Annotated in this window: 102 protein-coding genes, 1 tRNA gene and 12 pseudogenes (1 of these 115 only partly in view); 52 read left to right on the top strand and 63 right to left on the bottom strand. The window is 47.4% G+C overall.

What is annotated here, in order from left to right:
• Positions 1-25 precede the first annotated feature (25 nt).
• From OK023_RS07975 to OK023_RS07940, 8 genes and pseudogenes are all read right to left on the bottom strand, one after another.
• Positions 26-316, bottom strand: a pseudogene (locus OK023_RS07975) (hypothetical protein); the annotation flags it as partial.
• Positions 317-360: 44 nt separating this feature from the next.
• On the bottom strand, positions 361-969 hold the full coding sequence (locus OK023_RS07970) for a YmfQ family protein (protein WP_317696687.1): 609 nt from the start codon (positions 967-969) through the stop codon (positions 361-363).
• A 61-nt stretch (positions 970-1,030) separates the two neighbouring features.
• Positions 1,031-1,492 (bottom strand): annotated as a pseudogene (locus OK023_RS07965) (major capsid protein); the annotation flags it as partial.
• Positions 1,485-2,387, bottom strand: a complete 903-nt coding sequence (locus tag OK023_RS07960; RefSeq protein WP_317696685.1) for a phage terminase large subunit family protein — start codon at positions 2,385-2,387, stop codon at positions 1,485-1,487. The pseudogene OK023_RS07965 and the gene OK023_RS07960, both read right to left, overlap by 8 nt.
• Complete coding sequence (locus tag OK023_RS07955; protein ID WP_317696683.1) at positions 2,359-2,958, bottom strand: RNA polymerase subunit sigma-70; 600 nt, start codon at positions 2,956-2,958, stop codon at positions 2,359-2,361. The genes OK023_RS07960 and OK023_RS07955 overlap by 29 nt, the downstream gene beginning before the upstream one ends.
• Positions 2,959-3,068: 110 nt before the next feature.
• Positions 3,069-3,332 (bottom strand): hypothetical protein, encoded by a 264-nt coding sequence (locus OK023_RS07950; RefSeq protein WP_317696681.1) that lies wholly within the window; start codon positions 3,330-3,332, stop codon positions 3,069-3,071.
• Positions 3,333-3,359: 27 nt separating this feature from the next.
• A pseudogene (locus OK023_RS07945) lies at positions 3,360-4,006 on the bottom strand (hypothetical protein).
• 35 nt (positions 4,007-4,041) lie between these two features.
• Positions 4,042-5,031 carry an acyltransferase family protein gene (locus OK023_RS07940; protein WP_317696679.1) on the bottom strand — a complete coding sequence of 330 codons (990 nt, stop codon included), beginning with the start codon at positions 5,029-5,031 and terminating at the stop codon, positions 4,042-4,044.
• 298 nt (positions 5,032-5,329) lie between these two features.
• Here OK023_RS07940 and OK023_RS07935 point away from each other — a divergent pair.
• The 3 genes from OK023_RS07935 to OK023_RS07925 all read left to right on the top strand — a co-directional run bounded on the left by OK023_RS07935 (position 5,330) and on the right by OK023_RS07925 (position 8,566).
• Positions 5,330-6,693 (top strand): IS3 family transposase gene (locus OK023_RS07935; RefSeq protein ID WP_317696677.1). Its coding sequence is split into 2 segments (ribosomal slippage): positions 5,330-5,807 and positions 5,807-6,693, totalling 1,365 coding nucleotides; the frame shifts between segments, so codons are not numbered across the junction.
• Positions 6,694-7,188: 495 nt separating this feature from the next.
• Positions 7,189-7,437 (top strand): excisionase, encoded by a 249-nt coding sequence (locus OK023_RS07930; protein WP_317696675.1) that lies wholly within the window; start codon positions 7,189-7,191, stop codon positions 7,435-7,437.
• Between the two features lie 43 nt (positions 7,438-7,480).
• Positions 7,481-8,566: a tyrosine-type recombinase/integrase gene (locus tag OK023_RS07925; RefSeq protein ID WP_317697563.1), complete on the top strand. Its 1,086-nt coding sequence runs from the start codon at positions 7,481-7,483 to the stop codon at positions 8,564-8,566.
• Positions 8,567-9,186: 620 nt separating this feature from the next.
• Here OK023_RS07925 and cspA read toward each other — a convergent pair.
• The 8 genes from cspA to OK023_RS07885 form a co-directional block, all read right to left on the bottom strand.
• Positions 9,187-9,399, bottom strand: coding sequence for an RNA chaperone/antiterminator CspA (cspA, locus tag OK023_RS07920; RefSeq protein WP_317696673.1), 213 nt, complete (start codon positions 9,397-9,399; stop codon positions 9,187-9,189).
• Between the two features lie 852 nt (positions 9,400-10,251).
• Positions 10,252-11,514, bottom strand: coding sequence for a D-amino acid dehydrogenase (locus OK023_RS07915; RefSeq protein ID WP_317696670.1), 1,263 nt, complete (start codon positions 11,512-11,514; stop codon positions 10,252-10,254).
• Positions 11,515-11,592: 78 nt separating this feature from the next.
• Complete coding sequence (astE, locus tag OK023_RS07910; protein WP_317696668.1) at positions 11,593-12,585, bottom strand: succinylglutamate desuccinylase; 993 nt, start codon at positions 12,583-12,585, stop codon at positions 11,593-11,595.
• Positions 12,586-12,596: 11 nt separating this feature from the next.
• On the bottom strand, positions 12,597-13,937 hold the full coding sequence (astB, locus tag OK023_RS07905; protein WP_317696666.1) for an N-succinylarginine dihydrolase: 1,341 nt from the start codon (positions 13,935-13,937) through the stop codon (positions 12,597-12,599).
• A gap of 39 nt (positions 13,938-13,976) precedes the next feature.
• Complete coding sequence (astD, locus tag OK023_RS07900; protein WP_317696664.1) at positions 13,977-15,452, bottom strand: succinylglutamate-semialdehyde dehydrogenase; 1,476 nt, start codon at positions 15,450-15,452, stop codon at positions 13,977-13,979.
• A complete protein-coding gene (gene astA, locus OK023_RS07895) occupies positions 15,452-16,486 on the bottom strand; it encodes an arginine N-succinyltransferase (RefSeq protein ID WP_317696663.1) in 1,035 nt (344 codons plus the stop codon). Before astA ends, astD begins: the two co-directional genes overlap by 1 nt.
• Positions 16,487-16,524: 38 nt before the next feature.
• Positions 16,525-17,739, bottom strand: coding sequence for an aspartate aminotransferase family protein (locus OK023_RS07890; RefSeq protein WP_317696661.1), 1,215 nt, complete (start codon positions 17,737-17,739; stop codon positions 16,525-16,527).
• Between the two features lie 592 nt (positions 17,740-18,331).
• Complete coding sequence (locus OK023_RS07885; RefSeq protein WP_317696659.1) at positions 18,332-19,741, bottom strand: PLP-dependent aminotransferase family protein; 1,410 nt, start codon at positions 19,739-19,741, stop codon at positions 18,332-18,334.
• 146 nt (positions 19,742-19,887) lie between these two features.
• On the opposite strand from OK023_RS07885, the gene OK023_RS07880 reads away from it, so the two are divergent.
• Genes OK023_RS07880 through OK023_RS07870 form a run of 3 tightly spaced genes read left to right on the top strand, consistent with a single transcriptional unit; the run spans position 19,888 to position 22,455 of the window.
• Positions 19,888-21,288, top strand: coding sequence for a cytochrome ubiquinol oxidase subunit I (locus OK023_RS07880; protein ID WP_317696658.1), 1,401 nt, complete (start codon positions 19,888-19,890; stop codon positions 21,286-21,288).
• Between the two features lie 2 nt (positions 21,289-21,290).
• A complete protein-coding gene (gene cydB / locus OK023_RS07875; RefSeq protein WP_317696655.1) occupies positions 21,291-22,298 on the top strand; it encodes a cytochrome d ubiquinol oxidase subunit II in 1,008 nt (335 codons plus the stop codon).
• Between the two features lie 13 nt (positions 22,299-22,311).
• Positions 22,312-22,455: a DUF2474 domain-containing protein gene (locus tag OK023_RS07870; RefSeq protein WP_317696653.1), complete on the top strand. Its 144-nt coding sequence runs from the start codon at positions 22,312-22,314 to the stop codon at positions 22,453-22,455.
• Positions 22,456-22,585: 130 nt separating this feature from the next.
• On the opposite strand, the gene cbl is transcribed toward OK023_RS07870, so the two are convergent.
• The gene (cbl, locus tag OK023_RS07865; protein ID WP_317696650.1) at positions 22,586-23,539 is read right to left on the bottom strand and encodes an HTH-type transcriptional regulator Cbl; all 954 of its coding nucleotides are present in this window, start codon (positions 23,537-23,539) and stop codon (positions 22,586-22,588) included.
• A gap of 309 nt (positions 23,540-23,848) precedes the next feature.
• Positions 23,849-24,544, bottom strand: coding sequence for a gamma-glutamylcyclotransferase (locus OK023_RS07860; protein ID WP_317696648.1), 696 nt, complete (start codon positions 24,542-24,544; stop codon positions 23,849-23,851).
• A 432-nt stretch (positions 24,545-24,976) separates the two neighbouring features.
• Between OK023_RS07860 and OK023_RS07855 the strand changes: the two genes are divergently transcribed.
• Together OK023_RS07855 and chaA are read left to right on the top strand one after the other, a co-directional pair.
• A complete protein-coding gene (locus OK023_RS07855; protein ID WP_317697561.1) occupies positions 24,977-25,792 on the top strand; it encodes a siderophore-interacting protein in 816 nt (271 codons plus the stop codon).
• A 305-nt stretch (positions 25,793-26,097) separates the two neighbouring features.
• Positions 26,098-27,198, top strand: coding sequence for a sodium-potassium/proton antiporter ChaA (gene chaA, locus OK023_RS07850; protein ID WP_317696646.1), 1,101 nt, complete (start codon positions 26,098-26,100; stop codon positions 27,196-27,198).
• Between the two features lie 153 nt (positions 27,199-27,351).
• On the opposite strand, the gene lpxO is transcribed toward chaA, so the two are convergent.
• Positions 27,352-28,254, bottom strand: coding sequence for a lipid A hydroxylase LpxO (gene lpxO / locus OK023_RS07845; protein WP_317696644.1), 903 nt, complete (start codon positions 28,252-28,254; stop codon positions 27,352-27,354).
• A 402-nt stretch (positions 28,255-28,656) separates the two neighbouring features.
• Between lpxO and OK023_RS07840 the strand changes: the two genes are divergently transcribed.
• Entirely contained in the window at positions 28,657-29,772 is a 1,116-nt protein-coding gene (locus OK023_RS07840; RefSeq protein ID WP_317696642.1) for an acyltransferase, read from the top strand.
• Positions 29,773-29,800: 28 nt separating this feature from the next.
• Here OK023_RS07840 and OK023_RS19190 read toward each other — a convergent pair whose 3' ends face one another.
• The 3 genes from OK023_RS19190 to putP all read right to left on the bottom strand — a co-directional run bounded on the left by OK023_RS19190 (position 29,801) and on the right by putP (position 33,207).
• On the bottom strand, positions 29,801-30,010 hold the full coding sequence (locus tag OK023_RS19190; RefSeq protein ID WP_411569395.1) for an IS3 family transposase: 210 nt from the start codon (positions 30,008-30,010) through the stop codon (positions 29,801-29,803).
• Between the two features lie 154 nt (positions 30,011-30,164).
• Entirely contained in the window at positions 30,165-30,953 is a 789-nt protein-coding gene (gene phoH / locus OK023_RS07835; protein ID WP_317696639.1) for a phosphate starvation-inducible protein PhoH, read from the bottom strand.
• A gap of 769 nt (positions 30,954-31,722) precedes the next feature.
• Positions 31,723-33,207 (bottom strand): sodium/proline symporter PutP, encoded by a 1,485-nt coding sequence (gene putP, locus OK023_RS07830; protein ID WP_317696636.1) that lies wholly within the window; start codon positions 33,205-33,207, stop codon positions 31,723-31,725.
• Positions 33,208-33,784: 577 nt separating this feature from the next.
• Here putP and putA point away from each other — a divergent pair.
• Entirely contained in the window at positions 33,785-37,756 is a 3,972-nt protein-coding gene (putA, locus tag OK023_RS07825; RefSeq protein ID WP_317696634.1) for a trifunctional transcriptional regulator/proline dehydrogenase/L-glutamate gamma-semialdehyde dehydrogenase, read from the top strand.
• Positions 37,757-37,878: 122 nt separating this feature from the next.
• Here putA and OK023_RS07820 read toward each other — a convergent pair whose 3' ends face one another.
• The 7 genes from OK023_RS07820 to OK023_RS07790 form a co-directional block, all read right to left on the bottom strand.
• Complete coding sequence (locus tag OK023_RS07820) at positions 37,879-38,007, bottom strand: hypothetical protein (RefSeq protein WP_317696631.1); 129 nt, start codon at positions 38,005-38,007, stop codon at positions 37,879-37,881.
• A 151-nt stretch (positions 38,008-38,158) separates the two neighbouring features.
• A complete protein-coding gene (tcyN, locus tag OK023_RS07815) occupies positions 38,159-38,911 on the bottom strand; it encodes an L-cystine ABC transporter ATP-binding protein TcyN (protein WP_317696629.1) in 753 nt (250 codons plus the stop codon).
• Between the two features lie 3 nt (positions 38,912-38,914).
• A complete protein-coding gene (tcyL, locus tag OK023_RS07810; protein WP_317696627.1) occupies positions 38,915-39,577 on the bottom strand; it encodes a cystine ABC transporter permease in 663 nt (220 codons plus the stop codon).
• Entirely contained in the window at positions 39,577-40,377 is an 801-nt protein-coding gene (gene tcyJ, locus OK023_RS07805; protein WP_317696625.1) for a cystine ABC transporter substrate-binding protein, read from the bottom strand. Before tcyJ ends, tcyL begins: the two co-directional genes overlap by 1 nt.
• A gap of 144 nt (positions 40,378-40,521) precedes the next feature.
• Entirely contained in the window at positions 40,522-41,508 is a 987-nt protein-coding gene (locus OK023_RS07800) for a D-cysteine desulfhydrase (RefSeq protein ID WP_317696623.1), read from the bottom strand.
• A gap of 200 nt (positions 41,509-41,708) precedes the next feature.
• On the bottom strand, positions 41,709-42,404 hold the full coding sequence (locus tag OK023_RS07795) for a ParB-like protein (RefSeq protein WP_317696620.1): 696 nt from the start codon (positions 42,402-42,404) through the stop codon (positions 41,709-41,711).
• A gap of 168 nt (positions 42,405-42,572) precedes the next feature.
• Positions 42,573-42,707, bottom strand: a complete 135-nt coding sequence (locus OK023_RS07790) for a hypothetical protein (RefSeq protein ID WP_317696618.1) — start codon at positions 42,705-42,707, stop codon at positions 42,573-42,575.
• 849 nt (positions 42,708-43,556) lie between these two features.
• On the opposite strand from OK023_RS07790, the gene ydgT reads away from it, so the two are divergent.
• The 3 genes from ydgT (at position 43,557) to OK023_RS07775 (ending at position 45,889) form a co-directional block, all read left to right on the top strand.
• The gene (gene ydgT / locus OK023_RS07785; protein WP_317696615.1) at positions 43,557-43,772 is read left to right on the top strand and encodes a transcription modulator YdgT; all 216 of its coding nucleotides are present in this window, start codon (positions 43,557-43,559) and stop codon (positions 43,770-43,772) included.
• Positions 43,773-44,043: 271 nt separating this feature from the next.
• The gene (gene uspC, locus OK023_RS07780) at positions 44,044-44,463 is read left to right on the top strand and encodes a universal stress protein UspC (RefSeq protein WP_317696613.1); all 420 of its coding nucleotides are present in this window, start codon (positions 44,044-44,046) and stop codon (positions 44,461-44,463) included.
• 394 nt (positions 44,464-44,857) lie between these two features.
• Positions 44,858-45,889: an NADP-dependent oxidoreductase gene (locus OK023_RS07775; protein ID WP_317696611.1), complete on the top strand. Its 1,032-nt coding sequence runs from the start codon at positions 44,858-44,860 to the stop codon at positions 45,887-45,889.
• A 166-nt stretch (positions 45,890-46,055) separates the two neighbouring features.
• Here the strand turns inward: OK023_RS07775 and OK023_RS07770 are convergent, their stop codons facing one another.
• The 4 genes from OK023_RS07770 to cspE form a co-directional block, all read right to left on the bottom strand.
• Complete coding sequence (locus OK023_RS07770; protein ID WP_317696608.1) at positions 46,056-46,268, bottom strand: hypothetical protein; 213 nt, start codon at positions 46,266-46,268, stop codon at positions 46,056-46,058.
• Positions 46,269-46,557: 289 nt separating this feature from the next.
• Complete coding sequence (gene kynA / locus OK023_RS07765; RefSeq protein WP_317696605.1) at positions 46,558-47,400, bottom strand: tryptophan 2,3-dioxygenase; 843 nt, start codon at positions 47,398-47,400, stop codon at positions 46,558-46,560.
• A gap of 249 nt (positions 47,401-47,649) precedes the next feature.
• Positions 47,650-47,841 (bottom strand): protein DsrB, encoded by a 192-nt coding sequence (dsrB, locus tag OK023_RS07760; RefSeq protein ID WP_317696602.1) that lies wholly within the window; start codon positions 47,839-47,841, stop codon positions 47,650-47,652.
• A gap of 495 nt (positions 47,842-48,336) precedes the next feature.
• A complete protein-coding gene (gene cspE, locus OK023_RS07755) occupies positions 48,337-48,549 on the bottom strand; it encodes a transcription antiterminator/RNA stability regulator CspE (protein WP_004946278.1) in 213 nt (70 codons plus the stop codon).
• Positions 48,550-49,186: 637 nt separating this feature from the next.
• Here cspE and OK023_RS07750 point away from each other — a divergent pair.
• Entirely contained in the window at positions 49,187-50,194 is a 1,008-nt protein-coding gene (locus OK023_RS07750) for an NAD(P)H-quinone oxidoreductase (protein ID WP_317696585.1), read from the top strand.
• Positions 50,195-51,031: 837 nt separating this feature from the next.
• Here OK023_RS07750 and OK023_RS07745 read toward each other — a convergent pair.
• From OK023_RS07745 to OK023_RS07725, 5 genes and pseudogenes are all read right to left on the bottom strand, one after another.
• Positions 51,032-52,435, bottom strand: a complete 1,404-nt coding sequence (locus OK023_RS07745; protein ID WP_317696583.1) for an amino acid permease — start codon at positions 52,433-52,435, stop codon at positions 51,032-51,034.
• 15 nt (positions 52,436-52,450) lie between these two features.
• Positions 52,451-53,635, bottom strand: a complete 1,185-nt coding sequence (locus OK023_RS07740; RefSeq protein ID WP_317696580.1) for an amino acid aminotransferase — start codon at positions 53,633-53,635, stop codon at positions 52,451-52,453.
• 164 nt (positions 53,636-53,799) lie between these two features.
• Positions 53,800-54,171 carry a RidA family protein gene (locus OK023_RS07735; protein ID WP_317696578.1) on the bottom strand — a complete coding sequence of 124 codons (372 nt, stop codon included), beginning with the start codon at positions 54,169-54,171 and terminating at the stop codon, positions 53,800-53,802.
• Entirely contained in the window at positions 54,155-54,973 is an 819-nt protein-coding gene (locus OK023_RS07730) for an alpha/beta hydrolase (protein ID WP_317696576.1), read from the bottom strand. The genes OK023_RS07735 and OK023_RS07730 overlap by 17 nt, the downstream gene beginning before the upstream one ends.
• Positions 54,974-55,313: 340 nt before the next feature.
• Positions 55,314-55,466: pseudogene (locus OK023_RS07725) on the bottom strand (IS5/IS1182 family transposase); the annotation flags it as partial.
• A gap of 54 nt (positions 55,467-55,520) precedes the next feature.
• On the opposite strand from OK023_RS07725, the pseudogene OK023_RS07720 reads away from it, so the two are divergent.
• From OK023_RS07720 to OK023_RS07700, 5 genes and pseudogenes are all read left to right on the top strand, one after another.
• A pseudogene (locus OK023_RS07720) lies at positions 55,521-55,871 on the top strand (transposase); the annotation flags it as partial.
• 213 nt (positions 55,872-56,084) lie between these two features.
• Positions 56,085-56,160, top strand: a tRNA-Asn gene (locus OK023_RS07715).
• 255 nt (positions 56,161-56,415) lie between these two features.
• Positions 56,416-56,646 (top strand): transposase, encoded by a 231-nt coding sequence (locus tag OK023_RS07710; protein WP_317696574.1) that lies wholly within the window; start codon positions 56,416-56,418, stop codon positions 56,644-56,646.
• 49 nt (positions 56,647-56,695) lie between these two features.
• Positions 56,696-56,797: pseudogene (locus OK023_RS07705) on the top strand (IS6 family transposase); the annotation flags it as partial.
• 214 nt (positions 56,798-57,011) lie between these two features.
• Positions 57,012-57,326 (top strand): hypothetical protein, encoded by a 315-nt coding sequence (locus OK023_RS07700; protein WP_317696572.1) that lies wholly within the window; start codon positions 57,012-57,014, stop codon positions 57,324-57,326.
• A gap of 2 nt (positions 57,327-57,328) precedes the next feature.
• Here OK023_RS07700 and OK023_RS07695 read toward each other — a convergent pair whose 3' ends face one another.
• Complete coding sequence (locus OK023_RS07695) at positions 57,329-58,141, bottom strand: DUF4225 domain-containing protein (RefSeq protein ID WP_317696570.1); 813 nt, start codon at positions 58,139-58,141, stop codon at positions 57,329-57,331.
• 112 nt (positions 58,142-58,253) lie between these two features.
• Between OK023_RS07695 and OK023_RS19185 the strand changes: the two are divergent.
• The 5 genes and pseudogenes from OK023_RS19185 to OK023_RS07675 all read left to right on the top strand — a co-directional run.
• Positions 58,254-58,349, top strand: a pseudogene (locus tag OK023_RS19185) (IS6 family transposase); the annotation flags it as partial.
• A 63-nt stretch (positions 58,350-58,412) separates the two neighbouring features.
• Entirely contained in the window at positions 58,413-58,751 is a 339-nt protein-coding gene (locus tag OK023_RS07690) for a DUF1493 family protein (RefSeq protein WP_317696568.1), read from the top strand.
• A 270-nt stretch (positions 58,752-59,021) separates the two neighbouring features.
• Positions 59,022-59,462, top strand: a complete 441-nt coding sequence (locus OK023_RS07685; RefSeq protein ID WP_317696566.1) for an STM2901 family protein — start codon at positions 59,022-59,024, stop codon at positions 59,460-59,462.
• Positions 59,459-59,782, top strand: coding sequence for a DUF1493 family protein (locus tag OK023_RS07680; protein ID WP_317696564.1), 324 nt, complete (start codon positions 59,459-59,461; stop codon positions 59,780-59,782). Before OK023_RS07685 ends, OK023_RS07680 begins: the two co-directional genes overlap by 4 nt.
• A gap of 143 nt (positions 59,783-59,925) precedes the next feature.
• Positions 59,926-60,045 (top strand): annotated as a pseudogene (locus tag OK023_RS07675) (IS630 family transposase); the annotation flags it as partial.
• Here OK023_RS07675 and OK023_RS19180 read toward each other — a convergent pair.
• Positions 60,003-60,254 carry a replication protein P gene (locus tag OK023_RS19180; protein WP_411569413.1) on the bottom strand — a complete coding sequence of 84 codons (252 nt, stop codon included), beginning with the start codon at positions 60,252-60,254 and terminating at the stop codon, positions 60,003-60,005. The pseudogene OK023_RS07675 and the gene OK023_RS19180 overlap by 43 nt on opposite strands.
• 29 nt (positions 60,255-60,283) lie before the next feature.
• Here OK023_RS19180 and OK023_RS07670 point away from each other — a divergent pair, with 29 nt between their 5' ends.
• From OK023_RS07670 to OK023_RS07655, 4 genes and pseudogenes are all read left to right on the top strand, one after another.
• Positions 60,284-60,763: a hypothetical protein gene (locus OK023_RS07670; RefSeq protein ID WP_317696560.1), complete on the top strand. Its 480-nt coding sequence runs from the start codon at positions 60,284-60,286 to the stop codon at positions 60,761-60,763.
• A gap of 2 nt (positions 60,764-60,765) precedes the next feature.
• A complete protein-coding gene (locus tag OK023_RS07665; protein ID WP_317696558.1) occupies positions 60,766-60,945 on the top strand; it encodes a hypothetical protein in 180 nt (59 codons plus the stop codon).
• 70 nt (positions 60,946-61,015) lie between these two features.
• Positions 61,016-61,258 (top strand): excisionase, encoded by a 243-nt coding sequence (locus OK023_RS07660; RefSeq protein ID WP_317696554.1) that lies wholly within the window; start codon positions 61,016-61,018, stop codon positions 61,256-61,258.
• Positions 61,239-62,377 (top strand): annotated as a pseudogene (locus OK023_RS07655) (phage integrase Arm DNA-binding domain-containing protein). The gene OK023_RS07660 and the pseudogene OK023_RS07655 overlap by 20 nt, the downstream one beginning before the upstream one ends.
• Before the next feature lie 107 nt (positions 62,378-62,484).
• On the opposite strand, the gene icd reads toward OK023_RS07655, so the two are convergent.
• The gene (gene icd, locus OK023_RS07650) at positions 62,485-63,738 is read right to left on the bottom strand and encodes an NADP-dependent isocitrate dehydrogenase (RefSeq protein ID WP_317696551.1); all 1,254 of its coding nucleotides are present in this window, start codon (positions 63,736-63,738) and stop codon (positions 62,485-62,487) included.
• A 137-nt stretch (positions 63,739-63,875) separates the two neighbouring features.
• On the opposite strand from icd, the gene rluE reads away from it, so the two are divergent.
• The 7 genes and pseudogenes from rluE to OK023_RS07615 all read left to right on the top strand — a co-directional run bounded on the left by rluE (position 63,876) and on the right by OK023_RS07615 (position 70,262).
• Entirely contained in the window at positions 63,876-64,502 is a 627-nt protein-coding gene (gene rluE, locus OK023_RS07645; protein ID WP_317697559.1) for a 23S rRNA pseudouridine(2457) synthase RluE, read from the top strand.
• A gap of 16 nt (positions 64,503-64,518) precedes the next feature.
• Entirely contained in the window at positions 64,519-64,965 is a 447-nt protein-coding gene (locus OK023_RS07640; RefSeq protein WP_317696549.1) for an NUDIX hydrolase, read from the top strand.
• Between the two features lie 95 nt (positions 64,966-65,060).
• Entirely contained in the window at positions 65,061-66,164 is a 1,104-nt protein-coding gene (mnmA, locus tag OK023_RS07635; protein WP_317696547.1) for a tRNA 2-thiouridine(34) synthase MnmA, read from the top strand.
• Positions 66,165-66,166: 2 nt separating this feature from the next.
• Positions 66,167-66,793 (top strand): high frequency lysogenization protein HflD, encoded by a 627-nt coding sequence (gene hflD / locus OK023_RS07630; protein ID WP_317696543.1) that lies wholly within the window; start codon positions 66,167-66,169, stop codon positions 66,791-66,793.
• 21 nt (positions 66,794-66,814) lie between these two features.
• Positions 66,815-68,185: an adenylosuccinate lyase gene (purB, locus tag OK023_RS07625; RefSeq protein ID WP_317696541.1), complete on the top strand. Its 1,371-nt coding sequence runs from the start codon at positions 66,815-66,817 to the stop codon at positions 68,183-68,185.
• A gap of 166 nt (positions 68,186-68,351) precedes the next feature.
• Positions 68,352-68,662 (top strand): annotated as a pseudogene (locus OK023_RS07620) (IS1 family transposase); the annotation flags it as partial.
• Between the two features lie 130 nt (positions 68,663-68,792).
• Positions 68,793-70,262: a metal-dependent hydrolase family protein gene (locus tag OK023_RS07615; protein ID WP_317696538.1), complete on the top strand. Its 1,470-nt coding sequence runs from the start codon at positions 68,793-68,795 to the stop codon at positions 70,260-70,262.
• 216 nt (positions 70,263-70,478) lie between these two features.
• On the opposite strand, the gene OK023_RS07610 is transcribed toward OK023_RS07615, so the two are convergent.
• Both OK023_RS07610 and OK023_RS19175 read right to left on the bottom strand, forming a co-directional pair.
• Positions 70,479-73,292 (bottom strand): autotransporter outer membrane beta-barrel domain-containing protein, encoded by a 2,814-nt coding sequence (locus OK023_RS07610; protein ID WP_317696536.1) that lies wholly within the window; start codon positions 73,290-73,292, stop codon positions 70,479-70,481.
• 46 nt (positions 73,293-73,338) lie between these two features.
• The gene (locus OK023_RS19175; protein ID WP_411569412.1) at positions 73,339-73,437 is read right to left on the bottom strand and encodes an IS1 family transposase; all 99 of its coding nucleotides are present in this window, start codon (positions 73,435-73,437) and stop codon (positions 73,339-73,341) included.
• A 217-nt stretch (positions 73,438-73,654) separates the two neighbouring features.
• On the opposite strand from OK023_RS19175, the gene tnpA reads away from it, so the two are divergent.
• The 8 genes and pseudogenes from tnpA (at position 73,655) to OK023_RS07575 (ending at position 82,140) form a co-directional block, all read left to right on the top strand.
• Positions 73,655-73,753 (top strand): IS66 family insertion sequence element accessory protein TnpA, encoded by a 99-nt coding sequence (tnpA, locus tag OK023_RS19170; protein ID WP_411569411.1) that lies wholly within the window; start codon positions 73,655-73,657, stop codon positions 73,751-73,753.
• Between the two features lie 67 nt (positions 73,754-73,820).
• Positions 73,821-74,177 (top strand): annotated as a pseudogene (locus OK023_RS07605) (transposase); the annotation flags it as partial.
• 401 nt (positions 74,178-74,578) lie between these two features.
• The gene (locus OK023_RS07600; protein ID WP_317696534.1) at positions 74,579-75,298 is read left to right on the top strand and encodes a gluconate 2-dehydrogenase subunit 3 family protein; all 720 of its coding nucleotides are present in this window, start codon (positions 74,579-74,581) and stop codon (positions 75,296-75,298) included.
• Entirely contained in the window at positions 75,299-77,077 is a 1,779-nt protein-coding gene (locus OK023_RS07595) for a GMC family oxidoreductase (protein WP_317696531.1), read from the top strand.
• Positions 77,078-77,095: 18 nt separating this feature from the next.
• Positions 77,096-78,379, top strand: coding sequence for a cytochrome c (locus OK023_RS07590; protein ID WP_317696529.1), 1,284 nt, complete (start codon positions 77,096-77,098; stop codon positions 78,377-78,379).
• Between the two features lie 424 nt (positions 78,380-78,803).
• The gene (phoP, locus tag OK023_RS07585) at positions 78,804-79,475 is read left to right on the top strand and encodes a two-component system response regulator PhoP (protein WP_317696527.1); all 672 of its coding nucleotides are present in this window, start codon (positions 78,804-78,806) and stop codon (positions 79,473-79,475) included.
• A gap of 5 nt (positions 79,476-79,480) precedes the next feature.
• Entirely contained in the window at positions 79,481-80,938 is a 1,458-nt protein-coding gene (phoQ, locus tag OK023_RS07580) for a two-component system sensor histidine kinase PhoQ (protein WP_317696522.1), read from the top strand.
• Positions 80,939-81,018: 80 nt separating this feature from the next.
• Positions 81,019-82,140, top strand: a complete 1,122-nt coding sequence (locus OK023_RS07575) for a cupin domain-containing protein (protein WP_317696520.1) — start codon at positions 81,019-81,021, stop codon at positions 82,138-82,140.
• Between the two features lie 108 nt (positions 82,141-82,248).
• Here OK023_RS07575 and pepT read toward each other — a convergent pair whose 3' ends face one another.
• Positions 82,249-83,481 carry a peptidase T gene (gene pepT / locus OK023_RS07570; protein WP_317696517.1) on the bottom strand — a complete coding sequence of 411 codons (1,233 nt, stop codon included), beginning with the start codon at positions 83,479-83,481 and terminating at the stop codon, positions 82,249-82,251.
• Between the two features lie 326 nt (positions 83,482-83,807).
• Between pepT and potA the strand changes: the two genes are divergently transcribed.
• The 4 genes from potA to potD all read left to right on the top strand — a co-directional run bounded on the left by potA (position 83,808) and on the right by potD (position 87,706).
• Positions 83,808-84,914: a spermidine/putrescine ABC transporter ATP-binding protein PotA gene (gene potA / locus OK023_RS07565; protein ID WP_317696515.1), complete on the top strand. Its 1,107-nt coding sequence runs from the start codon at positions 83,808-83,810 to the stop codon at positions 84,912-84,914.
• The gene (gene potB, locus OK023_RS07560; RefSeq protein ID WP_317696511.1) at positions 84,898-85,758 is read left to right on the top strand and encodes a spermidine/putrescine ABC transporter permease PotB; all 861 of its coding nucleotides are present in this window, start codon (positions 84,898-84,900) and stop codon (positions 85,756-85,758) included. Before potA ends, potB begins: the two co-directional genes overlap by 17 nt.
• A complete protein-coding gene (gene potC, locus OK023_RS07555) occupies positions 85,755-86,531 on the top strand; it encodes a spermidine/putrescine ABC transporter permease PotC (protein WP_317696508.1) in 777 nt (258 codons plus the stop codon). The genes potB and potC overlap by 4 nt, the downstream gene beginning before the upstream one ends.
• A 128-nt stretch (positions 86,532-86,659) precedes the next feature.
• Positions 86,660-87,706, top strand: a complete 1,047-nt coding sequence (gene potD, locus OK023_RS07550; RefSeq protein ID WP_317696506.1) for a spermidine/putrescine ABC transporter substrate-binding protein PotD — start codon at positions 86,660-86,662, stop codon at positions 87,704-87,706.
• Positions 87,707-87,783: 77 nt separating this feature from the next.
• On the opposite strand, the gene cobB is transcribed toward potD, so the two are convergent.
• The 5 genes from cobB to lolC are packed head-to-tail and all read right to left on the bottom strand — an operon-like array spanning position 87,784 to position 92,731.
• On the bottom strand, positions 87,784-88,614 hold the full coding sequence (cobB, locus tag OK023_RS07545; protein WP_317696502.1) for a Sir2 family NAD+-dependent deacetylase: 831 nt from the start codon (positions 88,612-88,614) through the stop codon (positions 87,784-87,786).
• Positions 88,615-88,627: 13 nt separating this feature from the next.
• On the bottom strand, positions 88,628-89,542 hold the full coding sequence (nagK, locus tag OK023_RS07540; RefSeq protein WP_317696500.1) for an N-acetylglucosamine kinase: 915 nt from the start codon (positions 89,540-89,542) through the stop codon (positions 88,628-88,630).
• A gap of 42 nt (positions 89,543-89,584) precedes the next feature.
• Positions 89,585-90,832 (bottom strand): lipoprotein-releasing ABC transporter permease subunit LolE, encoded by a 1,248-nt coding sequence (gene lolE, locus OK023_RS07535; protein WP_317696498.1) that lies wholly within the window; start codon positions 90,830-90,832, stop codon positions 89,585-89,587.
• Positions 90,832-91,536 (bottom strand): lipoprotein-releasing ABC transporter ATP-binding protein LolD, encoded by a 705-nt coding sequence (gene lolD / locus OK023_RS07530; RefSeq protein WP_317696496.1) that lies wholly within the window; start codon positions 91,534-91,536, stop codon positions 90,832-90,834. Before lolD ends, lolE begins: the two co-directional genes overlap by 1 nt.
• The gene (lolC, locus tag OK023_RS07525; RefSeq protein ID WP_317696493.1) at positions 91,529-92,731 is read right to left on the bottom strand and encodes a lipoprotein-releasing ABC transporter permease subunit LolC; all 1,203 of its coding nucleotides are present in this window, start codon (positions 92,729-92,731) and stop codon (positions 91,529-91,531) included. The genes lolD and lolC overlap by 8 nt, the downstream gene beginning before the upstream one ends.
• A gap of 255 nt (positions 92,732-92,986) precedes the next feature.
• Between lolC and OK023_RS07520 the strand changes: the two genes are divergently transcribed.
• Together OK023_RS07520 and mfd are read left to right on the top strand one after the other, a co-directional pair.
• Positions 92,987-93,967, top strand: a complete 981-nt coding sequence (locus tag OK023_RS07520) for a threo-3-hydroxy-L-aspartate ammonia-lyase (protein ID WP_317696491.1) — start codon at positions 92,987-92,989, stop codon at positions 93,965-93,967.
• A 455-nt stretch (positions 93,968-94,422) separates the two neighbouring features.
• Positions 94,423-97,902: a transcription-repair coupling factor gene (mfd, locus tag OK023_RS07515; protein WP_317696489.1), complete on the top strand. Its 3,480-nt coding sequence runs from the start codon at positions 94,423-94,425 to the stop codon at positions 97,900-97,902.
• A gap of 193 nt (positions 97,903-98,095) precedes the next feature.
• Here the strand turns inward: mfd and betT are convergent, their stop codons facing one another.
• From betT to cutC, 9 genes are all read right to left on the bottom strand, one after another.
• A complete protein-coding gene (betT, locus tag OK023_RS07510) occupies positions 98,096-100,093 on the bottom strand; it encodes a choline BCCT transporter BetT (RefSeq protein ID WP_317696487.1) in 1,998 nt (665 codons plus the stop codon).
• 255 nt (positions 100,094-100,348) lie between these two features.
• Positions 100,349-101,653, bottom strand: a complete 1,305-nt coding sequence (locus OK023_RS07505; protein ID WP_317696485.1) for an NAD(P)/FAD-dependent oxidoreductase — start codon at positions 101,651-101,653, stop codon at positions 100,349-100,351.
• A 306-nt stretch (positions 101,654-101,959) separates the two neighbouring features.
• A complete protein-coding gene (ycfP, locus tag OK023_RS07500) occupies positions 101,960-102,502 on the bottom strand; it encodes an alpha/beta hydrolase YcfP (RefSeq protein WP_317696483.1) in 543 nt (180 codons plus the stop codon).
• Positions 102,503-102,578: 76 nt separating this feature from the next.
• A complete protein-coding gene (nagZ, locus tag OK023_RS07495; protein ID WP_317696481.1) occupies positions 102,579-103,598 on the bottom strand; it encodes a beta-N-acetylhexosaminidase in 1,020 nt (339 codons plus the stop codon).
• A 19-nt stretch (positions 103,599-103,617) separates the two neighbouring features.
• Positions 103,618-104,508 carry a phosphotransferase gene (locus OK023_RS07490; RefSeq protein ID WP_317696479.1) on the bottom strand — a complete coding sequence of 297 codons (891 nt, stop codon included), beginning with the start codon at positions 104,506-104,508 and terminating at the stop codon, positions 103,618-103,620.
• Positions 104,489-105,073, bottom strand: a complete 585-nt coding sequence (gene lpoB / locus OK023_RS07485; RefSeq protein ID WP_317696477.1) for a penicillin-binding protein activator LpoB — start codon at positions 105,071-105,073, stop codon at positions 104,489-104,491. The genes OK023_RS07490 and lpoB overlap by 20 nt, the downstream gene beginning before the upstream one ends.
• Positions 105,074-105,254: 181 nt before the next feature.
• Positions 105,255-105,644, bottom strand: coding sequence for a YcfL family protein (locus tag OK023_RS07480; RefSeq protein ID WP_317696475.1), 390 nt, complete (start codon positions 105,642-105,644; stop codon positions 105,255-105,257).
• 13 nt (positions 105,645-105,657) lie between these two features.
• Positions 105,658-106,008: a purine nucleoside phosphoramidase gene (gene hinT, locus OK023_RS07475; RefSeq protein WP_317696472.1), complete on the bottom strand. Its 351-nt coding sequence runs from the start codon at positions 106,006-106,008 to the stop codon at positions 105,658-105,660.
• Between the two features lie 226 nt (positions 106,009-106,234).
• A complete protein-coding gene (gene cutC, locus OK023_RS07470) occupies positions 106,235-106,993 on the bottom strand; it encodes a copper homeostasis protein CutC (protein WP_317696470.1) in 759 nt (252 codons plus the stop codon).
• Positions 106,994-107,576: 583 nt separating this feature from the next.
• On the opposite strand from cutC, the pseudogene OK023_RS07465 reads away from it, so the two are divergent.
• A pseudogene (locus tag OK023_RS07465) lies at positions 107,577-107,855 on the top strand (aspartate aminotransferase); the annotation flags it as partial.
• A 29-nt stretch (positions 107,856-107,884) separates the two neighbouring features.
• Here OK023_RS07465 and OK023_RS07460 read toward each other — a convergent pair.
• Positions 107,885-108,448, bottom strand: coding sequence for a VOC family protein (locus tag OK023_RS07460; protein ID WP_317696468.1), 564 nt, complete (start codon positions 108,446-108,448; stop codon positions 107,885-107,887).
• Between the two features lie 561 nt (positions 108,449-109,009).
• On the opposite strand from OK023_RS07460, the gene argS reads away from it, so the two are divergent.
• Positions 109,010-110,740: an arginine--tRNA ligase gene (argS, locus tag OK023_RS07455; protein ID WP_317696465.1), complete on the top strand. Its 1,731-nt coding sequence runs from the start codon at positions 109,010-109,012 to the stop codon at positions 110,738-110,740.
• 234 nt (positions 110,741-110,974) lie between these two features.
• On the opposite strand, the gene murJ is transcribed toward argS, so the two are convergent.
• The 4 genes from murJ to rimJ form a co-directional block, all read right to left on the bottom strand.
• The gene (gene murJ / locus OK023_RS07450) at positions 110,975-112,510 is read right to left on the bottom strand and encodes a murein biosynthesis integral membrane protein MurJ (RefSeq protein ID WP_317696460.1); all 1,536 of its coding nucleotides are present in this window, start codon (positions 112,508-112,510) and stop codon (positions 110,975-110,977) included.
• Positions 112,511-112,629: 119 nt separating this feature from the next.
• Complete coding sequence (locus OK023_RS07445) at positions 112,630-113,547, bottom strand: Gfo/Idh/MocA family oxidoreductase (RefSeq protein WP_317696458.1); 918 nt, start codon at positions 113,545-113,547, stop codon at positions 112,630-112,632.
• Between the two features lie 7 nt (positions 113,548-113,554).
• A complete protein-coding gene (locus tag OK023_RS07440) occupies positions 113,555-114,184 on the bottom strand; it encodes a YceH family protein (protein ID WP_317696456.1) in 630 nt (209 codons plus the stop codon).
• Positions 114,185-114,192: 8 nt separating this feature from the next.
• Positions 114,193-114,777, bottom strand: a complete 585-nt coding sequence (gene rimJ, locus OK023_RS07435) for a ribosomal protein S5-alanine N-acetyltransferase (protein WP_317696453.1) — start codon at positions 114,775-114,777, stop codon at positions 114,193-114,195.
• A 347-nt stretch (positions 114,778-115,124) separates the two neighbouring features.
• Here rimJ and mdtH point away from each other — a divergent pair, with 347 nt between their 5' ends.
• On the top strand, positions 115,125-115,343 hold the beginning of the coding sequence (gene mdtH, locus OK023_RS07430) for a multidrug efflux MFS transporter MdtH (protein WP_317696448.1). 987 nt of this gene lie beyond the right edge of the window; the window shows 219 of its 1,206 coding nt (coding positions 1-219); it begins with the start codon at positions 115,125-115,127; the stop codon falls past the right edge of the window.

Below are 115,343 nucleotides of genomic sequence, written 5' to 3'. Positions count from 1 at the left end.
CGAGAGGGCCAACAAGCACGTTAGTTAGCCCCAAGTTTTCCTTTGCCTCCGCAACAGCATCAGGGCCAGCTGCTTTTATTTCCGACAGATTGTTAGCAGCGTTCAAAAAGAGTTTCTGCAAACATGACAGTAACTGGGTATCATCCCTTGGATCTAAAGAGTTACCAGAGCCAGTAACGATATTCACAAGCTCTCTTTGCCATGTATTAAAAATCTCGGCCAGCAAAATAGTGGGCTGAACGCCCTGGGCTACATTGCCGTTTGTGAACTCACCGTTACTGTCAGCAGTATTTGTTACATCCCCGATTTTTTGCATAGTTAATCCTCACTCACTGAGCGATATAAAAATTTTGAATAGAATTATTCGAGTGGTTCTGTGCTGGTATAACCGAACTTAACGATTGTGTGAGATGGTGCCAATTTGGTTAGCGAGCATTCAAGTTGTCTGTTTCCCCAAGAGCGCAAGGGATCGCTGCAGTAACTTCGGCCTGCAACAGCATTAGCGATCGTCGTATCGTTTGCTCCAACCAACCAGACAAACGGCCACTCTTCGCCATTAAGGGGATCACCACATACGGACATCCCGGCGCGAGCTTGGCGAAACTCTTCAATCGTGATGTTGTATCCGAGCGAGCTGGCAATGCTGATGAAATACGATTTTGACTGACCGCCAGTACTGATTAATTTTGACACCACCGCAGCCTGCTGCTTAACGATCGTATCAACCTCACCGATTGAACAATCATCAGGTAACCCCAGTGAGCTTTCCCACTCAGGCAACATAATTGTAGCTGTGCCAGGGAACCCGCCGCGGAGAAGTGATAATGCATCGCTATCGCTCCGCTGGTAGCTATTCGCCAGTGCCCGGATAACTGCTGATTGAACAGAATTCGGGTTGCGTGACCACGCGAGTCCAACCGGCATTAATGCCTGCAGTGCTTGGGTGTAACTCTCTATCAGGTTGCACATCGGCCACCGCAAACAGTGTATTAACAGTTACACCACCAACAACACCGATGAAGACGCGATCATCAACCTGATTGCCGAATGGGCTCAATGCAGGAAACGTGATTGCGTTGTCTTTAATGGACGTATCCAGGCGGAATGCAGTCCATGAACTGTTAGTAAATACCAAATTGGTTACAACGGAACCGGACTCTTTCAGCACCTGCGTTTGCCATTTTTCAATAGCCTGCGATGGCACGTTGTTGGTTGTGTTAGGAGCTACGGACAGTGGCCACTTATCAGCACCGCTCAACGTAATAGTCAGGCTGCTAGAACGCCCAAAGTCAATGACGGTAGTTGGGAAGCCATCACCGATGACGGTAATTTTTCCAGATACCAGAGCGTTTGCAGCCATCCATTCCAGACGGCGGTTTATCATGTCGATCTGATCGGCCATTTCAAACATGAGGTTCAACTGTTCACGTTCTGCCGGTGTCATCTCACCGCCGATTCGCTCACCAATTTGACGTCGGATAGGCTTACGCAGGTGACGCTTTTTCGTTATGGTGAATAACACAACCATTGTGGCGACAGACATAATAGGCTGAATCAGGAACACCCTCTCCATGCTCATCTTTATCCCATTTTATGCCATAGGGAGTATCGGGCCCTCCCCACTCCAACACCTGGTATTCACCACAATGCGGGCATAGAACGTAATAACGGCGCTGATCACTTTCTTCATACGCCTTCCCTATCCTGCTTGTTCCCTTCACAGTTGGAGTTGAACCCAGCGCAATCTTGCGATTCCAGAATGTTTCCGAGCGCTTGATACCTAGTGCAATCTGATCTCCCTCAACACCAGCACCGCCAGACGGATAACCATCTACCTCATCAAAAAGGATTACGCGGCAGGTAATACGGCGGAAACCACCGGGGCTATTAGCACCCACCAGCGTTAAGTTGGCTCCATTTACAAACGTTTTTTTGAGGATGGTCTGATTACTGTCTTTCGCTTTTGGCGCACCACAAATATCAGCCAATACCGGCGTATCGCGCAGCATTGGTGCTATTTCTGTTTTACTGTAATCCTCGGCATCTTCTACGCGAGGCTGAACAATCAGGATCGGTGACGGATCGTGAGACAGGTAATAACCCACAACGTGATCGAGAATTTTGGTATATCCAACACGGGCAGATTTCATCACCGAGACCTGAGTAACAGAGGGGGCTGTGATGGCGTCCATAATGCCGTCTTGGTAAGCAAATGACCGGAATCGGCCAGTCTGGGCGCTGGTTTCTTTTGATAGAACAGCGTATTTATTGGCCCATTCGCTCAGTGAAAGCGGCTCAGGAGGGCTGATATCGGAGCGGCGCTGGCGCAGCTCTTGCGTAAAGTTCTGCCAGGCAGCGCTAGTTCTCTCCTCGGTTGTTATCTGCATCAAGGCTTAATTCCTCCATCGCCTCGTAAACCACCTCTTGCAGTGCCTGTACAAACTCAGCATCGTTGGTGGTTGACGCCAGCACCCGAAGTCGGGGACCATGTTCAGGAGCAATCGCAATCAAACGGGTGCGCATGCGGGAATACTCTTTGCCAACAGCTTCGATCATGTCTTTGTAGGGGAGAACCTGCCCTGATTTAATGTCGTATTCGAGTTGAGTAAGCAGAGCAAGAAAGTTTTCTTTCATCGTCAATGCTTCATCACGCGTCATCGTTACACCGTTTTCAGCAATCAGACGCTCAATAACTTTTGTGGCAGGCTCAGGTGAATCTTTATCTTTTTTGTTACCCGATTTGTTACCTGCCGATCTGTTACCCGTTTTGTTACCCTGCTTGTTACCTGTCGCTTTTTTTTCTATTTGGGTAACAGTTTTTCGGTAGCGCTCAAGATTGGCATTTGATGCATCCACATCGATATCATCACCATCCAACATCAGCCAGCCACGGGCTTTCCACATCGTTACAGTCTTTCGACTAACCCCATGGAGTTTTGCAAAATCTGACTGGTTCATGTGTTACCTCAAGTGTTACCTGTTACCCAAATTTCAAAAGTTCATAGCTAGACGAAGAACGCGGCGCGCAATGCCCGTGAGATAAAAAAGTGCTAGGAAGGACCCATTTTTTATTGGGGAGCTAGCTCTAGGCTGAGTTCCATTTTTTTAGCCAGTCGCCGCCCTACCTCTCTGACCACCAACGCGCTTAACTCAGGGCTGAGTGGAAACTTTTTAACTTCTGATAAAACTTCAAAAAACACTGCCTCTGCATCATCAGATGAAGGCAATTTAGCCGTGAGAATAAAGCCATTTGCTCGCATGACATGCTTTGATTTAACGTGTTTAATTTCCGCATCTGGGTATAGCGCAGGCTCGTTAAACATTTCTTTCAAGTGCTCATTTGATGGATTCCTAAATCATTATTTTGCTGTTCGCAATGCCTCAGCCATTGCCCGACTCATCTCAGTTGGCATAAGCGCAGTCGCCATTGCCTGAGCTCGCTCCATGTATCCCAGCGTGGGCTTAACCGGCAGCGCATCGCCAAATTGAATTAGCAGCTTTGGCGCTGGCATCTTCAGCCTATCCTGGCGAGTCCCGTTAGCTGAGCGTTTACGCCGTTTTTTACCTTTCTTGCCTTTCTTCGCCTTTACACGCTGCCATACGCCGTTAGTCTCACCAACATCACCGATGAAAACATCCGGCTTGGCTTTAGAAGTTGCGACATCTTGTTACGGCTTAGGTTGCCATACTTATTCAACTTAATGTTTTTGGGGTTGAGTAGCGCCTGGCTATTCAGCTTATGTTGTCCACCAAACTCAAACGGTTCGAGGTAGCTTGCTGCTTTATCCATTACAAATACTTTGGCAACCAGGTTGCTCTTACGAGCCCCAAAAGACTTAACAGAGTTAACTGTAAAAGGTGTTGGGTTCTCAAGGTGCCGCTGGAATGCTGTTTTCTGCGCGTCGGCTACGTTCCTAGCAACACTTGTTAGCGTCTGAGCGGTGGCAAAGGACACTTGCTTTTTTATCTGCTGAAGTTGAGCTGACAGCTCTTTCAATCCAGTCATGCTTACCTCAAATAGAGAACCCAGACTATATTTGGCTATTGTTTAAATTTTAAATGATTATATATTTTTAATAATGTAAAGTAAGAAATAAAAAAACAAATACATGTAAACAACACTGCATCCATAGGGTCCTTTATGGAGTAGGTAAACCCAAAAATAGACATTACAGACAGTATTGAAAGCTTTAACACCTGCTCTGTGCCACACAAAAGAATTGAATTTCTGCCCAATAAAATTAAGGAGCTAAAGTTAATTTTTTTTGCAAAAGCAATGCTTGGCACGAACATTACTATTGTGAGAAGAAAATAAAACGCATGCAAAAACTGTGTATGTTTTATATTACCAAATGGATTTGGCATGCCGTAAAAATAAACGTAAGCCGTTGCAAACAGTGAAGCTATAAGCACTATAAAATTTATTAACTTAACCTTGATGTCTTTTGATAATATCCATGAGTTTACTTTCTCAAGGGAGAGCATTGCGCCAAACGAATAATATGGCAAGTAATATAACGCGCTATCAATGTTAAAGAACAAAGATGGGGTGTAGTCCCACCAGAGGGCTGCATTAACATAAACCAGAAAAGTGATTGCAAAAATCACAACTCTATTTTTCACAAAAAGATCAATAATTGAGTGATATAGAGTTACTATAAATAAGCAAGGCAAAAACCATAGGGTTCCAAGAGGAATCTGATTACGAATCCCTAAGGTCATCTGCCATAAGTCACTCTTTAACTGTAATGTGGTGTAGTTATATTTAATACAAATAAATGCAATACCAATAAGTGAAAAAACAAAATAAGGGATTATTATTGTTTTAAATCGCCTATATGAATTTAAAAAGAAATCGCCAATCGTTTTTACCCTACCGCATGACAACCCAGAAATAAAGAAAAATAGAGGAACGTGAAAAGCGAACACAAATAAGTATAGCTTCCCTGCCGCTGGGCCAAGGTGTCCGATATATATATAGAACATCCCTAAAAACTTTAATGCATCAACCCAATTAATTCTTTCCTTCATGTATGTCACCGCATTACACTAAAAAATCAACATATTATATAAAAAAATCGTGAAAACAAGAGTTATCTATATAAAACTAATGATAACCACCAGTTACAGTGAACATGTTTTTAGTTTGATTTTCATTAAATATCCTAATCACGCACAGAGGGTTAAGCCGCAAGAACTCCAAGCGTGCAGCCTGCCATTTGCTGCCATAAGGCTTTGGATTACTCATGGCTACCTCAAAATAGAAAAGCCCCGCATATGAACTGCACCCCAAAAGTTGGACACTCAACTGAGTAAGGTGCAGTTTTTTATGGCAAGACCAAAATATTCCCTTGAAACTAGGCTGGCTGTTGTTCAGCACTATCTATCAGGAAGTCGAGGACTTGAGTACACCGCTGAGTTCTTTAGCATTGAAAAAACCTCGGTTCGTCGCTGGGTCAGAGCCTACCAGCTCCATGGTATTGATGGGATAACTTGGAAAAATGATTCTCATACACCAGAGCTCCGATTGGCTGTTGTAGAGGCCGTTCTAAGCGAAAAAATGTCAATGCGCGAAGGTGCTGCCCGGTTTAATATCTCAAATGAATCGGTTGTCCGACGGTGGGTTGATGTTTACAAAGATGCCGGGCTGGAAGGACTCCAGAATCTTAAACCCGGACGATCCAGGCAAATGAAAAAGAAAAATAGCGCCCCACCTTCTACTGAACAGGATCTGGAAAAACTCTCTCCTGAAGAACTTCGTGCAGAGCTCCGTTATCTTCGTGCAGAGAATGCCTATCTAAAAAAGCTGAAGGCCTTAGTTCAACAAAAGGAAAACGAGAAAAATCAATATTAATCAGCGAACTAAGGCAAGAATATAGTCTCAATGATCTTCTACGGGCGGCAAAAATATCCCGTAGTACATGGTATTACAACGTAAATGCTCTCCGGCAGTCGGATAAGTACACGGCCCTGAAAAGTAAAATCAGGGAAATATACCATCACCATAAAGGTCGTTATGGATACCGCAGGATAACTTTTTCATTGAGAAGGCTGGGGATGATAGTCAATCATAAAACCGTACAGCGACTTATGGGAGAGTTGTCGCTTAGCTCATTGATAAGAGTGAAAAAATATCGCTCATGGAAAGGTGCTATCGGTAATGCAGCACCAAACCTGCTAAAGCGCGATTTTACAGCCCAGAAAATGAATGAAAAGTGGGTAACTGATGTCACAGAGTTCTCGCTAAAGGGGGAGAAGTTATATCTGTCACCCGTAGTTGATCTCTTTAACGGTGAAGTTATCTCATACAGCATGTCAAAAAGGCCGGTAATGGAGTTGATAAACACCATGCTGGAAAAAGCGTGTCAGAGACTGGAGCCAGGCGATACCCCTGTCCTGCACTCGGATCAGGGTTGGCAATACCGTATGGCGAACTATCAGTCCCGGCTGGAAACACAGGGCATCAGACAAAGCATGTCCCGTAAGGGAAACTGTCTGGATAATGCGGTAGCTGAAAGCTTCTTCGGCACGCTAAAATCCGAATGTTTTTACTTGGATGAGTTCAATAGCGTTGCTGATTTAAGAAAGGCAGTAGACGAATATATCCATTACTACAACCATGAGCGGATTAGCCTAAGACTGAAAGGTCTGAGTCCGGTAGAATACCGAACCCAGGCCCAGAATGCCGCATGATACCAACCGTTCAACTTTATGGGGTCAGTTCACTATGCCGAGGCTCTTTGTTGTTGGTTAACTCCACCGAAAAGGCTGAACCTGTAAGCCACGGTTACATGTTGCCAGACGAAATGACCGGAGGCATCGCCAGAGATTAAACCCAGCAACTATAACCAGTGGACTAAGGGTTGGAACGCCTGCCGTGCTGCAATATTAGCAGGCAGTTCCGAGCGACGTATCGGCATGGTGCCAGAAAAGCAAACTGACGAATTAGTCATGTGGGTTAAGCGATTAGCCCACTCCTTAAAAAATGCAAGGCCTGAGAGCAAATTACATGGTGATGCAATGGGCTATTTAAGCCGCAATGGATTGATTGGCACTATGGACTGCCTGAGGGCGGCAGCGCCAGATGAGATCGACCGGTTTGTAGACCAAGTATGCGGTGATAAGCCATCAGGCCACCAGCAATGATCAACAGCCCGTTGCAGCGGGCCTACTTTGTGTGGAGAAGTTATGAGCCAGTTAATTCCAATTATTGAATGGGCCTCCGGGCCTAATGGATTCAAGTATCCCCCTAAAGCGGCCACGCTATATAAATATGCCGCTACGGGACAAATTTATCCAATACCCAAGAAGCAAGGTAAAAAATGGGTCGTTGATGCAGATGCTAAATTCGTTGGGATCATAGCCTCTGCGCCATCACTCGATAGATTATCAAAGCCCATGGGTGATTTAGTTAAGAAGGCGCTAACCGGTGGCTAGACCAAGAAAATACAATGTCGATACTCCAAACCTTTACTGCAAAATGGATAAGAGAACCAAGAAGGTGTATTGGCAATATCGCCACCCTTTAACAGGTAATTTTATTGGTTTTGGATTGGTTGAGGAACATGCTGTTGCCGCTGCGGTGGAACTTAATCGCCTTCTCAGTGAGCAGCAATCCCGCCAGGCTTCAATGCTTGTTGACATTGCTATTTCTTCGGTAAAAAAAGAGAAACCCTCTACGACAGTTTTCCAATTTGTAGAACGGTATCTGGCTATTCAGAAAGAACGATTAGCTGACGGTACACTTAAGCCATCGACTCTTAAAAGCAGGAAGTCATGCGCAAGTATTTTGGTCAGGAAGCTGCCAAATATCAGATTGAAAAATGTTGATACCAAGTCGATTGCGATGATCCTTGATGAATACAAAAACGAGGGAAAACCTCGGATGGCCCAACTGCTTCGAGGTGTCTGGATCGATATATTCAAAGAGGCTCAGCACAGCGGCGAGGTTCCCCCAGGTTACAACCCGGCGCTGGCCACACGTAAACCACACGCAAAGGTTACCCGCGTGCGGCTGAGCCTGGAGGACTGGCAGGCCATCTTTGCCGCCGCTGGCAATATGCAACCCTTTGTGCAGAACTCCATGCTCCTGGCGCTGGTGACTGCACAGCGGCGCGAGGATCTTGTGAATCTTAAGTTTTCAGATGTATGGGATGGCCATCTGCACATAGAGCAAAGCAAAGGGGGATCTAAGGTTGCTATCCCCCTATCCCTTCGCTGCCAGGCTATCAACATGTCGCTCGGTGAAGTTATTTCCCGCTGCAGGGATCGCGTTGTCAGCCCCTACCTTCTTCACCATGCGCGGCTGCATGCGAAAGTTAAACCAGGTGACATGGTCGATGCTAACGCACTGAGCCGTGTATTTCTGGAGGACAGGATAGCAGCCGGCGTAATGCCGCCGAAGGATGGAACGGCCCCAAGCTTCCATGAACAGCGCTCACTTGCTGAGAGACTTTACAGGCAACAAGGCATCGATACACAGACACTACTAGGCCACAAAACCCAGGCTATGACGGATCGGTACCACGACGACCGCGGCGCAGGGTGGAAAGCCCTTGTGGTGTAGCTGCTTAAAATCTGTGGGCAATGCCCCCTGCCGGAGCTGCAATTTTTAAAATACGTATTGGGGAATAGTTTTGGAGAGGTTTTGGAGAGGAAATAATTTTACTTGTGATCAGTGAGTTACGGTTTCGTGGTTTTCTCCACAAGCAGACGGCATAAAAGGCAGATTTTACAAACAAAAACAGCCAGCTAAATATTATTTTCTGGCTGTTTTTATATTAATGAGAAGGTATTGTAAAACATCATAGATCAGTGAGTTGCAATGAGGTTTTTAGACGCTAAGCTTTTAACATGCAGACGATTTCATCAAACTTGGCACAGTACAGGCTTTATAGAAATTGCCGGTCACTTTCCCGGCCGTCATGGTGTGGCGTAAGCGTCCATCCAACACTCCAACCTTACACAGTCTAAGCACGACTTTTTCACAACAGGAAAAGCCACTTTTGAAAATAGGTTTTTCTGTTGTTCAAATACTTAATAATTTAAAATTTAATTAGCAAGAAAAAGAAAAACTTAATCCCGGAACCAGCCGGGATTAAGCATGTGGATTATTACTTGTCTGCTCCGGTCTATACCATCATCGCTACTGCAAGGTCTAACCACATGGCCTGCAACTAATAAATATTATATTGCAATAACGTTAGCTGCTGATGGGCCTTTTGCACCATTTTCAATGGTGAACTCAACTTTTTGGCCTTCATCAAGAGTTTTATAATCATTACCTTGGATAGCAGAGAAATGTACAAACACATCTTTACTACCATCAGCAGGGGAAATAAAACCAAAACCTTTACCAGCGTCAAACCATTTTACTAAACCAGTCATTTTATTAGACATAGATACTTCCTTCATTAATTTTTGGCCGCCACAATGGCGAAAGAGGTCTGCTTTCAGTGAAAACTTATGTGGCGCTAAAGAAAAAGATTCGCGGAAGAAGGGGTATCTAGATGATATCACTAATACTTAGAACAACTTTACTAAAACTGCTTTCATAAGGTTTGGCTACAAACCGATGATGCTATTTACTCATATTCGTCATTTATAAGCAAGAACTATTTATAATTAATTTTAATAAGTGCGTGATTTTCACTTCTTTATTTTATCTGTGTAAAATCAACGCAGCCTCCTAACTGCCTAGGAATTAGTCCGTTGTATAGGGAAAAAACAGATTTCATTGCTTAGATAAAAAACCGTTTCAGGAAGAAAGTTTGCTTAATCATTTATGGTGAGACAGGTAGACTCGATACAGCCGAAATAGCAATAAGATTATTCCCCACATGGCAATATTTAGAATAATCCACATAGATAACAGATAAAGAAACGTCTGATAGAAGGGTATTCCACGATCAGCAGAGAATGGATTAAAATGCCATCCTTTAACAATGTTAAAGGGATTCAGATTAAGCCATTCAAAAATATAGGTCGCCAATGTTGGAGGCAACAGAAGATAAGTCAATAATGTGCATGTAAGCAGTAGATTAGTTATTCCACTATAGTTTTTCATATCAATAAGTTACCACCATGCACATTGACTCTTTATATGGGTACAGAACGGACTCAATGACTACAGACTGGCATTCGGGGGATAAGTTCCCTAATGGTTTTTCCTCGCCTTAAAACGGGGTAGATGTCCGGTACGACATCTGTTAATGCTCTTAATATTCGTCGTTAAGGAAAATGTTCTGACTCTTAGTTGAAGTTCGCACCATAACGCGCCACAGCCAGATCGTCAGAAGGGATAGCTGGCCTAATTCCTGAAATTAAATCTGCGAGTAATTGGCCAGAACCACAAGCCATTGTCCAACCTAACGTACCATGTCCAGTATTCAAATAGAGATTCTTAACCTGCGTAGGGCCAACGATCGGCGTACCATCAGGCGTCATCGGACGAAGCCCAGTCCAGAATGTTCCTTCCGCTATCCGGCCAGCGTTTGGATAAAGGTCATGTACCACCATTTCCAGTGTCTTACGGCGCTTCTGCTCCAGCTGAGTATTGAAACCAACGATTTCAGCCATACCACCAACACGAATTCGTTGTTCGAAACGAGTAATAGCGATTTTAAAAGTTTCGTCCAATACGGTTGAAAATGGTGCGGCAGCTTCATCAACGATTGGGATAGTTAGTGAATAGCCCTTAAGTGGATACACCGGTATAGAGACTAAACCGCGCAGCAATGCGGTAGAATAGGAGCCTAATGTGACGACATAGCTGTCGCCCCTGATCACTTCCCCGCTACATTGTACACCGGTAATCTTTTCGCCATCTACCTGCAGGCAATCAACTTTACGATCAAACAGGAAATTGACCCCAGCCTGCTGTGCCAACTTAGCCAACTGCTGAGTGAACAACTGACAATCCCCTGTTTCATCGTTCGGTAACTGCAGTCCACCAGTCAATTTGTGCGCAACTTGCGCAAGTGCTGGCTCAACAGTTGCCAATTGGCTGGACTCCAACAGCTTGTAAGGTACCCCTGCATCCTGCAACACGGCGATATCCTTTGAGGCACTTTCAAACTGCTGGCGGGTTCGGAATAATTGTAACGTCCCCCCTTGACGACCTTCATACTGAATGCCGGTTTCCTCACGTAAAGCCTTTAAACAATCGCGGCTGTATTCGGCCAAACGTACCATACGGCCTTTATTGACCATATAATGGGCAATGTCACAGTTTTTTAGCATTTGCCACATCCAACGTAACTGGAAGCAGCTGCCATCGGGGCGGATCGCTAACGGCGCATGTTGTTGAAACATCCATTTAATGGCTTTTAATGGTACACCTGGCGCCGCCCAAGGTGCCGCATAACCTGGTGAAATCTGGCCAGCATTAGCGGCACTGGTTTCAAGCGCAGGCCCTGGTTGACGATCAATAACCGTCACTTCATGGCCCGCTTTCGCCAAATACCAAGCGCTCGCCACGCCGACCACACCACTCCCTAAAATGACCACATGCATTACTAACTCCTGGCAAAGCTTTAAGAAAGTCTCATCCGCTGGCTAAAGGGAACTAATCCAGCAGAAAACCATAGAACATTATTCGAACAAAGTGCTACGCGGTACCTCTGTCAACATCATGCCAGCCCGTAGTCCAAGAGCAACATTAGGATTGGGAAACAGCACCCACTCTTCTTCATGCTGTACACGGTAAGTTTCACCCGGTTGTTCACACAATAAAGTCCCTTGCGGCAAAACAGTGAAATTCGCAGTATCGCCGCTCAGATAGAGTTTGAATGCTTCGCTACGCTTGATTAATGATTGTTCCACGCGGAACACGCGTATCGGTTGCTGTTCCTGCTCGCGTTCCGGCAAAGGCTGTGCACTGACCAATGCTTGCAACGCGCGATAAATACTTGCAAATTGCTGTAAATCATTTTGACCAAACGGGCGCGCTTTACCCAGCTCAAGAGTACAACTTGCCGCTTTCACTTGTTCGCTGGAAAAATGGCTGAACGTTCCGCCAGGTGCACGGTGTATCACGATAGCATCCAACTCTGCGGCATCTAACAGTACTAACATATCATTACTGTATGGCTGCTGCTGGTAGGGTAATAGAGCAAAGCGTGGCAAACGTGATTCGCGGATCGCCGTATGTAGATCAAAATGAAAACGTGCCGCACATTCCCCGTCAAAGAAATTGCGAATAACCTGTTCCAACAGTTGGACGCGTACCGTTTCCCCGCTAGGAGAGAACTGACTATAGCGCCCGCCAAACATTCGGTTCATATCGCTTGCCAGATAGCGTTTATCTGCACGCATCGCGGTCGGATTGCCTAACACGACCAGCAAACGTACCGCCAATGGTCTCACACCATCAAGTACTTCAGTGACCAGTTGGTTAAGCAGCTCAATAGGCGCGGTTTCATTACCATGGATACCGGCAGACAGTACTACCGCTTGCCGATAACCAGAGTGCGGATTGAGTTCCAACACCCCTTCCTCTAGCCACTGCCAGCCAAGAATCGCGTTTTCTCCGCGAGTATTTACAGGCATCCTCCCTGCCAGCGTCAGCGCCAATAGATCCCTCATGCTTCCCCCAGCTACTGTTGGAAAGGGTAAATATTACCTAACCCAAGAATTGATGTCAGTGCATCCAATGCTTCCCGGCCTTCACGTAGCAACTGCGGATCGGCGAGATCGTTCTGCGTCAGGCGGTCCCGGTAATAACGATCAACCCAGTCATTCAGGGTAGTGAACAATGTATCATTCATCATTACCCGTGGATTCACTGCTCTTAATTCATTCTCATTCATCGCAACACGTAAACGCAGGCAAGCCGGGCCACCGCCATTGCGCATACTTTCCCGCAAATCGAATACCTTAATTTCATCAATCGGGCCTGGGTTTTCGACCATTTCAGAAAGATAGTGCCAAACGCTTTGATGTTGAAGAGATTCATCTGGAACGACAATCATCATTTTGCCATTCGGTTTGGTCAGGATCTGGCTGTTGAAAAGATAGGTTGCAACTGCATCAGCTACGCTGACGCGAGAAGTTGGTACTTCGATTGTTACCAGTTCCGTCTCCAATGATGCCATCTTGCGGCGGAGTTGCTCCAGTCCATTCTGTTGATGCAAAAACGCCTGCTGATGGTGGAATAGTACCTGCTGATTACTGACGGCTATCACATCATTATGAAAGACACCTTGATCAATCACCGCAGGATTTTGTTGCAGAAACACTGTCTGGTGCTCACTTAATTGATGCAAACGCGCGACAGCCTCACTCGCCTCGCGGGTCTGGCGAGCTGGGTAGCGTGTAGGTTCAGTGTCACCACCAAACACCTGCCTGCCATAGACAAAAACCTGCACGCCTCGTTTAGCATAATCCCCCCCCAAGCGATTGTGATTAGCGGCGCCCTCATCACCAAACAGTGCAACCTGCGGCAAAGCTGCGTGATGAGTGAAATGCTGTTCATCAGCAAAAATTGCACGCAATATTGCAGAGGTCGTTTCTGCTTCTATCGCTCGGTGAAATTTGTTATTCAGATTCGCAGCGGTGAAATGCACTTTACCATCGGCGCTGTCTGCCGAGGGTGAGACCGTTGCCGCATTGGCAGTCCACATTGATGAAGCGGAACCAAGGGCTGAAAGCAGGTGGGGAGAAGTTTGTAGCGCTTGCGCCAGTATCTGCTCATCTGTACCACTAAAACCCAACCTACGCAGCATGGGAACATGAGGGCGCTCTTGCGGCGGTAATACTCCTTGCTGAAACCCCATATCTGCTAGCACTTTCATCTTAAGCAAACCTTGTTTGGCCGCCAATTTAGGGTTCGATACGCAATTACGATGTTGTGTTGATGCCTCATTACCAAACGATAGTCCTGCATAGTGATGGGTCAGACCGACCAGACCATCGAAGTTAACTTCATACCCCGGCATGTTTCTCTCCTATCGGCTGGGCCCACCCAGCCCATTGCCCTATTTATTAAACGATAAACCTGGAGATAAGCTGGCAGGCATAGTCAAACAGGCACTCTCTAGTGATGCCATTGGCCACGCACAATAATCTGCTGCATAGTACGCACTTGGACGATGGTTACCCGACGCCCCAACCCCACCAAATGGTGCAGCGCTAGACGCACCGGTCAACGGCTTATTCCAGTTGACAATCCCGGCTCGCGCTTCCAATAGCAGTTGCTCGAATTGCTCTCGTTGCGGTGAAACTAGGCCCACAGACAGCCCATAGCGGGTGTTGTTAGCAATGCGCAGAGCCTGTTCAAAGTTATCGTAGCGAGTGATGGTCGTCAGTGGACCAAAATACTCTTCATCGGGTACGCCGACCACATCGGTAATATCGATAATACCGGCGCTTATTAAGGCGCTACCGCTCTCTAACTGCCGCATAGTCAGCAGGGCTTTACCTCCTAATGTCAGCAGATGCTGTTGGGCCACCAGCATTTTTTCTGCCGCTGCGGGGGAAATCACTCCGCCCATATACGGTTGCGGTTCGGCATCCCAACGGCCAATACGCAAAGCAGCTGCTACCTCAACCAAACGAGCAATAAACGCATCCCCGTCTTTCCCACGCTTAACTAAGATACGGCGGGCGCAGGTACAACGTTGACCAGCGGAGATAAAGGCGGATTGGATCGCTAAATTTACGGCCGCGTCGCAGTCTTCGATCTGCTCAACGATCAGTGCATTGTTGCCGCCCATTTCCAGCGCCAGGATCTTTTCTGGCTGCCCGGCCAACTGTCGGTGCAGTTGGTAACCGGTACTCGCACTGCCAGTGAACAGTAACCCATCAATATCCGAACTCGTCGCCAGCGCCTCACCGGTTTCACGCCCACCTTGTATCAGATTGATTACCCCATTGGGCAAACCTGCCTGTAGCCAGAGTTTCAGCGTAACTTCCGCCGTTAGCGGTGTCAGTTCACTGGGTTTAAACACCACCGTATTCCCTGCCAATAGGGCTGGAACAATATGACCATTAGGTAAGTGACCAGGAAAATTGTACGGACCAAACACGGCTAGTACGCCGTGTGGCCTATGGCGCAGTACCGAAACACCGTCCGCCAGAGTATTTTCAGTCACTCCCGTTCTGGCCTGATAAGCCTGAAGAGAGATCCCTACTTTAGCAATCATGGCCTGAACTTCCGTCAACGTTTCCCAGCGTGGTTTGCTGGTTTCGCGGCTGATCGTCTCAGCCATCGACTGTTTGTTTTCTTCAAGCAAAAGGGCAAAGCGTTTAACTAACTGTTCGCGTTGTTCAAACGGCGCCCGTGCCCAAGCACCAAAAGCAGCGCGTGCCGATCCGCAGGCAGCCACAACATCAGCAATGTTGGCAGCATTAGCTCGCCACAAAGGTTGACCATCAACCGGATCGGTTTTACTAAATTCAGGCCCTCGCCCTTCACACCAGACACCATTAATTAACAATGCACGATATGACATTATATTTTCTCCTGAGCCATAAGCCTGATTACCCGAACCAGACTGCCCTGCTCGACGCCTAACGCCGCCGCCGTCTCTGTGTTGATACGCAGACGGTCATCATGCAATTCTGCATGTACCAACAGTGCGCGATAGTTCTGATAATTGTCGTTAGCTACCAGGTGTACCGGGGCAGCGTTGTCCACTGGTGCGTCATCCAGCACCACTTTCACTAATCTGCTGTCTTTCACTGCTCGGATTTCATCAATTTCGGCTTCCAGAGTGGGCCCGCCATCGAAGATATCGACATATCCCTGGTAGCGCAGCCCTTCAGCCTCTAAAAGCTTACGCGCAGGTGCCGTTTGCGGATGAACTTCGCCGATCACCTTCTGAGCATCGGGTGCGAGAAAATCAACATATAACGGATGTTTTGGCATCAACTCCGCAATAAATGCCTTTTGTCCGGTACCACTGAGATAATCCGCCTTGGCGAATTCAATAGAGAAAAAGTGACGACCCACACTTTCCCAGAATGGTGAACGCCCATTTTCATCAGAAAATCCACGCATTTCCGCAATGATCTTACGGGAGAAGTAGTTACGAAAGGCGGCGATAAACAGAAAACGGACTTTGGACAACAGTTTTCCATTCTCATTATGACGGTATTCTGGATCGAGAAATAACGTACATAACTCAGAATGACCAGTATGATCGTTACTCAAAAATAGCGTCGGTATAGATTTATACACGTTCAGTTGCTTTGAAGCATGAACCTGGGTTCCTACGCGGAAACTGTACCAAGGTTCGGTCAAACCGACCGCAACTTCTATCGCACTCACACCAATAACCTGTTGGCGCTCAGTATCCTCCATGACAAACAGATAGCATTGTTCGCTTTTCTGAAGTTCGCCTTGCCTAGTTTTTAACGCCCGCTCAATGCGTGCCGACAAAACATCTTCGTTCTGCGGCAAGGAAGTGAGACCGATACCGGATTTACCGGCGAGTGTCAGCAAGTCAACTAAATCACGGCGCTCAATAGGACGAATAATCATCATAATGCGAACCTCGCGAGTCATCGGCTTAAGCGTGCAATCTAGTGACAGATCCGTGCTACAGCACGCGCGAATCGTGCCAGTCCTTCTTTAACATCCTGTTCAGGGATGATCAAAGAAGGCGTAAAGCGCACGACATCCGGGCCCGCGATTAGGGCAATGACACCTTCATCATTGGCCAGTTGGATAATTTGCTTTGCCTTGCCCGCATATTCCTTATTGAGCACACAGCCGATTAACAAACCGCCGCCACGGATCTCATTAAAGATCGGGTACTCCAGCCTAATGCTGTTCAATCCGTCGATGAACCATTGATGACGCTGCTTAACGCCTTCTAGCACCTGTGGCGTATTGATCAATGACAATACCGTGCCAGCAACTGCCGTTGCTAACGGGTTACCACCGTATGTCGTGCCATGAGTACCTATACCTAATGTTTTCGCTAGTTTGTCGGTAGTGATCATGGCACCAATCGGAAAACCTCCCCCCAGCGCTTTGGCCGTTGTCAGGACATCTGGCACTACACCATATTTCATGTAGGCATACAGATAACCCGTACGTCCCATGCCGGTTTGCACCTCATCAAAGATCAGTAGCGCGCCGTGGCGATCGCAAAGCTCTCTCAGCCCTTGTAGAAAATGTGGGTCAGCAGGCAATACGCCCCCCTCACCTTGAATCGGTTCCACGATCACCGCACAAGTACGATCGGTAATCGCTTCAGCTGCCGCTGCAAGATCGTTGAACGGTGAGTGAAAAATCCCAGCAGGTAATGGTGCAAAGTCTTGGGAATACTTGGGTTGGCCACCGGCTGTAACAGTGAACAGCGTACGCCCATGAAAAGAGTTGTTAAAAGCGACAATCTGATTCTTTTCACTGCCATGCGTATCCAACGCGTATTTGCGCGCCAGTTTCAACGCAGCTTCATTGGCTTCTGCACCCGAGTTGCAGAAAAATGCCTTGTCGGCAAAGGTGGCATCAATCAGCTGTTTTGCCAGGCGTAATACAGGTTCGTTGGTATACCCATTCCCCAAATGCCAGAGCTTGCCTGCCTGTTCAATCAGCGCTGCTTTTACCTGTGGATGTCCATGCCCCAGAGCATTGACGGCAATGCCACCTGCAAAATCGATATAGGATTTACCTTGTTGATCCCACACTTGAGACCCTTCCCCACGCACGAGAACAAAATCAGCCGGTGCGTACACCGGGATCATCCATTCATCGAAAGATTGGCGTGTAACTGCGATTGGCTGTTCCATAATGACCTCATTGCATTAGCAAAGGCTGAATTTGGATTGTTAAGACCGTTCCAGCGCTGCATGCTTTAAACCAAGCAAAAAACCGTTTTATCTGGTGCTTTCTCAAAAGACGATAATTCGTCTTACCATCACCTATTAATAAACAAATATGTTACATAAAATCAGTCTTTCATTACATATGCTGCATGATACGCCGTTGAATGGGTGATAAATGTTGATAAATAGTTAAAATTTATATCACTTGATAAATAGTGTAGAGCAGCTTGCGTGCCATAATCTGATTTAGCGATATTTTTTTAATTTTTGCTGTTAAAACAAAGGCTTAAATTGAATTTTTATGCAAATTTTATGCATTGATAATGAATGATTGGAAAAATATGGTTCAAAATCCTCATCGGCAGCGAAATCCTATTCAGTCAGATAATTCTTCTGACTGTTGATCATGCTCGCAACAATATTTTGTATTAACCTGATTTCTTTTCCCGTTTTCGCACCAAAGTTGTGCGCTTGAATGCACTAATACGAGGCATTACTTCGATTAACAAGATATAGGTGGTAAGGTATCTTTTCTAAGTACGGGGTTATTTACCCATTAAGGCAATGAGCGAATCAGTTTGGCCAATGTCTTGATGGCCTCTTCTAGACGATCATTCCACTCAAAAGAGGCATTCAAGCGGAAGCAGTGGTTGAAATGGTTACCGATGGTAAACATCCTTCCAGGTGCAATGCTGATACCTTTTGCAAGCGCATGTTGGTAAAGCTCCAGCGATGATTGCGTCGTAACCAGCTCAATCCACAGAAAATAACCGCCATCCGGCCGACTAACCTTCACACTGGGTGGAAAGTGATTAGCGATAGCCTGACGCATCGCACTCTGACGCTGAGACAATACTCGCCGCAAACGGCGCAGGTGAATATCATAACCACCGTGCAGTAGATAATCGGCAATCGCCATTTGCATCGGAACACTGGTTGACACCGTGCTCATCAATTGCAAGCGTTGCACCTGTGGCGCGTAACGTCCTGCCGCCACCCAACCAACGCGGAACCCTGGCGCCAAACACTTGGAAAAAGACGAACAATGTAAGATCTGCCCAACGTGGTCCAACGCTTTGGCCGGTAGCGGCCGTTCTGCGCTGAAATAGAGCTCACCATACACATCATCTTCAATTAACGAAACCTGACGTTCATGCAGTATTGCCACTAAGCGTTGCTTATTTGCTTCTGGCAGAGAAGCCCCTAGTGGATTCTGAAAGTGCGTCATCAGCCAACAGGCTTTAATCGGGTATTGTTCCAGTGCCTGCTGTAAAGAATCCAGATCAATGCCATACTGAGGATGAGTCGCGATAGCTACTGCTTTCAAACGTAGACGTTCCAGTGTCTGTAAAGCGCCATAAAATGCAGGGGACTCTATTGCCACATAATCCCCTTGCTGTGTTACCGCCTGTAGGCTGAGACTCAGTGACTCCATCGCACCCGCTGTGATCACAATTTCATCCGGTCCGACCTGCATACCGCTTAATGCATAACGCTGAGCAATGTGGCGACGTAAAGCATCATTTCCCGGCGGCAAGTTAGCGAGAGAACTGTGCGGGGTGAATTTACGAGCCACGCTGCTCAAGGCACTGGCAAGTTTTGGCTGCATAAACAAGGCAGCATCAGGAAAGGCTGAACCAAAAGGCACGATGGTAGGATCTTTACTTGCCTGCAATACATCAAAGATAAAGGCGTTGATATCAACCTGCTCGCTCAACAGCAGATCCTCATTTCGCCTAGCCTGCGGCAATGCCTGCGGACGAGCGGTTACATAATAACCCGACTGGGGCCGTGCAACGATCCAGCCCTGACTTTCCAGCAACTGGTATGACTGCACCACCGTCATCAAGCTTAAACCGGATCTTTTGCCACTCTCACGTAATGAAGGAAGTTTGTCTCCTGCACGCCATACCCGGTTTTCGATTTGTTCACGAATTTGTTGTGCGAGTTGTTCATATTTGGTCATGTTGGCCTAACTGTTATAGATAGAAGGTAAATAACTGTCACTATTATAGTTACTGTACGTCGTGCTCTACTTAAGGCCAAGCATCGAGTTGGAAAATTAACGCTATACTTGAAAGGTTGATTTATGAACAAAAATTGGGGGGCGCTATGTTAGGCCTTAGCGCGTTAGAACTGGCGAGAGTTCAATTCGCCTTCACAGTCTCTTTTCACATCATCTTTCCAGCTATCACCATTGGTCTTGCCAGCTACTTGGCGGTGCTGGAGGGTCTATGGCTGAAAACGGGCAACCAGACTTACCGCGACCTGTACCACTTCTGGTCAAAGATTTTTGCGGTCAATTTCGGTATGGGAGTCGTTTCTGGCCTGGTGATGTCCTTTCAGTTTGGTACCAACTGGAGTTTTTTCTCCCAGTTTGCCGGCAGTATTACCGGGCCGTTGCTCGCCTATGAAGTACTGACTGCGTTTTTCCTGGAAGCGGGTTTCTTGGGAGTGATGCTCTTCGGTTGGAACCGGGTCGGCCCGGGCTTGCATTTCTTCGCTACCTGCATGGTGGCACTCGGGACGCTGGTTTCCACATTCTGGATCCTATCTTCCAACAGTTGGATGCAGACACCACAGGGTCATGAAATCGTTAACGGTATTGCCGTTCCGGTTAGTTGGCTGCAAGTGGTGTTCAATCCCTCATTCCCTTACCGCCTGTTGCACATGACCACTGCGGCGTTTTTATCATCAGCTTTCTTTATTGGTGCATCGGCAGCTTGGCACCTGCTGCGTGGCCGAGATACACAGGCAATGCGCAAGATGCTATCGATGGCGATGTGGATGGCATTGATCGTCGCCCCTATTCAAGCGATTCTTGGTGATATTCACGGCCTGAACACACTGAAATATCAACCAGCTAAAATCGCTGCAATGGAAGGCCACTGGGAGAACAAACCGGGGGAAGCCACTCCGTTGATCCTGTTTGGTTGGCCTGATATGCAGCGTGAAGAAACACGTTTTAAACTCGAAATCCCTAAGCTTGGTAGCCTGATCTTAACCCACAGCCTTACCGAGCAGGTACCAGCATTGAAATCATTTCCGCCAGAAGATCGGCCTAACTCCACCGTGGTGTTCTGGACATTCCGCATCATGGTAGCACTGGGTATTTTGATGATCGTGGCAGGTTTCTGGAGCCTATGGTTGCGTTGGCGTGGACGGCTTTATGATTCCAGACCTTTCCTCCATTTCGTTCTGTGGATGGGGCCGTCGGGTATACTAGCGATACTGGCAGGGTGGTTTACCACTGAAATTGGACGCCAACCTTGGGTAGTGTATGGACTACTGCGCACCAAAGATGCCGTTTCTGCCCATGGCGAACTGCAGATGAGTATCAGCCTGTTAGCATTTATTGTGATCTACTGCTCAGTGTTTGGTGTCGGTTTTTCTTACATGATGCGGCTTATCCGTAAAGGGCCACAAGAGAATGAGGGTGAAGAGAAAAGTGTCGAAGGGCGTCCTTCACGGCCGCTTTCGGCGGTTAAAGAAGACCTGGACGATAGGAGCTGAACATGGGTATCGATCTTCCGCTGATCTGGTTTGTGATCATCGTGTTCAGCACCATGATGTATGTGGTGATGGATGGCTTTGATTTGGGTATTGGCATCCTTTTTCCGTGGGTAAAAGACAGCCGCGACCGCGATGTGATGATGAACACAGTCGCACCAGTTTGGGATGGTAATGAAACCTGGCTGGTACTCGGCGGTGCATCTCTGTTTGGCGCTTTCCCACTGGCTTATTCGGTGATCCTTGACGCACTGGTTATCCCTCTCACCATAATGCTGTTCGGCCTGATCTTTCGTGGCGTAGCATTTGAGTTTCGTTTTAAAGCTAAAGAGGAAAAGCGTCATATCTGGGACAAGGCTTTCATCTGGGGTTCTATTTTTGCCACCTTCAGTCAAGGCATCGTTGTGGGGGCAATTCTTAACGGTTTCCCGGTTGAAGGGCGCACCTATGCAGGCGGTGCACTCGACTGGTTAACGCCGTTTGCCTTGTTTTGTGGAATAGGTCTTGTGGTGACTTATGCATTGCTAGGCTGTACATGGCTGGTGATGAAAACGGAAGGTAACCTACAGGCAAGAATGTATCGTCTAGCCATCCCACTTCTGGTGACTCTGTTACTGATCTTGCTGGTGATCAGCTTGTGGACCCCGATTGCTCACGAAAGGATTGCCACTCGCTGGTTCAGCCTGCCAAATTTTTTCTGGCTGATGCCCGTGCCGCTGTTGGTCTTACTCAGTGCATGGGGGATCTGGCACGGTATACGGCATAAAGCCCATTACTCGCCGTTTCTTTTGACGTTGCTGCTGGTGTTCCTTGGCCTTACTGGCCTTGGGATCAGCATCTGGCCATTATTGATCCCACCAAGTATTACCTTGTGGCAAGCTGCGGCACCACCGCAAAGCTTAGGTTTTATGCTAATAGGCGCACTGTTTATTATCCCGATAATTCTGGTTTACACCTTCTGGAGTTACTACGTATTTCGCGGCAAGGTGAATCACGAACACGGTTATCACTGATGATGGAAAAACAATGAAAGATAAATCCCCTGTTACTCCCTGGTGGAAACGCGTCGGCTGGTTGATCATTATCTGGAGTGCCAGCGTCTTTGGGCTATTCTTGGTTGCTTCGTTGTTCCGCCTGCTGATGGGGGCTGCCGGGATGAAACCAGCATAACCTTCAGGCTGTTTTTATTTAAGCACCAGCGCATAGCGGCTAACCCGTTATGCGCCTTAATGAATCGATGCAAATTGACTAGCGTTGAATCTTAATGCTGACGTGAAAGATGATATAAAGGGTTTTAGGCTCAAATCTGGTAATCGAATACCTGCTCTAACTGAGCAGAAAACACTTTCTCCTTAATTTCCGCCAGCGACAGGACTGGGTTACATAACTGGATAAACTTCCAAGTGTAATTTCGCTGTAATTGGCTGCGTTTCAGCCCAAGCCAAACGGTATTTGGCTCAAACAAATGCTCAGCGTTCAGGTAAACCAGCCCACGGTCACATTCAGGTTCAAAAGAAATATCTGCCACTATTCCCACCCCCAATCCTAAAGCAACGTAGGTTTTTATGACATCAGAATCCTGTGCGCTCAACGCAATATCCGGCGTCAACCCTGCTACCTTAAATGCGTCATCCACCCGAGATCTCCCAGTGATCCCTTGCCGATAGGTTATCAATGGCAACGTACTTAGCATTTCCAGCGTTATCACAGGCTGATGCATGAGTTCATGCCCTTCTGGCACTAAGATGGCGTGATGCCAACGATAATAAGGGAATGCGGTCAGGGCGCCCTCATTTATCAACCGCTCGCTGGCTATGCCTATGTCCGCCTCTCCCGATACCAGCATTGCCGCAATCTCTTCCGGGTTACCCTGATTCAGTACTAAACGCACCCTCGGATATAAAGCACGAAACTCTTTAATTACCCCTGGCAGACTGTAACGAGCCTGAGTATGGGTGGTTGCAATATGCAGTTGGCCTGTGTCGTTGTTGCTAAAAACATCGGCAAGGCGACGCATATTATTAGCATCATTGAGGATACGCTCGGCAACCAGCAACAGTTCTTTACCCGGTTCAGTCATACCCAATAACCTTTTCCCTCTACGGATAAATATCTCTATACCAAGCTCTTCTTCTAACTCTCGAATATGACGGCTGACACCAGACTGTGAGGTAAATAAAGCGTTAGCCACTTCAGTCAAGTTGTAGTTGCAACGTGCCGATTCACGAATGATTTTTAGTTGTTGAAAGTTCATTCTGCCCTCTATTCGCTCAATAGTATTAACGATATTGATACGAAGTCTGTTCAGGATGAACAAATAAGAAATTGTCTTAGCTTATAGCTTTTAATACTAAATGCTTTTTTAATTGCCAACAAATCATGCTAAAATAAAAAATATTTAGATAAACTATAAAAATCACACTGTTAAATAACATTAATTTATATAAGAGTAATGGGTTTCACCGCTAAGAGTTATTAGATATAGGCAATAAGTATAAACCGAACGTTAAAATAAAGCGTGCCGTTTGCGGAAACACCACGCATCATTTAGGGTCTTAGGGTCTCAGGCTATCGCCTCATCACTAAAAGAGCCCGATTTATCTTGTTGCAACCATTCATGCACATACTTGACCAGCTCACCTATACAGTCATCTTTCATTCCGTAGTTCTGCAGTTCATCATTCAATGCAAACAGATATTGAGCGTTTGACCCTAACGGACCGCTAGCACTGGCGATCAGCGGAGCAATCACCTGATGACGAGTATCAGCCTCAAACAACGGATGCTGTGGATTCATTACAAACACCAGTGCGGTCACAACGTTACCGTCTCCCAGGGCCAAGTCACACCAGGTTGGTAAATAACAATCGGTGATCATTTCCCGTTTCCACAGTAGCTCTAGTTCTTCACACAACGTATTTTCCGGCAAGCGAAAAGCCAGACCTGTAGTTTGGCCACCTTCTTGCAAGGCAAGCATACGCCCCGGTTGATTCAGTGTTCCTCGCCCAACGGTCAAGCGCAGACAAAAAGCTCGATGCCAGCCTTGCAAGGTTGCAGGACGCACTTCTTCAGATTCAAATACCGGATTCCACATCAAAGAGCCATAACCGAAAATCCATACAGGGCTATTATCAGGACGTTTTGCTAGTGTAGATGCTAATGATGCTGCACGTTGTTCCGGAGTCAGTAATAACGACTCCTCAATTGTGCCAAATGCAGTTTTACAATCTGCTTTTTGCAGAAATTCTCGAGTTAACACCTACTACAACCTCCTGAAAATTGGGATTATTCCCAATCTCTTTGCCACTGTGTATTCATAATTCAGCACTCATTATACTACGAATTATCTGTGCTTTAGTATGTATAATATTCATCGTATTTAGAGTCTATTTATTAATATGAAAGCGTATTTATCTTATTAATTTCCCACTCGATAAGTGACCATATTCTGTTCTTGAGTTGCGATCAAGCTTCCAGCCTTGGCCTTATACCAATAAACATGCCTATTGCCGTTCAAATCTTATAGCATCTGCTTTTCCCGCGAACAATCAGCACAGCCACAGAGGTGTTCACACGCAATTGAGGACGTGGCCAAGAACGCGACGACTAGCATAACACAATTAACATCAAACAATTCTCATTATCATATGGCGTGATATACTCACTGCGAATAACAAAGGAGAATTCCGTGATGACCAAAACCTCACAAAACCGTGCGCCTTATCTGATCGAAGTCGCCAACCTGTACGACATCACCCCACATCTACGCCGCATTACATTTAGGGCACCCGACCTACATTACTACCCGGCTGAAACCGCTGCCGCCCATATAAAGATTTTTCTGCCGCGTGAGGGGCAAACGCAACCAGACTTACCTACCCTGAGCGAGAATGGCCCGATCTGGGCCACCAACGCCATACGCCCGTTCATTCGTACCTATTCTATCCGCGCCATCAGGCCAGAGTTGGGGGAGATTGATATTGAGTTTGCTTTGCACGATCACAGCGGCCCGGCGGTAGAGTTTGCTCGTAAGGCTAAAGCGGGTGACAAAATTGGTATCAGTAACCCTGGTGGTCCCAAGCCTATGCTGCCAGAAGCTCATTTTTACTGTATGGCTGGTGATCCTTCTTCTCTACCTGCAATTGCCGCTCTATTGGAAAACCTGCCAGCACACCATAAAGGGCATGCGTTTATCCGTGTCGATACCCCATCAGATGTGCTTGATTTGCAGAGGCCCATAGGTTTTGAATTAGACTGGATCATCGGTAGCACAGAGAAGACCAAAGAACTTATCTCTCAGTTCTGCTCACTACAGCGCTCACAAAACGGTACCTACTTCTGGTTAGCAGGTGAAGATCGTCTGGTGGTCGAGTTAAGGCGCTATCTACGCCGCGAGCTACATTGCGATCGTAACCAGCTTTATGCCGTGCCATACTGGCGTGAGGGAGTAAATGAAGAGAGTTACCACAATAAAAGGCATGAAATAATGGATAATATTGACTCCTGAAAAAATCATATCCTATTAATTTATAGAGACAATAACAGTATAAAGCGGTTTTATGACCGCTTGACTATTAAATATCATCCAGCAATATGAAAATAAGAAAAAAACAGCATTAAATACCGTTTTTTTTGTTATCCTTGTCGCATAAAACAACGTTTTGCTTTCTACGGTTAAAATAGCGCCACACCATTCTCATGTCTAACAAGACAGGGATATCCTATATTATTAACAAACACTCTGGATATGTTGCCCACGTTTATCGGGGCAGCGATGACGGGACCACGCAGTTTAGAAGGAGATTTTCCACAATGAAGTCGCACAACGATCCTGGCCGAACCAAATCCCGCCATACTGAGTATTCGCTCATTTTCCCCATTGCAGCACTGGTTATTCTTAATCTTTGGGGCTCAACCAGCAATTTTCTATTGATTATCGGTATTAACATTTTAGCTTTGGTGGGTATTCTCAGCAGCGCTTTCAGCGTGGTACGCCATGCCGACGTACTCGCACATAGGTTAGGTGAACCCTATGGTTCACTCATCCTCAGCCTGTCTGTGGTGATCCTTGAAGTCAGCCTGATCTCAGCTCTAATGGCAACAGGCGACGCGGCCCCGGCACTGATGCGTGATACGCTGTATTCGATCATCATGATTGTGACCGCAGGTCTGGTGGGATTCGCATTGTTGCTCGGCGGACGAAAATTTGCCACGCAATTCGTTAATCTTGGCGGCATCAAACAGTATCTGATGGCGATTTTCCCCCTGTCGGTGATCGTGTTGGTATTGCCAAGCGCCTTGCCAGGGGGCAACTTCAGCGTCGGCCAGTCACTGCTGGTTGCAGCAATATCGGCAGCGATGTACGGCGTGTTTCTGCTGATCCAAACCAAAACTCACCAGAGTCTATTCGTGTACGAACACGAAGATGATGACGGTGACTCGCATCACGGTAAACCCTCTTCGCATAGCAGTCTGCGGCACGCAGGCTGGTTGATCATACACCTCGTGGCAGTTATTGCTGTAACCAAATTTAACGCCAACCCACTTGAGGGGTTACTCACCAGACTGAACGCACCTGCACAGTTCACTGGTTTCCTGGTTGCATTATTAATCCTGTCGCCTGAAGGTTTAGGGGCACTCCGAGCCGTGCTGAACAATCAGGTGCAACGCGCAATGAACCTGTTTTTCGGTTCTGTTCTCGCTACCATTTCGCTCACCGTACCGGCGGTAACGATCATTGCCACCTTAACTGGCCAGACGTTAATCTTCGGCCTACAGGCACCACACATAGTCGTAATGATGACAGTATTGCTGCTTTGCCACATTTCCTTTTCTACTGGCAAAACCAACGTGTTAAATGGCACTGCGCACTTGGCCTTGTTTGCCGCTTATATGATGACCATTTTCGCTTAAGTCACCAACTACCGACACAGGGTTCCCAAATCCCCATATATCAAGACAATGGACTTGAACAGACAAACCATCTGTTCAAGCCCAATAAACCCGAAAACCCTGTTTTGGAACGCACTTCAAAGGACGGGAACGCTAGAAAGTGCCTCAGCTAAGCTAAATAGAAAAAAAGATCAACGCCGCTATTCCGCCAAACAGTATCCACTTGATGATGTAATACACCGTCTTGTTCCAGGCCTTGAGTTGTTTGCCAATTTTACGGATAGCATAGATATATTTGAACAGGCGATTGACTCCACCAGTACGATCACCTTCTTCATTCGGCGCGGTAGCGGCACTCAGCAGGTAGCGCCCTAACCAGTGATTAATCGCCTGCGCCCAGCGATAACGCATCGGGCGTTCAATGTCACAAAACAGGATCAGTCGATTTTCCCCACTCTGGTTTTCTGCGTAATGCAAGTAGGTTTCATCGAATATTACGTCTTCCCCATCACGCCAGCTATAGCGTTCTCCATCCACTTCAATAAAACAGCGGTCATCGTTAGGTGTTATCAACCCCAGATGGTAGCGCAACGATCCGGCATAGGGATCTCTGTGGCGTGGCAAGCGGCTACCATGCGGCAACTCAGCGAACATTGCGGCCTTAACAGAAGGTAAACTACGCAATAATGCAGTCGTCTGTGGGCACAGTGCCATCGCTGACGGGTGGTTGTCTTCATACCATTTCAGATAAAAACGCTTCCAGCCAGTTTTGAAGAAAGAATTAAACCCGGCATCGTTAAATTTATCTGACGCTTTTATTTGCTGTATCTCCATCAGCTTCTGGCCTTCGTCGCGCATCATCTGCCAGTTATCCCGCAATGTGGCAAGTTCAGGAAATTGCTCTGGTTGCAGATAGGGTGTCGTCGGCACGCGTGAGAATATATACATAAAGACATTCAATGGGGCGGTAAACGTGGAGTGGTCTGAAAGTTGACGCCAAATGGGATAACGGACACGACCTCGATAGTGGACATAAACAACGCATAAAATTAATAAAAACAAAACGATATATTTCATGATTGATTCAGCGCCAATGAACACAATAATCAGTACGCAGCTACACTGCACACCCCAAAATATTTCTCTACGACCAATTAAAACTGACTTAACTGATTCGAAGATATCAATTTTTAACGTTTAAAACCAAAAAAGCTATACAAAAAACACAAATTTTATATGCGCGATCACAGCTCAAAACAGAATTACGAGCAACAGTGAAGCAAGATATACCAACCGTCGCGTGAGGCCTAAAAAACACGGACCATAAAACCATGGCTTTGATGCGGATCTCAGCCTGATTTTACGATTAAAGATATTCTGCTTTTGACTAAGACTTTTCGCTTTTTTCCTCTCGGATTAAGCATTTTTGTAGTCAGGTGATAATATTAACGTAGATTATCAATACTAGCGGGCATTTTGATGACTACGGAGCAAGTAGAACGGATAGTTTTTGCCAACATCCTTAGGGGAGTTGCCGCAATTGCTGTACTTATATCTCATTACATAGGCATTTTTTGGGTAATGAATCCTGCTATTTCTTCAATGATGGGAGTACCTGAACTCTCGCACTTACCCGCCTTAGGTTTCCCGCTATCGTTAATTTCAGAGTACTGTATTGTTTTAGGGCAGTTTGGCGTTGGCGTTTTCTTCATCATAAGTGGATTGGTTATTCCATTCTCCCTGAAAAACGAGAGCAAACTTGGTTTTTTGCACCGTCGAGCTATTCGAATCTATCCTGTTTATATAGTAGGATTTAGTATTGTCATGCTATCCTTGTATGCTCTTTCATTTTATGCCATAACTCCTTTCAACTTTGCTATAGGCGATATGCTTGCCCATTTAGGGGTAATCACCCGTGGGCCACTTAACGTTAATCGTATTGATGGTATAAGTTGGACACTTGAAGTTGAGATTTATTTCTACTTAATAATGTGTGTACTTGGTGAGCGAATAATAAACTTCGACGTAAAAAAATATATTATTACCGCCTCGGTAGTGGCGTGTTTTTCAGCTGTCATATTTAAAACCCAAGGGTATTTAATTGGAGTTCAGACAGCTTCAAGCCTATTGTTTTTATTAGGAACAGCATACTATTCAACAATCAAAAAAAAGATATCTATAAAAAATTTACTGATAATACAGTCAGTAATAACGGCTTTACTTCTATTACTTTGGCTAGGTGTGGCAGAGAGTGCAAGCTACATAATACACTGGATTGTTGGATACATACTTGGTATAGCGGTATTTTACATCTGTTTCTTATTTCGAAATAAAATCAAGGAGAACGCTCTGCTTTCACATTTCTCTGCTATTAGCTATCCGCTTTACGTGGTTCACACGTTGTTCGGTTATGCAATAATGTATGTGCTAGTTGATTCAGGGTCTGGTCCCTACACCGCTGTTGCAGTAGCAACACTTTGCGCTTATATGGCCGCGCTTTTCATACACTTTTTTGTAGAAAGGCCATCCATGGCATGGATAAAGCAGAGTCGGATGAGCACGTCAATAACTCATAATACACTACCACGCTCTTAATGTTCGGCTCACGACGACCTTATACAGGCTAAGTAAAGTGCTGGCTTTCAAATTGTTCTAAGCTGATATTATTACGGGCACGGTGGCAACACCAAAGATTGTCACCCCGTTCAGTATAATCAAACACCTTAGTTTGCACCGTTTCCCGGCTACTAAACCATTCGGCGTGGACACATTCCACTTTGAGCGAATGAAAGACGTTGCCCAAGCAGGCATTATCACAACCCTTGGCACGCATACGGTGATACAGATTATGCTGTTTCAGCAGAATGGTTTTTAGGGGGGTATAGTGGTTTACAGTGAAATTTAACTCATTGTTTTACCGTTAGAACCTCGATATAGCAGATAAAGTAAAGGCCACCGACGTGGCCTTTACATACGTATTCGATAGGTTAACTATATGCATTGAGCGTATGCTGACACAAAACCGAGCGTACGCAGTCCTGTTTCTCGAAGCGGATAATACCGACCATGTCATCTTCTTTGAAGCGCTCAAGGGCATCACTCAAACCAGACCTCGTACCGCGGGGCAGGTCGCACTGAGTAATATCCCCATTCACAATCACCGTCACATTCTCGCCAAGGCGGGTCAAGAACATCTTCATCTGACTTACCGTAACGTTCTGAGCTTCGTCCAGAATGACTACAGCATTTTCGAAAGTGCGACCGCGCATATAGGCAAAAGGCGCTATTTCTACCTTACCAATTTCAGGCCGTAGGCAATATTGCAGAAACGACGATCCTAAACGGCGCAGTAGAATGTCATATACGGGTCGGAAGTAAGGAGCAAATTTTTCAGAAATATCTCCCGGTAAGAAACCGAGATCTTCATCCGCCTGCAAAACTGGACGAGTAACGATAATCCGATCCACCTCTTTGTGTATTAGGGCTTCTGCTGCCTTAGCGGTACTGATAAATGTTTTGCCGCAACCAGCTTCACCGGTTGCAAATATTAACTGCTTGTTTTCTATGGCTGACAAGTAATGACCTTGAGCTTCAGTTCTCGCCTCAATCGCAGAGGTATCACGGCTGTCACGCGCCATACCGATCGATTCAACGCCCCCCATTTGTACCAGCGAGGTCACGCTTTCTTCTTCACGCTGGCGATGGCTTCGTGCGTCACGGCGAATAACGCGTTTGGCTTCACGACGTGCTTTGATCACTGCTTTCTGTCTTCCCATGGTGGCACCTTACAGTTTGTTTCACCTACCGTGACAGCATCGCATGCCGCACGATTATGTTTCACACACGTATTAGGTTTTGGCCTCCTTCAGAGCCAATATAAGCCAATGAAAAACGTGAAAATACGCGCCCTACATGTAAATGGGGCGTTTCTTCACGGGACAACTCGAATAAGTGGGATAAAACGGTGTTAGCCAGATTATTACCAAAGAGGAACCAAGAATCGGTCAAAAATTGAGAGTCGGAGGGAGAACTCTCGTTACAACAAGAAATCAAGGAAGGTATGTTATTTGTTCTTTGTAGCCCAACCAAGGACTCTACCATTAGCGATCTCCACAGTGATTATTTACAGCTCTACGCTGAGCACCGAGTGAAAACTACCGCCAGATGACTACAGTATAATGACATTCAAACTCATTGTGTTAATAAAATGTAAAAATTTACTATTCTTTTCTCATCAGAGATGAGATCAACACTAAAAAATGCCTTCATCGTTTTTCTTTGATGCTATTTTTTTGTTTATTATCATATGGTTATTAATAATTTCAGCTTATGACTTTTTTGAGTAACGCATAAAAATATGAGCACATAAAAACGTAATCAGCATTCTAACTCAACACTGCTTGCCGTCTCCGAGTAGAATAAATAACGGTCTAATTCATCCCCTTTAATTTGATGTAAACCGACATAGAAGCAGCTCTACCGCTAAACATACTCACGAAAAACTAACCAATCCCTCCCTGATTAACGGGGAGAGATGATAAGAAATTACACCGCTTTAAATTCAGCTTCTGCCTGAGCAAAACGCCCAGTCATCGTTGCCGAAGGCTCGCGCCCCAGCAAACTTACAACAATGATGGCGATACAAGCAAAGAGGAAGCCAGGAATGATTTCATAGAGACCCAACCAAGCGTAGTGTTTCCAGACAATGACCGTTATAGCACCGACCAACATACCAACCAGCGCTGCATTGCGTGTCATACGTGGCCACATGACAGAAATCAGCACCACCGGGCCAAACGCTGCTCCAAAACCGGCCCAAGCATAGCTTACTAGCCCAAGCACACGATTCTCAGGATTCGATGCCAGCGTAATAGCCACCAGCGCCACTAGCAGCACCATGATACGACCGACCCAGACGAGCTCCCGCTGGCTTGCTCCTTTGCGCAGGAAGGCTTTATACAAGTCTTCCGTGATCGCACTTGAGCAGACTAGCAATTGGCAACTGAGTGTACTCATAACCGCAGCCAAAATTGCTGACAGCAGAATCCCCGCAATCCATGGATTGAACAATAGCATGGCAAGTTCAATGAATACGCGTTCGCCATTTTGCGAAACATTCCCAGCCTGACCTGGATTATTGGCGAAATAGGCAATTCCAAAGAAACCAACAGCGATAGTGCCCGCCAAGCATAACACCATCCAAGTCATACTGATGCGTCGTGCACTGCGGATAGTACGATGAGAATCCGCTGCCATAAAGCGTGCCAGAATATGCGGCTGACCAAAATAACCCAAGCCCCAGCCCAGCAAAGAGAGGATCGCCACCAGATTCAGGCCTTTCATCATATCAAGATTCGCCGGGTTTTTAGCCGCAATCACCAGTATTGAACTGTCGATACCACCCACGGCAAAAATGACAATTATTGGCGTTAGGATCAGAGCAAAAATCATCAAGCTCGCCTGCACAGTGTCTGTCCAGCTTACTGCCAGAAATCCACCAATAAAGGTATAGAGTATGGTGGTTACCGCGCCCGCCCAAAGTGCAGTTTCGTAGCTCATACCGAACGTACTTTCAAACAGACGAGCCCCGGCAACAATACCCGAAGCGCAATAGATAGTGAAGAATACCAAAATAACAATCGCAGAAATCACGCGTAGCAGTTTGCTATTATCTTCAAAACGGCTGGTGAAATAGTCAGGTAGCGTTAGCGCATTGTTGTTCGCTTCGGTATGCACACGCAAGCGCCCAGCGACTAGTTTCCAGTTAAGGTAAGCACCGATAGTCAAACCAATCGCGATCCAGCTTTCCGAGATACCAGAAAGGAAAATAGCACCTGGCAGGCCCATCAACAGCCAACCACTCATATCAGAAGCCCCAGCGGAAAGAGCAGTAACGACACTGCCCAAACTGCGGCCCCCAAGAATATAATCGTCAAAATTGTTTGTCGCCCGGTATGCCATTAAACCAATCAGTATCATGCCAAAGATATAGACCAGAAAGGTCACCAGCATTGGTGTGTTCATAGCCATTCAACTCTCCATTTTTATGTATTACTCTTCTCATTCCTATTGCGTTATATCCCACAATAAATTGAAAACAAAAGGTATTTTTTATTTATGTTTCCTATAATCTTTCTCATCCGTCAAGATGCCGCAACGAGGCATCTAACAAATTGGCTAAAAATAAAGGCAGTTTCTGCAGTTCGTAATCTAATCACGGGTTATCCTAGATGATGCCATCAGCAATCAACAAGACATTTAACAACCAAGTTACACAAAATTTACCCCGCATCACATTTATCGACCCACAAGGTTGCACTAGCACTTTTTTAAATGAGTTGCACCTCGGTTTTATTAGTGATTACAACCCGCCATTGCGGGTTATCTCGTTAATGTAGAATACTCAATCACCTGCTCTTTACTCGCTGACTTTACGTTAAAAAATCGATTGAATTCACACTTCCTTAACGGACTTTATTTAACAAGGTTGCACAAAGTTGCAACATGCAGGATATTACGTCAGCTTTCCACGAATCTCTCCCAAAAGCCCCTCACGCTTGTCTTATCATTTTCAGGAGAGGTTCTAAAACAAAGGAGTTGGACCAGCATGGGCACTACCACAATGGGCGTAAAGCTAGATGAAGCAACACGCGATCGTATTAAAAACGCAGCGCAGCGCATCGATCGCACACCACACTGGCTAATCAAGCAGGCCATTTTCAGTTATCTCGAGCGTCTTGAGAACGGTTCAGATATTCCCGAAATACCAACGCTGGTCACAACCTCGCAGGTCGAAGCGGATGATATTATGCCGCAAGAGCACCAAGAGTCACACCAGCCATTTCTTGAGTTTGCAGAACAAATTCTGCCACAGTCAGTCACCCGTGCCGCTATTACAGCAGCCTATCGTCGCCCGGAAACCGAAGCCGTTCCCATGCTACTCGAACAGGCTCGGTTACCTGCCGAACTTGCACTGGCAACCCATAAACTGGCTTACGGCATTGCAGAAAAAATGCGTAATCAAAAAAGTGCCACTGGGCGTGCTGGTATGGTGCAAGGATTATTGCAGGAATTCTCACTCTCTTCGCAGGAGGGTGTAGCGCTAATGTGCTTGGCAGAAGCATTACTGCGTATTCCAGACAAGCCAACACGCGACGCGTTGATCCGCGACAAGATCAGTAACGGCAATTGGCAATCTCACCTCGGCCGTAGTCCATCCTTATTTGTTAATGCTACCACCTGGGGCCTGTTGTTTACCGGCAAATTGGTATCGACACATAATGAAGATAACTTGTCGCGCTCACTGAACCGAATTATCGGTAAAAGTGGCGAACCCCTGATTCGTAAAGGGGTCGATATGGCTATGCGTTTGATGGGTGAACAGTTTGTCACCGGCGAAACGATTGCCGAAGCGCTGGCTAACGCGCGTAAGTTAGAAGACAAAGGTTTCCGCTACTCTTACGATATGCTCGGTGAAGCCGCGCTGACCAAAGCAGACGCACAGGCGTATCTGTTTTCTTATCAGCAAGCGATCCATGCTATCGGTAAAGCCTCAAATGGCCGAGGTATCTATGAAGGCCCCGGTATTTCAATCAAATTGTCTGCCCTGCACCCTCGTTACAGCCGTGCTCAATACGATCGTGTAATAGAAGAATTGTATCCACTCCTGCTATCGTTGACGCTACAAGCACGCCAGTATGATATTGGGATTAACATCGACGCCGAAGAGGCCGACCGCCTGGAGATCTCCTTAGATTTACTTGAAAAACTCTGCTTTGAGCCACAGTTGGCAGGTTGGAACGGCATCGGCTTCGTCATTCAGGCATACCAGAAGCGTTGCCCGTTTGTCATCGACGCCGTCATTGACATGGCTAGCCGCAGCCGCCGTCGGCTGATGATCCGTCTGGTGAAAGGTGCTTACTGGGATAGCGAGATCAAACGGGCACAGGTAGACGGTCTTGAAGGCTACCCCGTGTATACTCGCAAAGTCTATACTGACGTTTCTTACTTGGCCTGCGCACGCAAACTGCTGTCAGTCCCTAACCTGATTTATCCGCAATTTGCCACGCACAATGCACACACGCTCAGCGCCATTTACCATTTGGCAGGTAATAACTACTATCCCGGCCAGTACGAGTTCCAATGTTTACACGGTATGGGTGAACCGCTCTACGAACAAGTCGTCGGCAAAGTGGCCGAGGGTAAACTGAACCGCCCATGCCGTATTTATGCTCCGGTTGGTACTCATGAAACCCTACTGGCCTATCTGGTACGTCGTTTGCTGGAAAACGGTGCTAATACCTCTTTCGTTAACCGCATCGCTGATGCAACGCTCTCTCTAGACGATTTGGTTGCCGATCCGGTCAATGCAGTTGAAGCCATGGCCGCCAGCGAGGGGCAGATAGGTTTACCGCACCCGCGCATTGCATTGCCACGTGATCTATACGGTGAAAAACGCGTTAACGCCAGCGGCTTGGATTTGTCTAACGAGCAACGATTGGCTTCACTCTCCAGTGCCCTGTTTACCAGCGCAGCACAACAATGGCATGCTGAACCGATTATCGATGCCCCCTTAGATCAAGGGACTTCGCATCCCATACTCAACCCTGCGGAGCCAAGTGATATAGTCGGTTACGTCCGCGAAGCGACGGAAGAGGAAGTAAATCGTGCGCTTGATGCCGCAACCGCAGCCGGGCCAATCTGGTTTTCGACCCCGCCTTCTGAGCGTGCGGCTATTTTACAGCGCGCCGCCGAACTGATGGAAAACCAGTTACAAAATCTGCTGGGTATTTTGGTTCGTGAGTCAGGCAAAACCTTCAATAATGCCATCGCCGAAGTGCGTGAAGCCGTTGATTTTCTACGCTACTACGCAGAGCAAGTCTCTGATGATTTCGCCAACGACAGTCATCGTCCGCTCGGTCCTGTAGTTTGTATTAGCCCGTGGAACTTCCCGTTAGCCATCTTCACCGGCCAGATTGCTGCTGCACTTGCCGCAGGCAACAGCGTGTTGGCAAAACCGGCCGAACAAACGCCCATTATCGCAACCCAGGCGGTTCGTATCCTACAGGAAGCTGGCATCCCTCAAGGCGTATTGCAACTGTTGCCGGGCCAAGGCGAGAGCGTTGGTAGCATATTGGTTAATGATGCCCGCGTACGCGGCGTGATGTTCACCGGCTCTACCGAAGTCGCCAGTATTCTGCAGCGCAATATCGCTGGCCGTCTTGATCCTCAGGGACGTCCGACACCACTCATTGCGGAAACCGGCGGCCTGAATGCCATGATCGTCGACTCTTCGGCTCTGACCGAACAAGTGGTCACCGACGTTATCGCATCAGCCTTTGACAGTGCAGGGCAACGTTGTTCCGCACTGCGTATCCTTTGTATACAAGAAGATGTGGCAGAACATACGCTACAAATGCTGCGTGGTGCTATGGCAGAATGCCGTATGGGCAATCCAGAACGGCTGTCTACCGACATTGGCCCTGTGATCGATGCCGAGGCAAAATCCACTATTGAACGTCATATCCAAGCCATGCAAACCAAAGGCCGCAAAGTGTATCAAGCGGCAAAAAGTTTCGGAAATGATGAGAAAGAGTGGGCACGCGGTACCTTCGTAAAACCAACGTTGATTGAGCTGGAAAGCTTTGATGAACTGCAAAGGGAGATCTTTGGCCCGGTTCTGCACGTTGTCCGCTTCCAGCGTGCCAATCTGAAAGTGTTGATCGATGAGATCAACGCCTCGGGCTACGGCCTGACACTGGGTATCCATACGCGCATCGATGAAACTATCGCCAAAGTGACCGACCACGCCAAAGTCGGTAACCTGTATGTGAACCGTAACATGGTCGGTGCCGTGGTTGGCGTTCAGCCTTTTGGTGGTGAAGGCCTTTCAGGAACGGGACCAAAAGCCGGCGGGCCGCTCTATCTGTATCGCTTACTGGCTAACCGCCCGCTGGATGCCGTACAGCGCACGCTGAACCGTCAAGATAAAGAGCGTCCTCTGGAAGCAAACATGCGCCCTGCTCTACTTGCCCCCCATCAGGCATTAGAACAGTGGGCTACTGCCGAGAACATGCAAGAATTGGTCATGTTGGCTAAGCAATATGCCGAGATTGGCCAAGCAGGCACTATACGCACACTACCTGGGCCAACGGGAGAGCGTAATACCTACGCTTTACTGCCACGCGAACGTGTTCTGTGCCTAGCTGACAACGATGCTGATATTCTGACGCAATTGGCTTCAGTTCTGGCCGTAGGTAGCAAAGTGCTGTGGCCAGAGGCAGAACTCCAGCGAACCCTGTTCAGCCGTATGCCAGACAATGTCAAGGCACAGATCGCTTTCTGCCAAGATTGGATGCAGGACAAAGTGCAGTTTGACGCCGTCATCTACCACGGTGATGCCGATCAGTTACGCGCCCTATGTGAACAGATTGCCCAACGCAACGGAGCCATTATCTCAGTGCAGGGTTTCACACGCGGGCAAACTAACATCCTCTTGGAGCGTTTTTTGGTCGAACGTTCCTTGAGCGTTAATACCGCAGCCGCTGGAGGGAATGCTAGCCTGATGACCATTGGTTAATCACTAAAGAAATTATTCTGCCAGCGTTGGCCTAGTAAAAAAAGTAAACCCCGTACAATGCGTAATGTTTGTCAGTTAAGCTTTTAAAGGTGGCCGCAACGGATAACGTTGCGGCCTCTTTTTTACTGCTCTCGGGTACCTGTGTCGGCCAGGCACTCATCAATCAGTTCAGGAGAAAGCAGGTCTGCAAGAGCAGCAAACTCCTGCGGGGAAAATTTATAGACAGTATCTAAAGCTTGGCTGAGTAACATAAAAAAATCCGTAATCCCTGGAGAGATTACGGATTCTTATACAGTGACTGGATCGTTCAAGTGACCCTTAACCGATCGGCATTACGTACAATGCGAGGTTTACTTTTATCTAACAACCAATTCCGAGCAAAGATGTTCCCTTCGCCCAACATTACTGATTCAAAAACTTATCCAAAAACTGCTTGGTTCGTTGATGCTGTGGATTAGCAAACAGCTCTTTTGCTGGCCCTTGTTCCACAATGCGACCATGGTCCATAAAAATGGCACGATCGGCAACATCGCGGGCAAAACTCATCTCATGCGTTACAATCACCATGGTGCGTTTTTCTTCCGCCAGTGCACGGATGGTATTAAGCACTTCACCAACCAATTCAGGGTCCAGCGCAGAAGTGGGCTCATCGAAAAGAATAACCTCTGGTTGCATCGCTAATGCCCTGGCAATTGCCACACGTTGCTGCTGACCACCTGATAAACGTTTAGGATAAGCGTGCTCTTTGCCACTTAGCCCAACTTTTGCCAACAACTCACGGGCGCGTTGTTCTGCACTGGCCTTTGCTTCGCCTTTTACGATCACCGGACCTTCAGTGATGTTATCCAACACTGAACGGTGCGGAAACAGGTTGAAGTTCTGAAAAACAAAGCCAACCTGCTGGCGCAGAGCGCGCACCAGGTTTTTCTGTTTGCTCAACGGACGGGCACTATCGATCAGGATATCGCCGACGCGAATAGTACCAGACTCAGGAACTTCCAGCAGGTTGATACTCCGCAGCAAAGTTGTCTTGCCGGAACCACTAGGGCCAATAATTGCCACCACTTCCCCTGAGTTTACGTCAAGATCGATACCGTGGAGCACTGTCTGCCCTTTGAACTGTTTGACCAACTGTTTCACTTCGATAGCACTCATCGGTTACTCCTGATCCTGACGATTAACATGTGCTTCCAGGCGATTTTGCAGTGCGGAAAGCAGGGTTGCCATCACCCAGTAGATCAGAGACGCTGCCAGATACATGGCGAACACCTCAAGCGTACGCGAAGTAATCAATTGCGCCTGGCGGAAAAGCTCAGGTACCTGAATAGTCGCCGCCAACGAGGTATCCTTCACCAGTCCGATAAAGCTGTTTCCCAATGGGGGTAACGCAGTACGTGCCGCTTGTGGCAGGATCACTCGGCGCATGGTCTGCCAAGAGGTCATGCCTATACTGGCTGCGGCTTCTCGTTGCCCCTTATCAATCGACGATATCGCAGCGCGCAACGTCTCCGACGTATAAGCAGCGGTATTCAGCGAGAGCCCAATCAACGCGGCAGGGAAAGGATCCAGCTCAATGCCAAACTGCGGTAAACCGTAATAGATCATAAATAGCTGCGCGATCAACGGGGTACCACGAAACAGAGAGACATAGATGCGTGAAAGCCAAGACAACGGCCATAATGGTGAAAGCCGCATCAGCGCCAACAGAAAACCCAAAATTAACCCAAGGACCATCCCCCCAAGGCTGAGCTCAATAGTTAGGAGTGCACCTTTCAATAAAAATGGCGCTGAGTCCAGCGCCAGTTGAATACTTTCATACATTATTTAGTTACGTCCGCGCCAAACCATTTTTCAGAGAGTTTCGCCAACGTGCCGTCCTTCTGCATTTCAGCAATCGCCTTATTGATCGCTGCCAACAGTTCTGGGTTGTTTTTACGCACCGCTACACCCGCTTCCTGACGAGAAAATGCCTGGCCTGCTACAGCCAGCGTATCCCCGGTTTTCTTCACTAGATCCAATGCAGCCAAACGGTCAACCAGAATGGCATTAATGCGGCCTACGCGTAGATCCTGATACTTGGTGGGATCATCATCGTAAGCACGTACGTCTACGCCCGGAACATTTTCACGTAACCACTGTTCGTAGTTGGTTCCCAGACCAACACCTACTTTCTTGCCTTTCAGGTCTTCAGCACGAGTAATGGTGTTCTCATTGCCTTTTTTGACCAACGCTTGGATCCCTGAAACAGTATAAGGCGTAGAGAAATCGTATTTTTTCTTACGTTCTTCAGTGATTGTGACCTGATTTATCACCACATCAATACGTTTAGACTCCAATGACGCCAGCATACCGTCCCATTTTGTCGGGTTCAGCTTGGCCTTAACACCTAAGTGTTCCGCCAACGCCTGGGCAAAATCCACTTCGAAACCAGTAAGTTTGCCGTCTTCACCCTGGAAACTAAAAGGAGGGTAGGTGCCTTCTAGCCCAACAATCAGCGTGCCACGCTGTTTGACTTGCTCAAGTAGATTATCCGCCGCATAGATTTTTTCACTCAACCCAGTGGTCAGTGCAACCGCCATCACCCCTAACAGCAATTGACGACGTATTTTAGAAAAGATCATACTCACTCCATCTGTTGTTTATCATTTTGATATCTATACATTAACAACTACACTGACTTCACAAAGGAATAATTGCTGGGGGATTTACCGCCCAGTTATGGCTTAGCTGTAACTTGGAATAGCTTGGGTATAACGAGTTTGCTTTTACACCTGAGGATGATAAGCGAATAGTGCTGGAGCTCCCCCCGTATGTATAAACAGGATTGGACCTTTATCACGAAAACGCTTCTGGGAAATACCATCAATAAGCCCAGCCATGGCCTTGGCGGTATAGACAGGGTCCAACAACATGCCTTCCTGCTGAGCCAACAGTTTTACCGCAGCCATACCCTCATCGTTTGGCACACCGTAGTGTGGGGCAAAGTAATCATCCCAAAGCGTGATCGGCGTCAACGTCTCTATACCTAGTAAACCGGCAACTGACTTTTGCAATTGTTCCACTTTTGGTAGTTGATCGATCACTCTTCGCGAAACGGTTACGCCAATCAGTTCAACTTCCGGCAGTTGTTGTTGCAGCCCCACAGCCAAACCAGCATGAGTTCCGGCACTGCCGGAAGCCACAACAATTGAGCTGAAGTTAATATCGTGGCTTTGTGCGGCAATCTCTATTGCACACTGCACATATCCCAGAGATCCCAAAGCATTTGAGCCTCCCACCGGAACAATATAGGGGCGAAAACCTTGTGCCTCCAGACGGGTCGCAAGCTCTGCCAGTTGTGCCTGGGGATCGTGCAGAGCATCACACATAACGACTTCTACGTTGAACAGGTCAAGCAGTAGACGATTGCCATTGGTAAGGTAGTTCTCTGCTTTGGTGTCAATAGGGTTTTCCAGAAGTGCAACGCACTGTAACCCAAGCTTGGCCGCCACAGCAGCAGTCTGGCGCACATGGTTTGATTGGATTGCGCCAGCAGTAACTAACGTATCAGCCCCCTGATGCAAAGCTTCAGCAGCCAGGAACTCCAATTTCCTCAATTTATTACCGCCCAACGCCATTGGCGTGACATCGTCACGTTTAACATAAATATCACGACCGAGATACTCAGAAAGACGGGATAACCTTTCAAGCGGCGTAGCAGGACCAACCAAGTCCAAGCGCGGAAATTGCGCGAGTTGTTGTTGCAGATCCACAACTTCCCCCAAACAATAAAATAATAACGTCCTGTGAATAGAGAATAGATTTATCAGATGTGCTCTGAATTATCACTCTTTATTCTTGAGAGTGAACAATCTGGAGGCATTCCCCTCCTCCCAACCAGCCTCCTTTGGATATCATGCCTCATGATAGTGAAAGAAGGGTCGCCAGAAATTTTGTCATGTGCACTTAGAATTCACTTTGCAAGGGACTGGCACATCTTACCAGGATAGCCAGGAAGAGATTTCGCTTCGGAACTACAGGCCAGTATTTTCGCCTGCTCAAGGCGCTCAGTCAGGTTGTCAGCATTGACGGGTAACCATCCCATTTTTTTACCTAGCCAACTTGCCCATGCGAACTCAACGAAATAGACCTGTTCATGTTTTTCGAAGTACCCCTCATCCTGTAAAAAACCAGCTAAAGAACGGTAGGGATAATCCGGAAGGTCACCAACATGGCTAGGTAACTGTTCAGGAGTCACCGGTAATCCCCTTTCGTTATATAGCCATACCCAATGATTCTCTTCCATCTGCTGCCAGAAATTAGCATTGTCTTGCAAGCGAGCAATGATCCTGACTCTGGCTTTTTTTACTCCTTGTTGCCAAAGAGCCTTGGTGAGATGGTGACGGTCAACAAGCCAATAATCTCCTTTAGGAGAAATAACAACGGGGATCTCCTTTTTTTCCAAAAAACTATCGAGTTTATCTTTGCCTTTTTTGGCTAATTTAGTCTGATCCACATCCACTTGAAGTTGACCAATTCCTGGCTGAGTAGGATGTAATTTTTCGAGCCTTACTTCACACCAACTCCCCACACGACTGTCTGGCGAGCAAGGAGAAAGAGCAACAGCTTGATGACTAACAATAAAGGCTAACAGCATCCATTTTTTCATCGTACACTTCACTTACCTGTTGTTGTGGACATAAACGGGGGCATTGTAAGCACGTTGACAACGTCATTCGTCATAATCGCATGCCGTGTCGTTAAAGTCGTTCGCATTATTTCCCGGATGAAAAGCGGTCGCCATAGACACATCCACCTGCAGAAAGTATAAAAACTTTCAGTGCAAGCGTTGATGTAACGATTGCATCTCGTATTCATAACTACCACCCAGACTACGCCGTTTCAGCATAGCCTGATAATCCGCTTTACTGTATTGACCGCCTTTGTCAATCTGAACAATCACATTCTGCAAGCACTTTCACCGCCAATCCAGTGAAATGTTTGTCAAGAATGGCTAGCGCCAAAGGAGAAAAAACAACAGCTTCCAGGTCAATAATATCGCAACGAAACATAAGTGTTTATTTTATAATACATGGTGTTATCGCTGCATTGGCAATTAAATAACCACATCTGGGTACTGCCGATTCGACTATTTATAATGATGCGGGTAACTATAAGGCATAAGTATTAGTGCCATCAATGATGAATACATTTCTTCACCGCTAATTAGCCTCACCAACTGCCTGGCTTAAACACATACGATATAATACTAATTTTATAATCAAGATAATGCGGGTTCTAAGAAAACGGCAAACTCGCTAATTCTCTGTAACATCAGTGCCTAAGATGAACAATGGCAACCAAAATTCGAGTAACTAGGTGCATGTCGACGATCGTAAGATAATACCTAATTGTTGATTTAAATGTTCAGATATATTGCTGGGAAGCGCGTCACATATTATCATTAGCTCCGAGCTTTTGAACTCATTTGGCTTATTTCTGCTTGGGTGATTTGGTTTTTTCCTTCGATGTTACATACCCCATGTATGTGTTTTATTTTTCTAGGTTTGAGGTGTTTTTCTTTCTCTCTAAACCCTAAATAGTTCAAGTTACATTAAGCCGAAGATGCCACGAAATCGGTGTTTAACTGATTTAAACAGCACTAAAGTTGATGCTAACAGCTTAAAACTCGGTAATGATATCCATAATCTACGAGCACTTAAAAAAGTCAAGTTACCGAGATGAACGTGGAAAGCCAGCAAACATGCATTTTGAAGTATGACGGATATAACTTAAACCACTAATAGGCTATATTTTAATTATGACAACTACTATCGATTATCTGATGACATTCCGTAAGTGTTCAAGTTTAGAGAGTTTGGAAAAGGTGTACGACAAGCTTAATTACTCACTTGTTGATGACAAAGAAATTAGTAATATGTACCGTGCTGCAGATCATCGTCGTGCAGAATTGATCTCAGGAAAATTGTTTGATTTAGGCAAGATCCCTAAATCACTGTGGGCTCAGGTACTTTAATACCTCGCTATCTCGTGTGTATCATTTTCATCTTTGATGGCGAAATTTTCTTCAGACTCAAAATGTACCGCAATGTGTGATACAAGACACATTCATTATACTGATTTTTATTCGGGGCACCGTGCTGCAATTTGCAGATATGTAAACTGTTTTTAGATATCCGCTTTCCGGATCGCTAAAATCAGCATTCAAGCATGCTTACGACACGTTTTGTGAATTGTTAAATATTTGCAACCAACATTCGCAAATAAATGAGCAATAGGAGTAGAACATGGAATATCGTAACGTTTTGGTAGCGGTCGCCATCGCCGCAGACAGCCACAAGTTGGTAGCAAAAGCCGTTTCCATAGTACGCCCCTATCTTGGCCAGATCACACTGGTGAGCATGATTGCCAACCCTGAAATCTATAACAGTTTTGCTGGCCAGATGTTGGACAATATGCATGTTTTGATGGAAGAGAAAACTCGCTTATTTATGGATGAACTTTGCCAGCGAGCTGAATACCCCATCAGCCATACACGAGTTATTTATGGCAAACTCGGTGATTGCCTCACGTATGCCAATCAACAACAACAGTTTGACCTAGTCATTTGTGGCAACCACAGTTACAGCATGATGAACAAAGTTACCTGCTCTGCTGTACGTTTTATTAATACAAGTAGTATTGATGTACTGATAGTTCCATTGTAACGACCAAATTATCAACTCTAGTTATTACCATCAGTCAATAGGTATTTTTTATTTAAATCAAGGTAGTGTGAACAGATAGCATTGTATTGACATCATTATAAACGATTTGACTGCAGAAATGGAGTTAGCTTTAAAGACAATACAGTTCATACTTTCGTGCTGGCGTTTGGCTTAGAGCCATCGCGAATACGTAAAAATTCCATATTCTGTAAACAGTTTTTGTCTATGAGGACCATATAGTTATCTATATTCAAATTTCTTCAATATGCAAGTAAATAGTACAACAGCCTAAGCACACGCTTTACGACTCATACTAGATTCATTTTCAATTTCCCATCTTAGAAATGAATGTAATTCAAAATTATAGGCTATATCCCCCTTCAAGGAGAAGCAGATGTCTCAGCAACAGTGTAGTCGCCGTTTTGTTTTGGCCTCACGTCCAGATGGTGAACCGCGGGCAGAAAACTTCCGTCTGGAAACTGTCACCATTCCTCAACCCACCATTGGCCAGCTTTTACTGCGTACGATTTATCTCTCACTTGATCCCTATATGCGTGGGCGTATGAGTGATGCTCCCTCCTATGCGCCGCCGCTTCAGCTCGGGCAAGTAATGATAGGCAGTTCTGTTTCCCGCGTTCAGTCCTCACAACATCCAGATTTTAAACCGGGTGACTGGGTTTTAGGCAATTTCGGCTGGCAGGAATACGCCTTATCAGACGGTATTGGGCTTCGTAATCTGGGAGAACGACTAGAAAACCCAACGCATTTACTTGGCATCCTTGGTATGCCAGGTTTTACCGCTTATATGGGACTATTGGATATCGGTAAACCACAAGATGGCGAAACCGTGGTAGTGGCCGCCGCTAGTGGCGCGGTAGGTTCTATAGTTGGGCAAATTGCCAAGTTGAAAGGCTGCCGCGTAATTGGTGTTGCTGGTGGTGTTAAGAAATGCCGTTATGTGATGGATGAACTCGGTTTCGACGCTTGTATCGATCACCAGGCAGCTAATTTTGCGACGCAATTGGCTCTTGCATGTCCGCAAGGCATAGATATCTATTTTGAAAACGTCGGGGGTCTGGTATTCGATGCAGTTATTCCCCTGCTGAATACCAAAGCCAGAATACCTGTGTGCGGCGTAATCTCTCAGTACAACGCCACAAGTCTACCTAATGGCCCTGACCGTTTACCGTTGTTACAAAGTCTGATTCTGCGCAAGCGGATAAAAATGCAAGGCTTTATCATTTTTGACGATTATGCTACCCATTTTACTGAATTTTCAAAACAAATGGACGAGTGGGTCACCCAAGGCAAGGTCAAACTCCTCGAGGATGTAGTCGACGGTCTTGAAAATGCCCCTCAGGCATTTCTTGGTCTGCTACAAGGTAAAAACTTCGGTAAACTGATTATCCGTGTTGCTAAGGAGTGATTCAATATTCAGGGCAGTATCTGCCTATACTCGTCATACTTCAAGTTGCTTGGGTGTTGACTGCCTTCGTTCACCCCAGTCACTTACCTGAGTAAGCTCCTGGGGCTTCACTCAGTTGCCGCCTACAAGCAACTCGAATTATTTTGGGTATAGAGGTAATTGTCACTCAGACTTTCATCACCTTTTGGTAGATATCAAGATCATCATAACCATCTATATCTAAATCATTAAGGTAGTGTTCATAACAGATATTGCCTGTCGGCTGATAACCACTGGTGGGCAATATCTTCTGGTTAAAGTTGTTCCAGGCAGTTTCGAAATCTCCATCAGTGATAGGAACACGGTAGAACAAACTCTCAGGCCGGTAGATTCTGAACAAACAGCGCTTCGCTGCCTTACTGCAATATAAAATCTTCGGCAACCGTAAATACCACATCGGCTCCTAATCTCTCTGGGCAACTTCAGCTGGATCTGCCTAATTGAGGACTAACCATTTCCCCAAAGGCATCCTGTGCTTTTTTGCCAAGCTATCAGGCATTTGCAAGCTAATGGGACAGATTGAGCATAGGGGCCGAGAACACGAAATCCTACCACTTTCTCAGCTGATTTTTGTACAACTCTCAACCCCATACACTTATCTCCTTTTACAGTTCATCTGTATCTTGTCCTCAAGCACCAATTTGGGTTCGCACATCTAATAGTTCAGGGAAAAAAGTTAAGTCCAGCGCCTTTTTAAGGAAACTTACACCACTGGAACCTCCTGTTCCTAACTTGAAACCGATTATCCGTTCCACCGTTTTCATATGACGGAAACGCCATAAATGAAAACTTTCCTCTATATCGACCAATTTTTCGGCCATTTCATAAGATTCCCAATAAATTTGGGGATTATCGTAAATTTGCTTGAACGCGGGTAAAAGTTGGGGATTACGCTGGTAGGGTTGCGTCCAGTCACGATCAATACATTCCTTAGGTATCGGAAGACCATGGCGGGAGAGGTAAATCAGGAACTCATCATACAGGCTCGGGGCTTCTAAAATCTCTTTCAGTGCCGCATACTTCTCAGCATCGTCGCTAAAAACCGCCAACATAGCAGCATTCTTATTGCCTAGTAAAAACTCGATCGAACGGTACTGATGGGACTGAAAACCCGACGAGTTTCCCAGCACACCACGAAACTCAACATACTCAGACGGCGTTAACGTTTCCAAAACAGCCCACTGTTCAAACAACAAACGTTGGATCTGTTTTACTCTGGCCAAAATTTTAAAGCAATGACTGAGCTTATCCTGCTGAACCAGAAGCCTAGCGGCCTGCAATTCATGTAGCATCAGTTTCATCCACAGTTCCGACGTCTGATGTTGAACCACAAATAACATCTCATCATGATGCTGAGGATCGGAAAGTGGGTTCTGACAAGCGAGTAACTGGTCTAAGCATAGATAATCACCATAGCTCATACGTTTCGAAAAATCTGTCACGATGGAACTCTCTAATTCCCGTTGATTCATCTTTTCTCTCCAATTGTGCACTCGCCTTTTTTAAGGCAAATGCTTTCTCTCGTTGGTGAAACAAGAAAAGACAATAACCCATTTTCTTAACACATACGCAACAAAAAACAAAACCTACTTCACAAGCCACATATCTGTTTGTTCTCAAAAAATTGTTGCAAACAATATTATGATTAGGTGATGTACCCACGACACGCACGTGTCGCCACCATGATAAGGACGTGGTGTCAAAAGGTTTTCTGGCAGAGCTTACAGCACTCTAGGCTCAACGAAAATGCCATCGCGGCTATCTATCTCATTAAAAAACCAAACTCCAGCAGGGTAATCCTCCAACGCCACCAGATACATAATTCCTTCATTGAATACTTCTACAGCCAAAACCACACCCTCGCGGCGTGGACCGCCATCGGTTTTTACCGTCACTAGATCGTTAACATTCATGGTCTACTCCATCATTAATTGTGGATCTATGCTTGTTGCGCTGTATTTCCCCTCTGTCTCTTAAATGCCAACTAAAGGAGAATTATCGCTAAGCTTAGCAAAACAAAAGACTGGTTTATTTAATGCCTAAATGGCTATGCGTAATAGTTCTACAGGTGGGGGGATGCAGGTTAGTCGACCGTAGAGCGCATGGATGCACGATACAAGCCCTCAGGGAGGTGTTCACGGCGTGTCAGTCCTCATCATTCCCCACCATACGAAATTTTGCAAAAGCTAAAATGACAAGGCTCGCACGGTGTTATTTAGGGAGCTAGAATCGATAGGAAAACAAGCAGATGACTAAAGTAAAATGGAGGTTATAACATATGCAAATTTCAGACAAAAAATCCGGCGATAGCAATCACCGGATTTTTATCTCTTAGTAATGACCATCCTGTATTCTTACTCGGATGAGTATCATTCGCTAAGATGATTTCTTAATCAGCCAAAAGCCGATTAGATAGCGGTAACGTTAGCCGCTGATGGACCTTTAGCACCGTTCTCAATAGAGAACTGTACGTTCTGGCCTTCAGCCAGGGTTTTGAAACCTTGATCCTGGATAGCAGAGAAGTGTACGAATACATCTTTGCTACCGTCTGCAGGAGTGATGAAACCAAAACCTTTAGACTCGTTGAACCACTTCACTTGACCTTTGATCATGTTAGACATGTCTAATTCCTTCAATAAAAAATTTAAGCCACGATGGGCGCCATATAGCCGGTCATCAGTTACTTATGGAGGCACTAGAAAGGAAATTCGTCAGAGAAGTGCTATCAAGGATAACGCTTTTAATTTGAACTACTTTACTCAAAATGTCGTGCATAAATAGGTCTGTACCACAGGCCGGGAATCATTAACTCATGACCGCTGTCTAATAGCAACTCTTTTTATCTTAAGAAAGGCAAAAACTCGATCAACTGCGCAATATTCACCCCAAACTGCTGAAATTATCGACATTATTGCCTATATTCTGCTCTCGTCGAAAATAACCAGTTACCGCATTAGCTCACAAAACGCAGATCCATTCTGCCTCCGCAAAAAGATTTAGCTAACTTATGATATTGACGGCAATGAATTTTCCAACTGACCAGATTGTGGCATGTCGCAATGCAACATAATTTCATAAAGAACAGTATTGCTTACTTATCTCTGAAAAAGGGTGTTCATTCCTCAAACAGTTGAATCAATGTGCACCCAGCACAGTGATTTATCTGTTTCTGCATATCTACGCTATCGTTCATGTGCCAAAGCTGTTATCTCTATAGACGATCGGGAGTACCCCGTTTACCCAAATGAGGAGAACGGCATGTCAGATAATGCACAACTACCTAATAGCATGAAAGTCATAGAAATAACTCATCCTGGTACACCGGATGTTCTGGTTCAGGCAGAACGCCCCCTGCCATTACTTTTACAGGATGAGATACTGGTAAAAGTGGCCGCTTCTGGCGTTAACCGCCCAGATATCATGCAGCGCCGCGGACAATATGCTCCTCCGCCTGGAGCATCAGATATTCCAGGGTTAGAAATTGCAGGGACTGTGGTTGCTGTTGGCGCTGCGGTCCGACGCTATGTACCAGGCGATCAGGTCTGTGCGTTGATCTCTGGAGGTGGCTACGCTGAATACTGTTCAGTACATGAAAGTAACGCTTTGCCGGTGCCTAAAGGGTTTAGCATGGTTGAAGCAGCTGCGATTCCTGAGACTTTTTTTACCGTCTGGGTAAATGTCTTTCAGCGTGGCCATTTAAAAGCCGGGGAGACGATCCTGATCCACGGGGGCACTTCCGGCATCGGTACTGTAGCAACTATGCTGGCTAAAGCTTTTGGCGCATTTATCATAACTACCGTTGGTTCAGAAGAGAAACGTCAGGCCAGTCTAGCTTTAGGGGCCGATGTAGCCATAAACTATCGCAATCAAGACTTTGTCGAACAAACCAAACTTGTCACCAATAGCAAAGGCGCTGATGTGATTGTCGATCTGATTGCCGGAGAATACGTCGCTAAAAACTATCAGGCCGCAGCGTTTGATGGGCGTATCATCCAAATAGGGACGCAAGACGGTGTAGCTAAAGAGCTGAACTTAATGCCGTTACTGTATAAACGCCTTACCCATACCGGTTCAACTTTGCGAACACGCAGCATTGCAGACAAAGCAAAAATCGCAGCAGATTTATCAATTAATGTCTGGCCATTGTTAGAGCTCGGTACGATAAAACCACATATTTTCAAGACATTTCCATTAATACAAGCCGCAGAAGCTCATGCACTAATGGAGTCCAGTGAGCATATCGGCAAAATTGTCCTAACGATTTAGTACGCCTGAAACTAACAGTCTGGGTTCGTTTTGTCCCTTGGTTGACCGTAGCCTCAACGACGGCCAACCAAGGGACAAAACCAAAGACTCATCTTTATACCTAAATGCTGGGTTTTCTCTGCGTATGCAGCTTGCATACATTTTGTACATTTACCATTTCCAATAAGCAAAACAAGCTATACTTTATATGTTTCATATTAGGTGAGCGCAGTTTGTCGTGGCCCCAAGATAGCTGGTCTGGGTTGTGAACCTTAATCATATGTAAAAACCCTCGCAACCTCCGAAGCACGTGTTCAGTTTTGGTATCCACTAACACCTTACCCTGTAAGTAAATAACCGCTGGCAGTGCTCACATTTTATGGCAATTAAGGGATATAGCCTAGCAATAGATGGGCCGAGTGATACGACCAATACCCATATGATTTGAAGAGCTATGGGTATTGACTTGTTAAGTTCTGACCAAGGATAACGCTATGAACAACCCCCCTTTCATGCTATTTCTCATCTTAGTCTATGCCATTGCTTCAGTGTGGGATGGCTCAGCGTCATTGCTTTTTATGTGATGAGAACTCATTAATTGTTAATTTAAAAAGTGAGTAAGCAACTTATCTAATGTCTGCCTAAGGCTAGATCGGCCTTGATGATATCAATGACAAAAGCAGCGTTATCAGTATAGATATCTGTACCAAAATCCATATCCGCATTAAGAGTTCATAGGCCTCATCCTTGAGGCTCACAATGCAAGTAGTGAAAAGAACTGTTCGAATCGGTTTTTGTTCGATTATCGCTTATCTGCAACTTCAAGAAACCTGAGTTGGGTCAAAACTCGGCAAATCATCACTCCACTTCCGGTACCGGGGCTTTGTTCACAACCGAACCCTGCGCCTGACAACTATAAAAATAAATCGCCACCAATATCAATGTAAAGGGAATACCAAACAACAACGTCATTCTAAAGAAGTCAGTGAACAGCGTCGTTACCATCAACGCGGTCATCAGTATTGCTCCAACCAGAGTGAAATATGGATACCCCCACATGCGGAACTTCAGGTGAGTCTGCTGATGGTGGCGGCGGAAAGAGAGATGGGTGATAAAAATCATCAACCAAGTAAAGCAAGCGCCGTATACCGAGATCGACATCATCACCGCAAATGACTTTTCGGGGTAGACAATGCTCAACACGATGGAAACAACAATACCGATGCAGGAAAGTGCCAATGCATTGACCGGGATACCACGCTTGCTGATCCGCCCCAGCACCGCTGGAGCCTGGCCTGCACGCGACAGTGAAAACATCATACGCGTGGTGATATACAGCTGGCTGTTCATGGCCGACAACGCGGCAACCAGCACGATAAAGTTAAAGATCCCGGCGGCAGCAGGTATATGGATCACGTTCATTGCCACCAAGAACGGGCTTTCTCCTGTCCCAGACTGCCGCCACGGCACGATGGCCAACATTAGAGCTATAGACATCATATAGAAAATAAACAGCCGCAGGATCGTGCCCTTAAACGCAGCCTTTACCGCAACTACCGGGTTTTTAGCCTCCCCCGCCGCGACGGCGATCATCTCAATACTCAAGTAGCTGAATATCGATACGATCACCGCAAACCACATGCCCTTGACTCCGAATGGGAAAAAGCCACCGTTCTCGGTAAAATTGCGAAGACCAAACGTCGGATTGGCGGAAAATGTCAGAATACCGATACCGATAACAATAAACGCCGAGATAGCCACCACCTTGATGGTGGAAAGTGCATATTCCACCTGACCAAAGGACTTGACCCCAACCACGTTGATAACAATTACCCCTGCGGAAAACAGCAGTACCCATGTCCAGATGGGCGTTCCTGGGAACCAAAATTGCATATACATACCGATTGCAGTGACTTCGGTCCCCACTGCCAGCACAACGCAAGACCAGTAAGAGTATCGCACCAGAAAACCAAATAGAGGGCTAAGGTAAAACTCTGCATAGTCACCAAACGATCCTGGCGTAGGGTGTTCTGAAGTCATTTCTGCAAGGCACCCCATCAACAACAGCGCTATCACGCCACCGATGAAATAACTCAGCAGGACGCTGGGCCCCGCCATCTGAATCGCATACGCACTGCCAAGAAACAGACCGGTACCAATCGCACCGCCGATCGCTAGCATCGACATTTGCCCTGCGGTTAGCTGCTTCTTAAGCCCGCCTTGTCGCTGCGCGATTTCGTTAAAACACTTTGTATCTTTCATGATTACTCACCTTTTTCACGCTGCGCGGGTAACGTCCAGTATGGCGGCAGTAACATAGTCAACGTTCCGCTGGTTAAGGCCAGGCAAGCATATTCTGCCGGGGGCAACCAGATAAATGGCGTATTGCTGACGCAACTGGCTCACTTGGCGTTCAGTCAGCCCGGTATAGCTAAACATGCCCTTTTGATCGCGAATACGGGTGTAGTCCAACGTAGTGACTCCCCGTTCCAAACCTGAAGACAGACTAAGGCGCATCTGTTTAATACGTTGACGCATGTTCGCCAGTTCATCAGCCCACAGCTGACGCAACTGAGGGTCCGCCAGTATCGTTTCGACAATCTGGCTACCGTAAGCAGGTGGGCAGGAGTAGCTGCGACGGATCAGGGTTTTTAATGCCCCTTTCACATGACTGGCTGTTTCCACCGAGCTGCAGCGCACTGATAAGCCCCCCAAACGTTGCCCATATAGCGCTACATTCTTTGAAAAAGAGCTGCTGACCAGAAAATCAAGATCGCTTTTCAACACTTCACGCAAGGCGAAGCAATCCTCATCCAATCCATCACCAAAGCCCTGATAAGCGATGTCAAAAAAGGGCAGCAAGCGACGTTGTTGCACAACATCAAGTACTGCCTGCCATTGCACTTGGTTTAAATCTGTTCCGGTCGGGTTATGGCAGCAAGGATGGAGTAACACCACCGTGCCCTCCGGCAAAGAAGACAATGTATCGATCATGGCGTCAAAACGAAGTTGACCTGAAACGTCCTCGAAATAGGGGTAGGTATGTACTTTTAAGCAAGCTCCTTCAAAGATTGCCCAATGGTTGGCCCAAGTTGGATCGGAAACCCAGATTTCGCGGCGTGATAGAAAGTGATAAATGAAATCGGCACCTAATTTCAACGCACCAGACCCCCCTACCGTTTGCACAGTGGCAATGAGGGTGGATTCCTCGCCAAATAACAGCGTTTGGATCTGGCTAGCAAACAACCCAGAGCCTTCAATAGGTAGATAACTATGCGGACGCAGTTGCTCCAGCAAACGCTGCTCAGCAATATATACGGCTTGCATCAAAGGGATCTTCCCTTGGTGATCGTAATACAAGCCAATACCTAAATTGACTTTCTGTGGATTAGGATCCTGCATGTACGCCTCCATTAGCGACATAATAGGATCGGGTGAGGAAGGCTGAATATGATTAAACATAGAGTATCCTTAATTCATATTTAAATGAATTAGCAGGTGGATATTATTTATTAAACACTCTAGATAATTCAAGCCACCGCAGAGCCATCACCTTATATTGGCGAATAAACACCGAGACGTCAAAACAATATCAGTTCAACTTGAATTATGATAAGTATAAATAGTTAAGCAACCGCGATAACGGTAACTTCTATTTTCATACCTGGTACAACCAGATTTTCAACAATAACGGTTGAACGATTAGGATAAGGGTGATTAAAGTAATTTTTGTATATACTATCGAGAAGTTTAACGTCATTAACATCAGTCAGGTAAACAATAATCTGTAAAACATTATCACTGTGGCTATTAGCAGCCTCCAATGTCTTAGCTAAATTATCAAACGTCAGTGTGATCTGTTTTTCTGCTGCCCCCGTTTCAATCGTCCCATCCTGTCTTACTGGTCCATGAGCGGTAAATAACATCCCCCCCCCTTTGGTGGCCCAGGAAAAAGGTTGGCCGATATCAGGCAAACCCGTATCAATGATTGTTCGCATCAGATATTTCTCCATAAGTAAGCAGTTGACGGCACATCATACCGTCAGTGGCAAACAGGGCTTGTAGCGCACTGAAATGATTAGCACCATTAACAGGACAGCAACTCGCTAGCAAGCCTTTATCTTGCAATACTGAATGATAATAAACCGATTGGCCAATTAGCTCGGGTAACTCTTCTGTGCCGTAAAGCAAGGCTAGCGGTTTAAGAGATTGAGGAATATTACGTACCAAGAAGCTCAGGTTTTCTGTCTGTTGTGCTGTTAATTTTAATTGTTGATTAACATAAGTGGTAAGCAACGGTTCTAATTCAAAAATCCCGCTAATAGCAAAAAACACGCGTACACATCGGTAGTGCTGCCAGAATGCAGCCAGTTGCCCACCGGCTGAATGAGCACTGAGATACACTGGCTTACCGCCACGCTGTTTTACACGTTGCTCGATAGCATCCACTGCTACACCGATTTGCTGGCAAATATCTGCCAACGTAGCTGTCGGTGCCAAAGTATATTCTACTAATACAACATCAAAGCCGAATAACAACAGATTTTTGGCAATGAAAGCAACATCTTCTTTATTACAAAACTGACAATAACCGTCATGCAGAAATACTACTGTTCCTTTATTTTCACCCGTTGAATAAAACCAGTCAAAAACTTCCCGCGATGGACCTCCATAGGCAATGTCCCACTCATGGGGGTGATCCTTGTAAATCTCGCGACTCTCCGATTGAAATGATAGCAATATCGCTTTTTCATCATCTGCCGTTGCACCGTTGTCATAACTGCCAGCAAGAAGTTTCATATATTAAACTTTGTTTATTATTTTAAGATGTAGCTTAACTATTAGCAATTGGTTAAATTATTGTCAAGATAGCGATCGTGGCAATGAGTGATAGCCGATACTAATTTTACTTTTCTGCGAAGTAGTTTTATCTGTGAAACTATTTATAGTCTCATCTATGAAACAGAAAATATATTTTAAATAATTCGAGTAGCTGGAAAGTGGCAACACAGCGACAAATAGATCTTTGATCGATTTGAACAACGGGACTGACCAAGTAACAAAGCTTACGCACAAGCAAATTGGTAATCACTCCACCGAGCATAAGTGAAAATTATTTCACGAACTGAACGCTTAGAGATTAGCCCAATAGGGGTTTATTCCACACAATAAGCCCACAGGCGAAATGCAACATCCCTTGGTCGCTCTCGGGCTTTTTCTCCCAATGAGTCAACAAACGACGATATAGATTCAGCCAGCTATGTCCCCGTTCGACCACCCGCCGCCAAGCTTTCTTGCTGGTTCATTTTTCAACGACGCTGACTCCGCTTTTCTGCCTTAGATACTCGAAACGTTGCTTGGCCGGGTTGGGATAATCCGACAAAGTGGACACCTGAAATCGCGGCCTAAAGCGGTGCTGGCTGATAAGGGATACTCAAATCAGGCATTGCGTAATAGATTGAAAATGAGAGGAATAAAAGCCGTTATCCCTTTTAAGTCGAATGAAAAAGCCAGTCAGGATAAACGCCGAAAACTCGATACTCGATTGTATAAAAAACGTAACGTCGTTGAACGCTGCTTCGCCAAGCTTAAAGAGCATCATCGTATCGCTAGCCGCTCGGAAAAAACAGCCAGAAATTACCTGAGCATGTTGAAATTGGGTGCTATCCGGTTATTTTTAAAGCGACTGTCAAATTAAGGGACACAGCCTAAGAGCCGAGGATCTAGCGACCAATGGACACCAGTCGATCCCCGCTCTAACGCAGGGATTTTCAGCTGTCACTTCATTAGCCAATAAAATTAAGCAGCTTCCCAACTTAGGTTGTTTAAATGATGTACATTATCACCCCGAAAAAAATTTAGCGTTGACACTCCCAGAGTAGCTGGATATGATGCGCCCCGTTCACACGATTCCTCTGTAGTTCAGTCGGTAGAACGGCGGACTGTTAATCCGTATGTCACTGGTTCGAGTCCAGTCAGAGGAGCCAATCTTGTGTAAATAAAGCAATAGCACATTACTTTTACACTCCATATCTTCCCCATTAGAAAAACTATTAGCCCTGTTCACAGTTTTCTATCTGAACTCTTACTGCTCATTTCCTAAGCTATAACTGTTTGTAGGCTCGCTTTCTTCTTATCTGATAGATTTCGATCTTTTCTTCGGTCCTCACGGCATCGCCCTCAGTGTCAGCATAGCTGTCACCCCCTTCTAAAAATGGATCCAGAGGGCGGCGGAGTGACAAATGAAACGTATTTCTCCCGAACGTAAAGCCAGCGTGTTGGCAAAATTGCTGCCCCCTTACAACATGACTGTCGCGGCTGTTGCACAGATGGAAGGGATATCGGAAGCGACTCTCTATAATTGGCGCAATCAGGCTAAATCAGAGGGGAAACGGTGCCCGGTGCAGAGAAAAACAGTGAACAGTAGCCCGCCGAAGCGCGGCTCGCCGTTATCGTGGAAACCGCCACGCTAAGTGAAACGGAAATCGCCGAATACTGCCGCCAAAAGGTGCTCTATCCCGCGCAGATATAGAATTGATTCACATGATACGCAAAGGACAATATCAGCATCCGGAAAGTGAGGGATTGTCACCGGCGGAACAATTCTATTTGTTGACCGCCTAAATAATCGCCAACGTTGGCTGGCCTGTGGTCGTTAACGCGACACAACCTAAAGGGGGATGGGCAATCATGTAAAAAAACACAATAATGATATAACTTAATGTTTTTAATAAAAAATAACAACACAATGGTTAGACTGATCCAGCTTTGTCCGGGATTTTTGTGTATACTGGATACAGAGAGGTATCTACATTTTAAGGATAGAAGGTGGAATGCTATGAAAGTGGACGAAGCTAAACTATTGAAATCAGGTTTCAGCAGCAACGATATTCAGAAAATTAAAAATAATACCGAAAATTACGGTGGTTCAATGGGTGAGACTATCCAAGATCTAGCAAATCGCTTTGTCATTACTATTTTTGCCGTAGCTGGTTGCCTTGCTGTTTTCGTTTTGCTGGTTCTGTATGGTTCAGCCGAAAGCCTTTTCGCTGGCTCTATCGGGCTACTTTGCGGTATTTCGGTTGCAATATTTGTACAACCGCCGGTACTTGCCTATAAATCCTGGCGTTATAAAAGAATAAATCGGAGTTAGGTTCAGTTATTCTCTGTTGCCAAAAGGTCAAAAATAACTTTTGCTTTTACACCATAACCCACAATTTTCATGGTTAGTTTTGGTCTGCTCATAGTTTCAACTTTTCGGTAATAATCTCGAGGAAGCCATCTGAATAACCGCCAAGCACCGGGTTTCTTTGCAAGACCAAAAATACTATAGACACTAGCACTTAACGTGACTGCATTATAGAATGCCAGTCCTGATTCAGGTTTAAAACCCATATACTTAGCAGTTTTCATAGAACTGTCTGCAAATATTCCCTCTGACTTGAATTGATCTCCGTAACGAAGATGACTAGCCTCTTTTGTTATCCCATTAATACCATCAACGAAAAGTATTGCCCCGGCAATTACTCCAATGGGAGTCATTGTCGACATCATGATCATTCCGCCAAATAATGCTGCACCTGATACAACAATATGAACAGCTGAAATGACATACCCAACAATTTTATTATTTTCCCGGACGAACTCGACTTTGGCGTAAAGTGCCGCCGCTTTAGTGCGCAGCATTCTGTCCTGTTCCTGAAGATTTTCAGTTTCTACCCTCAGATTTTTAATACATGTTATGCACTCTTCGTCTGATTTTGCACGTCGGGCGATGGCAAACTGCTGCTCAACGAGATCTTTAATCTCCTGTATAAACTTCATCCGGATCAAACTATCTCGAAGATAGAAGGAGGACAGCGAGTTAGCTGTGTTGATCAGATTTCTGGCCTCAATATTAACCATTGTTTCGGCCCAGGCTTTATTTCTTCCACCAGAGCGCATCATATCAAGCAATACAGAATCCATTTATGTTCTCCCTATATGGGTTAGTTTGGAGATCGGAAATTTTTGTACGGTAAGCATATTTTTTGAGCAGTCTAAGTTATAGCAGCTCAGTTTGACTTGCTCAGGTGATCTTATAGAATTGATTCACATGATACGCAAAGGACAATATCAGCATCCGGAAAGTGAGGGATTGTCACCGGCGGAACAATTCTATTTGTTGACCGCCTAAATAATCGACAACGCCAACGTTGGCTGGCCTGTGGTCGTTAACGCGACACAACCGGGATAAAATATGGTGACAGATGAAGAAGTTTTGGAGTTTTTTCGTAACGAGCTATCAACCCCAGTTAACTGGAAGTGGAAAGCCATCCCTCTGGAATTAGACACGCATTTGCAGGATTATTCTGCTCCTGACGAACTCCCTTATGCGATCAATGATTTCGGTAAAAAGTTTGGTGTTGACGTTTCTAAAATTGATATGGACCGCTACTGCCCCATAATAAAAATCCCTTTATTAAAACGGATAATCAAAGGCCGTGAAATTATGGAAAATATAGTTTCTAGTCGTCCACCTTTTACTATAAGGATGTTCGCTGAATCCGCCAAGGCTGGCCGTTGGCTTTACGATTGACCAGAACCCGGTGATACTGAAAGAGCCGTGTACATTCCTTAGCAATCCGAGAAGAACACCAACGATGATCCAAACGTGTAACGTCGATACTGCTCGGTTATGCCAACAAAGCGGATACCCTCCCGATGTTCTCCAACCCTAAACGAACATCACTGCCGAAACGAGGGTGCATTATTAGCTATGAGGCTGTCTATCTGGCTTCAAACGTGACCATTGAAACCTTGCCCATAGTCGACTATGTTAAGTTCAGCCCATTAAAAAGGAAATTTTATGGATACGGTTGAGCAAGTAAATGGCTACTATTTTAAAGGTATGTATAACCTGTCTCAGGGAGAGTTAGCTTTCTGGATCACTGTTGATGAAGTAGAGAAACAATGCAGTGGGATAGATATTGTTGCCTTTGCTTTCATCCTTGGTGGGCTGAACGTCATTTCTGTACCTGGTAAGCCGCACACCGCCACCCCAGGCACAAGCATATTATCGTTATATCTTCGCCGTATGATCTCATATCGCCTCAACAGTCGCTGGAGATCGCCAACAGGGAAGACGTTAATTGGTGGAGGTTGGGCAAGAACGACAAGCCTGGGCGGACTCATAGGTAGATGGATACCATGGGTAGGTGTAGCCATGACAGCATATGATATTAGCGTCATCGGATATAGAAGTGTTCATCGTTACAATCTCATCGTTGAGTCAAAGGATCGCGTATGATGAACACTGATGAAACTGTACTTCAATTTGTCAAAGATGAATTGCGTTGCAGTCAGTTAAGCCCAGACTCATCACTCAGTACCGGTGAACATCAAACGGTTCCTGAAGATATCTATGAGTTAATAGACAAGTATTCTGAAAAGTTTAATGTCGATTGCAGCAAGATACATTGGAGACGCTATTTTCCCCAGACAGTTTTTCCTTTTCTACCTAACCGTATTCTTCCTGACCGCTTAAAATCAGACCGCCATAAGCCTGAACAACTTACAGTACATATGCTTATAGAATCCGCCAAAGCTGGCCGCTGGCTTTACGATTGATCAAAACCCGTTGCTACAAAAGGCCGGGGATCTACCGGCCTAAATACCTGCGCCAAATAGTAGATCACTGAAGGGAACTCAATCCGGTTTGAGCGATCTGATCAATCGCCAAACATCACAAGCCCTCACAACCGGACTGAGCAATGCCGATCATAGCGCCCATCCCTCGACATGAACGACGCCAGATGCAAAAAATTGTTCAGAAAACGCCAGATAAAAATCATGCCAGACGCCTTACTGCCATGTTGATGTTACACCGTGGGATGGAATATCCCTGCTCAACTTTCTTCACCCATTTTTCCAATTGGCGCCGCGCCAAACTTTTAAGCTCTGGTTCAGATAATTTTCGCCCTACTCCCTGGCGCCGCATTTCGAGGCAAATGGGGTACAGCACGTCGTGCCGCCAAGGGAATTGATCTGCGCTGCTGTACTTCCACGACTCACTACGCCAGCGCCAATACTCGGCTACCACATCGGCGGTACTCAGCCCCAAGGCGTTCGGTGTTGTTTCACCGACGATATACGATTGATGAACTCGAGCAACGTAACGAAAAGGAAATCAATCCGGAAACAACGGCTACACGGGTAAGTGTCAGTCAGTTGGCAGACACACCGCCAGCTTCCCCGCAGCAAAGCAGCACACCTCCCGTAGATAGCAGTGGAATTGCAGCAGAAATCCGAACAGCCATTGAACAAGCCAAAGATACTGAGAAAACCACGGCGATCCGAGCCCAAGTTGAAGACTTGAAACAGCAACTAGGCATTACCGATTATACTGAACTTAAAAACAAGGTGGTGAAACGTCACCGCCAGATCCTGGCTGCTTCCACTATCAGCACACAGTTAGATGATTGCTGTTCCTATGAAGACTTTACCGCTATCGAAGCCCTGGTTCGTCGCTCTGAACGTGATTTAAGCGCTGACGATCTCGAACGTTTCCAGATCATACTCGACGATATGCGTCCTGAGTTTAAGGAGTGAATATGCTGATCGGCTTCATTTTGCTCGTAAGCGCCTGTGGTCACGACCATTGCGAAGCGCTCCCGGTTTCAGAACGGATTTACCCAACCAAAGCTGAATGCGAAAAGATGATTGACGCAATCCAGCGCCGTCGCCCCAAAGCCGTCTTGTTTTGTGGCGACGTTTACAGACCCGAAAACTGACTTTCATATATCAAAACACAACTTAGGCCACGGTTAGGATCGTGGCCGGTTGTGCGAAGGAGCATGACCAATGGCACGTTTACTCCGTCTCAGCGACTGGGCAAAAGAGGAGTTTGGGGATAACCCCCCAGCCTACTCTACCCTTTTGACATACGCAAAAAACAAGATGATATACCCGCCACCTCGTAAAGCAGGCAGATCGTGGTGGGTCGATAAAGGGGCTCGATTCACCGGATTGATTTGCCAACCTGAGACTAAGAAAAGCGATGATCCCCGCCTGTTGAGGATTTTAAGTGATGGCAAGGCCACGTAAATACAAGATCGATATACCGGGCCTTTCTTGTTACACAGACGCCAGAACCAAAAAAGTGTACTGGCGTTACAGACACCCGATTACAAAAAAATATCACGGGTTAGGTGACAATGAGGCAGAAGCCACAACTATAGCTCTAGATGCCAACACCAGGCTTTCTGAACAACTCCTACGCAACACTCTTGCGATACGCGACAAATTAAGTCGTGCCGCTGGCGGTAGCATCAGCGTTTCAACATGGCTTGACCGTTACCTGGTGATACAGGAGGAACGTAAGGCGGCGAAAGAAATCACAGAAAACACCGTAAAACAAAAAATGGCTCCGCTTAAAGCCATGCGCAATGCATTAGCCACGAAATCGATCCGGGATGTCGACACACGCGATATCGCTGACATTCTCGATGATTATAAAAATCGCGGCTACTCAAGAATGGCCCAGATTGTTCGCTCAACACTGATCGATGTTTTCAAAGAGGCCCAACACGCGGGTGAAGTGCCACCGGGTTATAACCCTGCCGAAGCGACTAAAAACCCTTACAACAGGATAGAGCGTGAGCGCATGGTATTAGATGAATTTAACGCCATCCTAGCCGTTATTGCGCCACCATTAGAGTACATGAGAAATGCAATGCTGTTGGGCCTTGTGACCGGTCAGCGTGTCGGAGACATTAGCAAGATGCAGTTTTCCGACATCTGGGATGGTCACTTGCATATTGAGCAAACAAAAACCGGAGCCAAAGTTGCCATTCCGCTCTCTCTTCACTGTGATGCTATCGACATGTCACTGGAGCAGGTGGTCATCCAGTGCCGGGATCATATCGTCAGTCCATACCTGGTGCATTACACGCACAATACCGCTATGGCGAGGCGTGGCGTGGCGGATTAGTTCAAGCCAACACATTAAGCGCCAGCTTTAAAAAAATACGGGATATGTCAGGCTTGGTTTGGGAAAAAGGAACGCCCCCTACCTTTCACGAAATCCGATCGCTGGCTGAACGTCTTTACAGAGAACAAAAAGTGAATATCAAGGATTTATTGGGGCATAAATCTCAATATCAAACTGACCGTTATAACGATGATCGAGGAAAGGATTGGAGGGTGGTTAGCAGGCTAAAATAGCTCATTTACTGTACAGTTTTGTAGAAGAGTTTTGTAGAAGAATTTTTGGAGGGGTAAAAACAGACGGGAGCCATAAGCTCCCGTAATCATTCAGCGCTAAAACACCATTACATGTGTTTAACGATAGCGTCGCCAAACTCTGAGCATTTCAGTAACTTAGCGCCTTCCATCAAGCGTTCGAAGTCATAGGTCACGGTTTTGGCAGCGATGGCACCTTCCATTCCCTTAACAATCAGGTCGGCCGCTTCGAACCAGCCCATGTGACGCAGCATCATCTCAGCTGAGAGGATAACGGAGCCTGGGTTTACTTTGTCTTGGCCTGCATATTTAGGTGCAGTACCATGAGTCGCTTCAAACAACGCACAGTCATCGCCAATGTTAGCACCAGGTGCGATGCCAATACCGCCAACCTGCGCAGCCAAAGCGTCTGAAATATAATCGCCATTCAAGTTCATACAGGCAATTACATCATATTCTGCCGGGCGCAATAGAATTTGCTGTAGGAATGCATCGGCAATAACATCTTTCACTACAATCTCTTTGCCAGTTTTCGGGTTTTTGATTTTCAGCCATGGGCCACCATCGATCAACTCTCCACCGAACTCTTCACGTGCCAGTTCGTAGCCCCAATCTTTGAAGGCACCTTCGGTAAACTTCATGATGTTGCCTTTATGAACCAGAGTCACTGAATCACGATCGTTTACGATTGCATATTCGATCGCTGCACGGACCAGACGTTTGGTGCCTTCTTCAGAACATGGCTTAACGCCGATACCGCATTGCTCTGGGAAGCGGATTTTCTTCACACCCATCTCTTCACGCAGAAACTTGATCACTTTATCAGCTTCTGCGGAACCTGCTTTCCATTCAATACCCGCGTAAATGTCTTCGGCGTTTTCACGGAAAATGACCATATCTGTAAGTTCTGGCTGTTTTACCGGGCTTGGCGTGCCCTGGTAGTAACGCACCGGGCGTAGGCAGACATAGAGATCGAGTTGTTGGCGCAAAGCAACGTTAAGAGAACGGATACCACCACCTACTGGCGTGGTCAGCGGGCCTTTGATCGCAACGCGATAGTCACGGATAAGATCCAGTGTTTCATCCGGCAGCCACACGTCTTTCCCGTAAACGTGAGTGGATTTTTCACCGGTATAGATTTCCATCCAAGAGATTTTACGTTCACTGCGGTAGGCCTTTTTTACTGCAGCATCAACCACGTGGATCATAGCAGGGGTAACATCAACGCCAATACCGTCACCTTCGATGAACGGAATGATAGGGTTATGCGGAACAACCAGTTTACCCTGGGCATCAACCGTAATTTTTTTACCTTCTGCCGGAACAACTACTCTGCTTTCCATCAACCTCTCCTTCTTCTTAAAGCGCAATTTTGTTAATGCTTTGTAAGATGCGTGTCAATACTACTTGAATATTCAGCCCGCGCCAATCCGAAACGGATTCGGTTATAATGCGCTTATCATCCGTAATCTCAACTACTATGACTAAATTCCCTGTTAGAAATCACCAAGTTAAACGATTCAGCCGCAACAGCACCAAAGCACGCCCTGTGGCGCAAGGACCACGAAGGATCGTGCTATTTAATAAACCCTTTGACGTATTACCTCAGTTTACCGATGAAGCAGGCCGCATTACGTTAAAAAAATTTATCCCTTTTACCGATGTTTATGCTGCCGGTCGTCTTGATCGAGACAGCGAAGGATTGCTGGTGCTAACCAATGATGGGAAACTGCAAGCACAGCTGACACAACCGGGAAAAAGAACCGGTAAGGTCTATTTCGTTCAAGTCGAAGGGGAACCACAAGACCATGATCTGGCAATGTTACGCCAAGGTGTGACGCTAAAAGATGGCCCTACATTACCTGCCGGAATAGAAAGAGTTAATGAACCCGAATGGTTATGGCCACGCAACCCGCCGATCCGCGAACGAAAATCCATTCCTACTTGCTGGCTTAAAATTACGCTGTATGAAGGCAGAAATCGCCAGGTACGTAGGATGACGGCGCATATCGGTTTTCCTACACTGCGCCTGATTCGTTACAGTATGGGAAATCTTTCCTTGGGAACACTACAACCAGGTGAGTGGCAAGCCGTTGATCCGCTCTAACGACTGAGGAGCTAGCATGTTCAAACCACACGTTACCGTCGCTTGTGTCGTCCACGCTGCTGGTAAATTTTTGATTGTTGAAGAAACCATCAATCATAAAGCTCTGTGGAATCAACCCGCGGGTCACCTTGAAGCAGATGAAACTCTGCTCCAGGCTGCCGAGCGTGAGCTGTGGGAAGAAACCGGTATCCACGCAGCGCCGCAGTCTTTCCTGAGAATGCACCAGTGGATCGCGCCGGATCATACGCCATTTCTGCGTTTCAGTTTTGTTATTGAGTTAGAAACACAGTTGCCGACAGAACCTCATGACAGTGACATTGACCGCTGCCTGTGGCTAACCTCACAGCAGATTTTTGCGGCCAACAACCTGCGGTCTCCGCTGGTTGCAGAGAGTATCTACTGTTACCAGCAACAGGAACGCTACCCGCTCTCGCTGGTCGCCAGCTATAACTGGCCATTCTGAGAGTAAATAAGAGCCGTGCGCGCAGGCCATCAACGTGGTAAAATCCTGCGCTTGTTTTTTATCGCGCAGTGCGTGTTCAAGTTCGTGAGATGCCCATGTCAGACAACAGCCAGAAAAAAGTAATCGTCGGAATGTCCGGCGGTGTCGACTCTTCCGTTACTGCCTATCTGTTACAACAACAGGGCTATCAGGTCGCTGGGTTGTTCATGAAAAACTGGGAAGAGGACGACGACGACGAGTATTGTTCAGCGGCAACCGATTTGGCCGACGCGCAGGCAGTATGCGATAAACTGGGTATTGAACTGCACACAGTCAATTTTGCTGCAGAATATTGGGACAATGTATTCGAACTATTCCTCGAAGAATACAAAGCAGGCCGTACCCCAAACCCAGATATCCTGTGCAATAAAGAAATTAAATTCAAGGCGTTCCTAGAGTTTGCAGCAGAAGATCTGGGTGCGGACTACATTGCTACCGGTCATTATGTCCGCCGTCAGGATGTAGACGGCAAGAGTCGTCTGCTAAGAGGTATTGATGGTAATAAAGACCAGAGCTATTTCCTCTACACACTAAGCCATGAGCAAGTGGCACAGAGTCTGTTTCCGGTTGGCGAGTTGGAAAAACCAGAAGTACGCCGTATTGCGGAGCAACTGGAGCTGGTGACCGCCAAAAAGAAAGACTCTACCGGTATCTGCTTTATTGGTGAGCGTAAATTCCGTGACTTCTTGGGCCGCTATCTGCCAGCACAACCGGGGGCTATCGTTACCGTGGACGGCCACACCGTCGGTGAGCATCAAGGCTTAATGTACCACACCCTCGGCCAGCGGAAGGGTTTAGGTATTGGCGGTATGAAGGACAGTGGTGAAGAACCTTGGTACGTAGTAGATAAAGACGTTGCCAACAATATTCTGGTGGTGGCACAGGGCCACGATCACCCGCGTCTGATGTCTACGGGCCTGATCGCACAACAACTCCATTGGGTTGACCGTCTGCCACTGGTAGAAATCCTTCGTTGTACGGTAAAAACCCGTTATCGCCAGCAGGATATTCCCTGCACCGTGACCCCACTGGATGCTGGCCGTATTGAGGTCCGTTTCGACGAACCGGTTGCCGCCGTCACGCCAGGCCAGTCCGCCGTATTTTATCTTGGCGATATCTGCCTTGGTGGCGGCATTATTGAACAGCGCTTACAGGAGTAATCGTGGCGAAGAATTATTACGACATTACGCTGGCTATGGCTGGAATTACCCAGGCAGCTCGCTTGGTACAACAACTGGCCCACGATGGGCAATTGGATCAGGAAGCCTTCCATACTTCACTCAATAGCCTACTGCAGATGGACCCGGCTTCAACGCTGGCCGTATTCGGCGGTGAAGAGCGTAATTTGAAAATGGGCCTTGAAACACTACTTGGCGTACTCAACGCCAACAATAAGGGCCTCGCTGCTGAACTTACCCGCTATACCATCAGCCTGATGGTACTGGAACGTAAGCTTAATGCTGATAAATCAGCGATGAATACACTGGGTGAACGCCTTAATCAATTGGAACGCCAACTGGTTCATTTTGAATTGGGCTCTGAGACCATTATCAGTTCTTTGGCCGGGATCTATGTCGATGTCGTGGCACCTTTAGGGCCACGTATTCAGGTAACGGGTTCGCCCGCCATCCTGCAAAACCCGCAGGTACAAGCCAAAGTACGTGCCACACTGCTTGCAGGTATCCGCGCCGCTGTGTTATGGCAACAGGTAGGCGGTAGCCGCCTGCAATTAATGTTTTCCCGCAATCGTCTGCTCAAACAGGCGCAGAATATCGTTGCTCATTGTTAATTTTCCCAGGAGTTGCTACCGATGGAATTATCCTCACTGACTGCCGTTTCACCCGTTGACGGACGCTACGGTGATAAAGTCAGCGCACTGCGCACCATTTTCAGCGAATATGGCCTGCTGAAATTCCGCGTACAGGTTGAAGTACGTTGGCTGCAAAAACTTGCCACTTGTGCAGAGATCAACGAAGTTCCGCCTTTTGATGCCAACGCAAACGCTTACCTTGATAAGATCGTCGCAGAATTCAATGAAGAAGACGCGCAGCGCATCAAGACGATCGAACGTACCACTAATCATGATGTAAAAGCGGTGGAATACTTTCTGAAAGAAAAAGTCACATCGGTGCCTGCACTACATGCCGTTTCAGAATTTATCCACTTCGCCTGTACTTCAGAAGACATCAATAACCTGTCACATGCACTGATGCTGCAAACTGCACGTCAGGATGTTGTGCTGCCTTACTGGCGCAAGATCATTGATGCCATTAAAGGCCTGGCGCTGGAGTATCGCGATATTCCCCTGCTTTCTCGTACCCATGGTCAGCCAGCCACGCCGTCAACCGTGGGTAAAGAAATGGCGAACGTAGCATATCGAATGGAGCGTCAATACCGTCAATTGGAACGCGTTGAGATCCTTGGCAAAATCAACGGTGCGGTCGGTAACTACAATGCCCACATCGCAGCCTACCCAGAAGTTGACTGGCATCGTTTCAGTGAAGAGTTCGTCACTTCGTTGGGGGTAAACTGGAACCCGTACACCACTCAGATTGAACCGCACGACTATATCGCTGAACTGTTCGACTGTATTGCACGCTTTAACACCATTCTGATCGACTTTGATCGTGATATCTGGGGTTATATTGCCCTCAATCACTTCAAGCAAAAAACAATTGCCGGTGAGATTGGTTCTTCTACCATGCCACACAAGGTTAACCCTATCGACTTCGAAAACTCCGAAGGCAACCTAGGGCTGGCCAATGCTGTAATGGGCCACCTGGCGAGTAAATTGCCAGTGTCACGCTGGCAACGGGATTTAACTGATTCTACCGTACTTCGCAACTTGGGCGTGGGCCTTGGCTATGCGATGATTGCTTATCAAGCCACCATGAAAGGCATCAGTAAGCTCGAAGTGAATAGTGCTCACCTGCTAGACGAACTGGATCACAACTGGGAAGTGCTGGCTGAACCTATTCAGACGGTGATGCGCCGCTATGGCATCGATAAACCCTATGAAAAGCTCAAAGAACTGACTCGTGGCAAGCGTGTAGATGCGGCAGGTATGCAGACCTTCATTGATAGCCTAGCACTGCCAGAAGACGAAAAAGCGCGTCTGAAAGCCATGACGCCAGCCAACTATATTGGCAGAGCAATCACCATGGTGGATGAATTGAAATAAGCAAGCTGTTACCCCTCTCCCCTTGGTCCCTTATCCCTATTTTAAGTGTATAAGAGCGAGGGCAAGTAAAATAAAGGTCGTTTTTAATCATCGGTAAAACGTGACTTTGGCAGAGAGCGATTCTCTGCCTATTATCGGCGACGTTCGTTACGGCATAAACATCTACACGAAAACCCGCGGTGCACTGGTCTATACTTTCGGTTCATGAACCGATTAAATCTGCCGCGAATTGTTGGCACGACTAACGGCTTGTATTAGCACGATGGTCACCAGCAACGGCTGGGGGAATTATTGCCAGGAAGTGCCAAAGGATAAGCAGGTGACGGAAAAATTTTTCACCCAGCGTACTGAACGCAACAACCTGAAGCCAAGCATTCACATTGCGCGTTTGTCTCGTAAAACGATTTACTTTTCACGCTCAATTGAGTTGTATGAAAATTTATCAGGGCATTTATCGAAAAATATATGACCGACTAACTGCACCCATTACCGGATACCGTACTAAATTTTAAATAGTTGTCATTCAAGTAGGCGGTTAAAAGTAAGACTGTTCTATGCGATAAAGCGGTCTTCAAGCTTTAGTGGATAGTTAATAATGGAGAGCATTATGTCGCATATGTCGTTAATTCAGTTTCCATGCACTCACTCGGATCTTTGCCTCTGTCATAGTCCGGCATTTGTACGCATCAATACGGTATTTTCTCAGAAAGCGGCTCAATCTGCCCCTATTACGAGGGCGACTGTGGCCGCGGCTGTTCCAGCCCCAACGGCACAAAAAAGAAATGCCACAGATAATGCTGCGCGAACAATGGCTTTCGTAAACATTAGCGTCTTTGATGGCGTTTCGGACACACTGAGAGATGGGCTTCGAGTGTTGGTAGAAGGCAACAGGATTAAGTCGGTTGAACCCGTAGAAACGCCATTGCCTCCGGACGTAGAACTGATCGACGGCGATGGTGGCACATTGATGCCTGGGCTGATTGACGCACACTGGCATGCTATTATGGCTCGCCCCTCTATGATGACAGCAATGACAGCAGATTTTAATTATATTCAAGCGCTGGCAATTGCTGAAGCCGATGCCACATTAATGCGGGGGTTCACCACAGTGCGTGATATGGGGGGACCGGTCTTTGGATTAAAACGCGCCATTGATGAGCAAGTAGCTAATGGCCCACGTATCTTTCCTTCTGGAGCCTTTATCACCCAAACTGGTGGGCATGGTGATTTTCGCCTGATTGGCGAACTACCCCATACGCCATCAGACCCTCTAAGTTACGCTGAACGAGTTGGCATGACCGCGATTGCCGACGGTGTTGATCAAGTATTGCTGCGTGCCAGAGAACAACTAATGCGAGGAGCATCGCAACTCAAATATATGGCTGGTGGCGGAGTGGCCTCGATGTATGACTCTATCAGCGTAACAGAAGGTTCAGTGCCTGAAATACAGGCAGCAGTTATAGCAGCAGAAAACTGGGGAACTTACGTCACCGTCCATGCCTACACTGCCAGAGCAGTCACAATGGCAATCAATGGCGGAGTTAAGTGCATTGAACACGGCCAGTTAGTAGATGAACAAACCGTCCAATTAATGGCAGAAAAAGGTATCTGGTGGAGCCTTCAGCCATTCCTTGATGACGAGGACGCGGTTCCAATGGCCAGCCCAGCGTCACGTGCCAAACAGCTCGAAATGGTTGCCGGTACCGATAATGCCTATATGTTGGCGAAAAAATATAACATCAAGACGGCCTGGGGCACCGATACACTTTTTGATGCCAAGCTGGCTACGCGTCAAGGGGCACAACTAGCCAAACTGACACGATGGTATTCACCAGTTGAAGTGCTTAAGATGGCCACCAGTGTGAACGCTGAACTTTGCGCGCTATCAGGTCCAAGGAACCCTTATCCTGGAAAGCTGGGAGTGATAGAAAATGACGCCTTGGCCGATCTAATCCTGGTAGACGGTAATCCGTTGGATGATGTTCAACTTATTGCTCAGCCAGAGAGAGCATTTAGGTTAATCATGAAAGATGGGCAAATCTTCAAAAATACATTAGAAAATAGCCATAAGGGCTAGGCTGTGTCCCTTAACTGTCCGTAGTGCCGTCGCAGACCCAAAAGCCCATTATCAAGGCGGAGGGTGAAGGGCAGAGTTAGCATAATGCCGAGAAGAAGGGAGTGACCATCTCATTAACTCAAAAAGAGTCGATTGGATTTCATAACCATAGACCGTTCAAAATATATCAGTACATCATCATGATGTACTGATACTTTGATATATTATTTTAAAAAATTAGAAATCATATTTAATCCCTAATATGGCACTGGTGTCACTGTAACCTTTGTTACCCACCTGCTGGCCAACATTACCCCACAGACTCACTTGCTTACTGAGTTTACCTTCAACCCCCATTTTTAGCTCAGCAATATTCGCTGCCCCATCCTGTTTCACAATGATGCCATCTATCTTTGTTCCGAAATCCTTACTGTTGTGGACCCAATTAACTTCCACAAACGGCTGGAATACACGGTTTTTGCCTTTATCCTGATCGGCGTAACCATTCATAAAGGCTTTTATCCCCAGATGGGTCTGGATATTGTTATTCCCCTCACCTGTGATATCAGTCCCATTAGTTTCCTTATGGTCATCGGCTTTCACCCCCATCCAGGTCAACTGCGCTTTTGGCTGGATAAAGTAGCTGACATTTTGTTCAGCATTTTCACCGAGCTTGAAAGTATAACCACTCTCAACTGACGCCGTTGTCCCTTTGGATTTGTACTCCTCCTTCGCCAAGCCTTGACCATCAACGCTGTTGTTGAACCAGCTATACTGCATCCAGCCATCCGCGTACAAACCTGACTTGTCCTTCGCATTGGCATACCATGTGCCGTAAACACCCACGCTGTAACCATCTACCGAGCCTTTGGCATCGTAACCGGACACATGCGATGCCGTGTTGCTCTTGCTGTTACCATAACCGGCCATCAACCCCAGATGTAAACGGTCAAGCCCATCGTGGCTCCACTGGGCGATCCCCCCTCCCAATTGCATCACATAGCGGTTGGCTTGCGTCTTCAGTTGACCACTATCATCGCGAGAACGGTTATGCCCCCCCTCGTTACGCAACCACATACTGGTGACCTTCTTTTCACCGGTAAGCACATCCGTGTACTGGGTTTCCCCCAACCGATCATGCAGACGGGTGACAAACATGTTATTAGCCGCCGCAAGGTTAGCACTGTAAACACCGGCCTCTGGACGTTCGACCATTAATGATGGGTCTGGGGCTACAGGGACTGCAGGGTCTACTGGGTCTACTGGGTCTACTGGGACTGCAGCACTGCTCAGATACCAGTTGGTCGCATTTGTCCCTACGCCACGGACCAGAAAGTAGTCATACGCACCCGCAACGATACGGCCATTTTGCACAAACTCGCCATCTGATTGCCCGTTCACTTGAATCAGTTCAATACCATTCAGTGTCTGTGCTTCACGGCCTCCGGCATTGTTCACACTCACGTAAGTGCTTCCAGCCGTATTGCCGTTCACTACCAGTTTATCGCTGGCAGAATCATCCCCTCCCAGCACGGTGTCGAACAAAAGTTGTCCACCACTCCCTTCATAATTACCGTTGATGATCGTAATATCCCCTGCACGCCCATTGGCCATAGTCAGGATCCCGGCATTACTGAAAGTACCGACATTGTTGAAGATCGTATTTTGGACAGAGTCTGCTACAGGGCCATTGGCAGCGATGATGGTGCCGTTATTCACCACGCCATTTGCCGTGGTGGGAGTACCAAAGTCATTGGTACCGCCAGCGGTGTCCCAAGTTCCGCCTGAATTGTTGATAAAACTGTTGCCCTCACCACTCAACTGAAGAGTACCCAATACCAGACCGTTATTAGTGATGACACCCGAAGCGCCTGTGGTCAGGATAGCAAGATCAGAAGCCCTCCTTGAAACATTACGCACTGTGCCAAAGTTGGTTATATCAACAGAGGCTGTCGAATCGGCATAAATACCAGCTGTATGGCCTTGTACCGTACTGTTCTCAAGCAAGGTGAGTGACATGGGGGCAATTGTGCTGCGGGCGGCAATACCGTAACCAGTAGTATCGGTATTGGTTACGGTGCCTGTCGTGGTAATGGACAGCGCACCACTGCCTTGGTTTTCGGCATAAATACCGGAAGTATACCCTGATACATCGGCAGCCTGTATCGTCTGGCTCGTGCCTCCATTACCATTATAGGCATAAATGCCGTCCGATAGAGCTCCTGTCACCGTGCCTGTCGCGGTGATAGACTGTGCACCTGTGCCAGCGTTTTCGGAAAAAATGCCATTAACATCGCCCAAGACATTAACAGCATTTATCGTCAGGCCTGTTCCGATAGTACTAGAAAAAATTCCGACTCCTTCATTCGCAGTCACGATACCCGTGGCGATTATGGACGTCGCACCAATGCCAAAGTTAAGGGCACTAATACCGTAAAGTTGACCTGAAACATCTACAGCCTGTATCGTCACGTCAGTACCTCTACCATCGACATAAATGCCAATGTTAGAGTCTGATTTTGCGGTTACTGAACCTGTAGTAGTAACGGAAACCGAACCAGTGCCGAAGTTTTCAGCATAAACACCGACAATATTGCCCGAAACATTAGCTGCATTTATCGTCAGGTTTGTGCCGATAGTACTACCCAAAATTCCGTACCCGTTATTCCCTGTCACAGTACCCGTGGTGGTTATGGATACAGCCCCTGAGCTAGTATTAGCTGCGTAAATACCATCGTCATTTCCTGTAATAGTCGCGTTATTGTCATCGGTAAAGGTAAGATCATCAGTGCTAAGCAGGGAAAATGCGCGGCCACTATTAGTCACTATGCCAAATCCCGGTAACGTAATGACTGAAAGCGAGTTCCCATTCAAAACCTGTTCAGTATCAGTTGCACTGTCTTCTATGCCAGAACAAGTATAAATACCCAGTGTCCCTGTGCACGAGCCTGCATAAGCATTCCCCGTCATGCCATAAAGAATAAGTGTGCCCCAAATATGTCTGCGTGTTAAAAAACCGGAATAACGAGAACGATTTTTTTGTGTAAGCATTTAAATGATGTCTCTCAAAATATGAATTTTTTGATAAAAAATTAAATTAGTAGAACATATACTTTTCGATGAAGGCTCCGATGCTTTTGTCATGCAGATCAACAGGACGTGAAAAGTTGACAGTTCTGCGGACCAACCATGTCATGAGGTTGTAAGCAACAATCCGCCAATTTTTTGCCACCAGCCACTTCAGGTTAGGTGTCCGATAAGAGGGATGTTTACCGGACAGAACAATACTATCAGAAGTAAAAATTCGTGCAACTCACATTGTAGCAGCTAATAAACCCTTTCATTATTTTCGACATTGAATAACAAGCCTGAGAATAGGCCATACAATACAATAAAGATGAAAAAATCAGCATATTGAACACTGGAGAAAGAGCGGACTTTCCCAATCCGCTTATTGTCGGGAAAATAATATGAAGTTAGCTACTTTTCATTATTGGCAAATTTGGTCATGAGTCAGGATTAGAATATATTCCAATGGGATTTTTCTATAACACAATAAAAAACCAATACCAACTGAATATGAAAACGTATGGGTTAATCTCTGATGAATTATGGGCACCCATAGAACCGTTATTCCACACTCATCAAACTCATCCCCCCTTGGGGTACCACCGTCGGTGAGTCGATAATCTGGCAGCAATGAATGCCACTTTCTTCGTCTTACGCACTGGATGCCAATTGAGTACGCTTAAGACAACAGGAATATGTTCCTCCCGTTCTGCGCATCGTCGCTTCCAGGCATGGACTGCTGCCGGTGTTTTCGATCGCTTTTGGCAAAATGGTCTGGAATTGTCCCGTAACGATTGGTCATGTCTTTCCCTTGATGACTGCATGACCAAAGCACCACTGGCAGGCACAAAAAATAGGTCGCAAATTACAACCAGCCGATTTCAGGCATTTGGTATTTGGGTCTGCGACGGCACCACAGACAGTTAAGGGACACAGCCTAAAGTTCCACCAGCGTGCAAACTCCGGTTACCCGATGAGTAAATGAATAAACGCCTTAATAATGCCCGTCGTTATTCCTTGTGCCTTGTCAAAAATCTCTGCTTGATTACCACTTGTTACCGTAATGATCTCAATCAATAAACATGTGAATAAAATGTTTTGAAACAGATGCTTTATTGTTTGTTCCCCACTACGAGTTTAGACTCACATCACCATACCAGTAGCTTGCTAATTATTAGTGGTTTGGGCTCTTCAACCGTTTCTGGCCACTTTTTTGCACAAACGTTCTAATACATGGATGTCCATGTGGAACATATTCGAGGTGTAATATGTCGCAACAGCATCCCCCAACGCCGCCACGGCGCAGCTTTTTAAAGAAAACGTTGGCGTTAATCCCGTTGGCTGCGGCAGGTACGACGGGTGTTTTAACGCTGGCAGCACCAAAAGCATCCGCTGCGGGCGTCACTTCTCACTATGTCCCCATTTATTTTAATAATGACGAATGGCGTTTTTTGCTCGCAGCCTGCGATCGCCTGATCCCTAGCGATAATCATGGGCCTGGGGCTATCGAAGAAGCCGTACCCGTGTTTATTGACAAACAGATGGAGACACCTTATGGCCATGGCGGTTTGTGGTATATGCATCCTCCGTTTATCCCTTCCCCACTTGAGCTGGGTTATCAGTCAAAGCTCACGCCACGTGATACCTATCGCATTTGTATCCGTGAGCTCAATACACATTGCCACCAGCAGTATCAAAAAGTTTTTGCCGACCTAGAACATAGCCAACAAGAACAAATCCTGACGGCGCTTGAAAAAGGAGAATTGGACTGTGATGCGCTACCGGGTAAGGCATTTTTTGCCCAACTGCTGCAAAACACCAAAGAGGGTTATCTGGCCGATCCGCTCCACGGTGGAAACCAGTCAATGGCTTCATGGAAACTGATTGGTTTCCCTGGTGCTCGGGCTGATTTTACCGATTGGGTTAATCACCCCAATCAGGCTTATCCACTCGGCCCGGTAAGTATCTCCAGCAAAAGGAATACATAAATGAGCACTATCAAAAAACCCTCGGTAGATGTGGTGATTGTTGGGTTTGGCTGGACCGGTGCAATTATGAGTGTGGAATTGACAGCGGCAGGTCTAAATGTGTTGGCACTAGAACGTGGTGAACAACGTGATACCTATCCTGACTTCTCCTACCCACGTATCGCCGACGAACTAACTTATGGTATCCGCTTGAAGTTGATGCAGGAACTGGCCCACGAAACGGTCACAGTACGCCATACCCCTGCAGACTTTGCCGTACCTTACCGCCAACACGGCTCTTTTCTGCTAGGCAACGGCGTAGGCGGTGCCGGGTCGCACTGGAATGGTATGCACTGGCGTGCCTTACCTGCCGATCTAAAAATGCGTACTACAGTGACGGAAAAATACGGAGATAAATGGGTACCCGAAGGTATGCTGTTACAAGATTATCCTGTCAGCTACACCGAGCTGGAGCCCTACTTCGATAAGTTTGAAAAAGTATGCGGTACCGCAGGCAAAGCGGGTAATCTTAATGGAAAAATCGTCAAAGGTGGTAACCCGTTCGAAGGCTTGCGAAGCAGCGAATACCCCACTCCCCCACTGAAGCAGCTCTATTCTGGTTCACTGTTCGGCCAAGCAGCAGAATCGCTAGGCTATCATCCTTTCAGCATTCCAGCAGCCAACTGCTCCGAGCCTTACACCAATACTTATGGTGTACAAATGGGCCCTTGCAATTTCTGCGGTTACTGTGAACGCTTCGGCTGCTTTATGTACTCTAAAGCTTCACCACAAACCACCATCATACCGGTGCTGATGAAGCGTAAAAACTTTGAGTTACGCACCCAGTCACAGGTCATCAAGGTCAACATGGACAGCAGTGGCAAAAAAGCCACTGGCGTAACCTACATCAATGCTCAGGGACAACAGATTGAGCAACCGGCAGATCTGGTTATTCTCTGCGCTTTCCAACTGCATAATGTGCGTTTGCTGTTACTCTCCGGCATCGGTAAACCTTATGACCCAATTACCGGTGAAGGGGTGGTAGGCAAAAACTACGCCTATCAAATGAACAGTAATATCTCTCTGTTTTACAATAAAGATACCTACTTCAACCCGTTTATTGGTGCCGGTGCCGCAGGCACAGTGATTGACGATCTGAACGCGGAAAATTTCGACCACCACGGGTTAGGGTTCATTGGTGGAGCATATATCTCGGCAACGCGTTCTGGTGGGCGGCCAATTCAACAAATGCCATTACCGCCCGGTTCTCCAACCTGGGGCAGCGGCTGGAAGCAAGGCATCAAAGATAACTATCTGCACTCGATGAGCATAGGTTCTGAAGGATCGGTTATGCCATATCGCGACTGCTACCTCGATCTCGATCCTACCTACCAGGATGCATATGGCCTACCGCTGTTGCGCATGACCTTCGACTGGAAAGGCAATGAAATTAAAATGACGCAGCACATTACCAACAAAATGGCGGATATTGCCAAGGTGATGGATCCCCAGCAGATGGCAATTTCAGTGATGGGAGACGGTTCGCATTATGATGTACGCCCGTACCAGTCAACCCACACTACAGGCGGTGCAATCACTGGGGATAACCCCAAAAACAGCGTAGTTAACAAGTACCTTCAATGTTGGGATGTACATAACGTGTTTGTCACCGGAGCTTGTGCCTTCCCACAAAACCTTGCTTATAACCCAACAGGTATCGTAGGAGCGTTAGCTTATTATTCTGCGGAGGCCATCTGTAATCAGTATCTGAAAAATCCCGGCCCGTTAGTTCAGGCTTGATCGCGTTAGGTGAAAATAATGAAAATATTGTCCCCCTCACTGCTGGCTTTACTGGTATTGAGTACCAACACGTTAGCCGCAGAAGACACCACGTTAGTCACGCACGTCACACATGGTGAATACCTAGCTCGCGCCGGTGACTGTGCCGCATGCCATACATCACCAAACGGTACAGCATTTGCTGGTGGCCTTAAGATGACCACGCCCGTTGGCGCGATTTATTCTACCAATATTACCCCTGACCAGAAGACAGGCATCGGTGAATACAATCTGCAAGAATTTGCCGATGCGCTACGTAAAGGTGTGGCCCGCGATGGCAGACGATTGTACCCGGCAATGCCTTATCCCTCTTTTGCCAAGATCAGTGATGATGACATCCGTGATTTGTACCTCTACTTCATGCACCGGGTCACGCCTGTAACGCAAAAAAACCTGCATAGTGACATTCCGTGGCCACTGAGTATTCGTTGGCCATTGGCGATATGGAATAGTCTGTTTCTTGAAGGCGGGGTGTATCAGCCCAAGGCAAGCCGAGGGCAACAATGGGATCGTGGTGCCTACCTGGTGCAAGGGTTGGGGCATTGTGGCACCTGCCATACGCCACGCGGCATCGGTTTCCAAGAAAAAGCGCTGAATGAGATGGATAAAACCTACCTGAGTGGTGGAACGCTCGAAGGTTGGCATGCACCCAATCTGCGAGGCGACACGCTCACTGGATTAGGTGCCTGGAGCGAAAAAGATCTGACTCTCTTCCTGAAAACCGGTCATACCGAGAAGTTTTCCGCCTTCGGCTCCATGGTTGACGTAATACAAAACAGCACACAGCATCTCAGCGATGAGGATTTACGGTCAATAGCCGTTTATCTAAAATCACTGCCAGCGGAAAGTGAAAGTAATGTGAAAAAACCGCTTCATGCTACTGCGCCGCCGTCAACGCTGTACACCACCGATAAAGGCAATCCCGGTGGACAAGCTTATCTTGATAACTGCGCCGCATGCCACCGTAGTGATGGTCAGGGTTATGGCAACACCTTTCCACAGTTGGCCCGTAACCCAGCCTTACTATCAGAAGATCCTTCTTCGGTTATCAGTATTATTCTCCATGGTTCACGCACCCCAATAACTGCCAGCGCGCCTACCGGACTGACCATGCCAGACTTCGGTTGGCGTTTAAGTGATGAGCAAGTAGCCCAGATCGCTAATTTTGTGCGAAACAGTTGGGGAAATAACGCTGCACAGGTCAAAACCGACCAAGTCAAAAAAATACGGGAGGACGGTGCTAACAAAACGGCTTCACCGTAATATCATCGACAGGCCCAACATTTCGGGCCTGTATTACTAGCGGTTAAAAATGTTTCTACTTACACTTACACCACACTCACCATTGTTTAACTTTGGTTTACCTTTGCTTTCGCCCTGTTTATCCTGTGTTTATTACAGACTGACGATAATCAACACACCTCTACTACATAACATACCTCAAGTTGACCGTTTTTTGTTCTCTGCTGTTTATTACAACTTGAGTTACTTAGCGTATTGTATGTAATAATGCTGATTATACGATACTTTGTTGCAGAAAAATGGCCTATTTACCATACTATTAACTTAAACAACTAAGCTGATTCATTATCAGTAACCCAGCCGTTATCTTTTGCGTACCGCAAAGTGTGTAACCCTAGGCGCGGTTGAATGATGTTTAGCCCGTGCGTTAACAGGAGTCTTTCCCATGAGAGTATTGGTTGTAGAAGATAATGGTTTGCTGCGTCACCACCTCTCTGTACAAATGCGCGAAATGGGGCACCAGGTTGATGCCGCAGAAGACGCCAAAGAGGCTGACTACTTCCTGCAAGAACATGCACCTGATATCGCTATTGTCGATCTGGGTTTGCCTGGTGAAGATGGCCTAAGCCTTATCCGACGCTGGAGGGCTAATCAGATGAGGTTACCTATTCTGGTCTTAACGGCCCGTGAAAGCTGGCAGGATAAAGTCGCCGTGCTGGAAGCAGGTGCCGATGATTACGTGACCAAACCGTTCCATCTGGAGGAAGTCATTGCCCGTATGCAAGCCCTGATGCGTCGCAACAGTGGCTTGGCGTCACAAGTGATCGTTCTGCCACCATTCCAGATCGACCTTTCGCGTCGTGAGCTCAGCGTAAACGAGCAGCAAATCAAACTGACGGCATTTGAATACACAATTATTGAGACACTGATCCGTAACGCAGGTAAAGTGGTGAGCAAAGATTCTCTGATGCTGCAACTTTACCCGGATGCAGAACTGCGCGAAAGTCATACCATTGACGTGTTAATGGGCCGTCTTCGTAAAAAAATGCAGGCCGAATACCCGCAGGACGTCATTACAACCGTGCGTGGGCAAGGTTATCGTTTCGATATTAAGTGAACGTTATGTTCAAAAAAGTTAAAAAGCCCTTTTCACTACGCGCTCGTTTCTTAATGGCGACAGCTGGGGTCATCCTGGCCCTGTCACTCTCCTATGGGTTTGTGGCGGTTGTGGGATATAGCGTCAGTTTTGATAAAACATCTTTCCGTCTACTACGCGGTGAGAGCAATCTATTCTTTAGCCTGGCGCAGTGGAAAGACCAAAAGCTGACCATTACTATCCCCACCGAGTTTGATATCAACACGCCAACGCTGGTTTTTATCTACGATGATAAAGGGAAGCTGTTATGGAGCCAGCGTTCCGTGCCTGAACTGGAAAAACACATTCAGAAAAAATGGCTCGAAGGATCGGGTTTTTATGAGATCGATACCGATACTCGTACCAGTAGCCAGGTTTTAGGTGATAACCCCGCAGCACAAAACCAGCTTAAACACTATGACGATAATGACCAAAATGCCCTGACCCACTCGGTCGCCGTCAATACCTATGCCGCAACGGCAAGCTTACCCGCTCTCACCATTGTCGTAGTTGACAGCATCCCACAGGAACTACAGCGCTCCGGCGTAGTCTGGGAGTGGTTCAGCTACGTGTTACTCGCCAACCTACTGCTGGTCGTGCCCTTGTTATGGCTGGCCGCCTATTGGAGTCTGCATCCCATCAAAACACTGGTGGCACAAGTCAGGCAGTTGGAAAATGGCGAGCGCGAGCAGCTTGATGAAAACCCTCCCTGTGAACTACGGAGCTTAGTACGTAACCTCAACATTCTGGTACGTAATGAACGCCAGCGATATACCAAATACAGCACAACGCTGTCGGACCTGACTCACAGCCTGAAAACCCCGCTGGCTGTATTGCAAACCACTCTGCGATCGCTACGTTCTGGCAAACAGACCACGATCGAAGAAGCCGAGCCGATCATGCTCGAACAGATCGGTCGGATCTCACAACAAATTGGCTATTATCTCCACCGAGCCAGTTTCAACTCTGGCCAGACGGTACTGAAGCGGGAAGTTCATTCTGTTTCAGCCCTGCTTGATAGTCTGTGTGTTGCATTAAATAAAGTTTATCAACGTAAAGGGGTCGTGATTACTCTCGATATTTCACCTGAATTGACGTTTATAGGCGAGAAGAACGATTTTATGGAGGTAATGGGCAACGTTTTGGAGAACGCCTGCAAATATTGCCTGGAGTTTGTTGAAGTCACCTCGTTACATTCAAACAAATATCTGACTATAGTGATTGATGATGACGGTCCTGGTATCCCAAAAAGCAAACGTGAACTGATTTTTCAGCGCGGTCAACGCGTTGATACCCTCCGTCCTGGTCAAGGCATTGGTCTTTCGGTCGCCGCAGATATCATCGAACAATATGATGGACAAATCACTATCACTGACAGCCCGCTAGGCGGTGCACGCATGGAAGTGACTTTTGCACGTCAGCACGATCAACATCATCACGAGTAAATTCTGTTGATCAACCCCCACTAAAGTGAGCCTGATTTCCGTTATAATCTTCTCTGGCTCACTCTATTGTGGAATAGAAAATGGATTATCAATTAGACTTGGACTGGAACGACTTTTTGCAGCGTTATTGGCAAAAGCGTCCAGTGATCCTCAAACGTGGTTTTAATAATTTTATCGACCCAATCTCTCCGGATGAGTTGGCCGGATTGGCAATGGAAAATGAAGTAGATAGTCGATTAGTGAGCCATCAGGAAGGCCGTTGGCAGGTTGCACACGGCCCGTTTGAGAGTTTTGACCATTTGGCTGAGAACAACTGGTCACTACTGGTTCAGGCCGTTGATCACTGGCATGAGGCTTCAAGAGCGTTGATGCTCCCATTCCGCAAACTGCCGGACTGGCGCATGGATGATCTGATGATTTCGTTTTCAGTACCAGGCGGAGGCGTCGGACCGCACCTTGATCAATATGATGTATTCATCATCCAGGGAACTGGCCGCCGCCGTTGGCGCGTGGGTGAGAAAGTGCCAATGAAACAGCACAGTCCACACCCTGACCTGCTTCAAGTGGCTCCCTTTGATGCCATCATTGATGAAGTGATGGAATCGGGCGATATTCTGTATATCCCACCGGGATTCCCACACGAAGGATACTCGCTGGAGAATGCACTTAACTATTCCATAGGTTTTCGCGCACCAAATAGCCGCGAATTGGTGAGCGGCTTTGCCGATTACGTATTAGCTCGGGAACTCGGCGGCTATCGCTACAGCGATCCAAACATAACTCTGCGTGACAATCCTGCCCTGATCCTGCCTCATGAAGTCGATAGCCTGCGCCAGATGATGCTGGATCTGGTTCAGCAACCTGAACACTTCCAGCACTGGTTTGGTGAGTTTATCTCGCAGTCACGCCACGAACTGGATATCGCTCCTCCGGAGCCGCCCTATCAGGCAGGTGAGATCTATCAACTGCTTCAACAAGATGAACCGTTACAACGATTGGGTGGCCTGCGCGTACTGCGCGTTGGGGATCAATGCTTCGTGAATGGCGAGCTGATTGAGAGCGAACATCTGCAAGCGCTCGATGCACTGTGCAATAACTTTATCGTGCCCGCAGAAAAGCTGGGAGATGCTGTCGATGACCCTTCCTTCCTGGCTTTGCTGACAGCGCTTATCAACAGCGGTTATTGGTATTTTAACAACTAATAATGGTTAGATACAGCAGGGCGATACGATGAGCGTATCACCCTGACAACTATTTGCTGCTAAGAAAGATAGGGATTGCCGCTCACTTACAATCAAGGAAAACAGAGCCTAACACTTGGCTCGCTCAGCCGTGAGTGCAGCAATCCGCATGATAACGGCCACCGCCTTCTCCATCCCCTCTAGGGTGATGAACTCATGTTTACCATGGAAATTGTGGCCACCAGTGAACAAATTTGGGCAAGGTAGACCTTTAAACGACAGCTGTGCACCATCTGTTCCGCCACGGATAGGTTTCATTATTGGCTCGATATCACAATCGCGCATTGCTTGTTGCGCCAGCTTAATCACATGAGGATGCTTGGCAACCTGCTCACGCATGTTGTAATAATTATCCTCGATCATCACTTCTATGTAACAACTCTGTGGCAAACCGCGCCCGACTTTTTGTGCTACTTCAATCATCGTGCGTTTACGTGCTTCAAACCCGTCACGTTCAAAATCACGCAGAATATAATGCATCTCTGCACGCTCTACATTTCCCTTGATGCTCCCCAGATGGAAGAATCCCTGATAACCTTCCGTATTCTCTGGCGTTTCATCGCCAGGTAGTGACTGATGAAAACGGGTTGCCAGCGACAGTGCATTAACCATGACCCCTTTGGCGCTACCTGGATGAACGTTGTTGCCGGCAATTTTAACCATCACTGCTGCCGCATTGAAATTTTCACATTCCAATTCACCCACACCACCACCATCAACGGTATACGCCCATTCAGCATTAAAGGCATCAACATCGAAGAATTGTCCTCCTTTACCCACCTCTTCATCTGGGGTAAAAGCCACGCTTATATCACCGTGCGGAATATTTTTCTGCTTCAGACGCATCATTGCCGTCAATATTTCGGCAATACCTGCTTTATCATCCGCACCGAGCAGCGTCTTGCCATCGGTAGTGATTAGCGTTTGCCCCAGCATCTGATGCAGGATCGGGAACGTCACTGGCGATAACACTTCATCACCAATGCCCAAGGCAATATCACCACCTCGATAATTTTCTACAATTTGTGGTGCCACATGCTTGCCAGAAAAATCCGGTGAGGTATCAAGATGAGAAATAAACCCAATCGTCGGGACTGACCATGCCACATTACCAGGTAATATACCCATTACGCAGCCGTGTTCAGTAAGCGACACCTGTTTAAATCCCAGTTCAATCATTTCCTGTCGCAACGCCTGCGCCAACTTCAGTTGTCCTTCGGTACTCGGCACATTTTTGACATTGACTTTTGCCTGCGTATCGAATGAAACATAGCTAAAAAAGCGATCGAGTAGTTTATCCATAATTCCGTCCTCAGAATGACGCGTTTCATTATGAGGAAACGATCTGGCTCAATTATTGAGACAGGTCATTAATAACCAGATTTAGCGACAGCCATCGTACCAACCCTTGTTTGAAAGCAAGGTTTTCGCAGGTTGATCGAGACAAGGCATCATGCTACGACCATTTTGGCTTTTCATTCTCTGCCTCAGCGTCTATTATGCGCGCTCCTGAAAATTCGATTGGCGCCGCTGGCTTTGAGCTAAGGTATCTCACCATAAGCTTGTGCAGTCTTTTCCAGCGGCGGTTCTATCTGCCTGCATCACCTGACGGGATAGAGACATTTTAAATGACTGAGAACAATTCTCTGGTAATACTCAACGCCTTGAGCAAAAGCTTTGGCGGCAAAGAAATCATCAGCAATCTCCACCTTGAGATTAACGACGGGGAATTTCTGACTATCCTTGGCCCATCGGGTTGCGGTAAAACTACCGTACTGCGCCTGATTGCCGGGCTGGAAAGCGCCGATCAAGGGCAAATTCTGCTGGATGGGCAAGATATCACGGCAATCCCCGCCGAACATCGCCACGTTAATACCGTTTTTCAGAGCTATGCGCTTTTCCCTCACATGACGGTATTTGAGAACGTAGCCTTTGGCCTACGTATGCAAAAGGCACCAGCCGCGGAGCTGATACCTCGCGTTGAAGAAGCCTTGCGGATGGTACAATTAGAGGAGTTTGCCCAACGCCGCCCGCATCAACTATCTGGTGGTCAGCAACAGCGAGTTGCCATCGCACGCGCAGTGGTGAATAAACCCAAGGTGCTGCTGTTGGATGAGTCACTTTCTGCTCTTGACTATAAGTTGCGCAAACAGATGCAGAACGAGCTTAAAGCCTTGCAACGAAAGCTGGGTATCACTTTTGTTTTCGTTACGCACGACCAAGAAGAAGCGTTGACCATGTCGGACCGTATTGTGGTGATGCGTGATGGACGTATCGAGCAAGATGGTACACCAAGAGAGATTTATGAAGAGCCCGCCAACCTGTTTGTAGCCAGTTTTATCGGCGAGATAAACATTTTCGATGCTACAGTGTTGCATCGTCTCGACTCTCAGCGGCTCAGAGCCTGTGTCGAAGGCCGCGAATGTGATATCTATGCGACCCTTCCGGTTAAACCGGGACAATCGCTTAAAGTTCTATTGCGTCCGGAAGACTTACGCGTTGAGGAAGTTAACGACAGTGAACAGATCGATGGGCTGATCGGCTACGTCCGCGAACGGAACTATAAAGGTATGACGTTAGAATCCGTCGTTGAACTGGAAAACGGTAAGATGGTGATGGTCAGTGAATTTTTTAATGAAGATGATCCTGATTTCGACCACTCGTTGAACCAGAAAATGGCGTTAACCTGGGTAGAAAGCTGGGAGGTGGTGCTGAACGATGAAGAAATCACGTAATCTGCTTCAGAATCTGGTGATCGGCGGTGCAGTTGCCTGGCTCGTTCTGTTTGTTTTTATCCCGAATCTGATGATTATCGGTACTAGTTTCCTGACCCGCGACGACGCCAACCTGGTACAACTGGTGTTCACTCTGGATAACTATGCCCGCCTGTTTGATCCCCTTTACGCACAGGTGATGCTGCACTCGTTAAATATGGCGCTGATCGCGACATTGTGTTGCCTGCTACTCGGCTATCCTTTTGCCTACATTCTGGCCCAATTGCCACCGAAGATACGCCCATTGTTACTGTTTCTGCTGATTGTACCGTTCTGGACCAATTCGTTGATTCGTATTTATGGCCTTAAGCTGTTTCTGAGTACTCGGGGTTACCTGAACGAATTTCTGTTGTGGGCAGGGTTAATCGACACGCCGTTTCACATTATGTACACCTCAGAAGCAGTGATCATCGGGTTAGTCTATATCCTGCTGCCTTTTATGGTGATGCCACTCTATTCCAGTCTGGAAAAGCTGGATAAGTCCTGTATCGAGGCAGCCCGCGATCTTGGCGCCAACAAATTTCAGACTTTTATTCGAATCGTCATTCCACTGACCATGCCAGGTATTATTGCTGGCTGCTTGTTAGTGCTGCTACCCGCCATGGGCTTGTTCTATGTGGCCGATTTAATGGGGGGAGCTAAAAACCTGTTAATTGGCAGTGTCATCAAGAGCCAATTCCTGAATATCCGCGACTGGCCATTTGGTGCCGCCACCAGCATTTGCCTGACGTTAATCATGGGGTTAATGCTGTGGATCTATTATCGTGCCGCCAGATTGCTAAATAAAAAGGGGGAATGGGAATGATAGGACGTCTGTTACGCGGCGGTTTCATGACCCTGATTTACGCCTATCTCTATATCCCTATCGTGATCCTGATCGTTAATTCGTTCAATACGTCACGCTTTGGTATTAGCTGGAAAGGTTTTACCACCAATTGGTACAACACATTGATCAACAACGACAGTCTGCTGCAAGCCGCAGGCCACTCGCTGATTATGGCAACGCTCTCCGCCAGCTTTGCCACGCTGATCGGTTCTCTCACTGCCGTGGCACTCTACCGTTATCGTTTTCGCGGCAAGCCTTTTGTCAGTGGGATGCTTTTTGTCGTGATGATGTCGCCGGATATTGTCATGGCGATCTCTTTGTTAGTACTGTTTATGGTGCTGGGGGTCTCATTAGGCTTTTGGTCTCTGTTTTTTTCGCATATCACCTTCTGTCTGCCTTTTGTGGTTATCACCGTTTATTCCCGTCTAAAAGGCTTTGATGTAAGAATGTTGGAAGCGGCACGCGATCTCGGGGCCAGTGAAATTGTCATTTTGCGCAAAATCATTTTGCCGTTAGCAATGCCAGCAATCGCTGCCGGTTGGCTATTAAGCTTTACACTCTCTATGGATGATGTAGTGGTCTCGTCGTTCGTAACCGGGCCTAGCTACGAGATCCTACCGTTGAAGATCTACTCAATGGTAAAAGTCGGCGTATCACCAGAAGTCAATGCACTGGCAACCATTCTACTGCTGTTATCGTTGATACTGGTTTTTACCAGCCAAATAATCCTGCGCGATCGCCACACTCGCTGATTTACTCACGGAACAGCGCCTTTACCCTGCAGAAAACGGGTCCTATAATGAGCGTTTTGTTAGATATTGTGCGTTGTTCTATCACCAAGTTAAGTTGACGTTCGAAATCACTGCTGAAGGATGTACAAATGAAAAAGTGGTCACATCTGCTCGCAGCCGGGGTGATGGCACTGAGCATTTTCTCTGCAAGTGCCGCCGATGACGGCAAAACGCTCTATTTCTATAACTGGACGGAATATGTTCCACCAGGCCTGTTGGAACAGTTCACCAAAGAAACCGGCATCAAGGTGATCTACTCGACCTATGAATCCAACGAAAGCATGTATGCCAAGCTAAAAACCTACAAGGACGGCGCATACGACCTGGTAGTTCCTTCAACCTATTTCATTGCGAAAATGAGCAAGGAAGGGATGCTGCAAAAGATCGACAAGAGTAAACTCAGTAATTTCAAAGATCTCGATCCTGGCCTGCTGAACAAATCTTTCGATCCGCATAACGACTTCTCGATCCCCTATATTTGGGGTGCTACCGCCATTGGCGTGAATACCGATGCGATTGACTCAAAAACCATCACCTCCTGGGCCGATCTATGGAAACCTGAATATAAAGGGAGTTTGCTGCTGACTGACGACGCGCGCGAAGTGTTCCAGATTGCGCTGCGTAAACTGGGTTATTCGGGCAATACTACCGACCCTAAAGAGATCGAAGCCGCTTATAACGAACTGAAAAAGCTGATGCCTAACGTGTTGGCATTTAATTCCGATAATCCGGCTAATCCTTATATGGAAGGAGAGGTGAACCTGGGCATGGTATGGAACGGCTCCGCTTTCGTCGCACGCCAAGCCGGCATACCGCTTGATATCGTTTGGCCCAGCGAGGGGGGGATTTTCTGGATGGACAGTCTGGCTATTCCATCAAATGCTAAAAATGTTGATGGTGCATTGAAGCTGATCGACTTCCTGTTACGCCCGGAAATTGCATTACAGGTTGCGCAAACTATCGGTTACCCTACGCCCAATCTGGCGGCAAAAAAGCTTCTTCCTAAAGAGATCGCTAATGACAAATCATTATATCCGGACGATACCGTCATTGAGAATGGTGAATGGCAGAATGACGTGGGTGAAACCAGCACGCTGTATGAGACCTATTTCCAACAGCTGAAAGCCGGGCGCTGATTAGCGCAAATCTTCAAATTCCCTCTTCTCTTCAAGAGAGGAGGGAATTGATGCCCGGGTAACAACGCTGTTATACCTTAATCTGCCCGTTCGACCTTACCCATCAGGAATTTGTGCACAAAACGTGGCACAACTTCACTGGCCAAGCCGTAATGTTTCTCTTCGAACTGGCTTTCTACCTGACTCGGCTCCAGATTCAGCTCCATGGTATAAGCACCACCCAACCGCGCCTCATGCACAAAACCAGCGGCCGGGTAAACGTTGCCAGAGGTGCCAATGGCCACGAAGAAATCAGCTTTTGCTAATGCCTCGTAGATCTCATTCATCTCTAGCGGCATTTCACCAAACCATACCACATGCGGCCGTAGCGGAGCCGGAAACTGGCAACAGTGGCAACGTTCATCAACATTCAGATCTTCGCGCCACTCAAACACCTGTCCAGAGCGGGTACAACGCACTTTGAGCAGCTCACCGTGCATATGTAGTACTCGCTTACTTCCTGCACGTTCATGCAAATTATCAATGTTTTGCGTCACCAGCAGAAAATTATCCCCTAACCACTCTTCCAGATCGGCCAGTACACGGTGCGCTGTATTCGGAGCAATCTCAGCCTGCTGTAACTGCCGGCGGCGGGCGTTATAAAATGCCTGTACCAGCGCGGGATCGCGTTTAAATCCGTCCAGCGTGGCAACATCCTCAACCTTATGTTCCTCCCACAACCCATCATCAGCGCGGAAAGTACGGATGCCGGACTCTGCAGAAATGCCTGCGCCTGTTAGCACCACAACAAAAGGTTTCTTAAGCTCAGCCGCCGCCATAGTATCACGATGAAAAATGCGCGAACGAAAGCGCTGATGCAGCACATGCTTACTCTTTCGAAACTGACACAGCCGATGCCGAGTGTGCATGAACTCTCCTTACTTAATGACTTCCCAACAAATTGAGGAACGCAGCCCCGCGCACACCACCCGCATCACCGTAACGTGCTTTCTCAATGCGCGGCAATTTTGCGACACGTAACAGATGGGCTGGCAACCGCTTAGGCAACGCCTGATAAATTTCTTCGAAATTTGATAAACCACCACCGATTACCACCAGATGGGGATCTATTATAGTCAGCAAATTACCCAGGCAAATTGCCAAAACCTCCAGGAATCTATCAACATGTGCCATCGCCTGTGGTTCACCCGCTTGATAATGCGCAATGATTTGCCGTGCTGGCAGGTGCTGCTGATAGAAATGTGCGTACATCCATTCAAACCCACGGCCCGAAATATAATTTTCAATGCAGCCATCGTGGCCACAACCGCAGGCAATGCGAGGAATACCTCGTCCCAGCACTTCCAACGCGTCCACAGGCAACCGTAGATGGCCAAATTCCCCAGCGATATAATTACGCCCGGACATCACTTTACCATTAACGATCAAACCGCCGCCAACGCCAGTACCCAAAATAATGCCCAATACGGTCGGGTAACAGCGGAACTCGCGATCCCATGCTTCGGAAAGTACAAAACAGTTGGCATCGTTTTCTACCTTCACCTCACGGCCAATAAGTGCGCCCAGATCGCGCGGTAGTGTCTGTCCCATTGCCGCCGGGACGTTGGCGGTAAACAGGGTACCATCTTCATTAGGTAACCCAGGAATGCCTATCCCTACCAATCCCCTCTTGCCGCAAAAGGCATCGGCTTCAACGATCAGAGCGTGCAATACCGCCAGCAGCTGCTGGTAGTCATCACAGGGCGTTGGTACACGTTTTTGCCAGATATGCTGTAGATCGGTATCGAATACGCCCAATTCAATCTTGGTACCCCCCATATCGAAACCGTAGTACATCAATTTCCCTCGAGATAAAAATGGCGTATTACCAGAGATTCATTACTGCCCGCTCAGCACCCTGGCCGGATCGATACGGCTTGCACGCCGAGCCGGGTACCAACTGGCCAACAAACTAAGCACCAGCGCCGTTGCCAATACAATCACCACGTCCAGCCAGTGCAACTCAGACGGCAGGAAATTGATAAAATAGATATCCCCAGACAGGAAAGAGTGGCCGATGAGCTTTTCGATACCCTTGATGATATTGGTCAGGTGCAACGAGGCAATCACCCCCACGACCACACCACTCAGGCTACCCACCAGTCCAGCCAATAAACCATACCAAATAAAGATGGCGCGGATAAATCCGTCTTTCGCTCCCAAGGTGCGCAGCACGGCGATATCGCTACTTTTGTCTTTCACCGCCATCACCAGCGTAGAAACAATATTGAAGCAGGCCACGCCTATCACTAATACCATCGCCAGATACATGATGGCGCGGATCATTTGAATATCGCGATACATGTAGCCAAAGGTACCAATCCAGCTCTTGATGTAGACATAGGCATTGGTAACTTCACCCGCATCGCGCACCAGTTTGTTGGCGTTAAACACGTCGTTAACCTTGATGGCAATCCCGGTCACGCTATCACCCATATCAAGATACTGCTGAGCATCTGCCAACGGCACCATCGCTAGGCTGTGATCAAGCTGGCCACTTAACTGCAGAATTCCGGTGACGTGCAGGCGAATACGTTTCGGTTGCAGCAATTTCATTTCAGGATCGCTGTTCGGGATCATCACCGTAACATAAGAGCCTCGCTTTACCCCCAACGCTTCAGCTACCCCTTGCCCTAGGATCACCTGGTTCTCACCACTGTTAAAATTGCCCCAAGCATTATCTTTTACATACTTCGGTAGCGCACTAAGTTGGCTTTCCTGCGCGGGATCAACACCCTTCACCTGCACAGCACGCAGTTGGGCACCGTTTTCCATTAGTCCGGTAAAGTTGATATACGGTGCTGCCGCTAAAATCCCCGGCACTTTCTCAACACGCTGTAAGACTTCAGGCCAGCCTATAAACGGTTGATTAACCGGCTCAATCTCACCATGTGGAACCACCGCCAAAATGCGGTTCTGCAACTCACGTTCAAAACCGTTCATCGCACTCAGGCCAACGATCAACACCGCCACCCCCAGCGCTATGCCCATGGTTGAAATGACAGAAATCAGTGAAACCATGCCGCCACGCCGCCGGCCACGGCTAAAACGCAACGCCATCAGCAATGAAAGTGGCGATGCGCTCATTAGTCAGCTCCCATCAGGGTGAGTTGATCTTGTAAATGACCGTCAGCCATTTCCAACTGACGGCTGAGGCGTTTGGCTAATTGTAAGTCATGAGTGACGACCAGAAACGCGGTACCCTGGCGCACATTCAATTCCCCAAGTAAATCGAAAATACTGTCTGCTGTGCGTTTATCGAGATTACCGGTCGGTTCATCTGCCAGTACCAGCGAAGGATTGTTCACCAGCGCACGAGCTATCGCCACTCGTTGGCGTTCCCCACCGGAAAGTTCAGATGGCCGATGCTTACTGCGTTTTTCTAATCCGACTGCCGCCAGCATCTCCTGCGCTTTCTCTTGTGCCTGCGCCGGTTTTGTGCCTCCAATCAGCAGTGGCATTGCAGCATTTTCCAACGCAGTGAAGTCCGGTAACAAATGATGAAACTGGTAGATAAAACCAAGCTGGCGATTTCTCAGCTCCGCTTTGGCGGCGGAAGAGAGCGAATTTAGCGACTGCTCTTTGTAAATCACCTCACCTGACGTGGGGGAATCCAGTCCCCCCAGAAGATGCAGCAGCGTACTCTTACCTGATCCTGAACTCCCGACGATGGCCATCATCTCGCCCGGCTGCATGGCAAAACTCACGTTGCGCAGCACATCGGTCTGCAGATTGCCTTCCTGATAGGTCTTGCACAGGTTGTCACACCGCAGCAAAAGATGGTTACTCATAACGTAAAGCCTCAGCAGGTTGTACGGCGGCAGCGCGCCATGAAGGGTAAAGCGTAGATAACAGAGAAACTGCCATTGCCACCACAGCAATAAGGGTTACCTGTAACGGGGCAACCATAACCGGCAGTGAAGCACCGTCGATCAGAGCACCTAGAACTGGCATCAGGTTGTTCAGGTTGGTAGCCAGTAAAACACCCAAGAGGGTGCCCAACAGTGAGCCAATAATCCCTGCGCTAGCACCCTGTACCATAAACACCAGCATAATCTGACGCCGCGTCAGACCTTGTGTCTGCAGAATGGCAACTTCGCCTTGTTTCTCCATCACCAACAAGCCCAGGGAAGTGATGATGTTGAATGCGGCAACCGCAACGATCAGGCTGAGCAACAACCCCATCATATTTTTCTCCATCCGTACCGCCTGGAACAACTCCCCTTTACGGTCACGCCAGTCTTTCCAAATGGTACCTTCGGGTAACGCTTGTTGACTGAGCGAGTCCACACTCAGCGGTTGCTGCAAAAAGAGACGCCAACCGGTAATATTGCCCGCCGGATAACGCATCAAGCGCGAAACATCCTGCTGATTTGCCAGTAACTGATAACCATCGACTTCGCTATTGGCGTGAAAAGTACCCATCACCGTAAACAGACGCTGGCTTGGGATGCGGCCCATCGGCGTAAACTGGCTGGCACTCGGCACCATCAGACGCAACTGATCGCCACGTTTGAGGCCCAACTGCCCTGCAAGCTGTTCACCCAGGATAAGGTTATATTCGCCCGGTTGCAGTTGCTGTTGCTTGACGTTAATCAGGTAGGGTGACAATGGATCGGCCTCATCCGGGTTAACACCTAAGATCACCCCGACAGCCACACTACGAGCGCTTTGCAACACCACATCCCCGGTAGTCAAGGGGGCAACGCGGGAAACACCACGTAGCCCCTGTACCGCAGAAGCGGGGAGTTGTTCAGGATTGATAGACCCTTGTTTGCTGGTAATCAGCGCTTGTGGCATTAAACCCAGAATGTTGTTTTCGAGATCTTTCTCAAAACCATTCATCACTGAAAGCACGGTGACCAGAGCCATCACCCCCAGCGTAATGCCAATGGTAGAGAGCCAGGAAACAAACCGCCCAAAGCGGTCTGAGGCACGCCCGCGCATATAACGCAGACCAATAAATAACGCGACAGGTTGATACATGAAATCCGTTTTGTTGCCGTAGCTTAAGCAAAGTAATTATCGATAATAAAGGCTCTACCCTGTTTATGGAACCACCCGACCCGTTTTATTCTCATAACGGATATGACAAAGACTGAAAAATCGTATTTTCCCTCTCATCAAGGTATCAGGCATTTTGTTGTTCGAAGTCACTTATCAACTTAACCATTTGGCCGTAGTTTTCGTTAAGTGTATCAACACGCTGATTCAATCCACTTTCTCGCAAAAGAGGTTGCCATGAACACAACGCCGTACTGTATTACTGCCAGCGATATCGCCAAAGCAGCTAAAATCCTGCAAAGTCACGCCATTCGAACACCAGTCATGACCTCGCATCAGGCCGACAAAATCGCTGGGGCCCAGCTATTTTTCAAGTGCGAGAACTACCAGCGCATCGGGGCCTTTAAATTCCGTGGAGCCTATAATGCCATCAGTCAATTGACGCAGGCTCAGCGCCAGGCGGGGGTTATTGCCTTCTCATCAGGCAACCACGCGCAGGCGATAGCACTGGCAGCACGGGAGCTTGGGGTAAGTGCCACCATCGTGATGCCCCATGATGCTCCAGCCACCAAACTGGCTGCAACGCGCGGTTACGGGGCAAATATCGTGATCTACCAGCGCCACAGCGAAGACCGGGAGGTGATTGCTCAAGACCTGTCAACTGAGCGAAATTTAACCCTCATTCCGCCTTACGATTATCCACAGGTTATTGCAGGCCAAGGTACAGTAGCCAAAGAACTGATAGAGGAAGTTGGGCAATTGGATATTTTGCTGGTCTGCACTGGTGGTGGCGGATTGCTATCCGGTTGCGCTGTAGCTGCACACCAGTGGTCACCGGGCTGCCGGGTCTTTGGTGTGGAGCCACTTGCAGGCAATGATGTTCAGCAAGCTTTGCGCAGTGGAAACAGGATACGTATTCCAGTACCACAAACCATCGCCGATGGTGCACAAACTCAGCAGGTCGGTCATCTCACCTTCCCCATCATTCAACAATATGTGGAAGATATCCTGACGGTGACCGACAAGCAGTTGTGCCAACAAATGCGCTTTTTCATGGAACGGATGAAAATGGTCGTTGAGCCCACCGGCTGCCTGGCTGCTGCCGCGGCCATGAATCGACTAATCGACCTGAACGGTAAAAAAGTTGGGGTGATCGTCAGTGGCGGAAATGTCGATGTGGACAAAATCGAGCAGTACCTCAGCATGGCGAGAGAGTAAATTGGTGAAATAACCGTCGACAAACCGGATACATACGCTTTTAGCTGTGTCAGTTTATTGACCGCTGGTCTAGTATATACTCGTCCTACTTCAGGTTGCCTGTACGTTGGCTGCACGCCTTCACCCAGTAACATAGTGATTTATGCCCCTGGGGATTAGCGAGTTTGCCGTATGACTCGCCCTTCGGGGCCAGCGCAGACGCTGTTCAAAACGCACTGCGCTTTTGTCATGCAACTGGAATTATCTAGAGTATACAAGGTAAAGGCGCGTTGTTATTTTCGCCTAACGAGCAGGATTTTGCGGTCTTCATGCGTTAATCCCACGGTGAACACCACAAAAACTGTTATAGCCAAGTGGCGGACAGGCTGCAACTGACCGGCAAATCGGCCAGGAACACACCTTCTGTAGCTTGAGAAACGACGGATATATTCAATCCATTGATTAAAGATAACTGAATGAGCATTCAAGATAATAGCCGCAGTTCGGCATCATCCTCTTCCCGTTACACTTTACCTGTTCGTGCGGGTGATTTACGCCAGCTAGGACAACTCACCGGTTCTGCCTGTGCCGTTGAATGTGCCGAGATCGTCGAGCACCACCCAGGTCCTGTGATGCTCATTGCGCCGGATATGCAGAATGCGTTACGGCTGCGAGACGAAATCCAGCAATTCACCAGTCAGATGGTTACCACGCTTTCAGACTGGGAAATCCTGCCGTACGACAGCTTTTCTCCCCATCAGGAAATTATCTCTGCTCGTCTTTCCAGCCTGTACCACCTGCCAACCATGGCTCGTGGAATTATTATTCTGCCGGTAAACACACTGATGCAACGTGTTTGCCCACATGAATTCCTGCACGGACATGCTCTGGTGATGAACAAGGGACAACGCCTATCCAGAGATCTGCTACGTAGTCAATTGGAACAAGCGGGTTACCGCAGCGTCGATCAGGTTATGGAACACGGCGAGTTCGCCACACGAGGGGCTTTACTTGATTTGTACCCGATGGGCAGTGAAGAACCCTACCGTATAGACTTTTTTGATGATGAGATAGACAGCCTGCGTACTTTCGATGTCGACACTCAGCGTACATTAAACGAAGTGAATGCCATCAACCTGCTACCTGCCCATGAGTTCCCAACTGATAAAACTGCCATTGAACTGTTCCGTAGCCAATGGCGCGAACAGTTTGAGGTTCGCCGCGACGCCGAGCATATTTATCAACAAGTAAGTAAAGGTACATGGCCTGCAGGTATTGAATACTGGCAACCGCTGTTCTTCAGCCAACCATTGCCTTCCTTGTTTAGCTACCTACCGGCGAACACGTTAATCGTTAATACCGGCAATCTGGAGAGTGCTGCCGAGCGTTTCTGGCTTGATGTGAATCAGCGTTACGAAAATCGACGCATCGACCCAATGCGGCCATTGATTGCACCGGACACACTGTGGCTGCGCGTTGATGCTTTATTTGGCGAGCTGAAAGCCTGGCCACGCGTAGCACTGAAGACCGAACAGTTGCCTGCCAAGGCAGGCAATACCAACCTGGGTTATCAGACGCTTCCCGAGCTGGCTGTGCAGGCTCAACAGAAAGCACCGTTGGATAATCTGCGCCGATTCATTGAAAACTTCACCGGCAGCGTCATTTTCTCGGTAGAAAGTGAAGGCCGCCGTGAAACCCTGCAGGAACTGCTTGGTCGCATCAAGCTGAGTACCCGCTTGATCCAGCGTCTGGATGAAATCGAAGCGCCAGGCCACTATATGATGCTTGGAGCCTCCGAGCGCGGTTTCCTTGATACCCTACGCGAACGCGCTTTGATTTGTGAGAGCGATCTGCTTGGCGAGCGGGTCAGTCGCCGTCGGCAGGATAAGCGCCGCACGATTAATACCGATACGCTGATCCGCAACCTGGCGGAATTGCATCCTGGGCAACCAGTAGTGCATTTGGAGCACGGTGTTGGCCGCTATGTGGGCCTGACAACGCTGGAAGCGGGTGGTATCAAAGCGGAGTATCTGATCCTCTCCTATTCTGGTGAAGACAAACTCTATGTGCCCGTCTCTTCCCTGCATTTGATCAGCCGTTACGCCGGTGGTGCAGACGAGAATGCGCCACTGCATAAACTGGGGGGCGATGCGTGGTCACGCGCCAGGCAGAAAGCCGCCGAACGCGTGCGTGACGTCGCTGCCGAGCTGTTGGATATCTATGCTCAACGCGCCGCTAAATCTGGCTTTGCGTTTAAACACAATCGTGATCAATACCAGCTGTTCTGCCAAGCCTTTCCGTTTGAGACTACTCCCGACCAAGAGCAGGCTATCAATGCGGTACTGAGCGATATGTGCCAACCATTAGCGATGGATCGGCTGGTGTGCGGTGACGTGGGCTTTGGGAAAACTGAAGTGGCGATGCGCGCGGCGTTTCTGGCCGTTGAAAACGGTAAACAGGTGGCGGTATTGGTACCGACTACGCTATTGGCACAACAACATTTCGATAACTTCCGTGACCGCTTTGCCAACTGGCCGATACGTATTGAAATGATGTCGCGTTTTCGCAGCGCCAAGGAACAGCAACAAATTTTGCAAGAAACCGCAGAGGGCAAAGTTGATATTTTGATTGGTACCCATAAGCTGTTGCAGAGCGATCTCCGCTGGAAAGACTTAGGGTTGCTGGTTGTTGATGAGGAACACCGCTTTGGTGTACGCCATAAAGAACGCATCAAGGCAATGCGCGCCAACGTGGATATCCTGACGCTGACCGCCACACCGATCCCACGCACGTTGAATATGGCGATGAGTGGCATGCGCGACCTTTCGATCATTGCTACCCCACCAGCACGCCGTTTAGCGGTAAAAACTTTTGTACGAGAGTACGATAGCCTCGTCGTACGCGAAGCCATTCTGCGTGAAGTGTTGCGTGGTGGCCAGGTTTACTATCTATACAACGATGTAGAAAACATCGATAAAGCGGCACAGAAACTGGCAGAGCTGGTGCCTGAAGCGCGCATCGCCATTGGTCACGGCCAAATGCGTGAGCGGGATCTGGAAAGGGTGATGAACGATTTTCATCACCAGCGTTTCAACGTGCTGGTCTGCACCACCATTATAGAAACGGGTATCGACATCCCGAGTGCCAATACCATTATTATCGAACGTGCCGATCGCTTTGGGCTAGCGCAATTGCACCAACTGCGTGGCCGCGTGGGGCGTTCACATCATCAGGCCTACGCTTATCTGTTAACGCCAATGCCAAAAACCATGAGCGTTGATGCACAAAAGCGCCTTGAGGCGATCGCCACACTGGAAGATTTGGGAGCAGGGTTTGCGCTGGCGACACACGATCTGGAAATACGCGGCGCGGGAGAATTACTGGGGGAAGATCAGAGTGGTCAAATGACTACCGTGGGTTTCTCACTGTATATGGAGTTACTGGAAAGTGCTGTGGACGCTTTGAAGAATGGGCGTGAACCCTCACTTGAAGATCTCACCAACAGCATGAGCGAAGTGGAACTGCGCATGCCTGCTCTGCTGCCCGATGACTTTGTCCCTGATGTGAATACCCGTCTATCTTTCTACAAACGTATTGCCAGCGCCAAAAATGCCGCAGAACTGGAAGAGTTAAAAGTAGAACTGATCGACCGTTTTGGTTTGCTGCCCGATGCTGCTCGTCAGCTGCTGCAAAGTGCCGCAATACGCCAGGATGCGCAAAAGCTGGGGATCAAACGCATCGAAGGCAATGAACGCGGCGGTTTCATCGAGTTTGGTGAGAAAAACCGTGTCGACCCAGGTTACCTGATTGGTCTGCTGCAGAGTAAGCCGCAGGTTTATCGCCTAGATGGCCCAACCAAGCTGAAATTTATGTTGGATCTTACTGACCGCCCTACTCGCTTGAAGTTTATCGCGGAACTCCTGGACACCTTTAAAGAAAATACGCTGCTGGCATAGTCGCTGTTCACAAATAGGCCTGTTGGCTGACACCATTGCGTCTCAAGAGTAGGGGCAGCATGCCCCATTACTCAAGACCGAGACAGGTTATTGATGGTTGCGACTGAGTTAAAGCATCACCTCCGCGTACCCTGTGAACATCGCCATGCCACCCACCAACAACTTTGACGTCTCTCAGCTAAATAGAGGATGGTTAACGTACCAGATGCAAAAAATGCAGATGTTTTTCGTACTGATCGAGAATGTCATGGATAATCTGTTCTTGTGTCCACCCCATGACATCGTAGTCTTGCCCGCCTTCTTTTAGGTGTATTTCGGCACGGTAATATTTGAGTTCTTCTTCACGTTCTTCATTTCCCAATCCTGCTAATGCAAAGGCCGGTTGGATATAAGCACGTAAGCGCGCTTCATAGACAAAATTCAGGTCATCCCCCAAGTCTACTTCTAGGTGTATTCGGTCACTCTTTTCGTCGTTTATGCGGGCACCAGTGCCCTGTTTGGCCAGTTCTGCAACCACCATTGCCATTGCAGGATGGATGACCTCGCTCATGAAACGCTTTACCTGTGAGCTTTTGGGAAAATAGACAATATTACGCAATCGACGCTGCCACGATATCGGGTTGCGTGCCGCTGTCGGCGCAATGGTGGTCATCTGCTGGCTATCACGCTTATAGGCATCTATCCGCAGCGCTTTTAGCAAACCGTAAATAGAGACCAGCAGGATCGCCGAAAACGGCAGCGCGCTGGCAATAGTGACCGTCTGCAAGGCACTCAATCCTCCCACCAACAGCAAAACAATTGCGACTACCCCCATGATCACTGACCAAAAAATACGTTGCCAAACCGGAGTTACACCACTGCCACCAGAAGCCAAGGTATCAACCACCATCGCTCCAGAATCGGCTGAGGTTACAAAAAACACCACCACCATCAACATCGCGATCAATGATAGCGCTCTGGCATACGGGAAATGTTCTAAAAAGTTGAACAGCGCCAACGCGACGTCATTCTGAACCGTATTCACCAGATCACTGGCTCCTTTATTAGCGATCAGATCAATAGCACTATTCCCAAAAACCGTCATCCATAACAGCGTAAAGCCTGCTGGTACAAATAAAACACCGGTAACAAATTCACGGATTGTTCGCCCACGTGACACCCGCGCGATAAACATACCAACAAAAGGAGACCAGGACAGCCACCATCCCCAATACAACAAAGTCCATCCCCCTAACCAGCCACTGGATTTGGGTTCATAGGCATAAAGATTGAAAGTCTTACTCACTATTTGTGATAAATATCCCCCGGTATTTTCTACAAAGGACTTTAACAACAAGACTGTCGGGCCGAGAACGGCTACCAGTATCAAAAGTAATATCGCCAGAGCCAGATTAATCTCGGAGAGAATACGAATACCTTTATCTAATCCCGACACCACAGAAAGAGTTGCCAATCCAGTAATAACAACAATTAATACCGTTTGCACCGTTTCATTTATAGCAATACCAAATAAGTGATTCAAACCGGCATTCACCTGCAAGACACCGTAACCCAAAGAGGTCGCGACACCGAATACGGTTCCAATCACTGCAAAAATATCAACGGCATGCCCCAGCGGGCCATATATGCGATCGCCAATAATAGGATAAAGCGACGAACGTAGTGTCAATGGTAAACCGTGACGATAACTAAAAAATGCTAAAATCAGCGCAACAATGGCATATATTGCCCAAGCATGCAGACCCCAGTGGAAGAAGGTAAGGCGCATTGCCTGTTTGGCCGCCTCCACTGTTTCCGGCGTGCCAGTGGGTGGAGAAACGTAGTGCATCACAGGCTCCGACACACCAAAGAACATCAGGCCGATCCCCATCCCAGCAGAAAACAACATGGCAAACCAAGAAAGATAGCTGAAATCGGGCTGGGCGTGGTCAGGTCCCAGTTTAATGCTACCGTAGCGGGAAAGCCCAAGAAACGTAACACTAAGTAGGATCAAGGCGACTGCCAGCACATAGAACCAACTGGCGTTAATAAAAATCGCTTGTTGCAATATTTTAAGTTTACGATCAGCAAACTCGGGAAAAGCAGCAGCGCAAGAAACCAAAATAAGAATTAAAGCAGCAGAGATATAAAATACAGGAGGATTTATGTGACTACGGCTGTGATTTACCTTATTACTTTCACTAAAACTCAAAACTTACTCCTTTTAATCCGTTAATCCATTTTATATAAATATGGAACGATAGAGGGTTACCCTATCAAAAAAACCAACCAAGATGCAAAAAAGGAGAGAAATATCTCTAAAACACCCAAATAATGCTATTCCTACGCATTAAGAGGAATAAATTATCAAATGATGTAAGGGCAATCATTGACGAAGAAAACCACGCGGCCTACACGTGGTTTTACCCGATAAAACGACGATGTTTCTTAACACGTCAAGCCAATATCAGTGCATTTTCAAACGCGGCCGAATAACGCGATTAATCCCTCCCACTAGCATCATCAAACCGGTTTTGGTATAGCCATGCAGCGCCACTTGGTGCATACGGTACAGTGAAATGTAAACGACACGCGCCACACGTCCTTCTACCATCATCGACCCGCGCATCAGGTTACCCATTAGGCTACCGACGGTGCTGAAGCGGGAGAGAGAAACCAATGAACCGTGGTCTTTGTAGACGTAAGGCTTCATAGGCTTGTCGTTCATTAAAGCCAGAATATTGCTAAAACAGCGCGCAGCCATCTGGTGTGCAGACTGGGCACGCGGTGGAACAACCCCCCCACCTTCACGTGGGCAAGAAGCACAATCACCAATTGCGAAAATATGTGGGTCACGCGTGGTTTGTAATGTCGGCTCCACCACTAATTGGTTGATACGGTTGGTTTCCAACCCGGCAATATCTTTCATAAAATCCGGTGCTTTGATCCCTGCCGCCCAAACCATCAGGTCGGCATTGATAAACTCACCACCTTTAGTGTTCAAACCATGGGTATCGGCACTCGTCACCATAGTATTGGTCAATACACGGACCCCCAGATTGTTTAATTCCTGATGAGCCGCAGCAGAAATACGCGGTGGCAATGCAGGAAGAATCCGTTCACCCGCTTCCACCAAAGTGACCTTCAACGCGCTATTGTCCAACCCTTCAAAACCGTAGCTGTGCAGCTGTTTTACCGCATTGTGCAGCTCAGCAGATAACTCAACGCCGGTAGCACCACCGCCCACGATCGCGATATTAACGCTTTCCTTCTCATCGGGTTTGGCTGAAAACTTGAGAAACAGGTTCAACATTTCGTTATGGAAACGGTGTGCTTGGTGCGGATTATCTAGAAAGATACAGTTATCTCTAACGCCTGGAGTACCGAAATCGTTCGATACACTGCCCAACGCCATTACCAGAATGTCGTAACTCAGTTCGCGGGCGGGAACCAATTCGCTGCCCTGTTCGTCGCAAATTTGCGTCAGCTGCAGCGTTTTTTTCTCGCGATCGATGTTGATCAGCGAACCGAGCTGAAAATTGAAGTGATGATTACGAGCATGCGCCAGATAATTTAGCGCATCCACACCATCATCTAACGAACCGGTTGCCACTTCATGCAACAAGGGTTTCCACAAGTGGCTGTGGTTGCGATCCACTAAGGTAATGTCAGCCTTGTTTTTGCGGCCTAGTTTGTGTCCCAAGTTGGTTGCCAGTTCAAGACCACCGGCTCCACCTCCTACAACTACAATTTTCGTCTTTGGCATTGTCAAAAAACCTCTAAATGTGAACCAATTGTTATTTAAGGGTAAAAAATAATATCCTTAAATTACATATAGTTCGCTTAAGTTAAGTTTGTTATCTGAGGCCAGAATATCATGAGAGGTTATTTGGTCATACCAAAATTGATACACATCAAAGTTTTTTAGATAAAGACTGGACGAGGGCTTTTTTTGAGATTTTGATTCAAATAGTTAGCTCAAGGTTATTGGACAACCCCAAAAAATTCGGTAAAAAAGCCGCGATCCAAGCCCAGAAGGGATGACGGTCGCGGCATGTTACTGGGTTTATAAACATCATCACGCCAGCATTTTGAATGCTTTGATACGCTGCAGATGCGGCGAAATATTCTTAAATTTGTGTGTCTGCTGTTCGTCCCAGATGATTTCATAATAATTGTGCAATAATTCTGCACTGCGCTGGCTATCCAACACTTCATCATGACGCGAAAGTACAACCAAACAACGACCATGGTTCTTCTCACGAAAGTCTTCCACACATTTGGTAGCGATATCTCGATACTCTTCTGGCCGATCAATTTTGCCGCGCATATGCACTTCCGGGTAAAGGTTTGGGTTGAAGAGCACTTGGCGGATGCCACACAGAAAACCAATACGTTCGGCCCAAAACCCCCCTAGACCAACGCCGCAAATCAAAGGGTTGGCATCCCCTTCCTGCTGGACCGCCTTATCTACCTCTTTTAACAAATACTGCATATCATGGCGCGGATGCAGTGTGCTGTAACTGATAAAACGCACGTCTGGGTCGATGAACTGTAACTGCATAATCTTTTCATGATTGCCGGGACTGGTGGAGTCAAAGCCATGTAAATAGATAATCATGTGGATCCTCGCAACAAGCTAGGGACGCGATACGGCCCCCCGAATCATTAACGCCATTTTTCGGCACTCAGAACATTCACCCTGCAGAGCGCTGCTTGTGCTCTTCCCAACGTTCGCTCAGTAGACTCAACTCACTATGCGCCTTTTGCCAACGGTCAGAGTCACGCAGTTCCTGACGGGTGAACTGACCGTGATGATATAACCGCTTCATTTTCTCTACTTTGACCGGGGACAGGTTATCCAGCACGCTAACCGCACCAGCCCGGTTATTGCATACCAGGATCATGTCACAACCAGCATCCAACGCTGCCTGACCACGTTCTGCATAACTGCCCATGATTGCCGCCCCCTCCATCGATAAATCATCGGAGAAAATAATGCCGTCAAAACCCAGCTCTTTGCGCAGGATCTCTTTTAGCCAATAGGGCGAACCGCTAGCAGGGCGTTGATCTGCCTCAGTATAGATGACGTGGGCCGGCATGACGGCGTCCAGTAACTCACGCTGGATCAGTTCACGGAATAAAGACATATCCTGTCGGCGTATTTGTTCCAGCGGGCGCGTATCGCGCGGCGTTTCTTTATGGGAATCAGCAGTGACCGAACCATGCCCCGGAAAATGCTTGCCCGTAGTTTTCATGCCTGCGCTACGCATGCCGTGGATAAAGCACTCGGCCATCGCCATGGCAATCCCTGGATCGCTATGGAAAGAACGTTCACCAATCGCGGCACTGGTATGACCAACATCGAGAACGGGTGCAAAACTGATATCGATATCCTGCGCAATCATTTCCGATGCCATTAGCCATCCTGCTTCCTGAGCAAGACGCCCCGCGTCACTGGCGTTATTCAGCGCTGCAAACGACTGAGCTGCTGGCAAACGGGTAAAGCCTTCATGGAAGCGCTGTACTCGTCCCCCTTCCTGATCCACCGCAATCACCAAACGTTCATGAGAAGCAACACGGACCTGACGTACCAGTTCGCGAAGTTGTGCAGCATCGTGAAAATTTCGGGTAAACAGAATTAACCCGCCGACCTGCGGATGTTTAAGAATTTCGCGTTCTTCTGCATCTAGCTCATAGCCGACGACATCTAGCATAACTGGGCCCACGGCCACCTCACTTTTGCTGTATTGATTGATTATTAGGCAAAACGGATGATAAACAAAAACGCTGGTACAACGCTGCACCCCAACGCAAAAATGCCGGATCTCGGCACTGCTGCCAACGGACTTCAAACCACATCAGCATCAGATAATCTACCCAAGGTAACCAACGCTGTACCTGCGAATCCAATCGCGCTAAATCAGCGTAGCCTTGCTGAGTGTAGTGGCGTAAAAACTGCCGTTGCTCATGCAGCGTGAATTGATTGAATCGAAAGAGTGCCGCCAATTCCAAAGCGATATCGCCATCGGCAGCATATTCCCAGTCGAACAGCCTAAGCCGGTCCCCCTGGATCACCAGGTTACCCAGATGAATATCCATGTGCAGCGGTGCCATCATCAATGGGTTTGGCATCTTGTGTTGCATGAAGTAATGCTGCCAGGTCAGCCAGGCGGGGGTCATACGCTGCCGATCAATCTGCGACCAATAAGCAGAAAATTGCTGCTGCAGATTTAAGCGGTAACCACTCAGTGGACGTTTATGTATCTGTGCGGTCAATGCTGCCAGCTCACCACTAGCATTCAGTGCAGAAAAAACATTTTCGCTGACTTTTTCACCTTCCAGCCATTCGACAATCAGGCAATCGTTACACTGTAACAACACCCGTGGACCAATACCTTGTCCACTGCGCTTGAGCACTCTCCCCTCACGCCGACGGCTGACGCCTAACGCCTGTTTTATGGGCGTTTGTTGCCGTACTAACAGCCTGATATTTTCATTTTCAATACGCCAACTTTCCCCCGTCAATCCTTCTACCACACTAAAATGACAACCGGCGGTATTTACCGCCGGAAGCCATTGCTTAAGAAGTTGCCGAATCTGGCTCTCACTGTATGACGTTGCCATTACCCGACCAGACGATCTCACCGGTTTGCACCAGCATCAGTTGCATTTCCATTGTCGGTGACTTCACGTCGCCACTGACATCGCTATACAGTACATACTGGGCACCAACAATTCGTGCCAGACCGATAGCCTTAGTACGCGACCCCAGACTGTCTTCTGTCGACAGGCCTAGCGTCTGTTTAGCCGTCACCAGCTGCGCATGAGGAACTAGAGTAAAAGCCTTGTTGGAAGCCAGCGCCTCATACAAGGCCGAAGTTGCTTTAGCAATCTGCAGTGACCCATTGGTGCTGTTCTTAACACTATCCAATAACAGCACGCTACCTGGTATTACCCCCTCGGCTGTCAACATCTGATTCACCAAGGGTTGAACGCTGCTCAACCAATCCAGTTGCTGAATCTTCGGTGGCTGAGGAACGAGTTCGCCAGTCGGTGGCTGAGGTTCTTGTTTTGGTTCTGGCTGCGGCACCGGTTTAACCGTCACTGGTGGCTGTGATGGTTCGGGTGGACGCGACGGACAGCCCGTCAACACTAACGCGGCTATCGCCACAAATAGAAACTTTTTCATTTCCCTTCTCCCATGGGACCTATACGCAAGGTTCTCAAGTTACAACAAAACGCACAATTCGCTCCCATAGCCTACCCAAGCAGGTAACCGCTAACGGTGAATTGCATGGAAGACGACGGGTATATACTCTAAATAATTCGAGTTGCATTAAGGCAACTTAAAGTATGACGAGTATAAATATTTAGAGGAATACATATAGACGCACACGCTTGGCATCAGTATGGCTATTGAGCGATTCAATCTTGGCATCTGAGGTCGCTGCAACAGTCACCGTTCGCGGTGCTTCAAAGGGCAGAATATCCAACCCCTGCTTATCATACCAGTAGAAACGATAACGCACCGTTACCGGAGTACTCAGGGTATTGTTGAGCAGCGATCTGGCTACTAAACCCCCTGAATCCTCGGTAATAGACGGGCTGTCCGCCCAAATACCCGCCGTCAGTACCGATGGGTCCATCACTACGGTTTGTCGATGGTTAACGGCAATTTCCTGCGGACCACTGCACCCCATGAGCATTGCGGTAGAGAGCACCAGCGCCATCAAATAACGCATTGTATCGAAACAGCGCATGGTCTTTCTCCTGTTAACGTGGCAGCATCGGGCCTAATACGCGCCCGCCCACCAAGTGCATATGGATATGGTAGACCTCTTGCCCACCATGACGATTACAATTGATGACCAAACGATAACCATCTTCGGCAATCCCTTCCTGCTCTGCAAGTTTGGCCGCGACGGTAACCATACGGCCTAATGCAGCCTCATGCTCAACTTTAACGTCATTCACCGTGGGGATGAGAATGTTTGGCACGATCAGTATGTGAGTGGGAGCTTGTGGAGAAATGTCACGGAATGCAGTGACCAACTCATCCTGATAGATCACATCCGCTGGAATTTCACGGCGGATTATTTTACTGAAAATAGTTTCTTCGGCCATTCGGAACTCCTTGTTCAGCGTAAAAAGGTTCACGCAGTATGAGTGACAAATTCTCCTGTTTTCAACCCGATTGCGAGCTTTAAGCGTTAATTGATGCAGAATCACTCAATTAGAGTTAATTCAAGTCACTCTATGTTGCAAATGATAGGCAATATAGAGTGACTTAGGTAATACACTATCAGCTGTGCCCGCGCATGTTCACCGCTGGCTACTTTTTCTCGCAGCTTCAAACGTTGGTCAGTGAGGGCTTCATTAACATTAACGCGTTTTTCATTGCTTCTACCATATCCCCATCTACGCAGTAATGGCTAAACTCATCGAATTCGTTGTCTGAAGACATAGTTACCCCTGCTTTTCGGTAACGCATGGTTGAAGGCACTGTCTGCTTGGCAGAACTATGTAATTCCTGAATACCAATATCGACAAATTTATGCATATTACTCAAACGTACACCAGCCCCCGCCATGACAACTGGCCCTTGGCTAGCACGCGCCAGATCGCGCAGCAATGGCAGCCCCAGCTCCGCATTTTGCTGTTGGCCCGAAGTGAGAATACGCGCTACACCTAACTGTGTCAGTTGAGCCAGTGCCACCATTGGGTTTTGGCACATGTCAAAAGCCCGGTGGAAAGTGACGGCCATATCTCCACTCAATTTCATTACGTCACGCATACGCGGTAGATCAATATGCCCTTCGTCATCCAGCATACCGACCACCACGCCGGCAAAACCCATCTCGCGAATTTGCGCAATATCATCCTTTATGACGTCGAACTCCGAGGCGTTATAGCAGAAATCCCCTCCACGTGGGCGTACTATCGGGTGAACGGGGAGCGTCAGCCTTTCCCTAGCCAGTCTTAGAGATCCAAAACTGGGCGTCAATCCTCCTTCAGCTTGACCTGCACACAATTCAACACGGTCTGCACCTGCCTGTTCAGCCGTTATCGCACAATCTACGCTATAGCAACAGACTTCCAGTTTAATCATTGTTACCCCCAAAAACGGCCAAAAACACAGCAGGAATAATGATATCCTGCGTTTCTCAAGCGGTGGTCACTGACTCAGCGGCGCTGAGCAAGGTTAAAACCTCACTAACAGAGCGATTCCAGCGTAACCTTACAAGCAGCTTGAGATCCACAGCACATCCTCACAGAATATAGCCGTAGGTTTTATACTCGTCGTCCTTCAAGCTGCAGGGGTTAGGGTTACCACGGTTTCTCGTCCCATCCGTGGGACTCGCCCTGAAGAGCAATGGCTCTTAGCGTTCAAACCAGCCCATCCCCCTGTCACATAGTGAACTATGTTTCTAGGCTGTGTCCCTTAACTGTCCGTGGTGCCGTCGCAGCCCCTACGGGCTGACGCCATTGACGTGCATTGCTGCGTTGTTCGCGTACAGTTAAGGGACGCAGCCTAGGGTCTTGTTCGCTTATTGCGTTACTCGCCCAAATTTAGGCACCACCCCACCGGGGGCAGCACAAGCGCCGCTCAAAAACGCATCGCGTTTTTGTCCTGCAACTTGAATGAACTTGAAGTATAGACCTACGTAACGAACTGACTCAGGGGGATAACTATGTCATTCAATTTTGATCAATGGGTCGACCGCAGTCACAGCGATAGCGTTAAGTGGGGTAAATATCGTGACCGGGACGTTATCCCGCTTTGGGTCGCTGATACTGACTTCCTCTCTCCACCCTCCGTGATCAAAGCACTGCAACAACGTGTTTTACATGGCATTTTTGGTTACGGTTATCCATCCCCTGAGCTTGTTACGGTTTTTACCCAGCGCATGTTAGAGCGCTACGGATGGAGCATCAAGCCTGAATGGGTGGTTTTGTTACCGGGAGTGGTTGAATCAGCGGCCCAAAGCGTTCATAGCAGCTAGGCGCTCTCGCTGGCCACAATGTCGCGAATATGATATGGATGGAATTTAACAGTTATGTTGCCGTCGGTGATCGCCAGCGTTGGGTTTGGCAAACGCTCCCCCTCGGCACTTGGCGAACTCTGCTTAAGCTTAATTCCCGGTAGTAACAAAGCTTCGTCTGCCAGTTGTTCTAATGCACGTGCGTATAGCGTAGCAGGATCGCCACTCAATACTAACTCCACATGCTCCCATCCTTCATGGGGATAGCGCTTTTCACCTGGATAAGGCAGTTCTATGCAGTCTATCTGCCAGGGGCCAAGTTTGACAGGGATTGCAAGATCGAACAGACAAATTGGCCTGCCATTTATCATCGTTTCCGAGAGTAAGGAACCACACTGCATAAACCCACTTCGCCAACGATCGGCAGTTGTATTCTGATGACAACGAACCGAGATATGGTCAGCCTTGAACTGTGCAAGATCGAGATGTAATTTTTGCGCAAACTGCTCTAGCGCCAATTCAAAACGGGGTAAATCCATTGCCAGATCATTAAGTGCGTCAATCGATGACAGGTGGGCCATAGGGGTCTCAGTTGTTCCAAGGATGTGCAGAAAGAAGACCCATAATTTACCTGTTGAATGCTACTGAAGCAAATTTACCAATAGGATATTCAATTCATTGTTTTCATTAATTAAAACTTAATGTCCGGGCTATAAAACGGTTAAACAACAAAGGGCAATTACCTAAATCCCTGAGCGAAATAATACTACGGTTTTGAGTGATGCAGATTAGCCGACCGTTGAGCGCATATATGCGCAATACGAGCATCACAATAGAAAACGCTAAAGCATCAATAATCTGTAGGTTTTTACACCAGATTTACATCCCGTAGATAACGCTTTTTCATCATACTTTTTTACTCTCCTTTCGCACCATCATCCCGCGTCAGTTACTGACGTGGCCTGTCTGATCGGTTACAATCATCGCCTGTTTTGTGGTTGGTCGCCGATACAATTTACGGCCACATACTCTTTGGATTTCAAGTCATCAGAATGGATGCAACTTGAAGGATGACGGGTATGGAACCACCGTTGAATCCGAAGGGCGTATGTGCCGCCCTCGTTCGTTATTAAGGTAACCCGGTGAATATTCAGGCTCTACTATCAGATAAAGTCAGCCAGGCGCTGATTGCCGCAGGTGCGCCAGCAGATTGCGAAGCTCAGATTCGTCAATCCGCTAAAGCGCAGTTTGGTGATTATCAGGCTAACGGCGTCATGTCCGTTGCCAAGAAACTCGGTATGCCTCCGCGACAATTGGCAGAGAAAGTCACGCAACTGCTTGATCTGGGTGATATTGCCAGCAAAGTGGAAATCGCAGGCCCGGGGTTTATCAATATTTTCCTGAACAGCGAGTGGGTTGCTCGTCAGGCCGATGTAGCACTGAGCGCACCGAAACTGGGCGTAGCTCCGGTCAAGCAACAAACCATTGTGATCGACTATTCTGCACCAAACGTCGCGAAAGAGATGCACGTAGGCCACCTGCGTTCTACCATCATTGGTGATGCCGCTGCTCGCACCCAGGAGTTTTTGGGTCATAAGGTCATCCGAGCTAACCATGTTGGTGACTGGGGGACTCAGTTCGGCATGTTGATCGCCTACTTGGAGAAAATGCAAAACGAGAACGCCAGTGATATGGGGCTCTCTGACCTTGAGCAATTTTACCGCGAAGCAAAGAAAAACTACGACGAAGACCCAGAGTTCGCCCTGCGTGCCCGTAGTTACGTCGTGAAACTACAAGGCGGTGACGAGTACTGCCTGAAAATGTGGCGCAAACTGGTTGATATCACCATGGCGCAGAACCAGATCACCTATAACCGTTTGAACGTGACACTGAGCGAAGATGACGTCATGGGTGAAAGCCTGTACAACACCATGCTGCCGAACATTGTCGCCGATCTGAAAGCAAAAGGACTGGCAGTAGAAAGCGAAGGTGCTACGGTTGTCTTCCTTGAGGAATATAAGAATAAAGATGGCGACCCGATGGGGGTGATCATCCAGAAAAGGGATGGTGGATATTTGTATACCACAACCGACATCGCCTGTGCCAAATACCGTTTCGAGACTCTGGGTGCCGATCGCGTTCTGTATTACATCGATTCACGCCAGCATCAGCACCTTATGCAGGCCTGGACTATCGTTCGCAAAGCGGGTTATGTGCCAGACTCCGTTCCTCTTGAACACCATATGTTCGGCATGATGTTAGGTAAAGATGGCAAACCATTCAAAACCCGCTCTGGCGGCACGGTAAAACTCTCGGATCTGCTGGATGAAGCCATCGAGCGCGCCAGCAAGTTGATCGCCGAGAAAAACCCCGATATGCCTGATGATGAAATGCGAAGCGTGGCTAATGCTGTCGGTATCGGCGCGGTGAAATACGCCGACCTGTCAAAAAGCCGGACAACTGACTACATTTTTGATTGGGACAACATGCTGGCCTTCGAAGGCAATACCGCACCCTATATGCAGTATGCCTACACCCGCGTAGCTTCTGTGTTCAAACGTGCGGGCGTTGATGAAAGCCACCTGACGCTGCCACTGGTTATGAGTGATGAGCGTGAAATAGCGCTGGCGACTCGCCTGTTACAGTTCGAAGAAACGATCACCGTCGTCGCCCGCGAAGGGACGCCACACGTGATGTGTAGTTATCTTTACGATCTGGCGGGGCTATTCTCTGGTTTCTACGAACACTGCCAGATCCTGAATGCAGACAGCCAAGAAACGCGTCAGAGTCGCCTGAAGTTGGCTTTGCTGACCGCCAAAACGCTGAAAACAGGTTTAGAAACGTTAGGTATTGATACCGTAGAACGGATGTAAAACCAGTATTAGTGACAAGAAGTGAGCGAATAGCCGCCTGTTTGGCAGCTATCGTTTATCGCCAAAATGCTTAAAAACCTCGTTTGGGTGAATTAGGCATAAAAATATGGCGAGAGAATTAGGGCCGTGGATGATAATTCATCTATGGCCTTTTTTATCTCAATGGCTTTGGCTTTGGGTCTGCACCTGCACTACTGGCAATTAACGAGTACGATCTCATCGTAGGGCTCAGTATCAAACTACCCGTCGTGCAAAGTCTCTTGGCCGAAAACCTAACATCCCCAACGCAGCAAAATAGCTAACCGCCCCGGCCACAACAACCGCTGCCAGACGCAGCAGGCGGGCCAGCATATTGCCTTGATCCCAGGCTGGCATAAACCACATCATCGCCAGCAAAACGGCAGACATGGCTAACACAGCCACCACCAGTTTGACGAGGAAGGTTACCCAGCCTGGCTGCGGCTGGAAGATCTTCTGCTTACGCAGTTGCCAGTAAAGCAGCGACGCATTCAGGCACGCCGCCAGACCAATTGAGAGTGAAAGCCCGGCATGCTTCAATGGGCCAATAAACATCAGGTTCATTACTTGCGTCATGATTAACGTGATAATAGCAATCCTGACAGGTGTTTTAATGTCTTGGCGCGAGTAAAACCCCGGGGCCAGTACTTTCACCACAATCAGGCCCATCAGGCCGACAGAATAAGCCACCAACGCACGCTGCGTCATCGCCGCATCAAAAGCCGTGAATTTCCCATACTGAAAGAGTGAGACAGTGAGTGGTTTGGCCAAAATACCCAGCGCGATGGCACTGGGTAGAGCCAGTAAAAAGCACAAACGCAACCCCCAATCCATCAAGCGGTTGTATTCATCATGATTGCCACTTGAAAAGCTCTTTGCCAAAGAAGGCAACAAGATAGTCCCGAGAGCAACCCCCAGCACGCCGGAAGGAAACTCCATCAGTCGGTCAGCATAATACATCCATGAAACAGACCCAGAAACCAGGAACGAAGCAAAGATGGTGTTGATAATCAGTGAAATCTGGCTAACAGAAACGCCTAAAATTGCTGGCCCCATTTGGCGCATCACTCGCCATACCCCCGCATCTTTCAGCTTCAAGCGCGGTAATACCAGCATGCCTATCTTCTTCAAATGCGGTAACTGGTAGCCCAGTTGCAGCACGCCCCCGGCAAGCACCGCCCAGGCCAGCGCTAATACTGGCGGGTGGAAATAGGGGGCAGCAAACAGCGCAAAGCCAATCATACTGACGTTGAGCAGTGTGGGCGCAAACGCCGGAATAGAAAAGCGATTCCAGGTATTAAGGATAGCCCCCACCAGTGAAGCCAGTGAAATCAGAAGAATATAAGGAAAAGTGATGCGCAAAAGAGCTGAGGTGAGAGCAAACTTGTCCGGCGTATCGGTAAATCCCGGTGCGGTAACGTAAATCACCCACGGCGCAGCCAACATTCCTAATATCGTCACCACGGCAAGCACTAACGTCAATAAACCAGAGACATAGGCAATAAAGGTTCGCGTTGCCTCTTCCCCTTGTTGACTTTTGTATTCTGCAAGAATGGGGACAAACGCCTGTGAAAAAGCCCCTTCTGCAAAAATGCGCCTCAGCAGGTTAGGCAACTTGAATGCCACAAAGAAAGCATCGGTGGCCATCCCTGCACCAAAGACGCGAGCAACAATGGCATCACGCGCAAAGCCCAGCACCCGCGAGAACATGGTCATCGAACTGACGGCGGCCAGTGATTTTAGTAGATTCATGTGGTTTTTCTGATGAGTACGATGTGTAAATATCAACGCCTGCATCCGCAGGCGTCCGTTGAGTGGCGATAGTCTACGTACCCAAGCCAGTAATAGCTACCGTCATATGTTACATGGGGTTACCCGGCCTTAAGCAGCATACTTTCAATCAGTCGTTGTGCATGAAGCGCCTGCTCACCAGTGGTTTCTGGTACTGTCTGATTGCTGACAGCCTGAATAAAATGCTGTACCGCCCCTTCAAAACCACGCTGTGCCAGCATAGTTTGCCATCCTGGCACCGGCTGTTCGACAACACCTAACCGATCTTCGCGCAGCCATTGGCGCATGTCATTCACTTGATAAACGGCACCATCGGTTACCGCATGCACGCTCTCCCGCTGGCTACCCGCACGGCGATGCATACAGGTCGTCACCTGTGTCTCTCCACAGGAAAAGTGATGTTCAGCGTAAAGCATTTCACCTGCTTCGTTAGCACGCAGGCAACCACTCTGTAGGTTCCCTATACCACCAACCAGCCATAGTGCGGTATCCACTACATGCAAGTAATCATCCAACAGCGTAAAATTGAGATCGTTGGGACCAACGCTGTCAGCACGATGTTTATCCATCCGTATTGATGCGGGTAACTGCATTTGCTGTTTCAATTGACGATAAAGAGGCGCAAAGCGGCGATTAAAGCCAACCATAAGTGTCTTACGACATTTATTTGCCAGCTCTACCAGTTGCTCTCCTTGCTGCAGGGTTTCCGCTAACGGTTTATCAACGTAAACATCTACGCCATGCTTTAGCAATTCACTAACCACATGGAAATGGCTGGCAGTACTACTGTGCACAAACACCGCATCACACTGCTGCGCTAGGCTATCAAGACGGGAAAAACAGCCCATGCGGTAACTATCGCAGATGAATTGAGCCTTCGGCTGATTGGGTGAAAAACCGCCTACCAATTGCCAGTCCGTTGCCTGGCTGAGCAATGGCAGGTAGGCTTTCTGTGCAATCCCCCCTAATCCGACGACGCCAATACGTAATTTACTCATGATGTTCTCATGCCAGCAGTTCTTGGAGTTGCTGTTTTAACACGGCAACTTCGGCTTCCAATACCGCAACGCGTTCGTGTAGATCACTACCTTCAGCCCTTAATTTTTCAACAGGGGCTTCATCAATCTGTCCACTGAACAAGTGCATAAATCGGCTTTCACGCCTGCCAGGCTCACGTGCTAGGCGAACCACAAAGGGACCATCCTCACGCGCTGTCAACTGCTGCAAGACCTCTTCAACTTCGCTGACATCACTAAATTCATGCATTCGGTTAGTACGAGTACGTAGTTCCCCGGGAGTCTGCGCACCACGCAACAACAGTGTAGTAACCACAGCCACCTCGGCTGGAGATAATTTCAGTTGACCAAACTCGGAATTACAAAAACGCTGCTCATATTTTATGACCCGGTTACCAAAACCGCTCGTCGTGCGCAAAAAGTGTTTTCGCACCAATAAATCAAGGATCTGCTGCACCTCACTTTCTGCCAGCTCCATCACCGGTTCCCGGTTGGTTTTCTGATTAGTCGCCAAGGTAATGGCATTTAAAGAGAGTGGATATTGATCGGGCGTAGTGACCTGCTTTTCAAGCAGGCAACCAATAACTCTGGCTTCTTTAGCATTCAATTCATATTTCATTTGCGGCCTCAGCTTAATGGTAGCCATTCTTTATTAGTCAATGCAGTGAGCACATGATCCTGCCACTTTCCGTCAATCAACAAATAGTCCTTGGCGTAACCCTCCCGTTCAAAACCCAAGCGCGTAAGCAATGCACCGCTGCGTTGGTTGTGCGGCATGTAGTTAGCCATAATACGATGCATCCTTTGCTGGCGTTGCATATAACGAATAGATGATTGCAATGCTTCCTGCATCAACCCCTGCCCCTGCCACTTCTCACCAAGAGAATATCCAAGGTAGCAAGCATGAAAAGAACCGCGCAGCACATTGCTGAAATTGGCAACACCACGTACTTCGTGCTCGTCTTGATCGAGCAAAATAAAATAGTAAGCGCCACCCTGTTTTTGCATTTCCGTAATCATGCCCAACCTCGCCTGCCAACCAGAGGGATAACAGTGGCTCTCGTCACGTACTGGTTCCCAAGGTTTCAGGAAAGCCCGGTTTTCGGCATAATAATCAGCCAAACGATAGGCATCCCGTTCGTGAACCAAACGGACGATCAACCTGTCGGTAGTAAGACTTACTTTCGGTGATGCAGAGCGATAGCCGAACATCATTTCTCCCGTAGTCAAAACGGTACGATAAGAAGTATTGATTTAGATGAGCGTTTGAATGATTAACCTTATTGTCTTCAGCATCAACCTAATGATGATTAATAAAGGGTACGGAACCACACGTACGCTCAGTTAATATAACCGCAGCTTGCTCGGCAGGTAAGACCCTTTCTGTTCAGTAATTAGGCAATCAAACATTCTTGGTTGTTTTTTGCACTTTTTTATCGCTCACGTAACATATTGACGATAAAAAAATATTATCTATAACCCCCCTTTCCGCTTCAGTGCATAGGGTAGAGAATAAACCCGTGGCCTTTCTCCCCTTTATAAATGGTTCGTGGTGAAGCATGTCTCTATTATCGCAAGCTCGGAGCTTGGGTAAGTATTTTTTATTATTCGACAACCTGTTGGTCGTTTTAGGTTTTTTTGTTGTCTTCCCACTTATTTCCATCCGTTTTGTCGATCAACTCGGCTGGGCTGCGCTAATCGTGGGGCTTGCATTAGGGTTGCGCCAATTGGTTCAACAGGGTCTGGGGATCTTTGGGGGAGCGATTGCCGACCGATTG

It is taken from the genome of Serratia sp. UGAL515B_01 (assembly GCF_033095805.1).
Classification (GTDB): Bacteria; Pseudomonadota; Gammaproteobacteria; order Enterobacterales; family Enterobacteriaceae; genus Chania.
The sequence above is the reverse complement of the archived record's forward strand: the minus strand, read 5'-3'. Positions and strand labels throughout refer to the sequence as shown.

Bases quoted from the DNA above. Each gene is read 5' to 3' on its own strand.
- OK023_RS07970 (WP_317696687.1), bottom strand. From the start codon at position 969: ATGTGCAACCTGATAGAGAGTTACACCCAAGCACTGCAGGCATTAATG.
- OK023_RS07960 (WP_317696685.1), bottom strand. From the start codon at position 2,387: ATGCAGATAACAACCGAGGAGAGAACTAGCGCTGCCTGGCAGAACTTT.
- OK023_RS07955 (WP_317696683.1), bottom strand. From the start codon at position 2,958: ATGAACCAGTCAGATTTTGCAAAACTCCATGGGGTTAGTCGAAAGACT.
- OK023_RS07940 (WP_317696679.1), bottom strand. From the start codon at position 5,031: ATGAAGGAAAGAATTAATTGGGTTGATGCATTAAAGTTTTTAGGGATG.
- OK023_RS07930 (WP_317696675.1), top strand. From the start codon at position 7,189: ATGAGCCAGTTAATTCCAATTATTGAATGGGCCTCCGGGCCTAATGGA.
- OK023_RS07925 (WP_317697563.1), top strand. From the start codon at position 7,481: ATGGATAAGAGAACCAAGAAGGTGTATTGGCAATATCGCCACCCTTTA.
- cspA (WP_317696673.1), bottom strand. From the start codon at position 9,399: ATGTCTAATAAAATGACTGGTTTAGTAAAATGGTTTGACGCTGGTAAA.
- OK023_RS07915 (WP_317696670.1), bottom strand. From the start codon at position 11,514: ATGCATGTGGTCATTTTAGGGAGTGGTGTGGTCGGCGTGGCGAGCGCT.
- astE (WP_317696668.1), bottom strand. From the start codon at position 12,585: ATGAGGGATCTATTGGCGCTGACGCTGGCAGGGAGGATGCCTGTAAAT.
- astB (WP_317696666.1), bottom strand. From the start codon at position 13,937: ATGCCGGGGTATGAAGTTAACTTCGATGGTCTGGTCGGTCTGACCCAT.
- astD (WP_317696664.1), bottom strand. From the start codon at position 15,452: ATGTCATATCGTGCATTGTTAATTAATGGTGTCTGGTGTGAAGGGCGA.
- astA (WP_317696663.1), bottom strand. From the start codon at position 16,486: ATGATGATTATTCGTCCTATTGAGCGCCGTGATTTAGTTGACTTGCTG.
- OK023_RS07890 (WP_317696661.1), bottom strand. From the start codon at position 17,739: ATGGAACAGCCAATCGCAGTTACACGCCAATCTTTCGATGAATGGATG.
- OK023_RS07885 (WP_317696659.1), bottom strand. From the start codon at position 19,741: ATGACCAAATATGAACAACTCGCACAACAAATTCGTGAACAAATCGAA.
- OK023_RS07880 (WP_317696658.1), top strand. From the start codon at position 19,888: ATGTTAGGCCTTAGCGCGTTAGAACTGGCGAGAGTTCAATTCGCCTTC.
- cydB (WP_317696655.1), top strand. From the start codon at position 21,291: ATGGGTATCGATCTTCCGCTGATCTGGTTTGTGATCATCGTGTTCAGC.
- OK023_RS07870 (WP_317696653.1), top strand. From the start codon at position 22,312: ATGAAAGATAAATCCCCTGTTACTCCCTGGTGGAAACGCGTCGGCTGG.
- cbl (WP_317696650.1), bottom strand. From the start codon at position 23,539: ATGAACTTTCAACAACTAAAAATCATTCGTGAATCGGCACGTTGCAAC.
- OK023_RS07855 (WP_317697561.1), top strand. From the start codon at position 24,977: ATGACCAAAACCTCACAAAACCGTGCGCCTTATCTGATCGAAGTCGCC.
- chaA (WP_317696646.1), top strand. From the start codon at position 26,098: ATGAAGTCGCACAACGATCCTGGCCGAACCAAATCCCGCCATACTGAG.
- lpxO (WP_317696644.1), bottom strand. From the start codon at position 28,254: ATGAAATATATCGTTTTGTTTTTATTAATTTTATGCGTTGTTTATGTC.
- OK023_RS07840 (WP_317696642.1), top strand. From the start codon at position 28,657: ATGACTACGGAGCAAGTAGAACGGATAGTTTTTGCCAACATCCTTAGG.
- OK023_RS19190 (WP_411569395.1), bottom strand. From the start codon at position 30,010: ATGCGTGCCAAGGGTTGTGATAATGCCTGCTTGGGCAACGTCTTTCAT.
- phoH (WP_317696639.1), bottom strand. From the start codon at position 30,953: ATGGGAAGACAGAAAGCAGTGATCAAAGCACGTCGTGAAGCCAAACGC.
- putP (WP_317696636.1), bottom strand. From the start codon at position 33,207: ATGGCTATGAACACACCAATGCTGGTGACCTTTCTGGTCTATATCTTT.
- putA (WP_317696634.1), top strand. From the start codon at position 33,785: ATGGGCACTACCACAATGGGCGTAAAGCTAGATGAAGCAACACGCGAT.
- OK023_RS07820 (WP_317696631.1), bottom strand. From the start codon at position 38,007: ATGTTACTCAGCCAAGCTTTAGATACTGTCTATAAATTTTCCCCGCAG.
- tcyN (WP_317696629.1), bottom strand. From the start codon at position 38,911: ATGAGTGCTATCGAAGTGAAACAGTTGGTCAAACAGTTCAAAGGGCAG.
- tcyL (WP_317696627.1), bottom strand. From the start codon at position 39,577: ATGTATGAAAGTATTCAACTGGCGCTGGACTCAGCGCCATTTTTATTG.
- tcyJ (WP_317696625.1), bottom strand. From the start codon at position 40,377: ATGATCTTTTCTAAAATACGTCGTCAATTGCTGTTAGGGGTGATGGCG.
- OK023_RS07795 (WP_317696620.1), bottom strand. From the start codon at position 42,404: ATGAAAAAATGGATGCTGTTAGCCTTTATTGTTAGTCATCAAGCTGTT.
- ydgT (WP_317696615.1), top strand. From the start codon at position 43,557: ATGACAACTACTATCGATTATCTGATGACATTCCGTAAGTGTTCAAGT.
- uspC (WP_317696613.1), top strand. From the start codon at position 44,044: ATGGAATATCGTAACGTTTTGGTAGCGGTCGCCATCGCCGCAGACAGC.
- OK023_RS07775 (WP_317696611.1), top strand. From the start codon at position 44,858: ATGTCTCAGCAACAGTGTAGTCGCCGTTTTGTTTTGGCCTCACGTCCA.
- kynA (WP_317696605.1), bottom strand. From the start codon at position 47,400: ATGAATCAACGGGAATTAGAGAGTTCCATCGTGACAGATTTTTCGAAA.
- dsrB (WP_317696602.1), bottom strand. From the start codon at position 47,841: ATGAATGTTAACGATCTAGTGACGGTAAAAACCGATGGCGGTCCACGC.
- cspE (WP_004946278.1), bottom strand. From the start codon at position 48,549: ATGTCTAACATGATCAAAGGTCAAGTGAAGTGGTTCAACGAGTCTAAA.
- OK023_RS07750 (WP_317696585.1), top strand. From the start codon at position 49,187: ATGTCAGATAATGCACAACTACCTAATAGCATGAAAGTCATAGAAATA.
- OK023_RS07745 (WP_317696583.1), bottom strand. From the start codon at position 52,435: ATGAAAGATACAAAGTGTTTTAACGAAATCGCGCAGCGACAAGGCGGG.
- OK023_RS07740 (WP_317696580.1), bottom strand. From the start codon at position 53,635: ATGTTTAATCATATTCAGCCTTCCTCACCCGATCCTATTATGTCGCTA.
- OK023_RS07735 (WP_317696578.1), bottom strand. From the start codon at position 54,171: ATGCGAACAATCATTGATACGGGTTTGCCTGATATCGGCCAACCTTTT.
- OK023_RS07730 (WP_317696576.1), bottom strand. From the start codon at position 54,973: ATGAAACTTCTTGCTGGCAGTTATGACAACGGTGCAACGGCAGATGAT.
- OK023_RS07710 (WP_317696574.1), top strand. From the start codon at position 56,416: ATGAAACGTATTTCTCCCGAACGTAAAGCCAGCGTGTTGGCAAAATTG.
- OK023_RS07700 (WP_317696572.1), top strand. From the start codon at position 57,012: ATGAAAGTGGACGAAGCTAAACTATTGAAATCAGGTTTCAGCAGCAAC.
- OK023_RS07695 (WP_317696570.1), bottom strand. From the start codon at position 58,141: ATGGATTCTGTATTGCTTGATATGATGCGCTCTGGTGGAAGAAATAAA.
- OK023_RS07690 (WP_317696568.1), top strand. From the start codon at position 58,413: ATGGTGACAGATGAAGAAGTTTTGGAGTTTTTTCGTAACGAGCTATCA.
- OK023_RS07685 (WP_317696566.1), top strand. From the start codon at position 59,022: ATGGATACGGTTGAGCAAGTAAATGGCTACTATTTTAAAGGTATGTAT.
- OK023_RS07680 (WP_317696564.1), top strand. From the start codon at position 59,459: ATGATGAACACTGATGAAACTGTACTTCAATTTGTCAAAGATGAATTG.
- OK023_RS07665 (WP_317696558.1), top strand. From the start codon at position 60,766: ATGCTGATCGGCTTCATTTTGCTCGTAAGCGCCTGTGGTCACGACCAT.
- OK023_RS07660 (WP_317696554.1), top strand. From the start codon at position 61,016: ATGGCACGTTTACTCCGTCTCAGCGACTGGGCAAAAGAGGAGTTTGGG.
- icd (WP_317696551.1), bottom strand. From the start codon at position 63,738: ATGGAAAGCAGAGTAGTTGTTCCGGCAGAAGGTAAAAAAATTACGGTT.
- rluE (WP_317697559.1), top strand. From the start codon at position 63,876: ATGACTAAATTCCCTGTTAGAAATCACCAAGTTAAACGATTCAGCCGC.
- OK023_RS07640 (WP_317696549.1), top strand. From the start codon at position 64,519: ATGTTCAAACCACACGTTACCGTCGCTTGTGTCGTCCACGCTGCTGGT.
- mnmA (WP_317696547.1), top strand. From the start codon at position 65,061: ATGTCAGACAACAGCCAGAAAAAAGTAATCGTCGGAATGTCCGGCGGT.
- purB (WP_317696541.1), top strand. From the start codon at position 66,815: ATGGAATTATCCTCACTGACTGCCGTTTCACCCGTTGACGGACGCTAC.
- OK023_RS07615 (WP_317696538.1), top strand. From the start codon at position 68,793: ATGTCGCATATGTCGTTAATTCAGTTTCCATGCACTCACTCGGATCTT.
- OK023_RS07610 (WP_317696536.1), bottom strand. From the start codon at position 73,292: ATGCTTACACAAAAAAATCGTTCTCGTTATTCCGGTTTTTTAACACGC.
- OK023_RS19175 (WP_411569412.1), bottom strand. From the start codon at position 73,437: ATGACATGGTTGGTCCGCAGAACTGTCAACTTTTCACGTCCTGTTGAT.
- OK023_RS07600 (WP_317696534.1), top strand. From the start codon at position 74,579: ATGTCGCAACAGCATCCCCCAACGCCGCCACGGCGCAGCTTTTTAAAG.
- OK023_RS07595 (WP_317696531.1), top strand. From the start codon at position 75,299: ATGAGCACTATCAAAAAACCCTCGGTAGATGTGGTGATTGTTGGGTTT.
- OK023_RS07590 (WP_317696529.1), top strand. From the start codon at position 77,096: ATGAAAATATTGTCCCCCTCACTGCTGGCTTTACTGGTATTGAGTACC.
- phoP (WP_317696527.1), top strand. From the start codon at position 78,804: ATGAGAGTATTGGTTGTAGAAGATAATGGTTTGCTGCGTCACCACCTC.
- phoQ (WP_317696522.1), top strand. From the start codon at position 79,481: ATGTTCAAAAAAGTTAAAAAGCCCTTTTCACTACGCGCTCGTTTCTTA.
- OK023_RS07575 (WP_317696520.1), top strand. From the start codon at position 81,019: ATGGATTATCAATTAGACTTGGACTGGAACGACTTTTTGCAGCGTTAT.
- pepT (WP_317696517.1), bottom strand. From the start codon at position 83,481: ATGGATAAACTACTCGATCGCTTTTTTAGCTATGTTTCATTCGATACG.
- potA (WP_317696515.1), top strand. From the start codon at position 83,808: ATGACTGAGAACAATTCTCTGGTAATACTCAACGCCTTGAGCAAAAGC.
- potB (WP_317696511.1), top strand. From the start codon at position 84,898: ATGAAGAAATCACGTAATCTGCTTCAGAATCTGGTGATCGGCGGTGCA.
- potC (WP_317696508.1), top strand. From the start codon at position 85,755: ATGATAGGACGTCTGTTACGCGGCGGTTTCATGACCCTGATTTACGCC.
- potD (WP_317696506.1), top strand. From the start codon at position 86,660: ATGAAAAAGTGGTCACATCTGCTCGCAGCCGGGGTGATGGCACTGAGC.
- cobB (WP_317696502.1), bottom strand. From the start codon at position 88,614: ATGCACACTCGGCATCGGCTGTGTCAGTTTCGAAAGAGTAAGCATGTG.
- nagK (WP_317696500.1), bottom strand. From the start codon at position 89,542: ATGTACTACGGTTTCGATATGGGGGGTACCAAGATTGAATTGGGCGTA.
- lolE (WP_317696498.1), bottom strand. From the start codon at position 90,832: ATGAGCGCATCGCCACTTTCATTGCTGATGGCGTTGCGTTTTAGCCGT.
- lolD (WP_317696496.1), bottom strand. From the start codon at position 91,536: ATGAGTAACCATCTTTTGCTGCGGTGTGACAACCTGTGCAAGACCTAT.
- lolC (WP_317696493.1), bottom strand. From the start codon at position 92,731: ATGTATCAACCTGTCGCGTTATTTATTGGTCTGCGTTATATGCGCGGG.
- OK023_RS07520 (WP_317696491.1), top strand. From the start codon at position 92,987: ATGAACACAACGCCGTACTGTATTACTGCCAGCGATATCGCCAAAGCA.
- mfd (WP_317696489.1), top strand. From the start codon at position 94,423: ATGAGCATTCAAGATAATAGCCGCAGTTCGGCATCATCCTCTTCCCGT.
- ycfP (WP_317696483.1), bottom strand. From the start codon at position 102,502: ATGATTATCTATTTACATGGCTTTGACTCCACCAGTCCCGGCAATCAT.
- nagZ (WP_317696481.1), bottom strand. From the start codon at position 103,598: ATGCTAGATGTCGTCGGCTATGAGCTAGATGCAGAAGAACGCGAAATT.
- OK023_RS07490 (WP_317696479.1), bottom strand. From the start codon at position 104,508: ATGGCAACGTCATACAGTGAGAGCCAGATTCGGCAACTTCTTAAGCAA.
- lpoB (WP_317696477.1), bottom strand. From the start codon at position 105,073: ATGAAAAAGTTTCTATTTGTGGCGATAGCCGCGTTAGTGTTGACGGGC.
- OK023_RS07480 (WP_317696475.1), bottom strand. From the start codon at position 105,644: ATGCGCTGTTTCGATACAATGCGTTATTTGATGGCGCTGGTGCTCTCT.
- hinT (WP_317696472.1), bottom strand. From the start codon at position 106,008: ATGGCCGAAGAAACTATTTTCAGTAAAATAATCCGCCGTGAAATTCCA.
- cutC (WP_317696470.1), bottom strand. From the start codon at position 106,993: ATGATTAAACTGGAAGTCTGTTGCTATAGCGTAGATTGTGCGATAACG.
- OK023_RS07460 (WP_317696468.1), bottom strand. From the start codon at position 108,448: ATGGCCCACCTGTCATCGATTGACGCACTTAATGATCTGGCAATGGAT.
- murJ (WP_317696460.1), bottom strand. From the start codon at position 112,510: ATGAATCTACTAAAATCACTGGCCGCCGTCAGTTCGATGACCATGTTC.
- OK023_RS07445 (WP_317696458.1), bottom strand. From the start codon at position 113,547: ATGAGTAAATTACGTATTGGCGTCGTCGGATTAGGGGGGATTGCACAG.
- OK023_RS07440 (WP_317696456.1), bottom strand. From the start codon at position 114,184: ATGAAATATGAATTGAATGCTAAAGAAGCCAGAGTTATTGGTTGCCTG.
- rimJ (WP_317696453.1), bottom strand. From the start codon at position 114,777: ATGTTCGGCTATCGCTCTGCATCACCGAAAGTAAGTCTTACTACCGAC.